The organism is Paraburkholderia sp. GAS82 (assembly GCF_050436285.1).
Taxonomy (GTDB): domain Bacteria; phylum Pseudomonadota; class Gammaproteobacteria; order Burkholderiales; family Burkholderiaceae; genus Paraburkholderia; species Paraburkholderia phenazinium_B.
On sequence record NZ_JBNDLX010000004.1, the window covers coordinates 1 to 115343 of the forward strand.

Sequence of the window (115343 nt, forward strand, 5' to 3'; positions counted from 1 at the left end):
TGAACCAGTTTGCTATCCTGTTTGGTGAACGCTTCACCATGGCGCGTGGATAACGTTTTATAACTCGCCTCGCACACAAAAATGCGGACAGGTTCTCAAGGAAAGGCCAACACCGCCGCCCCGCAGGCAAAAACCCCCACTCACCCCTTAATTAACAAAACCACAGCCTGAGCCTCAATCCCCTCAGCCCTGCCCAGATACCCAAGCTTCTCATTAGTCTTAGCCTTGACATTAACCCGATCAAGCGCCAGCTTCAAATCCTCAGCAATATTAACCCGCATAGCCTCGATATGAGGCGCAAGCTTGGGCGCCTGAGCAATAACCGTACTATCCACATTCCCAATAGAGAACCCAGCCTGAGCAATCCGCGCGGCACATTCCCTCAACAGCACACGCGAATCCGCACCGGAAAACTTCGCATCAGTATCGGAGAAATGCCGCCCAATATCCCCCAACGCGGCTGCGCCAAACAAAGCATCCGTAATAGCATGCAACAACACATCCGCATCCGAATGCCCCAGCAACCCGCGGTCATAAGGCACCGTCACGCCGCCAATAATGAGCGGCCGCCCCGGTACGAGCGCGTGCACGTCATACCCCTGTCCAATTCTCAAATCCATAGCTCGAAGTCCGGTTATCAACGATGAAACTCTTCAGGAAGCCGCAGGCCGGCTCAAAATCGCCTCGGCCAGATCGAAATCTTCCGGATACGTAACCTTGAAATTGCGCAAGCTGCCCTGCACCAGGAGCGGCGCGTGGCCCAGCCACTCAATCGCGCTCGCCTCGTCCGTCAGATCATGTCCGTCCTGCTGCGCCCGCAAGATCGCCTCGCGCAACATCCCCACGCGGAACATCTGCGGTGTCTGCGCCTGCCACAAGCCGTCGCGCGACTCGGTCCGGGCAATCCGTCCACCGCTGTCCGGCGCAATCCGCTTGAGCGTATCCGCCACCGGCAGTGCCATGATCCCGCCCACCGCGTCGTCCTTGAGCGCATTAACCAGCGTGCGGATCAGGAGAGCCGTGATGCCCGGGCGTGCCGCATCGTGCACCAGCACCCAGTCGTCGTCGTGCGCTCCGAACTCGGCCAGCGCGTGCAGGCCGTTCAGGACCGAGGCCTGGCGTGAAGCGCCGCCGCAGCGCCGTACCGCGAAACGCAAGCCGGAAAAGCGGCGGGCGTCGAAATGCTGGTCCTCGGGGGCGATCACTACCAGCGTCTGCGCGAACTCGCTGCAGGCGTCGAAAGCCGCCAATGAGTAATGCAACAGGTCGCGACCAGCTACAGTGCGATATTGTTTGGGCATCGCGGCGCCGGACCGGCTGCCGGTGCCTGCGCACGGAATCAGAGCAAAAAGACGTGAAGTCACTGGTGCGGACGCCGCGAAAGTCAAAGTAAAGGACGGATTTTATAATAGGTCCTTCGCATCCACGCCATGACACGCGTAAACTTGCCGCTCACGTGTGACCCACCGGCCGCCTTCTCCTCTATGCCAGACATTGCCGCATCATCGCAGTACTCCTCGCCCGTCGCGCTCGTCAAGGCCGGCCAGCGTTTCGCCTTCGACGGTACGCACGGCTCATCCGATGCCCTGCTGATCGCCCGCTATCACCTCGCCTATCGCGAACAGGTGCCGCTGCTCGCCGTCGTCTGCTCGAGCGCCGTCGACGCCCAGCGCCTCACGCAAGAAATCGCTTTCTTCGCTCCTGAGGCGCGTGTGCGCCTCCTGCCCGACTGGGAAACGCTGCCTTACGATACCTTCTCGCCGCACCAGGATCTCGTCTCCGAGCGTCTCGCCACGCTCCACGACCTCGGCGAAGGCCGCTGCGACATCCTGCTGGTGCCCGCCACCACGGCCCTGTACCGCATGCCGCCCGCCTCGTTCATGGCGGGCTACACGTTCTCGTTCTCGCAAGGCGAGCGTCTCGACGAGGCCAAGCTGAAGGCCCAGTTGACGCTGGCAGGCTACGAGCACGTCAGCCAGGTTGTGCGCCCCGGCGAGTACTGCGTGCGCGGTTCGCTGCTCGACCTGTTTCCGATGGGCTCGCCGCTGCCGTACCGGATCGATCTGTTCGACGACCAGGTCGACTCGATCCGCGCGTTCGACCCCGACACGCAGCGCAGCCTCTATCCGGTGAAAGACGTGCGCCTGCTGCCCGGCCGCGAATTCCCCTTCGACGAAGCCGCCCGCACCGCCTTCCGCAGCCGTTGGCGCGAGGTCTTCGAGGGCGACCCGAGCCGCGCCTCGATCTATAAAGACATCGGCAATGGCGTACCGTCCGCGGGCATCGAATACTACCTGCCGCTCTTCTTCGAAGAGACCGCCACGCTGTTCCACTATCTGCCGGCGGGCGCGCAACTCGCATTCGTCGGCGATCTGGAAGCGGCCATCAAGCGTTTTACCAACGACACCAAGCAGCGTCACAGCTTCCTGTCGCACGACCGCGACCGGCCGATTCTCGAACCGCAGCGCCTGTTCCTCTCGGACGCGGACTTCTTCACGTTCGCCAAACCGTTCGCGCGTCTTGTGCTGCCGGCCAGCGCCGGCGGCGGCTGGTCCACGCCGCTGCCGGATCTCGCGATCGACCGCCACGCGGACGATCCGGTCGCGGCATTGCGCAGCTACCTCGATACGACCCAGAACCGCGTGCTGTTCGCCGCGGAATCGGCGGGCCGGCGCGAGACGCTGCTGCAATTGCTGGCTGACAATCATCTACGGCCGTCCTCGAGCGACAGCTTCAACGACTGGTTAACCGGCGACGAGCGCTTCGCGCTCGGCGTTGCTCCGCTGTCCACCGGCTTCGCGGTGCCGGCCGAAGGCATCGCTGTCATCACGGAAACCGAGTTGTACGGCCCGCTCGTACGCCGCTCCGGACGGCGCCGCCAGGAACAGGCGAGCAACGTCGATTCGATGGTGCGCGACCTGTCGGAGCTGAAGGTGGGCGACCCGGTCGTGCATTCGCAGCACGGTATCGGCCGCTATATGGGTCTGGTGACGATGGATCTCGGCGAAGGCGAAACCGAGTTCCTGCACCTCGAATACGCCGGCGAAAGCAAACTCTATGTGCCGGTCGCGCAGCTGCACGTGATCTCGCGCTATAGCGGCGCGGATCCGGAAAGCGCCCCGCTTCACTCGCTGGGCTCCGGCCAGTGGGAAAAAGCCAAGCGCCGCGCCGCCCAGCAGATTCGCGATACCGCCGCTGAATTGCTCAACCTGTATGCGCGCCGCGCGGCGCGCGAAGGTCATGCGTTCGCGCTCGAACCGCGCGACTACGTGAAATTCGCGGAAAGCTTCGGCTTCGAAGAAACGCCCGACCAGGCCGCGGCGATTGCCGCCGTGATCGGCGATATGACGAGCGGCAAGCCGATGGACCGTCTCGTCTGCGGCGACGTCGGTTTCGGCAAAACCGAGGTCGCGCTGCGCGCGGCCTTCATTGCGGTGATGGGCGGCAAACAGGTCGCACTGCTATCGCCAACTACGCTGCTGGCAGAACAGCACACGCAAACCTTCTCCGACCGTTTCTCCGACTGGCCAGTGCGCATCGCTGAATTGTCGCGCTTCAAGTCGACCAAGGAAGTCAACGCAGCGATCCAGCAGATCAACGACGGCAGCGTCGATATTGTCATCGGCACGCACAAACTGCTGTCCTCGGATGTGCAGTTCAAACGCCTGGGTCTGGTGATCATCGACGAGGAGCATCGCTTCGGCGTGCGTCAGAAAGAGGCCCTGAAAGCGTTGCGCGCCGAAGTCGACGTACTGACGCTCACCGCCACGCCGATTCCGCGCACACTCGGCATGGCCCTCGAAGGCCTGCGTGACTTCTCCGTGATCGCAACGGCGCCGCAAAAGCGGCTCGCCATCAAGACCTTCGTGCGTCGCGAAGAAGATGGCGTGATCCGCGAGGCCATGCTGCGCGAGCTGAAGCGCGGCGGCCAGGTCTACTTCCTGCACAACGAAGTCGAAACGATCGAGAACCGCCGGCAGATGCTCGAAGCGCTGGTGCCCGAAGCTCGCATCGCAGTCGCACACGGCCAGATGCACGAGCGCGAACTCGAACGCGTGATGCGCGATTTCGTCGCCCAGCGCGCCAACGTGCTGCTGTGTACGACCATTATTGAAACCGGCATCGACGTGCCCAGCGCCAACACGATCCTGATTCACCGTTCCGACAAATTCGGCCTCGCACAGTTGCACCAGTTGCGCGGACGCGTCGGACGCTCGCATCACCAGGCGTATTCGTATCTGCTGGTCCACGACCCGCAGGGGCTCACCAAACAGGCGCAGCGCCGTCTCGAAGCCATCCAGCAGATGGAAGAACTCGGCTCGGGTTTCTATCTGGCCATGCACGACCTCGAAATTCGCGGCACGGGCGAAGTGCTGGGCGACAAACAATCGGGCGAGATTCAGGAGATCGGTTTCCAGCTTTATACGGACATGTTGAACGACGCCGTGAAGGCACTCAAGGAAGGCAAGGAACCCGATCTCACCGCGCCGCTCGCGGCCACCACCGAGATCAATCTTCACGCGCCTGCAATTCTGCCGGCCGATTATTGCGGCGATGTGCAGGAACGTCTGTCGCTCTACAAGCGCCTCGCAAATTGCGAACATAACGACGCGATCGACGGCATCCAGGAGGAATTGATCGACCGGTTCGGCAAGCTACCGCCGCAAGCGCACGCGCTGGTGGAAACGCATCGCTTGCGACTCGCTGCGAAACCGCTGGGGATTTCGAAGATCGATGCGGGAGAATCGGTCATCGGCCTGCAATTCATCCCAAATCCGCCGATCGACGCGATGCGGATCATCGAAATGGTGCAGAAACACAAGCACATCAAGCTCGCGGGTCAGGACAAACTGCGCATCGAAACGCGCAGCCCCGATCTGGCCGTGCGAGTGGCAACCGTGAAAGAAACGCTGCGCGCCCTCGGCTCGCCGACGCGGGGCACGGCCACCGCAGCGGTACGCTGAAGCGAGCTCCGCGGGGTCAGGCAACCCACCTACGCCTTGTATGCTGCGGCGCGCAAGACGCGCCGCAGCCTGCTATTGCGCGAGCCGGGGCAGCGTTTTTTGGGTATGATCGAAAGACTTAAAAGTCGGAGCTTCGTCATGTCCCACGTCGCTGAATCAGCGCCTTCCGCGCACACAGCCGCATCGTCCACACCCGCCGCCTCGTCTTCCACGTCCCCTGCTTCGCTTCCCTGGATCACGCGCCTCGTATCAATGGATACGGTCAGCCGCAATCCGAATCTCGGCCTGATCGAAACCGTGCGCGACGAATTGCGCGCAGCCGGCGTCGAAAGCACGCTCACGCACGACCCCAGCGGCAAATGGGCCAATCTGTTCGCCACGATCCCCGCACATGACGGCGAGACCAATGGCGGCATCGTGCTATCGGGTCACACGGACGTGGTGCCGGTCGACGGTCAACAATGGGACAGCGATCCGTTCAAACCGGAAGTGCGCGACGCCAAACTCTACGGCCGCGGCACCTGCGACATGAAAGGCTTCATCGGCGCCGCGCTCACGCTCGTGCCCGAAATGCAGCGTACGAAACTCGCCAAGCCGATTCACTTCGCGCTCTCGTTCGACGAGGAAGTCGGCTGCGTCGGCGCGCCGCTATTGATCGCAGACCTGATGAAACGCGGCATCAAACCGGACGGCTGCATCGTCGGCGAGCCGACCAGCATGCGCCCGATCATCGCGCACAAAGGCATCAACACGTACCAGTGCTGCGTGCGGGGACAGGCGGCGCATTCGTCGCTGACACCGAAGGGACTGAACGCAATCGAATACGCTGCACGGCTGATCTGCTACATCCGCGATATGGCCGATCAGTTTCGCGAGCAAGGCCCGTTCGACGAACTGTTCGACGTGCCCTTCAGCACCGCGCAGACGAGCACCATCGTAGGCGGCAACGCGATCAACACCGTGCCTGCGGAATGCCGCTTTCAGTTCGAATTCCGCAATCTGCCTACGCTCGATCCGCAGTCGATTTTCGCGCGCATCGATCAGTACGCACGCGAAACGCTGTTGCCGAAGATGTTGCGCGAACATCCGTCCGCAGCCATCGAGATCTCGAAGATCGCGGCTGCCCCTGGCCTCGACTCGTCGGAGCAGGCAGCGATCACTGAACTGGTACGCGCGTTGACCGGGGACCAGGACAAACGCAAGGTCGCTTACGGCACCGAAGCGGGACTGTTCTCGCTGGCGGGCATTCCGGCCATCGTATGCGGCCCCGGCGACATCCAGCAGGCGCACAAGGCCAACGAGTTCGTGGCACTGGAACAGCTGGTGGATTGCGAACGCTTCCTCGCAAAGTTCATTCACAGCATGTCGGTGGAGGCTCTGACTTGAACTGAAGCAGGCCGCGCGACTCCAAAGACTAAGAACGGACGACTTCACCCCACGCCATGTCCACCGCTACGCCTCAGCACACCGACCATACGATCGACGGCGAGCCGATCCCGACGCTCGACGACATCGCCTCGCAGCATTTTGCGTTGACGCCGTGGGTCGCGCGCACGCCGGTGTTCGACAAGCTCGATTTGCCATCGCTGGAAGGCACGATGGTGAACTTCAAGTTCGAACTGCTGCAGGCGGGCGGCAGCTTCAAGACACGCGGTGCGTTCACCCATCTGCTCGCGCTCGACGAAGCGCAACGCAGTGCCGGAGTGACTTGCGTATCGGGCGGCAATCATGCGGTCGCGGTCGCCTATGCGGCGATGCGCCTCGGCATCAGCGCCAAGGTCGTGCTGTTTCGTTCCGCCAACCCGGCGCGCGTCGCGCTGTGCCGGCAGTTCGGCGCAGAGATGGTGCTGGCGGAGAACGGCGCCGAAGCGTTCGAGATCGTGCGCCGCGTCGAAGCCGAGGAAGGCCGCTATTTCGTGCATCCGTTCAACGGTTACCGCACGGTGCTCGGTACCTCGACACTGGGCTACGAATGGGCCACGCAAACGCCGGATCTGGACGCCGTGATCGTACCGATCGGCGGCGGCGGCCTCGCGGCGGGTGTGTCGACGGCATTACGGCTGGCGAATCCGCGCATCCATGTGTTCGGGGTCGAACCGGACGGTTCCGATGCGATGAGCAAGAGCTTCGCGGCCAACCATACGATCAAGATGGGCCACATGTACAGCATTGCGGATTCGCTGATGGCACCGCACACCGAGCAATACAGCTACGAACTGTGCAGACGCCATATCGACCGCCTCGTCACGGTCACAGACAACCAGTTGCGCTCGGCCATGCTGACGCTGTTCACGCAACTCAAACTCGCCGTCGAACCCGCCTGCGCGGCGGCTACAGCGGCCCTGCTCGGTCCGCTGCGCGAGACGTTGCAGGGCAAACGCGTTGGGGTGCTGCTATGCGGGGCCAACATCGATACGGTCAGTTTTGCAGCGCACGTCGAGCGGGCTCACGCGCTTGAGTCATAGTTTCCGTAGCGCAGGCGCATCCTCAAAAGCACTACCCTATCCTCCCCACGTTGGCTATCATGGCGCCATCGACTTCAAGGAGGAAATCCCAATGAGCATGGTCAAGGAGTTCAAGGAATTTGCCCTCAAAGGCAACGTGATGGATCTTGCAGTCGGTGTGATTATCGGCGGCGCGTTTTCCACCATTGTTAATTCAATTGTCAAAGACCTGATCATGCCGGTCGTCGGACTCGCCACCGGCGGCCTCGATTTTTCCAACAAGTTCATCCGCCTGGGCGAGATTCCGGCAAGCTTCAAGGGCAGCCCCGAGTCGTATAAAGACCTGCAAACAGCGGGTGTGGCCGTATTCGGCTATGGCTCGTTCATCACCGTGCTGATCAACTTCATCATCCTCGCCTTTATCATTTTCCTGATGGTGAAGTTCATCAACAACCTGCGCAAGCCGGCCCCTGCCGAAGCGCCGCCGCCCGCTCCGACGCCGGAAGACGTGCTGCTGCTGCGTGAAATCCGCGATTCACTGAAAAATTCGCCGCGCCTGCCCCAGGCGTAGGTAAGGCATAGGCAAGACGTAGGTAAGCGCGCGGTTAGTGCGAAATTACGTGCAGTCATTCGCCAAAACTTCGCACTACGTGGAATCGGAGGCCGCGGTTTTTTCGGCCTTCACATTCGCCGCGCTCTCGATCAACTGTTCGAGCTGACCGAAATTCACAGGCTTGGTCAGATGCGATGTGAAACCGGCGCCCAGGCAGCGACGAACATCCTCGTCGGTGCCGAAGCCGGTCAAGGCAATCGCCGGCACGTCCGAATGTTCGCGAAACGCCTTGATGAAATCGAGGCCGGTGCCGTCCGGCAATCCGACGTCGCTCACAATCAGATCGAACGTCACCGACTGCGTGGCCGCCAGCGCGTCGGCCACGCGGCCCACCACCGTCACCTCATGACCGAGGCTGCGAATCAGCTGCGCCATCACCTCGGCGGTGTCCACATGATCCTCGATCAGCAGGATCGTCATGACGCCACCTGGGTAGGTCGCAGCGGGTGCCGGGACGACCGCTTCTTCAACAGGCTTCGCGGCCGTCGGCAAGGTAATCGTGAAGGTCGCGCCGCAGTGCGCTCCGGGACTCTGTGCCGTGACCGTGCCGCCGTGCACATCGGTCAGCGCCTTGGTGATAGCGAGACCTAATCCCAGACCGCCGAACTGGCGGGTCATGTTCTGGTTGCCCTGTTCGAACGCGTTGAAGAGCTTGCCGATTTGCTCGGGTTCAATGCCGATCCCCGTATCCTCGATCGAGATCTGCAGGTGCATCCGCTCGTCGCGCGTGCGCACATAGATATGACCGCCGTCCGGTGTGAATTTGGCGGCGTTGCGGATCAGGTTCCAGAGCATCTGCTGCAATCGCGCGCGGTCAGCAAGCACGTAGTGGTGCTGCGCGGCCTTGTCGACATGCACGTCCTGCTGCTTGACCTGAATCTCGCTGCGAAACAGTTCAAGCACGCTGTCGATCACTTCATGCACGTTCACGGTCTCCAGCGAGAGACGCAGCTTGCCGTTCGCCACCCGCGTGAGATCGAGCAGATCGTCGATGAGGCGCGCTTCGAGTTCGACGTTGCGGCGGATCATCAGCACGCACGAGCGCGCCTGGTCCGGCAGGTCCGGTATCATTTCGAGGACCCGCGAGCCCGCCAGCACCGGCGTGAGTGGCGTACGCAACTCGTGCGAGAGCATTGCCAGAAAGCGGTCTTTCGCACGATTGGCTTCTTCGGCGGCGTGCCGCGCAGCCTGCTCGGAAGCCAGCAGCCGTTCATGCTCCTCAATCGCTTCGCGCTGCGAATGAATGTCCGTACAACTGCCAAACCACTTGGTGACCACGCCGTCGGAATCGCGCATCGCAACGATACGCGCGTCGAACCAGCGGTATGCGCCGTCATGGCCGCGAATGCGCAGCTCATGGCGATAGTCCTCGGCCCCGCTCCTGACCGTTTTCAGCCAGCTCTGGCGGATTTCCTCGCGATCGTCGGCATGAACGGCTTCGAGCCACGCGAGGCCGTGCGAATGGCTTTCGTCGAGACCCGTGTATTCGAACCACTGCTTCGACAGAAAATCGCAATCGCCATTGGCGTCGCAGGTCAGCACGAGATGCGGCAGCGCTTCCGACAAGGTACGGTAATGCTGCTCGCGGTCGCGCAGCAGCACTGCTTCGGCCGAAGCCCGCTGTAGTCGGACCTGTGAGAGCGCCCGCTCCACAGCTTCCGGCAGATAGTCGAGGTAGTCGCCGGATTTCGGCACCACGTCCGAGACGCCGGCGCGCAACGCTTCGATCACGCGCGATTCGTCCGTGAACCCGGTAACGAGGATGGCAGGACTGCGCACGCCTTCGGCGCGCAGCCGGCGGAAGAAGTCGAGGCCAGTCTCCGGCCCGTTGAGCTGATAGTCGAGTACGAGCAGGTCCGGCTCGCCGGCCGCGATCCGCTCGCGGGCACTTTCGACGTCCGAACAGAGCGCCACGCGACAACCGGCCCGCTGCAGCGACTTGCGTGCAAGACGCAAGATGCCTTCGTCGTCATCGACGACAAGCACATAATCCGCGGGTGGCGAGGATACGTCTTCGGTCATGCTGGTTCTTTCTATGGCTGGATTTACGCTGGCGGATTTGAGGCCTGTACCGTAACGATAGGTCCCTCAGGATGCCATTAAACGCTGGCCCGGCGGCAGCTTCACCACCTGCAGGAAGAAGCCGAGGCGGCGCACCGCCTCGATGAATGCGTCATATTCGACCGGCTTCGTGATGTACACATTGCAGCCAAGTTCATAGCAGCGCTCGATTTCACGCGGATCGTCGGTCGTGGTCAGGACGATCACCGGCACCGCAGCCGTGGACGGAGAGTCCTTCAGACGGCGCAGCACCTCGAAGCCGTCCACCCGCGGCATCTTCAGATCGAGCAGCACGACGAAGTTCATCAGATCCTGGCGCGGCGGATATTTGCCGGCTACGACCCCACTGGGCGGATCGCCGAAAAAATAATCGAGCGCCTGCTGCCCATCGGAAAACCGCAGAAAACCGTTCGAGATGCCGGCCCGGCGCAAATTGCGCTCGACGAGCGTAGCGTGGCCGTCGTCGTCTTCGATCAGGACGATGCTGACCGTTTCCCCATGTTTCATCCTGCCTCCGTGCCTGCGAATCGCCGGTGCGTGATCAGTTTATTCGTGTTTCATACTTTTCAATTTAAGCGATCCGCGGGGCGGCCCAAGGGCTGCACACGAGAACCGCCTTGCTGCATGACTTGCTGCGATTCGACGCCCGCTTTACAGCCGGGCCGGCTGCTCGGGCAGCACGACGAAAAACGTCGACCCCGCGCCTTCTGCCGATTCCACCCAGACGCGTCCGCCGTGCCGCTCGGCCATGCGCCGCACCAGTGCAAGTCCAATGCCGTCGCCTTTCGCCACTTCGCCGTGCAGCCGCTGAAAGGCACGAAACACTTTGGACATATAAGCCGCCGGAATGCCAAGCCCATTGTCGCGCACATAGTAAGTTCGCGTGCGCAAGACAGGCGGCTCGCTCTCGTCCACAGGATCCGGCTCGCACGCGCCCACCTCGATACGGCCCATGCGGTCCGGATCGAGAAAGTTGAGCGCATTGCCGATCAGATTGCTGAAGATCTGCTCGATCGCGCCCGGGTCGCCCCACGCCGGCGGCAACTCGCGCACGGTGACGGAAACGCCGCGCGCTTCGATCGTGCCGGCTAATCCGTCGACCACGTGCGCCACCACCCGCCCGATACTCACGCGCTGCCACTGATATTCGAGGCGTCCGGCCCGCGAGATCCGCAGCAACGCCTCGATGATCGCGGCTGCCCGCGTCACGGCGGTCCGCAAAAACTGCAGCGATTCGCGCACGTCGCCATCGAGGACATCGGTGAGGCGGCGTTCTTCGGCTTTCGGCAACTGCGCCGCGTCGATCGTGGCGCGCAGTTCGTCGCAGGAAACCTGCAGCTCCTTGGAAAAGCCCTGCAGGTTCACGAGCGGCGAGCGCAAGTCGTGCGAGACGCTGTAGATGAACATCTCGTTGTCCTGGGTCTCCTGGCGCAACTCCTCGTTGACCCCTGCGAGTTCCTTGGCACGCGCCTCGAGCTTTGCCTTCAGGACGGTCTGGGACTGCTCGGCCGCGCGCAACCGTGCGCCGGTCTGGTGCAGTACGGCGTCGAGCGCGGCGATCTCGTCGTTGCCTGAAAGAGGTGCACTCAATGGCCGGCCATGGCCGAGGCGCTCGGCGTTCCCGCTCAGCACCTCGAGACGGCGGCCGATACTGCGGGCGAATACCAGCGCGGTGAAACCCCAGATCAGCATGGAGCCGAGCACGGCCGCGATCAGCGCATATTGCTGGCGAGCCTTGGTCTGGGCGAGCGAAGCGCTGCGCTCGGCATCGAGGCGCGACTCTTCCGCGACGAAAGCATCGAGCTGGTCGCGAAACAGCGCCACCTGGGTCGGCACCTCACCGGCTTCGAGCGCGGTGAATGCGCTCATGCTGCGACCCTCACGCAGGCCCTTGGCGATGGTCTCGGCCTGGGCCCGGTAAGCATCGACGGTAGCGCGCATCTGCTGCACGCGCGTGGCCTGCTGCGGTGTGTCGACGACCAGTTGTTCGAGATGGGTCAGCCGGTCACCCAGATCGACCCATGCCACATGACGGTCGACGAACGTGGGGTCGCCCACCACCATACCCGTGCGAACCCGCGCGGCCTGACGCAGCAGCGGGTCGATGAGCGAAGACGACTGATACAGGATCTGCTTGCTATTGGCGACCCACAGCGCGGCCTGCGCCGCCCGCTGTTGCGTCTCGAAGACGACGCCGAGCAATGCCAGCTCGACGACGCTCGGCATCGCGATCAGCAGGAGACCCTTGGTAAATAGTTTCATGTGCGCCTGGTAGTCTATCCGGACGCCGCACGGTCCAGGCGGCGGGCTGCGCTTTGCCCCCAAGCGGCGCAGGCCGCCGAACCGCCGTAGCGGAACCGGGTCATTATCGACGCGAACCCGAGATATTTCAATCTGCCGCCCTGGAAGCGCTGGACAACATAAAAATGTGTTTTTTTAATGGCGAGGCTCTCCCTTACAGGGCACCTGCGTCTATCATTGAGACAGAAGTTAGAGACTGATGCTGGGGATGCGAAAGCGCGCGGCAAGGCGATTCGGCACGATTCGTGCGGATGGGTGTGAGGCAGACTGATCGTCGAATCACCGTGAATCTGGCATTTTCGTATGCTATAAAAGATCGACGTGCGGCGGCGCGAAGCCGGGAGTGGTCGCATGAGGACGCTGCGTTTCTTGCAATTCTTTTTCAGGCGAATTTTTATGTCCTTCCCGAAAAAGCGTCGGCGCGCGAAGGTGGACGGCGATGAGTCGTTCCTCGCCGTGCTACGGCACTTCAAACCGTTCGGCCAGCTCGACACCAAGATCGCGCGGGCTCGCGCACAAGATGAGCCAGTGCTGTACGCCCATGTGCTGCCAGGTCTCGACGTCCTCCTATGCAGCGTGCGCGGTGCACAGCCGCCCTACCCGGCGCCTGCCGAACTGCGCCGGCGTTGCATTGAATCAATCGCCAATGCCCTGGAACAGCCGCTCGACGGGTTGGAAAACGGTGGTTACTGGTACGAAGCGGACGGCTTCGGCTTCCTCGTATTTGCCAGCCGCGCCCGCGGCCGGATTCTCCCGGAGTTCGGCGCCACCCGTGCGGCGGTAGGCGGTCCACGTCGCGGTGTACGGCGCCAGGATGCCGCTGGCGATGCGACGCCGCGCTCATTGCGCTGAGTCTCTTCTGATTCTGTTATGCGGCGATAAGCGGCGGGCTCATGCTGTCATGAGCCCGCCCGCTTTCCTTCTGCGCTGATGCTGCCCTTCCCGGCGCACCTGTCTCCTGCCTAGCTCCCCTTGTACAAGGCACCGCCATTCGCCGGTGACGCGGCCGCCGGCCTGGCAGCCTTGCTTGCGCTGCTTGCCGCGGCCGGAGCCGGAGCATTCCCATCCAGCGAGATCGGCGCACGCGCCTTTTCCTTCTGCCCCGGCGCCGGCGCAGTAGGCTGCGCGCGCTCGGCCGCCAGCAATTGATTGCAGGGCAGCGGCTTGTTATTGCTCGGCGCAATCAGCGGGATCAGTGCGGCAAACGGGTTGATCAGGCCGAGGCCGACCATTGCGCCACCGCGCAGCGCCAATGCCGTCGCATTCACGCCGACGTGAGGATCCTTGAAGGTGCCTTTCACGTATAGCGGCGAGCGCAGCGAAAATACCCGAAAGCCCTTCGTGTGCGGATGCACGCCCAGGTCCATTGTCTCGTCGCGCATATTGACGTTGCCGTCGATGTCGATCACCGCGTCGTCCGTATCCAGCGCGAAGACACGCGGATTGAGCACGCCGTCGGTCGCCACGAAGTCCGCGGCGGCGCAGTTGATCTTGACGTCAGCCGTGCCGAACAGCTTTTCGTAGACCACGTTGGCCACGTTCAGGCCAGCGGCCTCCATCAGCAAGCGGCTCACCGTGCCGTCGGTGACCAGCGCCTTCACTTCGCCATTCGCCGTTCCGGCGAGCGCCGCCGGCGAATTGCCGGTTGCCGAAAGCGCGGCATCGCCGTTCACTTCGCCGAGTGCGCTTTGCATCGTCTTGAAGTTCGGGAACAGTTGCTTGAGTTTCAGGTGGCGCGCCGCGGTCGAGAAACGGCCCTTCAACGGCGTCGTGCTGCCATCCAGATGAATGTCCGATGAGAGCGTGCCGCCTGCCACGCCGAACGAGAGCGGTACCAGCGAGAGCACGCCGTCCGTCATCACGACGTGGGTGTACAGGTTGGTAATCGGCAGATCCGGATTCTTGATGAGCCGCCGGCCGGTGAATTTGACGTCGGCGTCGATCGCTTTCCAGCGGTCCGTGCGGAACTCCTCGACCGGCAGGGCCTTGTTGGACGGCTGTTTGGTCGCATCGCCACGCTTGGCTTTGCTGGCGTTCGAATCGGCGCCGATCACCGGGGCGAGATCGGAGAATTGCAGCAGGTTCGATACAAGCTCACCCTGCAGTAGCGGCCTTGGCTCGCGAGCCGTATAGGTCAGCGAGCCGTTCAGGTCGCTGCCGCCCACCCGGCCTGTAAAATTTTCATACTTGAAGACGTTGCCGTCCTGCTTGAAATTGCCTACGAGGCGCCCTTCAGTGGCATAAGGCGGCGTGTCCGGCAATGTCACGCCAGTCAGTGAATACAGATGCGCCATGCTGGTGCCCTGCAGCCACAGACGTAAATCGACGGCAGCAAGATGGGCCGGATCCGTGATCGTGCCGACCAGCGCCACATGCAGGTCGCCGGCCTTGACGTCGGCCTGCAGCGGGAACGGCCGGTTCACGTCCTGCAGCGCCAGCAGGCCGCCTAACTTGCCGGTGCCCGATACGGGCGTGTGGTTGTACGACCCCTTGGCGGTCCAGCCCAGGGCGTACGGCGGAACCGGAGGCTTGGCGCCGATGCCTACGCTGCTGGCAGGATTGATCGGCGCAGACGCGACCGACGTCATGGTCGCTTCACCCGCCCCAGGACGGCCAGCCGCCGACGCGTTCGAGCCGGCGCTCCCCGCTGTCGCGGCAGAGGCTTGCGCAGCAGCCGAGGCCGAGCCCGTAGACGACGCCTCCGCAGCCGCCGACGCCGCCGTCGCCTCCGAAGCGGTGATCGCATTCGCCTGAGCGGTCAGCTTGCTCGCCCCCTCCTTGCCAACCACCTGTGCGGAGTCCTTACGGGAGGCCGCTTCCTGTTGTTTCATCACGTCGCCGATCGGGATCGGCTGGCCAAGCGTATCGACCACGACCTGCATGTCGGTCTTCTTCTGCTCGTCCGAATAGGCAATGTTGGCCTTGGCGAATGCAATGTCGTGCAGTTCCAGCTTCCATTCCGACGGCCCAGCAGATGACTGCAGTTTGAACGTCCAATTATTGCGCCCGTCGAGCACCCGTTCGAGGTCAACCGAGGGATTCACCAGATTGATCGCCGGAATCACAATGTCATGCGCGAGCAACGGCAGCACCGCGACTTCGAAGTCGATCTCGTCGAGCGTGGCGAAGTGCGGCTGCTTGGTCCAGTCGGGATTGGCTATCGTGATATTGGCCGCCGAAAATCGTGGCCAGGGCACCCAGCCGCGCCAGCCCGTCTCACCCACCGGATGGCGCCAGCCGACTTTCAGATCGCCCTCGATGACAAACTGCCTGCCTATCGCGTCGCTGACTTTCTGGTCCACCCAGGGACGCGCGCGATTCCAGTCGAAGGTCAGGATAAAAATCGCCAATGCAGCGATCAGGACAACGATGACTGCCAGGAGCCATGCGATGATCTTGCCGATTCGTCCGCCGATCGTGCTCGACACTGCCATGAGTCACTCCATTCTTCTCAATTTGCTTATCGGACAGCAGTTAACATGCCCGGTTCACCGTGCATCAGGCACGGGGACGCGCATTGTACCTATGAACCCAATTCAAACATGACCGACACTCATCTCATCGACGCCGTGGACATCTCCAGACGCGATCCGCTGAGCGGTCAGATACTCCTGCGTCAAACCCGTTTCACGCTGTACGCAGGCGACCGGGTCGCCATCACCGGCCCGTCGGGTTCGGGCAAGAGCGTGTTGCTGCGCGCGCTCGCGCTGCTCGATCCGCTTGACAGCGGATACATTGCCTGGCACGGCAAACCTGTCGAACGCGCGGCGATCCCGCGCTACCGCCGCAATGTCGCCTATATCCGGCAACGGCCCGCGATTCTCGACGGCACGGTCGAGGACAATCTGCGCTACCCGTTCTCGCTCAAGGCGTATCGCGATGTGCAGTTCGATCGCACGCGGGCCGCTTCGCTGGCGGCGCAGGCGGGTCGAGGCAACGACTTTCTCGACAAACGCGCGAGCGATCTGTCGGGCGGCGAAGCGCAGATCGCGGCGCTGATCCGTGTGCTGCAGCTCGACCCGGAGGTCTTGCTGCTCGACGAACCGACGGCCTCGCTCGACCCCGAGTCGTCGCACGCCATTGAAGGTCTCATCAAAGCGTGGTTCGCCGACGACCGGCAGCCGCGCGCATCGGTGTGGGTATCGCACGATCCGGCCCAGGCAAAACGCATGAGCGAGCGTCACCTGACCATGCGCGGCGGCGTTCTCGATGAAGCCGCAACACCGCGAGATGCCAATGAGGAACCAGCCCAATGAACCTGCAAAACCTCAGCCTGTGGGATGTGGCGATCGCCGCGCTGCTGATCGTGGTGAACGGCGCGGTGTCGGTGGCGCTCAAGCTGGACCTCGAACGTAAGCTCGCCTGGGCCGCGGTGCGCACCGTGGTTCAGTTGCTGGCGATCGGTTATGTGCTCGGCTGGGTGTTCCAGTTCGACCGCTGGTTTGTCGTGCTGCCGTTGATGGTGGCGATGACCCTCATCGCCGGATTCGCAGGCGCGCAACGCGGCGCACGCACCTATACCGGGCAGCGCGTCGACAGCATCGCATCGATCTGGGTCAGCTCGTGGCTGGTGGCTGCCGTGGGTCTGTTCGTCGTGATCCGCATTCGCCCGTGGTACGAGCCTCAATATGCGATTCCGATTCTCGGCATGATCCTCGGCAATACGCTCACCGGGGTGTCGCTTGGCATCGAACGGATGACCGAAGAGCTGACTGCGCGGCGCGATCGCGTGGACATGGCGCTCGCGCTTGGCGCCACCCGTTGGGAAGCTGCCCAGGCGCCGGCGCGGCAGGCGGTGCGTGCAGGGATGATTCCGACGCTCAACCAGATGGCAGTGGTAGGCATCGTCAGCCTGCCCGGCATGATGACCGGTCAGGTGCTCGCCGGTCAGTCGCCGCTGCAGGCTGTCCGCTATCAGATCGTGATCATGTTTCTGATCGCGGCGTCGTCGGCGCTCGGTACTGTGCTGGCCGTGCTGCTGACTTATCGGCGGCTGTTTTCAGCGGATCACCGGTTTTTGGCATCTCGATTGATGGAACGAGCGGCGACCAGGCGGCGCTGATGCTTGCCTTGCCGTGGCGTTAGATCCACTGCATGCAGCGCACATAGGCGGTGCATGCACAGCGCATCATATATGCCACCGAAGCGCTGATCACTCAACCGTTCAGCGCTTCGCCGACACCACGACCTGGGTTCCATCGCTCAAGGTCAGCGTCTTCGCACTGCCGTTGGTGGGCATGCTAAAACGCACGATCTGACTGAGCCTGACATCGTTCGGACACTTGAGCGTCTTGCCGGCGTTGGTCACGTTTTTGGTGCCGTGTGGCGCCAATGCCTGAAAGCTCAGTTGCACGGTTGCCGTACCGTCATTGGCGACCACCGGCGCAAAGCGGATCTGCGTTTGCCGCAGCACCGCGCCGTTGCTATCAAGGGGATACGACGTGTAGTCGGGACACTGGTCCGTCGCCGCGACCGCGCCGCCAGGCGGCACGGTCTTCCACGTGAAGTCATCGGATTCGCCGGAGCGGATCGTGCGGGTTTCCTGTACGTTGCCGAATTCCTTCGAAGTGACCTTGACGGTGTAGCGGATGGGTCCATCCGTCGCGGCTTGCGAAGTCACCGTGATCGGCGTGACGGCATGGGCTGCCGGCACCAGAGCGCAGGCAAGAGATGCGACCATAGACACGGCGGAGAGTCTGAAGCAGGGGCTCATACGGTCACCTCGTCGTTGTGCCGCTGCACGCTCGCGTCGCGAGACGCGCAGCGACTTTGCATGGAGCCCTGCCAGTCTACCGCCAAGCGGACCCAAAAACGCTTCGCGCGGATTGGGTGTTAACCCGCTTGCGTTAAGCGCGTCCCTTGGCTTAGCTATGCCTAGAAGCCGGTCAACACGAGCTTGCCGATTGCCCGGCCTTCTTCCAGCAATTGATGCGCACGCCGCACGTTCTGCGCATTGATCTTGCCGAGGTCCTCGCCGACCGTCGTGCGCAGCGTGCCCGCGTCGACGAGACGACCTACTTCGGTCAGCAGCTTGTGCTGTTCGATCATGTCGGGCGTACCGAACATCGAACGCGTGAACATGAATTCCCAATGGAACGCAGCGCTCTTCGCCTTCAGCAACTCGACCGCAACCGGATTGCTGTTTTCAACGATCGTACAAATACCGCCCTGCGGTTTGATCACCGCGGCTGCTGCCGGGAAGTGCTTGTCCGTGTCGTTGAAAATCAACACGTAGTCCACCTGCTCGAAACCGATCTCCTTCAACTGCGCCGGCATGTCGCCGAAATGATCGACGATGTGATCCGCGCCCAGTTCGGTCGCCCACTTTGCCGACGCCGGACGCGAGGCTGTCGCAATCACGGTCAGTCCGGCGAGCTGCTTCGCCAGTTGAATACCGATCGAACCCACCCCGCCCGCGCCGCCGATGATCAGCACCGAGCGCCCCTTGTCCGCGCCTTGCGGCGACACGCCGAGCCGGTCGAACAGCGCCTCCCACGCGGTAATCGCGGTCAAGGGCAACGCCGCGGCGTGGCTGAAGTCGAGCGAAGCCGGTTTGTGGCCGACGATGCGTTCGTCGACGAGGTGATACTCACTGTTCGCGCCCGGCCGGGTGATGCTCCCTGCATAGAACACCGGATCGCCGACCTTGAAAAGCGTCACTTCGGGGCCGACTGCCGCCACCGTTCCCGCCGCGTCCCAGCCGAGCACGCGTGGCGCCTTCTCGACCGTGTCTTTCGGCGAGCGCACCTTGTAATCGACCGGGTTCACGGAGATCGCTTCGACCTTCACGAGCAGGTCACGGCCGGTGGCTTCCGGCTTGGGAAGCTCGACGTCGAGCAGCGCTTCGGGATGATCGACGGGCAAATAGCGATAAAGACCGACAGCTTTCATGGCAACTCCTGATTCGTTGATCAATTAGGCGGGGTTAAACATTCGCTTCGACGCGGGTGCCGTGGGCGGCCGGCATCGATCGACTGGTTGCTATCTTAGGACGATCCTTCCTCTTTCAGAACAGGCATAATGGCTTAAACATTTTCTTGAAATTCGGAATAATGAAGTCTGCTGCCTCTCCGCCATCTGCCGTCAATGAGCGCGAACGGCTCGATCTGCTCGACGTCGCGCTGTTCGTGCGGGCTGCGCTGCTGGCTAATGTATCGGCGGCCGGGCGCGAGTTCGGTTTGTCGGCGGCGGTGGCAAGCGCCCGGCTCGCGCAGCTCGAAAGGCTGCTCGGCGCGCGTCTGCTGCATCGGACCACCCGCCGTATCAGCCTGACGCAGGACGGCGAGGTTTTCATGATGCGCGCCCAGACGCTGCTCGACGCCGCGGCGGCCGCCCGCGCTTCGGTTGGCCGGGCGCAAACCGAGCCGCAGGGACGTCTGCGGGTGTCGATGACATCGTCGTTTGGACGCCAGCATGTTTCGCCAGTGATCCCCGAATTTCTGCGCCGCTATCCGGGTGTGAGCGTCGATCTGCGCCTCTCCGACCATATCGTCGATCTCGTCGACGCCGGGGTCGATCTGGCAATCCGGCTTGGCGCGTTGAAGGATTCGACGCTGGTGGCAAAACGTCTGGCGGTGAACCGGCGCGTCATCTGCTGCGCACCCGCTTATCTGGCGGAGCACGGCACGCCGCATCATCCGGCCGATCTCGTGCAACACGAATGCGTGATTCTGTCGGACCAGCATACATGGGCTTTCGAGACGCCGGCGGGGCCGATCGATGTGCGCGTCAACGGGCGCCTCGCCACCGATAACGGCGAGGTCATCCGCGACGCCTTGCTGGCCGGCTTCGGCATTGCGCTGAAATCGACGTGGGATGTCGCGCCCTACCTGCGCAGCGGCAAACTGGTGACGATTCTCGACAGCTATCCGCTCGCCGAGACGGTGGCGATCTGGGGCGTCTATCCGAGCCGCGCATTCGTGCCGCCCAAGACGTTGGCGTTTATCGACTTTCTGGCAGAGCACTTCGGCGATCCGCCATATTGGGATCTCGAGCCGCGTGAGGCAGACGCGGGGTCCTGAGACGCGGAAAGCGTTGCACCTCGCAGCAACGCTCGCCTCCAATACGCATACCGGCGGCGTGCACTGGCGCAGAACCGGCCTTCATTCCCTTCATTCAATACCCACGCTTAGTGCTTGTTGCCCGCGCCAGACTTAACTTTGCCGCTGGAATTCGCATTGCTGTGCGCATCGTTCTGCGTCTTCTGCTGATACTCGTCGCCACCGCGCCGGTCCGTGTCCTTCAGGCCGCGTTGCAGATCGCTATGGGCCTGCTTGCCGACACGACGCGGATCGTCCTCGTGTTGCGACTCCGAAGTTTGATCGGTTTCGTGCGGCAACGGAGCGGCCTCATCCTGCAACGAACGGGCGTCCTGACTCGCGTGCGGGTCAGCGCTCTTGCCGTGCTTTTGTTGCTTGCCGCCCGCTTGCGACACTTGGGGTGATGTCTTCATCGTGTCCTCCCGTTCCAGTTGGTTTTGACTGCGCCAGCGCATAAGCGTCCGCCGGCTCAATCGGATTTCGCGCCATCGAGGCGCTTCCTCATTGCGGCGGTGATGCGTTGCCGCGTCTTCGCGTAATCCGCCCAAGGGTCTTGCCCCAGCGACTCAAGCCGTTCGTGCAGGTTGGCAATGGTCCATTGATCGCCGGCTGTGGTGCCGGCAACCTCGTCCCACGCGAGCGGTACAGAGACGCCAAGGCCAGGTCGTGCGCGCGCGGAAAAAGCGGCCACCGTGCTCGAGCCGCGGTTGTTGCGCAGGTAATCGACGAAGATCTTGCGCTTGCGGTTCTGCGGACCCATCTTCGCGGCGAAATGTTTGGGCAGCGTGGCCGCCATGTGTTGTGCGACGGCCTGCGAAAACGCCTTCACCTCGTCCCAACCGGCCTGCTTCGCGAGCGGCACGACAACATGCAAGCCTTTGCCGCCGCTTGTTTTGCAGAACGATTCGAGACCGAGTTCGTCGAGCAGCGTACGGGTCAGTTGAGCGGCTTCGATCATCTTGTCCCAGCCGAGCGCCGGGTCCGGATCGAGATCGAACACCATCCGGTCAGGCTTTTCGATGTTCGAAGCGAGCGCGTTCCACGTATGCAGCTCGACTGTGCCCATCTGCGCCGCGCCGATTAGCGCCTTTACTGTGTCGACCGAGATCAGCGGCGGATGGCCAGGATCGAGGCCTGGATGCTGGGTGACGTTCGGAATCCCCAGCTTCTGGCTATGCTTCTGGAAAAACAGCTCGCCGCCGATGTCCTCCGGGGCGCGCACCAGCGAGACCGGCCGATCCTTCAGATGCGGCAGCATCCAGTCAGCAACCGATTCGTAGTACTGCACGAGATCGATTTTGCGGGCGCCGGACTGTTTGTCGATGACGCGGTCTGGGTGAGAGATCCGCACGCCGGCGATCGATGACGGCTCGTCGGCTGCAGTGGTCTTCTTGCCGCGCGATGCGCGGGCCGGTGCGGTCTTGGACGCCGCGGCTTTGGGCGTTGCCGTCCTGGACGTTTCAGACTTGGACGCTGCAGCTTTGGATGTTGCAGCCGCTGACTTTTCAGCCTTGGACGCTGCGGCTTTAGACGTTGCGCTGTTCCCTGCCGCGTCCTGCTTCACGGTGCGTTTTCTCGCTGCACCCGGTTTCGCGGTTGTATCGGCAGAACGCCCGGTTGGATTCGGTTGCACATCGGCTCCTTCGCGCGGCGTTTCCCTGACGATCTGCCGCGCCGGTTTATCGTTTCGCAAGCTCACGAACGACGCCTGCCGCACGATGCGCTCGTCGGTCCACTCCGCGAAATTGCACTCGCACACGAGCGACGGCTTGACCCAGTGAACGGGCGTGCGACTGCGTTCGCGAGGCACACTGGCGAACGGCATGCGTGAGGTCTCGAGCACATCGAGTTCCTTCTTCACCGAACGCAGCAGCGCCGCATCGAAGCCCGTGCCGACCCGTCCCGCGTACTGCAGTTTGCCTTTGCTGTCGTGCACGCCGAGCAGCAACGCGCCAAACGCCGCCCGGCTGCCCGCAGGCTCCGTGTAGCCGCCAATCACGAATTCCTGACGACGCCGGCACTTGAGCTTGATCCAGGTCGACGTGCGGCCCGACGCGTAATGGCTGTCGCGCCGTTTGCCGATGATCCCCTCGAGCGCCATGTCGCAGGCGCTTTTCAGCAGTTCCTCCGCGCTGAAGGCGAAGTCCTCGGAAAAGCGCAGAACCCGCTCGTCCGTGCCCTCCAGCAGCGCGTGCAGAATGGCGCGGCGTTGTACCAGTGGCACGGCACGCAGGTCGTAACCGTTGAGATACGGGACGTCGAACAGATAGATCACAATGTCTTGCGGCCGGTTTGCATCGAATGCATTCTGAAGTGCCTGGAAGTTCGGCACATCGTTGTGATCGAGCACGACTGCTTCGCCATCGAGCCATGCGCTCTCGAGTTCGAGTTGCGCCAGCGCGTCGACCTGTTTGCTGAATTTCGCGCTCCAGTCGTTGCCGGCGCGCGTATCGATGCGTACAGGATGCTTCGAGGCGCGATGATCGATGCGCACCAGCACCCGGTAACCGTCGAACTTGATCTCGTACGACCATTCGTCGCCAGGCGGGGCGGCGTCGACCAGTGTCGCCAGTTGCGGCTTGAGCGTGGCGGGCAAGCTGGCTTTCGCCGCGCCCTTGATTGCCGGCGATGCCGCTAGCGTGCGGAGCGACTCCGCGCTGCGGTTGGCGACGATATCGGTTTTTGTCGGGTCGGCCGCATGCGCTTGCGAGGTGGATTTCCGCCCCGCGATGGTTGTTTTGCTGGAGCGGGTGGCTCGTTTGGCTGAGGTGTGCGTGTCTACGGCATGCTTGTCTGCCGTCTTTCCCACTGCCGTCTTCCCGCCCGTTTTTCCAGCCGCGGCTTTGCGCGCCACGCCGTTGCGTGAGCGAGACGCCGCCGGAGCATCGAGCACACTGCCAGGACGCTCGGCGAGCACATCGAAATCCGCCTCGCTGCGGGCCGCGTCGTCGCGTTCCTTGATCAGCAGCCACTGCTCCTTGTCCCCACTTCCACGCATATGGCTGCGTACCAGCATCCAGCCGCCCTGGAGCTTGTCGCCAGCCAACGTGAACTTGAGCTTGCCTGCCCGATAGGCCTCGTGCGCGTGCTTGAGGCCCCCGTCCGGTTCCCACGTGCCGCGATCCCATACGATTACGGAACCTGCACCGTAATTGCCGGGCGGTATCTCCCCTTCGAACGACCCGTATTCCAATGGGTGATCTTCCACATGGACAGCCAGCCGCTTCACCGACGGGTCCAGACTCGGTCCTTTAGGCACCGCCCAGGACTTCAGCGTGCCATCGAGTTCCAGGCGAAAGTCGTAGTGAAGGCGGCGCGCGTCATGCTCCTGAATCACATAGGACAGCGCGTGCGCCTGTCCGGCCGACGACGCCTTGCGGCGCCCGACCTTCGGCGCGCCCTTACCTGACGGCTCGGGTGTCTCGTCGAAGCGGCGCTTGCGGTGATAGGGATCAAGGCGGTCGGCCATAGCAGTGCTTTAAAGACAGGCTTACGCAGCGCTACGCTTGCGCGGCGCAGCTTCTTTGCGCGAAGCCGCCGCGCGCGCGCCGGTGCTAGCCGCGCGGCGCGTCGTGCCAGTCTTGCGGCGTGGCGGCTCGGCCGCCTCCTCCGCATCATCGTCCTGCGCCGCGGACGCTCGCCCGCGCGTCTTGCCCTTGCCACGTCCAAGGCTGCGCTTGAGCAGGTCCGACAGATCGAGAATCTCGGCCGACTGACGCGATTCCTTGGGAGTTTCTACGTCGGTGACCTCTTCGGTCTTGCCCGCGCGAACCTTGCGGTCGACGAGCGCCATGATGTCGTCGCGAAACGTGTCGTGATAGGTCGACGGGTCCCAACTGTCGCTCATGTCGTCGATCAGCTTTTTCGCCATATCGAGTTCGCGCGCGGTCACTCCCGCCTTCTTCGGGTCCTCGGACGGCAACTTCAATTCATTGTAGTCGCGCACTTCGTCGGCCCAGCGCAGTGTGTTGAGCGCAAGAACCGGCCCAACCGGAATCAGCGCCGCCAGATGCTGCTTGTTGTGCAACACCACGTTCGCGACGCCGATCTTGCCGGACGCCTTCAGTGCCTCGCGCAGCAACGCATAGACCTTCTCGCCCTTGCGGTCGGGCGCCAGAAAATATGGAGTGTCGAGATAGAGAAACGAAATCTCGGGGGCTTCGACGAACGCGAGGATATCGACGGTTTGCGTCGACTCCGGATTCGCCGAGCGGATTTCGTCATCGGACAGGACAACGTACTTATCCTTCTCGTACTCGAAGCCGCGGACGATGTTATCGCGCGTGACTTCCTTGCCGGTCCGCTTGTTGATCTGCCGGTAGCCGATGGGATCGATGGACCGCTTGTCGAGCAGATTGAAGCCGACTTTTTCCGACTGCGTGGCCGGATACAGTTGTACCGGCACGTGCACGAGGCCGAAGCTGATCGCGCCTTTCCAGATCATGTGTGACATCGTGCGCTCCACAAAGGCCGGGATCTTTGACGAAGCAGCAAGCGTGCCACGGAGGCACGGCCGTGGTGGGCCGCGCCAGTGCCCGTGCGGCCCGGCGGCACCCCTCTGGGCGCCCTGTAACTCTTGCGTAAGATCGGCAAAAGCTACGGTCGGGCAACGCCGCGGGCGGCCTGCGCCGACCCGTTACAATAGCCAGATTTTCCGCGCGCGCCGCGCGCTCTTTCCTGCGTCGACATGAACCTCGTCATCCAAAGCCCCGCGCCGTTGTCCGCCGATCACCATAAGACGCTCATCGCGCTTGCGCGTGGCTCGCGCGCCACCGTCATCGATGCGTACGCCATCCGCATTGCCGACGCCAACCCCGCCCAGCGCGCCGATCTCGAGGTTTACTGCGACACGCACTCGCTGGACTTCGCGTTTGTCGAACCCAACCGGCACTTGCGGGACTTCGGCCTGGTGGCAATGGATATGGATTCGACGCTGATCACGATCGAATGCATCGACGAAATCGCCGATTTCTGCGGGCTGAAAGCCGAGGTCGCGGCGATCACCGAGGCGTCGATGCGCGGCGAAATCAAGGACTTCAACGAAAGCCTCACGCGCCGGGTAGCGCTGCTCAAGGGCCTCGACGCCAGCGCGCTGGAACGCGTGTACGACGAACGGCTGCGTCTCTCGCCGGGAGCTGAACAGATGCTCGCCGGGGCAAAGGCAGCGGGTCTGAAAACGTTGCTCGTGTCCGGCGGTTTCACGTTCTTCACGGACAAGCTGAAGGCCCGCCTGGGCCTCGATTTCTCGCACGCGAATACGCTCGAAATCGTCGACGGCAAACTGACCGGCAACGTGACAGGCGAGATCGTGAACGCGGACGTCAAGGCGCGTACGCTGCGTGAGACCTGTGCCCAGCTCGGCATAGATCCGAACCGGGCGATCGCGATGGGCGACGGTTCGAACGATCTGAAAATGATGGCCGAGGCCGGGTTATCGGTCGCATTTCGTGCCAAGCCAGTGGTGCGCGAAGCGGCCAGCGTCGCGTTTAACCACGTTGGGCTGGATGGGGTGTTGCGATTGTTTTGAGCTGCTTAAGACGTCGCAACGCGGTAAGTGCGGCGATTCTTAAAAAGAACGCTTCATTCTCAGCAAGCGATACCTAGGCCAACGTACTCAAACTCTGCTCGATATCCGCGCGCAGATCGGCCTCTTCCTCCAGCCCGACATAGAAGCGCACCAACGTGCCTTGATGCGGCCACTGCGCCGCCGTACGCATCGAAGCGATGTCGTACGGTACCACGAGGCTGTGCGCCCCACCCCAGCTCCAGCCGATCGAAAACAGCTCGAGCGACTCGCAGAACGTGTCGATTTGCGTCGGCGTGTAGCGGCCGTCGAACACGACCGAAAACAGTCCGCCCGCGCCGGTGAAATCGCGTTCGTAGAACTCGTGTCCCGGACAATCGGTAAATGCCGGATGCAGCACCGCCGCAATCTCAGGACGTGTCTTCAGCCACTTCGCCAGGGCGAGCGCGCTGCGGTCATGCTGCTCGAAACGCACCCGCATGCTGGGCAGGCTGCGCAGAATCAGCGAGCAGTCGTCCGCGGAGACGCCGATGCCCATGCGCATGCGCGCCGCTTTCAGCTTCAGATGCACGTCACGATCCACCGTGATGGTCGCGCCCATCAGCACGTCGCCACCACCCGACTGATACTTGGTCAGCGCCTGAAGCGAGATATCGACACCATGATCGAACGGACGAAACGCCAGTCCAGCGGACCAGGTATTGTCGATTGCCGTGATGACGTTGCGGGCACGCGCTGCCGCAGTGATCGCCCGCACGTCGGGCACTTCCATCGTCACCGAGCCCGGCGCTTCGAGCCAGATCAGGCGTGTATTGGGCTGAATAAGGTCCGCAATCCCCGCGCCGATCAACGGGTCGTAATAACGTGCCGTAATGCCGAAATCGCGCGCCAGCCAATCGCCGTGCTCGCGGTTCGGCGAATACACGTTGTCGGGGATCAGGACGTCGTCGCCCGCCTTGACGAGGCCAAAGTAGACGTTGGAGATCGCCGACAGTCCCGACGGCTGCAACAGCGCATGATTGCCGCCTTCGATCGCGGCGAGCCGCTGCGCCAGCACGAGGGAGGTCGGCGTCGCATGCAGGCCGTAGCGCCACTGGCCGTCGTTGCGCCAGTCGCACGCGCGCATCGCGGCGAGATCGGGAAACACGACCGTCGATGCGCGCGCCACCGGCACCGATAGCGATTCGAAGCCCGGTGTGACCTGGTCTTCAGCGCGTACGATGCGGGTTTGCAGGCTGCGCTTTGGTTTGGATTGAGTCATGGTGATTTCGCGTAGAGGCAAAACAGAACGGATAGCGCGTGCCGCAGCACAGCGCCTAGTCGCCTGTCGACAGGTTGTTCACCCCGTTCACCGTATGCGCGCCACTCGGGGCTGCGGCAGCCGGAGCGGCGGGTGCAGCCGGGGTGGCAGCAGCACCGCCAGCGGCCGGCGGCGCCGTTTGCGCAGCTGCAGCAGGAACAGGTTGTCCCGCAGCCAGCGGACGCAAGTCGAACGGCTGCGGATCCGAATCGTCGACATTCATCCGGTCGCCCGCCACCGAACCGTCGGCAGCAAACTTGCCAACCCAGTTGCCAGTGATATGGGTACCGTCGTTCGACTCTTCCACTTCGAGGGTATCGCCGTCGCGATCCCCCGCGAGCAGGATCACTTCGCCCGTGTCGGTGTACTGATATTCACCATGCACGCCCGACGGATCGTCGGTCTTCGGTCCGAGGCGTAGCACGATCTGGCGCGAGCCAAGCGTGCCCACCAGGCGCGGAAACTTTGCAAACTCCGGGCTCGGCTTGAGCGGCAACTGGATCGGCGGCGGCGCGGCGAGTTCCTTGACCGCATCGCTTTGTGCCCAGACCTGGGCAGGCATCAAGACGCTCGCACCGGCCAGCAGCAGCACCGCCGCAGTACCGGAGACCCAGCCGCGCAAAGAGGCAGCGTTCTTCATTGCTTTCGATTCCAGCATCGTTCCTTTCCTGTTGCACGAGGCGAGGCGCTACGCCTCGCGTCAAATCCGCTCGAAGATCGCCGCGATGCCCTGGCCGCCGCCGATGCACATCGTCACGAGCGCGTAACGCCCGCCAATGCGCTGCAGTTCGTAGAGCGCCTTCACGGTAATCAGTGCGCCGGTCGCGCCGATCGGGTGGCCGAGCGAAATGCCGGAGCCGTTCGGATTGACCTTCGCGGGATCGAGTCCAAGTTCCTTGCTGACCGCACACGCCTGAGCGGCAAATGCTTCGTTGGCTTCGATGACATCGAGATCGGCGACCGTCAGGCCGGCCCGTTCGAGCACCTTGCGGGTAGCCGGCACCGGGCCGATACCCATGTAAGCCGGATCGACGCCCGCGTGCGCGTACGCGACCAGACGTGCCAATGGCTGCACACCGCGCTGCTCCGCGACGCTGCGCTCCATCAGGACAACCGCAGCGGCCGCGTCGTTGATACCGGACGCGTTGCCGGCAGTGACCGAGCCGTTTTCCTTCGCAAACACCGGCTTCAACTTCGCAAAGTCTTCCGCCGACGGATTCACGCGAACGTGTTCATCCTGCTCGAACACGACGTCACCCTTCTTCGATGCAATCGTGACCGGCAGAATCTGTTCCTTGAAATAGCCGTTCGCGATAGCGTGGGCGGCACGACGATGCGATTCGAGCGCGAGCGCATCCTGGGCTTCACGCGTGACGCCGTATTTTTGCGCGACGTTCTCAGCCGTCACGCCCATGTGGATGCCCTGGAACGGATCGTTGAGCGCGCCCAGCATCATGTCGACGAGACGCGCATCGCCCATGCGCTGGCCGAAGCGCGCAGCGGGCATCACGTACGGCGCGCGGCTCATGTTTTCCGCGCCGCCGCCGATGGCGATATCCGCATCGCCGAGCAGCACGCTCTGCGCGGCGGAGACGATCGCCTGCAGACCGGAACCGCACAAGCGGTTCACCGTCAACGCAGGCGTATGCTGCGCGACGCCGCCGTTCAGCGCCGCGACGCGGGCCAGATACATATCCTTCGGTTCGGTGTGAACCACGTTGCCGAACACGACGTGACCCACTTCGTCGCCCGACACCTTCGCGCGCGACAACACCTCACGCACCACGCGTGCGCCGAGATCGGTCGGCGAGAAGTCTTTGAGGCTGCCACCGAAGTCGCCAATTGCCGTCCGTACCCCGCTTACCACTACGACGTCCCGTTGCATTGCTCGCTCCTCCTACTCTCTGATTCACTGATGGTGATCTGGATTGCCACTATTTCAACGACGGTCGCGGACCGCCTGGTTCGTTGTCGCCGCGTCCAGGTGCTCTCGTGCAGATCACGCGCATACGTGCGAGAGAGACGCCTTAAACCGCCGCGGCCAACGCCTGCTCGACCACCGCACGATGGGGAATCGGCGCCACTGCGCCGTAGCCTTGCGTGGACAATGCCGCCGCCACGTTGGCATAGCGCGCCGCGGCAAACGGATCGTCACCCGCGACGATGCGCGCAATAAACGCGCCGCCGAAACAATCGCCAGCACCGGTCGCATCGACGGCGTTCACGACGTGACCCGGCACGAGGCGGCGCTCATCCGGCGTGGCCACATAAGCGCCCTGCTTGCCGAGCTTGAGCGCTACCACGCGGGGCCCGAGCGCCAGCAGATAATCGACGATCTCGTCGCGGCCAGTGAGCCCCGTCAGCTCAGTGACATCGTCCCAGCTTGGGAGACAGATATCCGTGTAGCGAATCGCTTCGGCCATCACCGCACGCGCTCGCGCGAGCGGCCACAGCTTGAGGCGCAGGTTGGTATCGAAACTGACACGCACACCGTTCGCGCGAGCGTGGCCGATTGCCGCGAGAGCGGCATCGCAGGCACTTACGCTGATGGCGAGACTGATGCCGGACAGATGCACCACCTGGGCCGCGGCAATCGCGTCAAGCGGCAAATCCCGTGGGGCGTAACGACTCGCGGCCGAACCGGCGCGCAGATAATCGAACTGATGCCCGTCCGGGCCGTGCGAGACAAAATAGACGCCGGTGGGCGCGTGGCTATCGACCTTCACCATCGACGTAGCGACCGACTCGCACTGCCACAGATCGAGCAGCAGACGCCCGAAATGATCGTCGCCGACTGCCGACACAAAGCCGGCCGTCGCGCCCTGACGAGCAGCCGCGACGCAGAAGTTCGAGGTGTCGCCGCCAAACCCCTGCAAATAGTTCGGCTCGTCCTTCGACGCCTGGTTGAATTCGACCATTGCCTCGCCGAGCGCGAGGACTGCCGGGCTCGCGGACGTAGGCATGGCTTACACCTCGCCCCACAGATCGTGGCCATCCGCACCGCTGATCTTCACCGAGACAAAATCACCGACCTTGTAGCGCTTCGAGGCCTTGGTGGTGGGCGCGATATACACGACGCCGTCGATCTCCGGCGCATCCGCTGCCGTGCGGCCGATGCCGCCATCGGTATTGATCTCGTCGACCAGCACCTTCAGCGTCTTGCCGACCTTGCGGGCGATGCGCTTCGCCGACACTTCCTCGGCGACTTCCATGAAACGCGCGCGGCGTTCTTCACGCACTTCGTCGGGCAACGCACCGTCCAGTTCGTTGGCCGTGGCGCCCTCAACCGGCGAGTAAGCAAAGCAGCCAACACGATCCAGCTCTGCTTCGCGGATGAAGTCGAGCAGCGTCTGGAAATGCTCTTCGGTCTCACCAGGAAAGCCGGCGATGAACGTGCTGCGGATGGTCAGGTCCGGGCACATCTCGCGCCATGCGCGCACGCGCTCAAGCACTTTTTCGGCATTGGCCGGGCGCTTCATCCGCTTGAGCACTTCGGGATGCGCGTGCTGGAACGGTACATCGAGGTACGGCAGCACGTGGCCTTTGAACGGGCCTTCGGCCATCATCGGGATCACTTCGTCGACGCTTGGGTACGGATACACATAGTGCAGGCGCACCCAGGCGCCGTATTGCGCAGCCAGTTCGCCGAGTGCGCCGACCAGATCGGTCATGCGCGTCTTGATCGGCTTGCCGTTCCAGAAACCGGTGCGGTACTTCACGTCCACGCCATATGCACTCGTGTCCTGCGAAATCACCAGCAGTTCCTTCACACCGGACTTCAACAGGTTTTCAGCTTCGAGCATCACGTCGGCGACCGGACGCGACACGAGGTCGCCGCGCATGGACGGGATAATGCAGAACGTGCAGCGATGGTTGCAGCCTTCGGAAATCTTCAGATACGCGTAGTGGCGCGGCGTGAGCTTCACGCCCGCAGCGGGCACGAGATCCACGAACGGGTCGTGCGGCTTCGGCAGGTGGTGATGGACCGCCTGCATCACTTCGCCCAGCGCATGCGGACCGGTGACGGCCAGCACCTTCGGATGCACCTCTTCGATCAGGCCTGAGCCGCTCGCGCTCTTCTTCGCGCCGAGGCAACCGGTGACGATCACCTTGCCGTTTTCGGACAGCGCCTCGCCGATGGCGTCGAGGCTTTCCTGGACCGCTTCGTCGATGAAGCCGCAGGTGTTGACGACGACCAGATCGGCGCCGTCATAGGTCCCCGAGATCTCGTAGCCTTCGGCGCGCAGTTGCGTGATGATCTGCTCGGAGTCGACGAGCGCTTTCGGGCAGCCGAGGGAGACCATGCCGATTTTAGGAGCAGATCCCGCCTTCGCCTTTGATTCCAAATGGTTTTTCACTGATACACCGTACTTGTGGGGGTCGTGGCGCACCGCGCCGCGAAGGCACTATTCTACCGTGCCATGTGCCCTCGACGTCCCCTCGTCGGAATATGACCGCGACGCTGAAGCGGGTCGTGAAATGCAACACCCGGTAAAGCCGGGCCGCCGCGGCGATGCCTAAGCTAATGCGGCCGTGCTGGCCGTTGCCTCGTCGTCGCCTTTCTCAACTCGGTCTGCGTCCACCGCCGCATGCCATTCGACACCCAGGCCGTGCAGCGGCACATGGACCGGAGTCTGAACTGGCGGCACCACAAAGAGATCGGCCGACGAACGCTTCTGGTGTTTGTCGGACACCCAGACGCTCCAACCTGCGTCGACCTTAAATTGAAGCTTTTTCAGACGCTTGCTGTAGCGGCGACGAGCGACAAGATCGCGCCCATTCACATGGACTCCCGAGACGTGGCCAAAACAGTAAACCGATGACGCGATCGGGAAGATAAGCGCGCTGCACAAGACATCGGTCAGCTGGAGACCGACGTGGTTGTTACTCACACCGAACGTCGGCAACTCGATCACACGGTCAAATGGATCGCCTTTCGCCCGGTACTTTTGAGTAAAAATCGAATGCGCAACCTGGTCGTTCAGTTGCGTAGTCCTGAAGTCGGCAATCACAAAACCTTGCGAGTCCTTGTGCTTCAGGAACGACTGGAAAGCCTTGCATGCATACTGCACCGATTGAGTATAGGTCTCGCGCGACTTGAACGGCATGGCTACACCCTTTATCCAGACCGATGCGAGAACCCGACAGCTGTAGCGCTCAAGCAGTCCCAACGTATCGTCGATAAACCGCAATTGCGTTCGGGCTTTATGGCCTTTCTTCCGGATCGCACTTCGAAGATCAGAGCCCTTGACCTCTTCTCGCACGTCGTCGAGTAGATGAGGCGAAGTGAACGACCCCGGGAAGTACGTGCGCTTCAACGTGAGAAACTCACGCGTGAGGAGCGGGAGCGCCTCTTGATGAACGACCAGTCCTGCGACTACAAGCAAAGGCTGAATATCCGTTTTCCTCGCGGGCAAAGGCGCACTGCATCCTGCCTCGTCGATGTAACAGATATACGACACTTTTGCCCCCGGAAATGAAAACAGCCGCTTTGAGCGGCTGTTTGGCGGCGTATCGCCGTATTTGTCGCCAGGTTGCCCCGTTCGACGATTGATTGAGCTACGGCCCAATCATTTGGAAAATGGTAAGCGCTCGACGCAACGGCGTCAATCCCTCCGATTGGCCAACCGCCTCTACGTTTGCTCCACGAATCCCGCAGTTTTATTCTTTGGCGTGACCGCGCGAGCGCACGAGCGCACGCCGAAACAAACACCGGATCATGCATTGTCTCGCTCGTCACGTCGCCGGCGCAGTCAACCAGCTTTGCCGCTCAACCAGCAGCTATCGCCAGCGCTACGCTAATCCAGGCGCGTCGCCCCCTACTTCTTCTCCGGCTCCGGATCCGTCTGCGGATTGGCCGGCGTAAACGGGAACGTGCTGAACATCGACTTGGCCTGATTCTGCATCTGCTCCTGCATCTGCACGAACATGTTCTTCGACTGCTCGATATAGCTGGTCATCATGCCCTGCATCATCGGCGCCTGCATGTTCATGAACTGCGACCACACCTCGGGGTTCATCGCCTTGCCTTCATACAGGTTCTTCGACTGGTCGGCGAGCTTGGCCTGAATGTCGATGAACGCCTGAATGTTCTTCTCGAGATACGTGCCCATCATCCCCTGCATCGCGTGTCCGTAGAAACGGATGATCTGTGAGAGCATCGACGACGAGAACATCGGCAAACCGCCGCTCTCTTCTTCCAGAATGATCTGCAACAGAATGGCGCGCGTCAGGTCTTCGTTGCTCTTGGCATCGATAACCTTGAAATCCTCCTGGTCCAGCACGAGCTGCTTGACGTCCGTCAGCGTGATGTACGTGCTTGTCTCGGTATCGTAGAGCCGACGGTTCGGATATTTCTTGATGAGTCGTTCGGCAGTTTTCTTTGTAGTAGTGGTCATTTAACGCCTTTGAGCGCCATTGAAGCGCAGAAACGGCGCTGTCGCATCCGCAATCGGGCCATGATTGCAGATGCGAGACGCCGCCGGAAAAACCTGAACCATGTGGCGCCCCGTCTTGCAACGGAGCACCTCACGGATCAGCCCATGTGCAGACCGCCATTCAGCGAGAAATCGGCTCCCGTAGAAAAACCCGATTCGTCCGACGCGAGCCACGCTACGATCGAACCGATCTCATCCGGCTGGCCAAGACGGCGCACCGGAATCGTCGCAACGATCTTTTCCAGTACATCGGGACGGATCGACTTGACCATATCCGTGCCGATGTAGCCAGGCGAAACGGTATTCACCGTCACACCCTTGGTGGCGACTTCCTGAGCCAGCGACATCGTGAAACCGTGAATGCCGGCTTTTGCCGTCGAGTAGTTGGTCTGACCGAACTGGCCCTTCTGCCCGTTCACCGACGAGATGTTGATCACGCGCCCAAAGCCGCGCTCGACCATACCATCGATCACCTGCTTGGTGACGTTGAACAGACTCGTCAGGTTGGTGTCGATCACGGCCGTCCAGTCTTCATGCGTCATCTTGCGGAACACGACGTCGCGCGTGATGCCCGCGTTGTTGACCAGCACGTCGATTTCGCCGACTTCGGCCTTCACCTTGTCAAACGCCGCCCGCGTCGACTCCCAGTCGCCCACATTGCCTTCCGAGGCGATGAAGTCGAAACCGAGTGCCTTCTGCTCTTCGAGCCATTTGACCCGGCGTGGCGAGTTCGGGCCACAGCCGGCGACGACCTTGAAGCCTTCCTTATGAAGACGTTGGCAAATGCTCGTGCCGATGCCGCCCATCCCGCCCGTTACATACGCAATTCGCTGTGCCATAAACCACACTCCATTATCGTTTTTCCGAGGCGCCGACCGGCAGCCTCTTTCCTCGCCTTTACTGCATCATCTCCGCTGCCGCCGGGCGACCGGCCGGCGAGGCCGTCATACACCGCGCGCCGCTTCACCCCTCACCGCGGATGAAGCGCCCGCGCGGCAATCCTGCTCCGGGCAGGTGCGCTCAGAACCGCTCGACTGCCAGCGCCACGCCCATGCCGCCGCCGATACACAGCGACGCCAGCCCCTTCTTCGCATCCCGCTTCTGCATTTCGTGCAGCAGCGTGACGAGAATCCGGCAACCGGACGCGCCGATCGGATGGCCGATCGCAATCGCACCACCGTTCACGTTGATCTTCGAGGTGTCCCAGCCCATTTGCTGATGCACGGCAAGCGCCTGCGCAGCAAACGCTTCGTTGATCTCCATCAGATCGAGATCGGCCGGAGTCCAGCCCGCGCGTTCGAGGCAACGGCGCGACGCCGGCACCGGGCCCATACCCATCACCTTCGGATCGACGCCGGCGTTGGCGTAGGCCTTGATGCGGGCGAGCGGCGTGAGGCCGAGCGCTTCGGCTTTCTTGGCCGACATCACGAGCACCGCGGCGGCGCCGTCGTTCAGGCCCGACGCGTTAGCTGCCGTCACCGTGCCTTCCTTCGAGAAAGCAGGCTTCAGACTGGCGAGCGACTCGGCGGTCACGCCGTGGCGCACGAATTCGTCGGTGGCAAAACGCAGCGGCTCGCCCTTGCGTTGGGGAATCTCGACCGGCACGATTTCGTCGTCGAAACGGCCCGACTTCTGCGCGGCTTCCGCCTTGTTCTGCGACAGCGCCGCAAACGCGTCCTGCTGCTCGCGAGTGATGCCGTATTCCTTCGCGACGTTCTCTGCCGTGACACCCATGTGGTACTGGTTGTACACGTCCCACAGGCCGTCGACGATCATGCTGTCGATCAGCTTGGCATCGCCCATGCGGAAGCCGTCACGCGAGCCCGGCAGTACGTGTGGTGCGGCGCTCATGTTTTCCTGGCCGCCGGCCACCACGATGTCGGCGTCGCCCGCGATGATGGCGTTGGCCGCCAGCATCACAGCCTTCAGACCCGAGCCGCAGACCTTGTTGATCGTCATGCCGGGCACCGCCAACGGTAGCCCCGCCTTGATCAGCGACTGACGCGCCGGGTTCTGGCCCGAACCGGCCGTGAGAACCTGCCCCATAATGACTTCGCTGACCTGCTCGGGCTTCACGCCCGCGCGTTCGAGTGCAGCGCGAATCACGATGGCGCCGAGATCGGGTGCAGCGGTTTTCGCCAGCGACCCACCGAATTTACCTACTGCCGTACGCGCGGCCGATACGATCACTACATCAGTCATTTCAATTTCCTCCGGACGCTACGGCCAGTTGCTCCGCCGCCCGTCAAGTTAAAAATCCATTCAACTGCTCAACGCCGCTCGCGTCCCATACCGACTCACTAACCGAACCCCGCGTGTCACTCTTTTTGCATCACATAGCGCCCGGGCGCTGCCTCGATCACCGGATGCTCGGCCGAGCCCGCTGTAGCGCGCGCCTTGACCTTCTTGCCGCCATACTGATCGAGCCAGCGGGTCCACTCGGGCCACCAGCTGCCCGGTACGTCCTCGGCCTGATCGAACCAGTCGTCCGGACTCTCCGGCAAGCTCTTGTCTTCTGCCTTGAGCACCCAGTAATTGCGCTTGTTCTTGGCCGGCGGGTTGATCACACCCGCGATATGCCCCGAAGCACCGAGCACGAACTCGAGCGGTCCGCTCAGCAACGGCACCGAAGCATAGGCCGTGCGCCACGGCACGATATGGTCTTCCCGTGAGCCGTAGATGAAGGTCGGCACATCGATCAGCGACAGGTCCACCTTCTCGCCGCAGACGGTCAATGCATTCGGTTCGCGCAGACGATTCTCGAGATACGTGTTGCGCAGGTACCAGACGTACATCGGCCCGGGCAAGCTGGTCGAGTCGCTGTTCCAGTACAGCAGGTCGAACGGCATCGGCGTGCGACCCTTTAGATAATTGTCGACGACATAGTTCCACACCAGATCGTTCGGGCGCAGGAACGAGAACGCGTTGGCGAACTCGATGCCGCGCATCAGACCCGGTTGCGTGCCGTTCTTGCCGCCGATAGTCTGCTCGCGCATCTGCACATGGGCTTCGTCGACGAACACATCGAGCACACCCGTGTCGGAGAAATCGAGCATCGCGGTGAGCAGCGTCATCGAGGCAGCGGGATGTTCGCCGCGTGCCGCGGCGACCGCGAGCGCCGTGGCGAGCATCGTGCCGCCGACACAAAAGCCGAGCGTGTTGATCTGCTCGCGTCCACTGATCTGACGAACGGTCTCGATGGCGGTGAGCACACCTTCGTCGGTGTAATCGTCCCACGTCTTATGCGCAATCGATGCATCCGCATTGCGCCACGAAATCAGGAACACCTGGTGCCCCGATTCAAGCCCGTGAGCGACCAGCGAATTCTCCGGTTGCAGATCGAGGATGTAGAACTTGTTGATGCAAGGCGGCACGATCAGCAACGGCCGCTCGCGCACGCTCGCCGTGCGCGGCTTGTACTGGATCAACTGGATCAGGTCGTTTTCGAATACGACCGATCCTTCAGTGTTCGCGAGATTCTTGCCGACCACGAAACTCGATTCGTCGGTCTGCGAGATCTTGCCGCGTTTCAGATCGCTCAACAGATTGCTGACGCCTTGACGCAGGCTTTCACCTCGACTCTCGAGCAACGTCTTCTGCGCTTCCGGATTCAATGCGAAGAAGTTGCTCGGCGAGGTCGCTGCAGTCCATTGCTGAACCGCGAAGCGGATGCGCTCGCGCACCTTCGGTTCGGTGTCGAGCGCTTCGACCAGTTCCTGCAGGTAACGCGCGTTAAGGAGATACCATGCGGCCGTGAATGCGTAGGCCGGCGCGGCACTCCACGCATCTGAACTAAAACGGCGGTCTTTGAGTTCGGGGGCTTTCGACTTTGAGTCCGCCGATTGCTGAAGCAACTGCATCGCTTCACGCGAATAGTCGGCTTGCAGTTTCTGCAGACGCTCCGCAGGGATCGCCGCAGTAGGCAACTTCAGACCGGCAAACTGGCCCATGGCTGCGGCCGCGTTGCTGAAATCGGGCATGGCCGGCATGGCAGGCATCTGCGGCATCTGAAAGGCCGCAGCCTGACCCGCGCCAGGCACACCGAGCGAGCGCCATGCATTCATCCACGCATCGAGTAACTGCTGCGCACCGGCTTGCTGCTGGGTACGCTCCGCCGTGGAGTCCGTGCTTGAGGAAGTCGAGGATTGTGATGCTGCCATACCTGCTTTTGACCGGTGAGTCCTCGCGGACGGTTGAGAGGCAGGTTTCTAGCGCACGTGGGCGATTGCTCGCGACCTCGTCACGCCCTGTCCCGTGTGTGGGGGACATTCTTGCTCCCCATCGCAAGGCATGTCAATGCTTGTTCCCGATTTTGCCGCAGTGCGATATTTTTTTAATTATCGTTTTCCCCATGTATTTCATTGCACTAATGGAATGCCCTTGAACGAATCGACAGGAAATGTAAAAGGCCCGTATTACAGGGCCTTTTTATGCATTTAACGCTGGACGTGACAACGATTTTCAGCCGGCTCGATTGCACGCAGGTTAACCGGCGCATGCACTTCCGGCGACGCAACAAATAATCATGCCCTGCCCCCCGAACAAACCCTGATGTATACCGCTCGCCGCGGCTGCCACGGGCATGAATAAGCCGGTATCGTCAGTCGGCAAGCCAGATCATCGCGGCCATACGGCCTGTTATGCGATCGCGCCGGTATGAATAAAAACGCTCGCGTTCGGTCACCGTGCAGAGATCGCCGCCGCTAATCTGCGTCACGCCGAAACGTTGCAGGCGCAAACGTGCCAACGCGGGAAGATCGGCGAGATATTTACCGGGTGAATCGGGACGCGGCACAAATGCCTGAGCGGTGGCTTCGCGTTGCGAACCGTCGACATCGTTCATGAAGGCGTCACGCACGTCTGCCCCGACCTCGAATGCGGCTGGCCCGATCGACGGGCCCAGATATGCGTGTAGTGAGCCGGGTTGCGCACCCGCCAACCCGGCCACACGCTGGGCGGTCTTTTCGACCACGCCCGCAGCGAGGCCGCGCCATCCCGCGTGCGCGGCGCCCACCGCGCGGCCTTCGGCATCGCATAACAGGACGGGCATGCAATCGGCGATCATCACGACGCAGATCGTGCCGGGCCGGTTCGTCACGCTGGCGTCGGCGCGGACGAGCGGCGCGCCCGCGCGGGCCTGCTCGAGCACTTCGTGCGCGTCGACCACTTCCGCGCCGTGGATCTGTTCGAGCCAGGCCGCCTGGGCTCCGTCGGTCAACGCCCGCAGACGGGCACGGTTCTCGACGACGCATAACGGATCGTCGCCAGCCAGCCGGCCGAGATTCAGGCCACCCGGCCGATCGACGCCGTCGCTCCAGCGGCCATATGGCGGCAAGCTGACGCCGCCGTTGCGCGTGGTCACCAGCGCGCGCACGCGCGGCGGCGCCTGCCAGCCGGGTTGAAACACGTCGGCCCGGGTCAGCTCCGGGAAAGCGGATGCAGACGGTGTCGATTCAGGCTGGTTCATGCGCGGTCGTCCTCATCGTTGCCATCGTCGCCACCGTGCTCATGGTCGTCAGCTTCGTCGTCTTCGTCAGCTTCGTCCTCGTCGTCGAGAAATGCTTCGTAACCTTCCGCTTCCTCGTCTTCGTAATATGACTCGTCGAACTCGCCCGCCTCGTCACGGCCAAGTCCAAGCGCTGCCGACAGCGCCGCCATGTCTTCCGGGACCTCGGCGCGCCACTGCATGTCACGTCCGGTCCGCGGATGAATCAGCCCGAGGCGCCACGCATGCAGCGCCTGGCGTGCAAAGCCGTCCGGCAAAGGCGTGACCGAACGCTTGCCGCGCGCGCGACCATAGACCGGGTCGCCGAGCAACGGATGACCAATGTGCGCGCAATGCACACGAATCTGGTGGGTCCGCCCGGTTTCGAGATCGCAGTGGATCGCCGACACCGGTTGCCGCTGCCAGATAGCTGTGTCGACACGCCGGAAATGGGTACGTGCGGGTTTGCCCGCAGCACTCGTGACCACCGCCATGCGGGTGCGCTCGCGCGGATCGCGGCCGATCGGCGCATCGATGGTGCCTTCATCAGGCATGTTGCCCCATACGAGCGCGAGATAGCGGCGCTTGACGGTACGCGCCTGCAGTTGCCGTACGAGGTCGGTCTGCGCTTCGAGCGTGCGCGCCACCACCATCAAGCCCGAGGTTTCCTTGTCGAGACGGTGCACGATGCCGGCGCGCGGCAAACCGGACGCGGCCTCGCCGTAGCGGTGCAGCAAGCCGTTCAGGATGGTGCCGCTCCAGTTGCCGGCAGCCGGGTGCACGACCATGCCGGCGGGCTTGTTGATGACGACGAGGGTGTCGTCCTCATAGACCACGTCGAGCGGTACGGGCTCGGGCGTGAACGCAAGTTGCTCAGGCAGCAGGTCGGGCACGAGCTCGATCTGCGCGCCGAGCGGCACCGGTTTGCGGATCTTCGCGGGCTCGCCATCCACCAGCACGCGCTCCGCCTCGATCCAGCTTTGCAGACGGTTGCGCGAAAACTCCGGAAATACCTTGGCGAGCACCTTGTCGAGCCGCTCGCCGGCCAGTTCGTCGGGCACGGTCACCACGCGAGGCGTGTTGTCCACGGCTTTGCTGGCCACCGTCGGCACCTCGCTCCCGGCCTGATGGGGCACGAGCGCGTCGCCGTCAAGATCGTCATCTAACGAATCACTACCCAACGCGTCGGAGGGGTCAGCGCTTGGGCTATAATCTTTGTTGCTATTCCGGGCCCCTGCAGAGGGATCCGGATTATTTGATCGGGTCATTGAGTCTGGGTCACCTGGACGTAAAGCTAGACTGGAAAATGCGAGCCTTGAACACCATTACTGAATCGGCCCAAAAGACGGCGGCCTACAAGACGGCAGCCCAGACGACAGTCTGGACGACTGTCCGACGCATGGCCTCCCGGGTGGCACGGTATTTTGCGTGCGCCGCGGCCATTGCGATTGTGGCGGCCTGCCATGGCCTGCCGGAAAAGACCGATGAAACGGCTACCTGGCCGAACGCCAAATTATATACGGAGGCACAGGACTCCCTGTCCAACAAGGACTGGGGCAAGTGTGCGAAATACTTCGAAATGCTTGAGGGTCGCGATCCGTTCGGTCACTTCGCCCAGCAGGCGCAGATCAACGTGGCCTACTGTAACTGGAAAGACAGCGAGAACGACGCAGCCAATCAGGCTATCGACCGCTTCATCCAGTTGCACCCGGATCATCCGGATATCGCCTACGCGTATTACCTCAAGGGCATGATCAACTTCAACGACGACCTCGGTCTGTTCGGCCGTTTCTCCGGCCAGGACATGAGCGAGCGCGATCCGAAGTCGCTGCGCGAGTCGTATGACGCGTTCAAGGTGGTGGTGGACAAGTATCCGAACAGCAAGTACGCACCGGATGCTGCACAACGCATGCGCTACATCGTGAACGCGCTGGCGTCGCACGAAGTCCATGCAGCGGATTACTACTACCGTCGTGGTGCGTATGTCGCGGCAATCAACCGTGCGCAGCTTGCCATCAAGGATTACCGCAATGCGCCCGCGATCGAAGACGCACTGCACATCATGATGCTGTCGTATGAGAAGCTGAACCAGCCGCAACTGGCTGACGACACAAAGCGCATCCTGGCGGGCACGTTCCCGGACAGCCCGTACATCACCGGCCATGCGCGGCCAGGCACGGAGAAATCGTGGTGGCAGTTCTAAGCCGCATGCCTTGCGAGCGGCGCCGGATCTGATCCAGATCCACGCGTGATGAAAAAACGCCATGACTTTAAGGTCATGGCGTTTTTGTTTGTGCTTTTCGTTGGTTCGTACGGCTGGATTACGCTGGCGTCCGGAGCGCGTTCACGCCGGTGCAACGCCAGGCCAGCGGGTCATCGGGTCAGTCGCGCTCAAACAGCGCAATCGACTCCACATGCGAGGTATGCGGGAACATGTTGACCACGCCCGCTCCCTTGAGCCGGTAGCCTGCCTCGTGCACGAGCAGACCCGCATCGCGAGCGAGCGTCGACGGATTGCAGGATACGTAGACGATGCGCTTCGGCAGCGGACCATGACCGCTCTGCGCAATTTCAGCCAGTGCTTTCGATACCGCCAACGCGCCTTCACGCGGCGGATCGATCAGAAATTTATCGAAATGACCGAGCGCGCGCATATCGTCGGCGGTGACTTCGAACAGGTTGCGGCAGGCAAACGACGTGTGCCCTGCCACGCCGTTTTCCCCGGCATTCGCCAGTGCTCGTGTGGTGAGCACTTCACTGCCCTCGATCCCCACGACTTCCTTCGAAATCCGCGCAAGTGGCAACGTGAAATTGCCGATACCGCAGAACAGATCGAGCACACGATCGGTACGCGAGGGCGCCAGCAGACGTAGCGCACGCCCCACCAGCACGCGGTTGATCTGGTGATTGACCTGCGTGAAATCAGTCGGCTTGAACGGCATGCGGATGTCGTACTCCGGCAGCGTATAGTCGAGCCGGGCGTCGAGCGGATAGAACGGCACCACCGAGTCCGGCCCCTGCGGTTGCAGCCAGAACTGCACGTTGTGGGCATCGGCAAACTCTCGCAGCAGTTGTTCGTCGGCCGCGTTGATTGGCTCCAGAATGCGCAGGACCAGCGCCGTCACGGTTGAACCAACTGCCAGTTCGATCTGCGGCATACGCTCGCGAATCGACAGCCCTTCGACCAGCCGGCGCAACGGCACCAGCATCGCCGAAACATGCGGCGGCAGCACCTCGCAAGAAGTCATGTCGGCGATAAAGCTGCTCTTGCGTTCGTGAAAACCGACCAGCACACCGCCCTTCTTCGCCACGTGCCGCACGGTAAGACGCGCCCGATAGCGATATCCCCACGACGGACCGTGAATCGGCCGGTACACCGTTTCGGGCCGAAGCTTCGCCAGATGCGCGAGATTGTCTTCGAGTACGCGCTGCTTCACGGCGATCTGCGCGCGTACATCGAGGTGCTGCATGGAACAGCCTCCGCAGGTGCCGAAAAACTGACACTGCGGTTTGGTGCGAAGCACGCTCTCGCGCAGCACGTCGATCACTTCGGCCTGTTCGAAGCTCGGCTTCCTGCGATAGCTCAAATAAGTGACGCGTTCGCCAGGCAACGCGCCCTCGACGAAAATCACCTTGCCCGGCGTACCGTCTTCGTTGACGGTCCGGCCTACGCCACGCGCCTCCATGTCGAGCGATTCGACTTCGAGAATCGGGGCGATAACAGGCACAACGGACACACCCGCCTCGGCGGACGCTTTCTTCTTGCCTCTGGACGAACGGTTCGAGGCACGATGGGGGGCACTCTGAGACACCTGCGGCTTCCTGACAGACTATTGGGGGAAGGCGAGATTGTAGACGAACCGCGACCGCCGACGACGATCCGACGTTGCGGACGATCAACGCAACGCCCGCTTAGGACGCCACGCCGCCGCTGGCTCGCGCACGCTGCTATTGATCGAACGCCGCCAGATACTCGGCCCAGTGCGACGCCGGTTCCAGTGCGAGCGAGCTTTTCACGAGAGCGATTTCGTCCGCGTATTCCTCAGCGGAGAAACCGCCACGCATCAACTGGAAGCGGCAGTACAGCAGATAGGTGTTGACGACGTCCGTCTCGCAGTAATTGCGGATTTCTTCAATCCGCCCATCCTGAAACGCGTGCCAGACCTGGCTGCCGTCCATGCCGAGCTTGCCGGGAAAACCGCACATTTTTGCGAGCGCATCGAGCGGTGCGTTGGCGCGTGTCTGGTACATCGCCAGCACGTCCATCAGGTCCGTGTGGCGCGCATGATAGCGGCTGATGTAGTTGTTCCACTTGAACTCGCGATCGTCCTCGCCAAGGTCCCAGAAACGGTTCGCGGGAATCCCGTTGACCAGCGCGCGATAGTTCAGCACCGGCAAATCGAAGCCGCCGCCGTTCCACGAAACGAGTTGCGGCGTGTACTTCTCGATCACGCGGTAGAACGACTGCACCAGCGCCGCTTCGCCGTCTTCCAGCGTACCGAGCGAGCGCACCCGAAAACCATTGTTGTCGCGAAACACACAGGAAATGGCCGCGATCCGTTGCAGATGGTGCGGCAGGAAATCGCTGCCGGTTTTTTCGCGGCGCGCGGCAAAGGCGTGCTCGGCGACTTCGGCATCGGTCAGCGTGGCGGGCAAATCGTCGAGGCGGCGAATGCCGGCGACATCGGGAATTGTCTCGATGTCGAAAACAAGAATCGGTGTCATCAGTTTATAAAACGGCGTCCTTACGCACACCGTTAGAGGCAAAGAAGCGCTTCAGGCGAACCAGGGCTTCCTGCTGGATCTGGCGCACACGCTCGCGCGTGAGGCCCATTTCGTCGGCCAGCTCTTCGAGCGTGGCCGGCTCGATATGATTGAGGCCGAAGCGGCGCTCGATTACGTGACGGTGCTTGTCGGACAAACGGGCCAGCCACGCGCGCGTCAGGGTTTCCAGTTCGCGGTGCTGTACCTCGGCGTCCGGCGACTGGCTCTGGTCGTCGGACAGCAGATCGAGCAGGCTGCTGGCCGGATCGAGATCGAGCGGTGCGTCGAGCGAAGCGGTGTGCTCGTTCAGCGCGAGGATATCGGTGACTTCGTCGGTGGTCTTGCCGGTCAGATACGCGATGTCGTCGATGCTGGCGTCGCGGCGATCGGCTGCGTCGCCGGAGTTCATCGAGTTCTTCTCCAGATGGCGCTTGGCGCGCAGCACCTGGTTGAGTTCGCGAATCACATGCACCGGCAGGCGCACGGTGCGCGCCTGATTCATGATGGCGCGCTCGATGCTCTGACGGATCCACCAGGTGGCATAAGTAGAAAACCGGAAGCCACGCGTAGGATCGAACTTCTCGATGGCGTGCATCAGGCCGAGATTGCCCTCCTCGATCAGATCGAGCAGCGGCACTCCGCGGTTCAGATAACCTTTCGCGATACTGACGACAAGCCGCAGATTGCGCTCGATCATCACCTGGCGTGCCTCGAACTCGCCCGCTTTGGCCAGACGCGAGTAGCGTTGCTCTTCTTCCACCGTCAGCAGCGGCTTTACACTGATCCGGTTCAGGTAATGCTGAATCGTGTCAGCCGTGAGTTCGGCTTGCAGCAGCGCACGGAAATCGTCGGCGTCGGGCGCCGCGTCGCTGGCGCCTTCGCGGGTCTCGCCGGGCTCGTCCGCACCGGCCTGGCGCTCGTCCTGATCGCGCGCGTTATCGAGGTCGTCAACGCTATCGTCTTCGACCTCCGAAGCGACGCCGTCCTCCACCGTGACATGCGTGGCGCGGCTGATATTCTCAGACTCGGCTTGCGGCGGGCGGCGCTTCGATTTCGGCATGGTCGTATCGCTTATTGCGGCGGCAAATACTTCAGTGGGTCGACAGGTTTGCCCTGCCGGCGAACTTCGAAATGCAACATCACACGGTCCGAATCGCTATTGCCCATTTCGGCGATCTTCTGCCCCTTGGTTACCGCGTCTCCCTCTTTTACCATCAAAGCGCGGTTATGTGCATACGCCGTCAGATAAGTTGCATCATGCTTGATGATAATGAGATTGCCGTAACCGCGCAGCCCATTTCCAGCATAAACGACGCGTCCATCCGCAGCCGCTTTCACCGGATCGCCGGCAGCCCCGCCGATATTGAGGCCCTTGTTGGTCGAATCGTCGAACGTGCCGAGGATCGGACCGCGCACCGGCCAGGCAAACGCGAGACTGCTCGCCGGCGCTGCGCTCGCGTCGCCGGTGTCGCTCGCGCCGTTCTGCGGCGGGACCGACGGCGCGTTCGGACCAGCGCCGTAGGTCGGCGGCGGCGGCGCGATACCAGCCGGACCGCCCTGGCCGGGAGCCGGGTTCGGTCCAGGCGCAGGCGAGCCGCCGAGCGGCGCGGTCTGCACGCCCCCGCCCACGATCGGCGCGGTGGCCACACCCGGCGTCAGCGCGGCGACGTTCGCGCCCGGAGGCGCGACCCGCAGCAACTGATCGACCTCGATCTGGTTCGGGTTGGTCAGGTTGTTCCACGTCGCGATATCGCGATAATTCTGACCGTTCTCGAGAGCGATCCGGTAAAGCGTATCGCCCGGCTTCACCCGGTAATAGCCCGGAGGCGGCGGCCCCAGCGGCACCGGCGCCGCAGGCTGCTGCGCGGACTGGGTACCGAGGTCGCCGGATTTATCGACAACCGGCGCGTTATCGAGCCGAGTCGCACAGGCCGTCAACAGGGAGAGCGCGACCACGCACACGCTACGCTGGGCTACGGTCAGGTGGACATTCAGGCTTTTTATTTGCATCGCGCGCAACATACTCATCGGTTTCAGATCACTCCGGATTTTAAGGGTACAAAGAAAACGCGATCAAGCCTCGACTCGCGCCACTGCGCGGGTCCGGTGCGCTCGACGAGCGTAAGCACCTGCTGCGTCTGCCCATCCTGCGTACCGACCGGCGCGACGAGGCGCCCGCCGATAGCAAGCTGCTCGAGCAACGCCTGCGGCACGTCGAGCCCGGCCGCTGCGATCACGATCGCATCGAAGGGCGCGGCAGCCGGCAGTCCGATACGTCCGTCCCCGTAGTGCAGCCGGATATTCGGAATGCGCAGCGGACGCAGATTTGTCTTGGCGCGCTCGTAGAGCGGTTTGATGCGTTCAATCGAATAAACATCGCGTGCGACCTGGCTCAGCACAGCCGCCTGGTAACCGCAACCCGTGCCGATCTCGAGCACGTTGTTAAGCGTGCGGCCGGCGGCTGCCAGTTCGATCATCCGGGCGACCACGGACGGCTTGGAGATGGTCTGATGGTGACCGATCGGCAAAGCCGCATCCTCATAAGCCTGGGGCGCCAGGCCCGGGTCTACGAACATATGGCGCGGCACCACCGACATTGCATGCACCACGCGCTGATCGGTAATGCCGTTTGCCCGCAGGCGTTCGACCATGCGTTCGCGAACCCGTTCCGAAGTCAGCGCGAGTGCACCGTTCAACGCCACATTGGGTGCGCCGGCGCTTCGTTCCAAAGGGCGCAGTGTGACGGGCTTCGGCGGCGCGGCACGGTTGGCGAGCGTCGAAGCGGCGAGCACGGCGCCAGATTTGCTGCCGGCCGATGGCGCTACCTTGGCGACGGGTTTGGCTACAACCGGCTTGGGCGCCGCTGGCGCAGCTTTGACGGCCGGTTTCGCCATGGGTTTGGCTACAACCTGCTTGGCTACGATCGGCTTGGCCACCGCTGGCGCCGCTTTGGCGACCGGCTTCACGACAGGTTTAACGACGACGGCGGCCGCCGCCTTGACCGGCTGACCCGGAGCACGATTGCCCGCCGCCTCACCACGCGCCGGCGTCTTCGCCCGCGCACCGTTTGCACGGTCGGTCGCGGCGGCGAGATTCGCCGCGCGCACTTCGCCGGGGCGCCCTTCGGGCCGACGCGGCTCGCGCACGAGATCCTCGAGGCCAAGCGGAAAGCGCTTTGCGCGCTCCTGGGTCATGAAGCGCCGCTCCCGGCGCGTAGCCACTCGCGCGTCGCGGGCAACATGGCGGTATGAGTCAGATCGAGTTGCAGCGGCGTGATCGACACATGGCCGTTGGCGACGGCGTGGAAGTCGGTACCTTCGCTGGCATCGCGCGCGCTGCCCGACGGCCCGATCCAGTAGATCGGTTCGCCGCGTGGGTTGGTCTGCGGTATTACCGGCTGCGACGGATGCCGCTTGCCGAGACGGGTGACCTGCCACTCGCCGATCTGCTCGTACGGCAGATTGGGAATGTTGACGTTGAGTAACGGGTTCCCGGGCAGCGGATGCTCGAGATAATGGGCGACGATTTCCGCGGCGACACGGGTCGCGGCGTCGAGATGTCCCCAATCCTTGTCGACCAGCGAAAATGCGATCGCCGGTACGCCGAACATGATGCCTTCGGTGGCCGCAGCAACTGTTCCGGAGTACAGCGTGTCCTCACCCATGTTCTGGCCGTTGTTGATACCGGAGACGACCAGATCGGGCCGATGGTCCAGCATGCCGGTCAGCGCGATATGCACGGAGTCGGTCGGCGTGCCGTTCACGTAGTAGAACCCCGTCGACGAGCGCAGCACGGACAGCGGCCGCGACAGCGTCAACGAGTTCGACGCGCCGCTGCAGTTCTGCTCCGGCGCCATTACAGTGACATCGGCAAATGCCTTCAACGCCTCGTAAAGCGCAGCGAGGCCGGGCGCCAGATAACCGTCGTCGTTGCTGAGTAGGATTCGCATGCGGCGATTGTAACCGAGGAAAGAAGACGCGCGAACGACACTCCAGGCATCGCGCATCAGGTATGTCACACAAGGTAAAAACGCACGATCGTTCGGCTTGATTTACACTTCAGAATACCCGGGTGAACCCCGATCGAAATGGAGACACAATGCGCGCGATTCGCTGTATTCAGTACGGGCCGCCTGAGAGCCTTGCGGTAGTCGATCTGCCCGACCTCGAGCCGCAAGCTGGCGAGGTGGTGATCGACGTCAAGGCAGCCAGCGTCAATTTTCCCGACGTGTTGATCATCGAGAACAAATACCAGTTCAAGCCGCCGCTGCCGTTCACGCCGGGCTCGGAAGTCGCCGGTATCGTGCGCGCGGTCGGCGCCGGAGTAACCCAGTTCCAGCCGGGTGCGCGGGTGGTGGCGTTCACGGGCCAGGGCGGTTTCGCTGAGCAGGCCGTGGCGCCCGCAGCGGCTTGCGTGCCGCTTGCCGCGGGCATCGACTTTTCGGTCGCGGCGGCTTTCACGCTCGCCTATGGGACGTCGCACCACGCGGTGGTCGATCGTGGCGCGTTAAAGGCCGGCGAAACGATGCTGGTGCTAGGCGCCGCGGGCGGCGTGGGGCTAGCGGCTGTGGAGATCGGCAAGGCGCTCGGCGCACGCGTGATCGCGGCGGCCTCTTCCGACGAGAAACTCGCCATCTGCGTCAAACACGGCGCCGATGCGACCATCAACTACAGCACCGAAGATCTGCGCGAGCGCATCAAGGCGCTGACCGACGGCAAAGGGCCGGACGTGATCTACGATCCGGTCGGCGGGATCTACGCCGAGCCGGCGTTTCGCAGTATCGGCTGGCGCGGCCGCTATCTCGTCGTGGGATTTGCCAACGGCGAGATTCCAAAGCTGCCGCTCAACCTGACTCTGCTGAAGGGCGCGAGCGTCGTCGGCGTGTTCTGGGGCGATTTCGCGAAGCGCGAGCCGCAGCACAACGCGGCGGCGTTCAAGGAAATGACCGGCTGGATCGGTGAAGGCAAACTGCGCCCGTACGTGTCGGCGCACTATCCGCTGGAGGAAACCGGGCGGGCGCTGCGTGAAATGGCCGAACGACGGGTGGTCGGGAAGATTGTGATTACGCCGTAGGCGTTGATGCAGCGTTTGCTCGTCGAACATCAACGACAGCTGGAAAAAACGGCGTTCAAGGTCAATCGATCGCACGCCGTTTTTCTTCACCCAGGCTCACACGACCTGCTGCGCGTGCAGCCGCGCAATATGCTCGGCATCGTAGCCGAGCGAGCGCAAAACCTCATCCGTATGTTCGCCTAGTTCCGGCCCCAGCCAGCGTGTTTCGCCGGGCGTCCCGGAGAGCTTCGGTGTCACCGCGGGCAAGGTGATTTCCTTGCCGTCCTGCCATTTGAAGCGCTGGATCATCTGACGCGCCATGAATTGCGGATCGGTGAACATATCGGCGACGCTATAGATACGGCCCACCGGCACATCCGCGGCGTTCAGCACCTCGAGCGCTTCGTCGATCGTGCGGGTGGCAAGCCACGTGGCAATCGCCTGATCGATCTCCTGAGTGCGCGGCACGCGCCCGTCGTTGTGCGCCAGCGCGGGATCGTTGGCGAGATCTTCGCGTTCGATGGCGAGCATCAGGCGTCTGAAAATCGGATCGCTGTTGCCGCCGATCACGATGCTGCCGTCGCGGCACGGATACGTGTTCGAAGGCACGATGCCCGGCAGCGACGCGCCGGTGCGCTCGCGCACCATGCCGTAGACGCCGTACTCGGGCACCACACTCTCCATCATGTTGAAGACCGCTTCGTAAAGCGCGACGTCGACCACCTGCCCTTTGCCGCCATTCGCCTGACGATGATGCAGCGCCATCAGCGCGCCGATCACGCCATGCAGCGCCGCGATCGAATCGCCGATCGAGATACCGATGCGCGGCGGCGGCAATTCCGGATAACCGGTGATATGACGCAAGCCGCCCATCGATTCGGCAATCGCGCCGAATCCTGGCCGGTCCCGATAGGGTCCGGTCTGTCCATAGCCGGATAGACGCACCATCACGAGGCCAGGGTTTTCGGCCGACAGCACGTCATAGCCGAGCCCGAGCTTCTCGAGCAGCCCAGGGCGGAAATTCTCGACGACGATGTCAGCTTCCTTCGCCAGCCGCCGCACGATCTCCTTGCCCTCCTCGGCCTTCAGATTGATCGTCACGGATTTCTTGTTGCGGGCCTGCACAGCCCACCACAGCGACGTGCCGCCGACTTCCGGATAGAGCTTGCGCCATTTGCGCAGCGGATCGCCGCCCTTCGGATCTTCGATCTTGATCACGTCGGCGCCGAACTCGCCGAGAAAACGCGCCGCGAACGGCCCCGCGATCAGCGTGCCGAGTTCGAGCACTTTCACGCCGGCCAGCGGGCCGGCGGGACGTGTCGCGTCAAGGGTTGCGCTCATGGGTCTCCTGGATAACGCCGGGCCTGGCCGCGCTACAGCGAGCGCCGGTCGAGCATTGCGCGGGCGATCGTGCCGGCGTCGACATATTCGAGCTCGCCACCCACCGGCACGCCGCGCGCGAGGCGCGTAACGGCGAGTCCGCGCGCCTTGAGCGTCTGCCCGAGGTAATGCGCGGTCGCTTCGCCTTCGTTGGTGAAATTGGTCGCGAGTACGACTTCCTTGACGATGCCATCTGACGCGCGCTTAACGAGCCGGTCGAAATGGATCTCCTTCGGTCCGATGCCGTCGAGCGGACTCAGGCGCCCCATCAGCACGAAATACAAACCGCGGTAGGTCATGGTCTGCTCGAGCATGATCTGGTCGGCCGGTGTCTCGACCACGCATAGCAGCGCCGGATCGCGCTCTTCGTCACTGCAAACCTCGCAGATCTGCGCCTCGGTGAAGGTATTGCACTTCTCGCAGTGCTGCAGATGCTCGGTCGCAAACAGCAGCGACTGGCCGAGCTTTTCCGCGCCCTCGCGGTCATGCTGCATCAGGTGATAAGCCATGCGCTGCGCGGATTTCGGCCCGACACCGGGCAGCGCGCGCAGCGCTTCGACGAGCGCCGACAAGGCGGAAGGTTGTTTCATGCGGAACCGGCGGCGTCGAAATGCGGTGTTATATCAGAACGGCAGCTTGAAGCCCGGCGGCAGCGGCAAGCCAGCGGTCATGCCACCCATTTTTTCCTGGGCGGTGGCTTCGGCCTTGCGCACGGCGTCGTTGAAGGCTGCGGCGACGAGGTCTTCCAGCATGTCCTTGTCGTCGGCGAGCAGGCTCGGATCGATCGTGACGCGGCGCACCTCGTTCTTGCACGTCATCGTCACCTTGACGAGACCTGCGCCCGACTGCCCTTCCACCTCGATCTGCGCGAGCTGGTCCTGCATCTTCTTCATGTTTTCCTGCATCTGCTGAGCCTGCTTCATCAGCCCGGCGAGTTGGCCTTTCATCATGGACATGCTCCTTCTTGATAGCGTGAAATCTGGGGGATGGCGCTATGATGCGCCGCAAATCAATGCGTTGACGGGGCGTTGCCCGCGGCATCCGGCGCGATAGGCCGGATGGATCCCGGCACGATGCTCGCGCCGAACTCGCGGATCAGCGATTGTACGAACGGGTCGGAGCCGATCTCGCGTTCAGCCTCTTTCTGGCGCTGCGCGCGGGCGGCGGCGTCGAATGCCGCAGCCGTACGGCGCGCCGGACCGACTTCGACCACAACGTCGAGTTCTTTGCCCAGGCGCTCAGCGAGCGCCGCCTTGAGCTTGGCGACCTGGGAGGCTTCAGCATACTGCGGGACCGGCACACTCAGTTTGAGCGTGCTGCCTTCGAGCGCCATCAGTTCGCTGTTGAAGGCGAGCTGGTAGGAAATGCCCTTGAGCGCGAGGCCTACGGCAAGTGCCGGCCAGTCGCCGTTGAAACCGATGGGGTCAAGCGGGATGGCGGGCGGTAACGGGCGTGTGTCGAGCGGCACTGGTACGGCGGCTGCGGCAGCCGCTGGCACACGCACGTCGTCGGGACCTACGTCGAATACCGGCACGTAGCCGTCGTCGGGCGGGCCGAAATAATCGTCCTCGGCTGAGAGCGGCACGTAGTCGTCGGGCGGCATGTCGTCCCACGGCGCGACGGATGGTGCGCCTTGGGTGCCGCCGTTGCCGTTGCCGTTGTTACGCGGAGCCGCCGACGTTGGTGTCGCCGACGAGCCACGAGCGGGAGCGGCTTCCTGGGTGTTGCGCGGCGCACCGGGTGTCGGCACGGGTACGTTCACGCGCGGAGCAGCGGGCTTCGCTGGAACAACCGGTGAAGGTTTGGCCGCTGCGACCGGTGTTGCAGCACTCCCGCGACCGCGGTCCGAAGACACTTTCAGGCCAGCGCTGCGTAAAACGTCGAGCGCGGCACTGGCGCCGCCCGCGCGGCGCGGCGCGGCGTCGGCAAGCGGAGCCTCCGTGCGAACGGCGGGTGCAGGAGATGCCGGCAGCGGTACGGTTGAAGTCGCGGTGGGCACAGCCGGTTCACTGTGCAACACGGCGGCCTCCGATGCACTTTCACCCCGCACTGGAACCGCTTCTTGATCTTCGGCAAACGCCTCGGCATCCGCGACGGGAGTTTCTGCCTCTACCGCCAAAGTCGTGGCGGCACTCGCCTCGCGTAGTGCGGCCTCTTGTGTCGGCTCAATGGCTGGTTGCAGGTTTTCTTCGGCCGGACCGGCTGCTTCAGGCACTCCTTGCCGTGCGGCCTGACCAGATTCCCGAGGAGACGCGGATTCGGCTGAGGACGGCACCAATGCGCTTTCTTGCACGTTAGCCGCGTGAGACTCTGCACCCCGAGCCACGACCGTTTCAGGACCGGCGGCGTCAGCACGATCAGCAACGGCCTGGGTTGTCGACGCTGCCGCCGGCGTTACCGCGACGGCACGCGCCGCTTGCCCTTGCGACGCAGCCACAGCCGGCGAGCCACTGCGCTTCGCGCCCCCCGTACCCGACGCTCCCGCCGGACGGGTCGTGCTCGGACCGCCGCCACCGCCGCCGGTCGGAGCCGGCTCAAAGGCCAGCATCCGCAGCAGCGCCATCGTGAAGCCAGCGTATTCGTCCGGCGCGAGGCCGAGTTCGCTCCGGCCGATCGTCGCAATCTGATAGAACAACTGCACCTGCTCCGCACTCAACGCCTCGGCGAAACGGCGTAAATCCATCGCCTCGGGCCACTCATCAAGCACCGACGACGGCGCAAACTGCGCCCACGCAATCCGGTGCAGCAAGCTGGCCAGATCCTGCAACGCGGTCGAAAACGACAGGCTGCGCAGCGACATTTCATCGGCCACGGCCAACACAGCCGGACCGTCGCCATCAGCGAGCGCGTCGAGCAGACGAATCAGATAACTCTGGTCCAGCGCGCCGAGCATCCCGCGCACCGCTTCGTCGGTCACCTGATTGGCCGAATAGGCGATGGCCTGGTCGGTCAGCGAAAGCGCATCGCGCATCGAGCCGTCCGCTGCGCGCGCCAGCAGGCGCAACGCCTGCACCTCGAACGGCACGTGTTCCTCGCCGAGGATATGCTCCAGATGCGACACGATGTGCCCAGCCGGCATCTGCTTCAGATTGAATTGCAGACAGCGTGACAGGACGGTGACCGGAATCTTTTGCGGATCGGTGGTCGCAAGAATGAACTTGACGTGCGGCGGCGGTTCTTCCAGCGTCTTCAACATGGCGTTGAAGGCGTGATTCGTGAGCATGTGCACTTCGTCGATCATATAGACCTTGAAGCGCGCATCGACCGGCGCATAAACCGCTCGCTCGAGCAGTGCGGCCATTTCGTCGACGCCGCGGTTACTCGCGGCATCCATCTCCACATAATCGACAAAGCGCCCTTCGTCGATCTCCCGGCAGGCGCGACAGACGCCGCACGGCGTCGAGGTCACGCCGGTTTCGCAATTGAGCGCCTTCGCGAAGATGCGCGAGAGCGTCGTCTTGCCGACGCCGCGGGTTCCGGTAAACAGATAGGCATGGTGCAGACGCCCGCCGTCGAGCGCATGCGTGAGCGCGCGCACCACGTGCTCCTGTCCGACGAGCGAAGCGAAATCCTTCGGTCGCCATTTGCGTGCGAGAACTTGATAGGTCATCGGGAAATTGTATCAGTAACAATAGCGCGCAAAGGCGATTCGACCACGTACGGGCAGGCGTCATCGCCTCATTGAAAAGAGCAACTGAACCGATAGGAAAAAATAGTGGGAAGCGAGAGTAGCGAACCGTCGAACGACGAACACACCACGAGTAGCCTGCACGCGAAGAACCGCCCAGAGGCACCGCGAATACAACGCGAGAATCGCTGAAGAAAACCGGACACCGCAGGGATCAGATACGCGCAGACCCGAAACAGGAATTTCAGGCCAATAGCGGGGCAAACTACAGAAAGAAAAAGGAAGGTGACGAGCCCGACCCTCGGCACTGGTGGAAAACGGCTGTGGCTGCTTCGTTCCCGACCTGACCAGGTTGACCGCCCCTCCATGCGAGGAGGCCCGTCACGAAAGATTCTACCATCGGTCAGCCCGCGAGGCGAAGCAAATCCCAACAAAGTTAGCTGCGAGGCCACTTGTGTTCGCCTGCGCCACCACCAGATAGTGTGTGTTACAGAGGTGGCCACGCTACCGGCAGGCCTTAGCCCTACTGGCCGCATGAGTACTATCACCACCGGCAACGCATAGCAATTTAGGCTAAACTGACGTACGAATGTCCCGTAAAGCCGAGCATTCTGCCCATTCCGGAGCACTTCGAGAGAATCGCCCGCGAATGTTCAGCACGGCTCCCTTTGCGGCAACGCGAACAGAAGTTTTCTTAGTTTGATGTATCGTGGCGAGCAATCCAGGCGGGCCTCGATCCGAGAGAGGTATACATGAGCGAACAAATCAAGCATATCAGCGACGCATCGTTCGAACAGGACGTCGTTAAATCCGACAAACCCGTGCTGCTCGATTTCTGGGCTGAATGGTGCGGTCCGTGCAAGATGATTGCGCCGATCCTCGACGAAGTCGCCAAGGACTACGGCGACCGCCTGCAGATCGCCAAGATCAATGTGGACGAACACCAGTCGACGCCGGTCAAGTTCGGCGTGCGCGGCATCCCCACGCTGATCCTCTTCAAGAACGGCGCCGTCGCGGCCCAGAAGGTCGGCGCCCTGTCGAAGTCGCAACTCACTGCGTTCCTCGACGGCAACCTGTAATCTGTTTTAATTGAAACACCGCGGTTCGTGTTGTCGCACGACAACACGAACCGTGAGAAGATACGTTTGTGCCGCGCCGGCTGAAATTGGCGTGTGCTATGCTAGAATCCGCAAAACGTCGAAAAGACGCTTAAGTCCCTGAGCGGTTCCGCTCACTCTCCTCCCAGATTTCATTTCAGGTCGCACCTTCTCCTGCGGGTTCTCCGTATGCATTTATCCGAGCTTAAGACTCTGCACGTGTCCGAATTGATCGAGATGGCCAATGGCCTCGAGATCGAAAGTGCGAACCGCCTGCGCAAGCAGGAATTGATGTTCGCCATTCTTAAAAAGCGCGCCAAAACTGGCGAAACGATTTTCGGCGACGGCACGCTCGAGGTGCTGCCTGACGGCTTCGGCTTCCTGCGCTCGCCGGAAACCTCCTATCTGGCGAGTACGGACGATATTTATATCAGCCCGTCGCAAATCCGCCGCTTCAACCTGCATACCGGCGACACGATCGAAGGTGAAGTCCGCACGCCGAAAGACGGCGAGCGTTATTTCGCGCTGGTGAAGGTCGACAAGGTCAACGGCCAGCCGCCGGAAGCCTCGAAGCACAAGATCATGTTCGAGAACTTGACGCCGCTGCACCCGAACAAGGTGCTGCTGCTCGAGCGTGAGATGCGCGGCGAAGAAAACGTGACCGGCCGCATCATCGACATGATCGCGCCGATCGGCAAGGGCCAGCGCGGCCTGCTGGTGGCATCGCCGAAGTCCGGTAAAACCGTGATGCTTCAGCACATCGCACACGCGATCAAGCAGAACCATCCGGATGTCATCCTGTTCGTGCTGCTGATCGACGAGCGCCCGGAAGAAGTGACCGAAATGCAGCGTTCGGTGGCCGGCGAAGTGATCGCCTCCACGTTCGACGAACCGGCTGCGCGTCACGTCCAGGTCGCCGAAATGGTGATCGAAAAGGCCAAGCGCCTCGTCGAAATGAAAAACGACGTGGTGATTCTGCTGGACTCGATCACGCGTCTCGCTCGTGCCTACAACACCGTGGTGCCGGCTTCGGGCAAGGTGCTCACGGGTGGTGTGGACGCCAACGCGCTGCAACGTCCGAAGCGCTTCTTCGGCGCGGCCCGTAACATCGAGGAAGGTGGCTCGCTCACCATCATCGGTACGGCGCTGATCGAGACGGGCAGCCGCATGGACGACGTGATCTACGAAGAGTTCAAGGGCACCGGCAACATGGAAGTGCACCTCGAGCGCCGTCTGGCTGAAAAGCGCGTGTACCCTTCGATCAATCTGAACAAGTCCGGTACGCGTCGCGAAGAGCTGCTGATCAAGCCGGAAGTTCTGCAAAAGATCTGGGTGCTGCGCAAGTTCATTCACGACATGGACGAAGTCGAGTCGATGGAATTCCTGCTAGACAAGATCCGTCAGACGAAGAGCAATTCCGAGTTCTTCGACATGATGCGTCGAGGCGGCGGCAGCTGATAGCCGGCCTGCACATCGCCGGCACGTTGTAGTACGCAACGCGTCGAGCTCGCAAAAACCGCCTGTCTTTTCGCAGGCGGTTTTTTTTCGCCCTCGCCCTCACCCTCGTCGAATTTCCCACCTTCGGACGCAGATTGCCTGGCGTGAAATGCACAGCCAAGTACGGCAGAGTGCCGCCTCAACCTGTACGTGAACGTGCACGTTGCACTATAATAAGCACACTGCCTCCGAACCGCGCCCCCTCATGTCAAAGGACCGCCCCATCCTGCTCACCGTGCGCGACGCCGCCGAGCGACTGAACGTCACGCCGCGTACGCTCAAGTACTACGAGGAACGCGGGCTCGTTTCGCCCACGCGCAGCGAGGGGCGCTACCGCCTCTACGACGAAGATGACCTCGAGCGTTTCGCCCGCATCCTGCGACTGCGTTCGCTAGGTTTTTCCCTGCACGGCATCACCGAGATGCTCAAGCGTCCGCTCGAACCGGATGAAAGCGGCAGCAACCGTTTTTCCACCGAGTCGCTGCAGGAGATTCGGGACGCACTCTCGCAACAGATCAATGCGCTCGACGCACGCGTCGAAGCCATGCGCCGTGAATTGAAAGAAGCGCAAACGCTGAAGGGCGAACTCCGCCATGACCTCGATTACGTCGAGCGGCGCCTCGCCGGTGAAAACGCCGATGCACTGCTCAAACAGCGCCGGGAAGCACACGCAAAGCGTTCCCTGAAGAAACCCAAAACGCCGGACGAACCGGCATGAGTACCGTGTCGACCCGCGTGCCGCTGTTCAGCGTCGAAAAGCTGCGCGGCGACTTCTTCCCCTGGGTGCTGGCCGTCGTCACCGGGCTCGACTATTTCGACAACGCCATCTTCTCGTTCTTCACGAGCTACATCGCCGGCGGCGTCAATGCGTCGCCCGACGAACTCGTGTGGTCCTCGAGCGCCTATGCCGTGGCCGCCGTGCTCGGCATCCTGCAACAGCAATGGTGGGTTGAGCGCTTCGGCTACCGTCGCTATGTCGCCGGCTGCATGCTGCTGTATTCGGTGGGTGCCGTCGCCGCGGCGCTGTGCGAAACCTCCTTCGAACTTGCCTTCGCGCGCGGCTTCCAGGGCTACTTCATCGGCCCGATGATGGGCACCTGCCGCATCCTGATCCAGATCAGTTTCACGACGCAACAACGCCCGATTGCCACGCGAGCCTTTCTGCTTTTGATCGTGCTGAGCAGCGCGCTCGCACCGCTCGTCGGCGGCCAACCGGTTGCGCATTTTGACTGGCGCGCGCTGTTCGCCTGCACCGCACCGGTGGGCGTTCTGTTCGCCATCCTCGCGTTGCTCGCGCTGCCGGACTCGGGCGATCGCCAGCCGGAAGAGCGCGGCTCGGCGCACTTCTGGCCATACATGATCTTCGCGTTCGCGCAAGGCGCACTGCAAATCGTCATGCAGCAACTGCGCTTCCAGCTGTTCACCAGCTCGCCCGGATTGATCCTGCTGACTATCCTCGGCGTCGGCGCCCTCGTCTGGTTTGCTTATCACCAATGGCACGAGCCGAACCCGCTGGTGCGGCTGCACGCTTTGCGCGAGAAGACCTTTCAGGCCGGCATCGTGCTCTACATGTTCTATTACTACCAATCGACCGCTTTCAGCTATCTGATCTCACGTTTCCTCGAAAGCGGCCTCGGCTATCCCGTGGAGAACACCGGGCGCCTCGTCGGCGTGACCTCGCTGATTTCAGCCAGCGCGTTGTTCGTCTATCTGCGCTACTCGAAGCTGTTGCCGCGCAAGAAGTGGATCATCGTGCCCGGCTTCGCGCTCGCCGCCTTCGCCGCGGCGTGGATGACGCGCATGGAGCCCGGCGTCGGTGAGAGTGCCCTGCTCGCGCCGTTGTTGCTGCGCGGCCTGCTGTTACTGTTTATCGTGCTGCCGGTTGCCAATCTGACGTTTAGAATCTTCGCTATCGAGGAATTCACGCACGGCTACCGGCTCAAAAACATCGTGCGGCAATTGACGATCTCGTTTGCCACGGCGTCGATGATCATCATCGAACAGCACCGTGAAGCGTTGCATCAGGCGCGGCTCGCCGAGTTCGTCAATCCGTTCAATCCGGTGTTCCAGAACACGCTCGCCGTGCTGACCGACGGCTTCGCGGCGAGCGGCCGCTCGCTCGCCGACGCGCACGCACTGGCGATGGGACAGATCGCCCGGACGGTTGCGCGGCAGGCAAGCTTTCTGACTTCGCTCGATGGTTTCTATTACCTGATTGGCGTAGCGGTCTGCGGTGGAATTTTCGCCGCGTGGCAAAAACAGATCGACTGAGCGATGTTATCGAAACTCACTAACTGGTTTGACTCGCGCCGCCGCGAGCGCGCGCTGCGCGATCATGCGATCGACGATCCGCTCTGGCAGGCCACGCTTGCTGGATTGCCTTTCCTCGCCCATCTGGACGCGGATGACCTCGTGCGGCTGCGCGAACTGAGCAGCCTGTTCCTCGCGCAGAAGGAATTCTCCACCGCGCACGGACTTGAACTGACTGACCCAATGACCGCCGCGATCGCTGCCCAGGCGTGCCTGCCAGTATTGAACCTCGGGCTGGACCTGTATCGCGGATGGGTGGGCGTGATCGTCTATCCAGGCGAATTCGTGATCCGCAAGACGGTCGAGGACGAAGACGGCGTCGTGCATGAGGTCGAGCACGACGCCAGCGGCGAAGCCTGGGAAGGCGGTCCGGTAGTCCTCTCCTGGGAGGACGCTCAGATGACGGACGCATCGGACGCGTATAACGTCGTCATCCACGAATTCGCCCACAAGATCGACATGCTGACGGGCGAAGCCGACGGCCACCCGCCGCTATTCCGGCGCTGGCACGCTCCACTCGACGCCGCCGCCTGGGCCGATGTGTTCGACCACGCCTACGATCACTTCTGCAACCGCGTCGACGCGGTCCCCGAACGCCGCTGGGCGCGCTTCGAGCGGGAATCGCTGATCGACCCGTACGCGGCGGACCATCCATCGGAATTTTTTGCCGTTTGCAGCGAAGCGCTATTTGTCCAGCCGCACGCCTTCGAGGCCGAGTATCCCGAGCTATACCGGCTGCTGGCCCGCTATTACCGGCAGGACCCGGCCCGCGTAGGCGCTCTGCAAGCGCAAGCCGGCTAGCAGGAGCACGGGCACGCCACACAGCGAAACCGCCCGCCAGCTGGCGAAAAACCTCCGGAAAAGTCGTCAACCAACTGATTTTCTGGCATAATCGCCGTTTTTCGACCTTAGGCAAGTGGCTCGCGCCAAAATGCTTTCGCGAATCCAGTAGAGATTTGCGACTGCACGCGGGTTGGCTACCGCCAGACTAGAGGATTTACCATGAAAGAAGGCATTCACCCCGATTACCGCGAAGTCCTGTTCGTCGACATGTCGATCGACTTCAAGTTTGTGACCCGCTCGACCATCCAGACGCGCGAAACCGGCGAATTCGAAGGCAAGACCTACCCGCTCGCCAAGATCGAAGTGTCGTCGGAATCGCATCCGTTCTACACGGGTCAGCAAAAGATCATGGACACGGCAGGCCGCGTCGAGAAGTTCAACAAGAAGTTCGGCACGCGCGCTACCGGCAAGGCAGCGAAGTAATACCCGCGTCGTCGCTGGCCATAGGCCGGACGGGTGCTCAGGCACCAGCACAGAAGGGCAGCGTAAGCTGCCCTTTTTTGTCACCGGCGTTGCTAATGTCAATGGCTTTGTCACCCGACGTATGGCAAGCGGGCCGCCGCCACGCTGCCACTACGCAACAACCACACGACATCACGCGCGTCCACCCATGGCTCTATCCGGACGTTCACTGCATGGTTACAGCACTTCGCACAACGTTGCGCCCTGTTACTGGTCGTGACGCGCGCGCTGCGCCACGTCTACAATGCCGGATGCTGCGAATCGGCCATGCTGCCGGGCACCCTGCCCCGCGCCGGCCGATGCCCCTATCCGAGATCAACAAATCCGCATGAGATCAGTCGTTCGCCTCACTGCATCCGCCACGAGCGCCCTGCCGCGCTGGCTGTTGCTGACCCTCAGTATCATCTACGCCGCATTCGGCCTGTTCGGCCGCGATCCGTGGAAGAACGAGGATGCGGCCGGTTTCGGCGTCATGTGGACGATGGCCAAAGGCAACGCCCACGACTGGCTGTTTCCCAACCTGGTCGGCAAATACCTCACCGATAACGGACCGCTCGGCTACTGGCTCGGCGCCAGTTCGATCCGCGCGCTGGCGCCATGGGTCGATGCGAGCAATGCTTCGCGCGTCTTTACCGGTCTGCTCTTTTGCGGCGCCTGCGCATTCGTCTGGTACGCGGCCTATCTGCTCGGCCGCCGCCCCGAGGTTCAGCCGTTCAAATACGCATTCGGCGGCGAGCCGGAACCGCGTGACTACGGCCGCACGCTCGCCGACGGCGCGCTGCTGATCCTGCTCGCCTGCTTCGGCCTTGCTGAGCGTGGCCACGAAACCACGCCGCAACTGGCGCAGTTCGTCTGCATCGCGATGCTCGTCTACGGCCTCGTTCGGATGATCGACAAGCCGATCCAGGGTGCGCTGGTATGGGGTCTTGCACTCGGTCTCGTCGCGCTGGCGAGCAACCCCGTGCTGGTGGCCGCGTTGCTGGTGGGCACGCTCGCCATGACCATCATCGTGCCCGAGACACGCACGCGCTGGCTCATGCTTGCGGGCTTGCCGGTTGCCCTCGTGGTATCGCTGTCGTGGCCGGTAGCGGCCCTCTCCGCCTACCCGGACGACGCCGTCTGGTATCTCAATCAATGGGTGAGCACGAGTCTCAACGCCTTCGCCGGGCCGCCCGGCTCCGTGGCCCGCTACGCGCTGAAAAACCTGCCGCTCTTCACCTGGCCCGCCTGGCCGCTGGCGATCTGGTCGTGGTTCAGCTGGTCCGGTCTGCGGCGTGCGCCACACGTCGCCATTCCGGTCTCGGTGATCACGCCGCTGTTGATCCTCGTCGTGCTGCAGAGCCATCAGACCAACCTGCTGTTCATGCTGTTACTGCCCGCCCTCGCAGTGCTCGCGACCTTCGCGCTGCCTACGCTCAATCGCGGCACCATCAATGCGATCGACTGGTTTGCGCTCCTCAGCTTCACGATCCTCGGCAGCACCGTCTGGCTCTTCTGGATTGCGGGTCTCACCGGCTTCCCGGCGCCACTCGCCCGAAATATGGCGCGTTATGCGCCGGGGTTCGTTCCGCAGTTCAAGATGATCTCGTTCGTCTGCGCAGTGGCCGTGACGGTATGCTGGTTCGTGCTGGTTCGCTGGCGCCTCGCACGCCATCCGAAAGTGCTGTGGCGCAGCGTGGTGCTCTCGAGCGCTGGCACGACGCTGATGTGGGTGCTGGTGATGACGCTGTGGCTGCCCATCATCAACTACAGCCGGACCTATAAGGACGTGGCCGAGCAGATTGCGAGCCACCTGCCTGACGACTACAGCTGCATCTCGCCGGTGCGCCTCGGCAACGCACAGATCGCGACGTTCGCCTACTTCGGTCACATGCATTTCGCGTTCGATCAAGACTGCGATGTAATCCTGCGCCAGGACACCCAGGACTATGGCGAGCCCAGTTCGATGTCGAACTTCGTCTGGAAGCTGGTGTGGGAAGGCCGCCGGGTCGCCGACCGCGACGAACGCTTCCGCCTGTATGTGCGTATCGACCGCCCGAAACCGCCCGTCACACACCGCGCCTGGCGCCCGAAGCGCGGCGCCGCGGCCTCCGCGGACTGACGATGTTCGCCGATGTGCGCAAAATCGCTGGGCTTGCGTGGCCTGTGCTGATCGGCCAGTTGGCCATCATCGCCTTCGGCGTCATGGATACGGCGATGGTCGGCCGCTATTCGGCGGTCGATCTCGCGGCGCTCGGCCTTGGCTCGTCGATCTACATCTCGGTCTATATCGGCCTGACCGGCATCCTCACCGCGCTGCAGCCGATTGCGGGCCAACTCTATGGCGCGCGCCAGTACCCTGAGATCGGCGAGCAGGTGCGCCAGTCGCTATGGCTCGCCTTCGCGCTGATGATCATCGGCTTCCTGATCCTGTATTTCCCCGGCCCGCTGCTGCATCTCGCGCGGGTGCCGGCCGCGCTGTATGAACGCACGCTCGCCTATCTGCAGATCCTCGCATTCGGTTTGCCGGCTGGTCTCGTGTTTCGCGTCTACGGCTCGCTCGCCAACGCAGTTGGCAAACCGCGGCTCGTGATGATCCTGCAGATTGGCGCCTTGCTGCTGAAGGTTCCGCTCAACCTGTGGTTCATCTTCGGTGGCCTGGGCGTGCCGGCGCTCGGCGGTCCGGGATGCGCGCTCGCCAGTACCGGCATTAACTGGACGCTCGCGATCGTCGGCATGCTGCTGATGAGCAGGATCGATGTGTTCAAGCCTTTTGGGATCTTTTCGCGCTTCTGCTGGCCGGAGTGGCACCGTCAGGTCGCGCAACTCAAGCTCGGCATTCCGATGGGACTCTCGTATCTGATCGAAGTCACCTCGTACACGTTCATGGCGCTGTTTATCGCGCGCTTCGGCACGACGACGCTCGCAGGACATCAGATCGCCGGTAACGTCGGCGCGGTGTTGTACATGACGCCACTGTCGATCGGTATCGCTACCTCCACACTCGTGGCCCAGGCGCTCGGCGCGCATCGGCCAGAAGCGGCGCGCACGCTGTCACGCCACGGCATCATGATGGCGGTGATGATCGCGTGCAGCTATGGGGCGATCGTTCTGGCGCTGCGGCCGCTCATCATCGAAGGCTATACGCCCAATGCACAGGTCGCGGCGGCCGCCATGCCGCTCGTCTTGATCGTGGTCTTCTATCACGTGTTCGATTCGCTGCAGGTGACCACCGCCTTCGTACTGCGCGCCTACAAGGTGGCGGTCATCCCGACTGTGATCTATGCGGTCGCGCTGTGGGGCGTCGGGCTGGGCGGCGGGTATCTGCTCGGCTTCGACATTGGCGGCTCAATACCTGTCTGGCTCACGGGCGCACGCGGGTTCTGGTTCGCCAACATGGCGAGCCTGGGTATCGCCGGGTCCGGTCTTTTGATTTACCTGCGCACGGTAAGCCGGCGGCATCTTCGTACCGGCGTCGAGGCATAGCCGGATAACGCCGCGCAGATGGTCCACGTGCACCGCTTCCCAAGGTGCATCAAGCTCTCCGAATCACCTTCCACCTCCACGATCCCCATCGGAAACTTCTGACACTTAACAAGGTTGGGGATACTGATAATCGTCCGGTAGAATCGCCAGCATTCTGTAAGCGACAGGAGCATGGTCGATGCGAAGCGGCACCCTCAGACGGAAGTGGATGTGGGCAACGGTAGCAGCGCTCGGCGTGCTAAGCGCATCCACATGGCGAGCCGATGCAGCGCGCATCACCAGCGTCTCACCGCAAGGCAAGGTGACGCAGGTCAGACAGGTCGTCGTCAAGTTCGACGAAGCAATGATCGCGTTCGGTTCGGCCGCGGCCCCCGCTCCCGCGCAGGTGCATTGCAACGACGCCGCCGCGAGCAACGGCGAGGCCCGCTGGATCGACGAAAAAACCTGGGCATGGGACTTTGCCGCAGACCTGCCACCGGGTGTGAGCTGCAAGGTCGATCTCAACGACGGACTGAAGTCCGTTGCCAGCCACGCCATCACCGGCCCGCATCGTTACGCGTTTGAAACCGGCGGTCCATTCGTGCAGGACATACGTCCGGACTCCGGCGAGATCGAAGAAGATCAGGCGTTCGTCCTGACGCTCAACGGGCCGGCTACGGCTGCATCGGTGCACGACCACGTGTGGTGCGAATCGAGCGGCCTCGGTAACCGTATCCCCGTCAAGAACCTCGACGACGCGGCGCGTGCCGCTCTGCTCAAACACTTTCACCTGAAGAAAGATGCGGCACGCATCTTGACGCTTCAGTGTCAGCAGACGCTGCCCTCCTCCGCCAAGATGCAGCTGGTGTATGGAGCAGGCGTGGCGAGCCCGAGCGGGATCGCCAATGACGTCGAGCGTCGTTTCGACTACACCGTACGCGACCCGTTCGCCGCCAGCTTTTCGTGTGAGCGTGAAAACGCCAAGGCGCCGTGTACACCGCTGCGTCCGGTGGAAGTGCGCTTCAACGCGCCGATCAGCCGCGCCGACGCCGAAAAGCTCACGCTCAAGGGACCCGGCGGCACGATCTCGCCGACCTTCAAACCTGACGACAAGGATTCCGAAACAACTACGGTCGACTTCGCGGCGCCGCTGCCCGAGCACGCAGAACTCACGATCGACATCCCGGCAAACCTGAAAGACGTCAGTGGCCGCGCGCTCACCAACGCCGATCTGTTCCCGCTCAAGACCACCACGGCGCCGATGCCGCCGCTCGCCAAGTTCTCGTCGGGGACCTTCGGCATCATCGAACGCTTCGCTGAACCGGACATGCCCGCGCTCGTGCCCGTGACGCTGCGCAACGTCGAAGCGGATCTGCACGTGGCAGGTCTCAATGCCGGCAACGCGCAATTCACCAAACTGCGCGTCGACGCGGACACCGATATCCGACACTGGATGCGCCTTGTCGACCAGTTCGACGGCTACTCGATGAACCGTTCGAACATCGACTCGCTGATGCCCGGACTGCTGCAGCACGTGAAGAACCCGGTGTACGTGCCGCGCTCGCCGGATGAGTCCAGCGACGACGACAACAACAAGAAAGACCCCCAGATCGACATCCGTTCGCTGTCGCTGCTCGCGGGACAGCGCGGCGTCGAGACGCTCGCGCTGCCCAAGGAAGACCCGCAGGCGCTGAGGCCATTCGAAGTCGTCGGCGTGCCGGTGACGAAGCCAGGCTTCTACGTGATCGAACTGGCCTCGCCTGCGCTCGGCGCTTCGCTGTTGAGCAGAAAAGCGCCGATGTACGTGCGCACTGCCGTGCTCGTCACCAACCTCGGCGTGCACTTCAAGCAGGGGCGTGAGAACAGCGTGGTGTGGGTGACCTCGCTCGACAAGGGCCAACCGGTGCCGAATGCCACCATCCAGGTGAGCGACTGCAACGGCGCCCCGCTCGCCGATGGCAAGACCGACGCGCACGGCGTGCTGACCATCGACAAACCGCTTGCTGCGCTCAAGGAATGCGGCGAAAAGAGCTTCGAAGGCTTCTTCGTCTCGGCGCGCGTCGACGACCCGAAGACCGGCCCCGATATGGCGTTCGTGCGCTCGGACTGGAATCGCGGCATCGAGTCCTGGCGCTTCAACGTGCCGACCGACACCAGCATCGAGCAGACGGTCCGTGCGCATACGGTCTTCGATCGGACGCTGTTGCGCGCCGGCGAAACGGTCTCGATGAAGCATCTGATCCGCGTCGAGACGTTGCATGGCTTCGCTTATCCGCAGAAGTATCCGACGCGAGTGACGATTCGCCATCTCGGCAGCGGCCAGACCTATCATCTGCCGCTCAAATGGGCGGCCGACCATAGCGCGGATTCGACCTTCACGATCCCGGTGGCAGCGAAACTGGGCGAATACAGTGTCACGCTCGACGACGGCGATCCGAACGCGAAGGCTTCCAATGGAGCCGCGAGCGATAACAGTAGTAGCGGAAGCAATGACGCCAGTGACGATAGCGACGCCGGCGATAACGCAGACAACAGCGACGACAGCGGCGCCGCACCGCAGATGAGCTACGAGTCCGGCAGCTTCCGTGTCGAGGAATTCCGCTTGCCGGTATTCAAAGGCACGGTTGCCGTGCGTGACGAAAAAACGCATCCGCTGGTTGCCGCGAAACAGGCCCCGCTTGCCGTGCAGATCGACTACGTCTCGGGCGGCGCTGCATCGAATCTGCCGGTGCAGGTGTCAGCCTTGCTCAAGAACACGACACCCGACTTCACTGACAATTTCCCTGACTTCAGCTTCACGCCCTACACACCGCAAACCGGCGACGACACCTCGGACGCCAACGACGAAGACAGCGACGCGCAGCAACCCGCCGACGACGGCGCCAAGCTGATCGCCGACAAGGAAGCGCTCACGCTCGATCGCAACGGCTCCGGTGGCCTGACACTGAAGAATCTGCCGCACGTCGACGCGCCCAAACGCCTCGCACTCGAAGCGACGTTTGCCGATCCGAACGGCGAAGTGCAGACGCTTTCCGGCGGCGCGACACTGTGGCCCGCCGCAGTGGTTGCCGGCATCAAGTCAGGGCAATGGGTTTCGGTTGGCAACACCGTACCAGTCAAGGCGCTCGCCGTTGACCTGCAAGGCAAGCCGCGCGCCGGCGTGGCGCTCGACGTGCACGGCTACGCGCGCGTCACGACCACGTCGAGAAAACGCATGGTCGGCGGCTTCTACGCCTACGACAACCATACCGAGACGAAGGATCTCGGTTCGCTATGCAGCGGCAAGAGCGACGACCACGGCCTGCTGACCTGTGACGCGAAGCTGCGCGATGCAGGCAACATCGACCTCGTCGTCACGGCCAAAGACGGCGACGGCAACGTATCGACGGCAAGCAGTTCGGTGTGGGTCACGCGCGAAGACGAGCTGTGGTTCGGCGGCGAGAACACCGACCGCATCGACGTGCTGCCTGAGAAGAACTCCTATGAAGCGGGCGACACCGCGCGCTTCCAGGTGCGCATGCCGTTCCGCTTCGCTACCGCGCTGGTCGCGGTGGAACGCGAAGGCATCCTCGAGACGCATGTGGTTCAACTGGACGGCAAGGATCCGACCGTCGAGCTCAAGGTGAACGAGGCGTGGGGGCCGAACGTCTATGTGTCGGTGCTCGCATTGCGTGGACGGATTCACGAAGTACCGTGGTATTCGTTCTTCACGTGGGGCTGGAAGGCGCCGCTCGAATGGGCGCGCGCGTTCTGGTACGAGGGACGTCAATACGAAGCGCCGACGCCACTCGTCGATCTGTCCAAGCCGGCCTTCCGCTACGGTATGGCCGAAATCAAGGTGGGCACGGCGGCGCACAAGCTCGCCGTGACGGTTACCCCGGATGCGAAATCCTACACGGTGCGCGGCAAGGCGCACATCAGGCTGCACGTTCAGATGCCGGGCGGCAAGCCCGCGCCCGCGGGAACGCAAATCGCCGTGGCCGCAGTCGACGAAGCGCTGCTCGAACTGATGCCCAACCAGAGCTGGGACGTGCTCAATGCGATGCTCGAGCGGCGCGCCTACGGCGTGGAGACATCGACCGCGCAGATGGAAATCGTCGGGCGCCGTCACTTCGGGCGTAAGGCGGTGCCAGCGGGCGGCGGTGGTGGCCATAGCTCGACCCGCGAACTGTTCGACACGCTGCTGCTGTGGAACCCGCGCGTCACGCTCGACGCGAACGGCGAAGCGTCGCTCGATGTGCCGCTCAACGATTCGCTGACGAGCTTCCGGATCGTCGCGATCGCGGCGGTCGGTCCGGGCACGTTCGGCACCGGCAGCACATCGATTCGCAGCACTCAGGATCTGCAACTGATCTCGGGTCTGCCACCGCTCGTACGCGAAGGCGATCAGTTCCGCGCGCAGTTCACCGTTCGCAATACGACGGCCCGCACGATGAAAGTGGTCGTCACGCCGAGCGTGCCGGGCCTGACGCTCGCCGCGCAAACGGTGGATCTCGCCGCGGATTCGGCGCAAGAAATCGCATGGACCGTCACGACGCCCGATGGCCTCGCCGATACCCCATCCGGCGCGCTCACGTGGAGCGTGGCGGCTGCCGAGCAAGGCGGCCCGCATGCCAGCGACGCGCTGAAGATCGCGCAGCATGTGACCGCGGCCGTGCCTGTGACAGTTCAGCAGGCGACGCTTGCGCAAGTCGACGGCACGTTGTCGTTACCGGTGGCCGCGCCGCCCGATGCGAGCACGACCCAGGCCGGCGCAATTCGCGGCGGCATCGAAGTATCGCTGCAGTCGAAGCTCTCCGATGGCCTGCCCGGCGTGCGGCGCTTTTTCGAGCGCTATCCGTACAACTGTCTCGAGCAGCAGACTTCGCGCGCCATCGGTCTGCGTGATCCGGCTCAATGGCAGGCAGTGATCGCGAAAATGCCGGTCTATCTCGACCGCGACGGCCTCGCCAACTACTTCCCGCCGAGCGACGACAGCGGCAACCACGGCAGTACGACGTTGTCTGCGTATCTGCTAGCCGTCAGTGACGAAACGGCGAAGCTCGATCCGCGCTTCACACTGCCCGACGATCTGCGCGGCAAGCTCGAGGCGGGCCTCGTGAGTTTTGTGGAAGGCAAGATTCAGCGCGATGTCTGGGCGCCGCGCAAGGATCTCGACCTGCGCAAGCTCGAAGCACTCGAAGCTCTGTCGCGGTTCGGGATGGCACAGCCGGGCATGCTCGAGTCGATCGAGATTGCGCCGAACCAGTGGCCGACCTCGGCGGTGCTCGATTACTACGCGATCCTGTCGCGTGTACCGGGCATTCCTCAACGCGACGACAAGCTCGTGCAACTCGAACAGATCCTGCGCGCACGCCTGACGTATCAGGGCACGCGCCTCACGTTCTCGACCGAGGCGAACGACGACCTGTGGTGGCTCATGACCGGCACCGAAGACAACGCGGCCCGCACCGCGCTGACGTTTGTCGATTCGCCTGCGTGGAAAGACGAGATGCCGCGCCTCGTCGCCGGTTTGCTCGCGCTGCAACGCAACGGTGCGTGGGAAACGACGACGTCCAACGTGTGGGGGTCGCTCGCGGTCGAACGGTTCTCGCAGGTATTCGAGAGCACACCGGTGACTGGACAGACGCGGGTGCAACTCGGCGCGCTCGACAAGTCGGTTTCGTGGAGTGCGGGTGCGGTCGCGAGCGCGCTCCCGGCCTCGGCAGTCACACCAGCGAGTGCGACACATGCTGTGACGTCAGCAGGATCGACTACGTCCGCGACACCTGCGACGCCCGCTATACACGCCACGCCTATCACGCAAACGAAGGACACCCACAGCCAGCTTCTGCCATGGCCGCCCGCGAACCAGGGCATAGCATCGCCCTTGACGCTGACGCACGACGGCACCGGCAAACCGTGGGCGACTATCGAAAGCCTCGCCGCAGTGCCGCTAAAAGCTCCCTTCGCGGCCGGCTATCGCATCACAAAGACGATCACACCGATCGACCCTGCGGTCAAAGGCGTCTACACACGAGGCGACGTGGTGCGCGTGCATCTCGACATCGACGCGCAGACCGACATGACCTGGGTGGTCGTCAACGATCCGGTGCCGGCTGGCGCAACGATCCTCGGCTCGGGCCTCGGACGCGATTCGGAGGCAGCAACCCAGGGAGAAAACAGCGCAGCCAACGCCGATCAACAGGCGTGGCCCGCGTTTATCGAACGTGGCTTCGACGGTTACCGGGCGTACTACGATTACTTGCCGAAGGGCAAACTCTCAGTGGAGTACACGGTGCGGCTCAACAACGTCGGCACGTTCGGTCTGCCGCCGACGCGGGTCGAAGCGCTGTACGCACCGTCGACGTTCGGTGCGTTGCCGAATGCGCCGTTCGTGGTGGTGCCCGCAGCCGGCACCGGCACCGCCGCTGCGGCGTCCAGGTGAGGTACGCTGAGATCGCGGCGTGAACCGAAGCAATGAGCGACTGCCACTACACACTGTCCAGCACCCGCCGCCACGCGCAAAGCGTGCGCCGGCGGCGGCATGGCATACGCGATGTAGTTGGCGCAGCAGGCGCAACGATGCGTACACTCGCCGCGTGGTTCACCCACGCTCGCAATCGCGTTTCACGTGCGTCGCTGCCGCTCGCCCGCATCACGCTTTGCATCAGTCTGTCCACCGCCTCGCTCACTGCCTTCGCCCTCCCTTCGTTCAACGAAGTCCACACCCGCTGGCACAGCTCGGACTGGGTGCTGCTCGCGCGCGACGGCCAGCCGCTGGAGCGCACGCGCATCGACAACACGGAACGCCGCGGCGACTGGGTCGCGCTCGCCGATGTCTCGCCCGCGCTGCGCGAGGCGATCGTCGTCTCCGAAGACAAACGCTTCTACGAGCACAGCGGCGTCGATTGGCGCGGCGCCGCTGGCGCAGCTTGGGCGAATCTGTGGAACACCCGCACGCGCGGCGCCTCGACCGTGACGATGCAATTGACCGGCCTGCTCGACGACGACCCACAACGTTCAGGACAACGTTCCATCACCCAGAAAGCCGGGCAAGCCGTCAACGCGCTATGGCTCGAGCGCACCTGGCGCAAGGACCAGATCCTCGAGGCCTATCTGAATCTGGTGCCGTTTCGTGGCGAGACGATTGGCTTGTCGGCCATTTCGCTGACACTGTTTGGCAAGGCGCCCTCCGGGCTCAACGAGCGTGAAGCGGCCGTGGCCGCCGCGCTGATCCGCGCGCCGAATGCCCCCTACGCCAAGGTCAGCGAACGCGCCTGCCGGATCCTGCGCGACATGCAGGCGGCCAGCCAATGCGCGAATCTCGGCAGTTTTGTGCAACTGGCATTTGCACGCCCTGCTCCCGCGACCCTCTCCATCACGCCCGATAGCGATACGCTTGCACCGCACTTTGCGCGCCGCGTAGCAGCCGAGGCGCATCCGGTCGCCGGCACGCGCGTTACTTCCACGCTCGACGCGAACCTGCAACGCTTTGCCCGCGACACGCTGACGCGAACGCTGATCGAACTGAACGCCCGCGCGCATCCGCGCAACGTGCAGGACGGCGCCGTGGTCGTGCTCGACAACGCCACGGGCGAGGTGCTGGCGTGGGTCGGCTCGTCAGGTGCACTGTCCGGCGCTCGCGACGTGGATGCCGTGCTCGCGCTGCGCCAGGCCGGCTCGACGCTCAAGCCGTTCCTGTATGCGCAGGCCATCGACGAGCGGCGACTCACCACGGCCTCCCTGCTCGACGACGCACCGCTCGATCTCGCCGCCGGCGGCGGCCTGTATATCCCGCAGAATTACGACAAGGATTTCAAGGGCTGGGTCAGCGTGCGCACGGCCCTTGGCTCCTCGCTAAACGTGCCGGCCGTGCGCACGCTGGTGATGGTGACGCCGCATCGTTTTGCGAAGACGCTTACTGCGCTCGGTCTGCCGCTCACGCAAAGCGGCGACTACTACGGTTACAGCCTCGCACTAGGCAGCGCCGACGTCACCCTGCTGGCGCTGACCAACGCCTACCGGGCGTTGGCGAACGGCGGCGTTGCCGGGCCTACGGCCGATCTCCCGCACCGTCCCTCCACGCCACGCGATGGCGGATTAGGGCCCACACAGCGCGTATTTAGCGCCGACGCAAGTTTTATCGTCACTACCGTGCTGGCGGATAACAACGCACGCACCCGCACTTTCGGTTTCGACAGCCCGCTCACCACGCGCTTTTTCTCTGCCGTGAAAACCGGCACCAGCAAAGATATGCGCGATAACTGGACGGTAGGCTTTACCTCACGCTATACGGTGGGCGTGTGGGTCGGCAATGCAGACGGCACACCGATGTGGGATGTCTCCGGTGTGACGGGCGCGGCGCCCGTGTGGGCCGCGATTGTCGGCTATCTGCACCGGCGTTTGCCGAGCACGCCGCCTGCCCTGCCAGCAGGCGTGATCGAGACGCACGTCACGTTTGAAAACAACGTAGAACCTGCGCGCGACGACTGGTTTGTCCGCGGCACCGAAACCCCGACGGTCGGACTCGCCGCCGACGCGAATGCAGCCGCACTGCGCGTGTCGACGCGCGGTGCAGTGCGGATCGGCTCGCCCGCCGACGGCACGATCTTCGCGCTCGACCCCGACATTCCCGCGGCGCGCCAGCGGATAGCTTTCGAGCGTGCCAGCGGCGCCGCGACGCTCAGCACCTGGCGGCTCGACGGCAAGACGCTCGGACACGCCCCGCGTGTGCCGTGGCTGCCCTGGCCTGGGCGTCATCTGCTGGAACTGCTCAATGTCGACGGCAGCGTCGCCGACTCGGTGCGCTTCGAAGTCCGCGGCGCGGTGGCTCGCGGGGCGGTCCCGGGCCAAAGCACAGGCACAGGCGCCAGCAAACACACGGCCGCCGCTCACACATCGATACCATCACATCCGCCTACGCAATAGGCGAATAGTTTAAATATTGTCCGAGTGATTTACTTGTCACGAATCGATCGGTATAAATCGTCGGCTTTTAGTAAAAAGGGTGCACGGTTTATCCTATGCTTAAGCGCAGCGCCTGCTGACTGAATGCGCCGTCCGTTCCCGGCTAACTTTTTTGCCCTCAATGGAGTGCCTGCCATGCTGAAGAAGCTGCTCATGCTGTGCGTCGTCCTGGCCCTGTCGCTGTCAGCCGGTTTCGCCGCCGCCGCGGTCGAGGTCAATTCCGCCGATCAGGCCACGCTTGAAACGGTAAAGGGCATCGGTCCCGTCCATGCAAAAGCGATCATCGACGAACGCACCAAGAACGGCCCGTTCAAGGATGCGGACGATCTCGCCTCTCGCGTCAAAGGTCTTGGCACCAAGTCGGTGACCAACCTCGAAACAGCTGGCCTGACGATTAACGGCTCCGCGACGCCGCCGACCGGCGCGAAGGCCTCCGCAAAAGCGGGCAGCGCGAACACCGCGAGCACGAACACGAGCACACCGGCAACAAAGGCGCCACCCGCAACCGCCCCGGCCACCACGGCCGCTACGACCACAGCAGCACCCGCCGCCGCGACAGCGAACGCCCCCGCAGCAGCATCCGGCGGCAAGGCATCGAAGAAGAAAAAGAGCAAGACCGCAGCAGCCGCCGCCTCCGCTCCCGCCGCAGCCGCTGCAAGCGCGCCGGCAGACGCATCGGGCAGCAAAGCGTCGAAGAAGAAGGCCAAGAAGAGCAAGGCCGCATCGGCCGCCGCAGCATCGGGCACGTGATCGTCGCCAGATGGTCAGGCGTACTGTGCAATGCGCCTGAACACTTCTAGCCTCGTCACGAAAGCCCGTCTCATCTACACCTGGTGCCGCGCAACCGCGCGGCGTTTTCACCCGTCGGCGTCTCGAAAGAACGCCGGCATTCAAGAGAGACCGTCATGAGCCTACTCGATACCCTCGGTTCCGTGTTCGGCCAGTCGCCGCAAGGCGGCGGCAGCCAGCAAGCCCTGATCAGCACCGCGCTTGAATTCGTCAACAACCAGCCGGGCGGCCTGAACGGCCTGATCCAGCAGTTCAAGGACAAAGGTGCCGGCGACATCATTAGCTCGTGGATCAGCAACGGCGAAAATCAGCCGATCTCGGCAGACGCGCTGCATAGCGTCCTCGGCTCGGATACCGTCACCAACCTCGCCGCCAAGGCCGGCGTGCAACCCGACCAGATCGCGGGACTGCTGTCGCAGGTCCTGCCGCACGTCGTCAATGCAGCGACCCCCACCGGTGAAGTTCCCGCGGAAGGCCAACTGAACGCAACCAGCGTGCTCGGCGCACTCGGCGGTCTGGAGTCGCTGTTCGGCAAGGGCAACGCGTAACGTCTAACGCGTTGCATCTGGGCGCATCGCACATCAGCCTCCACCCGCTGATCGAAACGCGGTGCGGAAAATAAAAAGGGCAACGAATCGAAATTCGTTGCCCTTTTTGCTTCGCCCGTAAGCGTCAGTTCAATTGCGACTGCCCTGCGAAGGCATCACGCATGTCAGACGTGCCACCGGCTTCACACGCGCCGCAGACGCAACGCGTGTGACTCGAAGCCACTTAATGCACGACGCGGTCGAACGCCAGCTTGCCGTTCTCCACCTCGACCGGAATCACATCCTTCGGGCCGAACTTGCCGGCCAGAATCAGCTTCGCGACCGGGTTCTCGATCTCCTGCTGGATCGCGCGCTTCAACGGCCGCGCACCGAACAGCGGGTCGTAGCCGACCTTGCCGATCAATTCCAGCGCCTCGTCCGACACTACCAGTTGCATATCGAGCTTCGCGAGCCGGTCATGCAGCCGCTGCAACTGGATCTTCGCGATCGACTGGATATTCGAGCGGTCGAGCGCATGGAACACGACGACATCGTCGATCCGGTTCAGGAATTCCGGGCGGAAATGCAGCTTCACTTCTTCCCACACCGCATCCTTGATCGCTTCCTGCGGTTCGCCGACCATCGACTGGATCACCTGCGAGCCGAGGTTCGACGTCATCACGATCACCGTGTTCTTGAAGTCCACGGTACGCCCTTGACCGTCCGTCATCCGACCGTCGTCGAGCACCTGCAGTAGCACGTTGAACACGTCCGGGTGAGCCTTCTCGATCTCGTCGAGCAGGATCACGCTGTACGGCTTGCGACGCACCGCTTCGGTCAGGTAACCGCCTTCCTCATAGCCGACGTAGCCCGGCGGCGCGCCGATCAACCGCGCGACGCTGTGCTTCTCCATGAACTCGCTCATGTCGATACGGATCAGATGATCTTCCGAATCGAACAGGAACGACGCCAGCGCCTTGCACAGTTCGGTCTTGCCCACGCCGGTCGGGCCGAGGAACAGGAACGAGCCGTACGGGCGATTCGGATCGGACAAGCCCGCACGCGAACGACGGATCGCATCCGCGACGGCCGAGATCGCTTCGTCTTGCCCGACCACACGGTCGTGCAGTTTTTCTTCGATCTGCAACAGCTTTTCGCGCTCGCCCTGCATCATCCGCGAAACTGGAATGCCAGTCGAACGGGACACCACTTCGGCGATTTCCTCAGCACCCACTTGCGTGCGCAACAGACGCGGCCGCGTCGGATTGTTCTGCTCCTTCGCTTCAGCCTTCGTGACTTCCTTCAGTTGTGCTTCGAGCCCCGGCAGCTTGCCGTACTGCAGCTCGGCGACCTTCTCAAGCTTGCCTTCGCGTTGCAGCCGGACGATTTCCGCGCGGGTCTTCTCGATATCCTCCTTCAGCTGCGCACTACCCTGCACCGCCGCTTTCTCAGCGGTCCAGATTTCTTCGAGGTCCGAATATTCGCGGTTCAGCCGCTCGATTTCTTCCTCGATCAACTGCAGGCGCTTCTGCGAGGCTTCGTCCTTTTCCTTCTTGACGGCTTCGCGTTCGATCTTCAGCTGGATCAGGCGGCGGTCGAGCCGGTCCATTTCTTCGGGCTTCGAATCGATTTCCATCTTGATCTTCGAGGCAGCCTCGTCGATCAGATCGATGGCCTTGTCCGGCAGGAAACGGTCCGTGATGTAGCGATGCGACAGTTCCGCCGCCGCGACGATCGCCGGGTCGGTGATGTCCACGCCGTGGTGCAGTTCGTACTTCTCCTGCAAACCGCGCAGGATAGCGATGGTCGCCTCGACCGAAGGCTCGTCGACCAGCACCTTCTGGAACCGGCGTTCGAGCGCCGCGTCCTTTTCGATGTACTTCCGATACTCGTCGAGCGTCGTGGCGCCGACGCAATGCAGCTCGCCGCGCGACAAAGCCGGCTTGAGCATATTGCCCGCATCCATCGCACCTTCGGCCTTGCCCGCGCCGACCATGGTGTGGATTTCGTCGATAAAGACGATGGTCTGCCCTTCGTCCTTCGCGATGTCGTTCAGCACGGCTTTCAGGCGCTCTTCGAACTCGCCGCGATACTTGGCGCCGGCCAGCAGTGCCGCCATATCGAGCGAGAGCACGCGCTTGCCCTTGAGCGTCTCCGGCACTTCGCCGTTGACGATGCGTTGCGCGAGCCCTTCGACGATGGCTGTCTTGCCGACGCCCGGCTCGCCGATCAGCACCGGGTTGTTCTTGGTGCGGCGTTGCAGGATCTGGATCGAGCGGCGAATTTCGTCGTCACGGCCGATCACGGGATCGAGCTTGCCCGCGCGCGCACGCTCGGTCAGATCGACGGTGTATTTCTTCAGCGCTTCGCGCTGGCTTTCGGCGTCCTGGCTATGCACTTGCGAGCCGCCGCGCACGGCGGCAATCGCCGCTTCGAGCGATTTGCGCGACAAACCGTGCTGGCGCGCGAGACGCCCAGCCTCGCCCTTGTCGTCGGCAACCGCAAGCAGGAACATTTCGCTCGCAATAAACGTGTCGTTGAGCTTCTGTGCTTCTTTATCGGCCTGGTTCAGCAGGCCGGTCAGATCGCGGCCGATCTGGACGTTGCCATCGGTGCCCTGCACTTGCGGCAGACGCGTGATAGCCTCGTTCAGGGCCGTTTGCAGCGCCTGAACATGCACTCCAGCGCGCGATAGCAGCGAACGCGCCGAGCCGTCCTGTTGGGCGACGAGTGCCGCGAGCAGGTGGACGGGCTCGATGTACTGATTGTCACGGCCGACGGCCAGACTTTGCGCATCCGCCAACGCTTCCTGGAATTTAGTGGTGAGCTTGTCGACTCTCATCAAGAGACCTCCAATTTTCGAATATCACCAAAATGAGGCGTTTTCTGCGGGTTTCAAGCGCTTTTTTGCACTCGGCGGCAACTATTTAACAATTGAGACGCACAAGCGCTCTGGTCTGCTCAATCGGCCGGACCAGCCTTGTTGTCACCAGGCGCTGCCAGCGCAATGGGGATGACAGGCCGCATGCCGAGCAACGCCGCCATCGGCCCCGCGGGCTCGGCCAGTTCACCAATCGTATGGCTATCCAGCGCAGATAGAAAGGCGTGCCGCGCCACCTCGAGCACACCCTTAAGCCGGCACTGAGACTCGATCACGCAATGCCGGTGGCTACCCTTCTCGTCTGGGAAGCAGCCGACCAGCGCAAAATCGCTCTCGGTCGCCCGCACCACTTCACCGACCGTCACCGAGCCCGAGTGCTCGAACAACCGCAAGCCGCCGTTACGGCCACGCACCGTCTCGACCCAACCGAGCTCGCCGAGCCGCTGGACGACCTTCATCAAATGGTTTTTCGAAATGCCGTACGCATCCGAGATATCCTGGATCGTCGACAATCCTTCGCTGCGCACCGCGAGATACAGCAGGACGCGTAGCGAGTAGTCCGTATAGTCGGTCAGTCTCATAAGGGCAAGGTCACGATGAGCGACGAGCGCGATCCGCTGGAAAAACCGTGTCGACGCAAGGGTTGCCGGTCCCGACGCATCGCAATAACATGCGGGAGCTGCGCATGTTATTGCGCCGGTGGCCGGTAAAACTGTGTCATTCTGAATGGTATCGTTTGCGGCTAGCGTTGTTTTTCTGATTAATGCGATGACGCGGGAGGATTTCTCGCCTTACTCATTGCATCGTCGCTTTTCGTGGTCACAGCATGAACCCAACTTTAGACGCGGCGTCCGCCGCGCCGCGACACGCGGAACCCACTGACGCCAATATCCGCGAACTCGTCTACGCGTTTTATGACAGGGTGCGCGCCGATGCGTTGCTCGGCCCGGTTTTCGAGCAGAAACTCGCAGGACGCTGGGATGAGCATTTGCCGAAGATGTGCACCTTCTGGGCAAGCCTCGTGCTCGGGGCGAAGCAGTATCGCGGCAATGTGCAGCAGGCGCACCAGCCGCTGCCCGGCATCGAGCCCCGGCATTTCAGCCACTGGCTCTATCTGTTCCTCGATACCGTGGAGACGCGCTACGAACCCGCTGCGGCGATCCGCTTCATGGAACCGGCATTGCGGATCGCGCAAAGCCTGCAGTTGAGCCGTTTCGGGTGGGACTACAAGATCCCTGCCGAGCAACAGGCGTTGCTCGAGCGGGTTGCCCCGCGCCAGCGCGTCATTCGGACTTCGTATTAACCGGGACGCGGCCCCAGCGGGCGAGTGCAGCGTCGTCGGTCACGCGGGCGTCGACCCAGCGTTCGCCCTGTTCGGTCTTTTCCTTCTTCCAGAACGGCGCTTCGGTCTTCAGATAATCCATCACGAATTCGCAAGACGCGAAGGCGTCACCACGATGCGCCGCGGTGGTTGCCACCAGCACGATCTGGTCGAGCGGGACCAGCTTGCCCACCCGGTGGATAATCAGCACCTCGATACCCGGCCAGCGCCCGCGCGCCGCCTCGACGATCGCCGCCAGCGACTTCTCCGTCATTCCCGGATAGTGTTCGAGCTCCATCGTTTCGACCGCGCTACCGTCGTTCAGATCGCGCACCGTCCCGACGAAGCAGGCCACTGCGCCGATCTTCGGATTTTGCGCACGCAAGGCGGCCACCTCGGTGCTGAGGTCGAAGTCTTCTGTCTGGACGCGAACCGTCATCGCCTTTTCCTCAGCCGCCCGTCACGGGCGGAAAGAACGCCACCTCGCAGCCCTCGGTAAGCCGGGTGCCGGGGTCGGTCATCACGTGGTTGCAGGCCATGCGCAGCGCGCGGCCCTCGGCGAGCGTGTCCGCCCAGATGCCGCCGCGCACGCGCAGCCACGCCCGCACGTCGCCCACCGTGGCAATGCTGTCGGGCACATCCACCGTCTCGTCGGCGGTACCGAGCGCTTCGCGCACGCTGGCAAAATATTTCAGATCGATCTTCATCGGGGGTCGCCGCCGTCTACTGCCGGCGTCAGTTCAACAGTTCGGAAAAGGGAATGAAGTGCACGGTCTCGCCGGCGCTGATGACGTGATTGGGCGGATTGTCGATCAGGCCGTCGCCCCATACCGTGGAAGTCAGCACGGCCGAACTCTGGTTCGGAAACAGATCGAGGCCGCCGGCGGGATTGATCCGCGCACGCAGGAATTCATTGCGCCGGTCGGCTTTGGACTGCGTGAAGTCGGCTCGCAGCGAAAGCGCTCGTGGCGTCACGACGCGCACGCCGGACAGGCGCAGGACGAACGGTCGCACGAACAGCAGGAAGGTGACGAAAGTCGACACCGGATTGCCGGGCAAGCCCATGAAGAACGTCTCGCCCTCCGCGCGCCGTACCGCGCCAAACGCGAGCGGCTTGCCGGGCTTCATGGCGATCTGCCACATGGAAAGCCGCCCTTCCGCCTCGACGGCAGGCTTCACGTGGTCTTCCTCCCCCACCGAAACCCCGCCGCTGGTCAGAATCAGGTCGTGCCCCTGGGCCGCTTCGCGCAGGGTTGCTCGGGTCGCATCGAGCTGGTCCGGCACGATGCCGTAGTCAGTCACTTCGCAGCCGAGCTTTTCGAGCAGTCCGCGCAACGTGTAGCGATTCGAGTTATAGATGGCGCCGGGTTTGAGCGGCTCGCCGGGCATCGTCAGTTCATCGCCGGTGAAGAACACCGCGACCTTGACGCGCCGCATCACCGACAGTTCCGCGCAGCCGACCGACGCGGCCAGCCCCAGGGCCTGCGGAGTCAGGCGCGTGCCGGCCGGCAGGATCACCGAACCGCTGCGGATGTCCGCCCCCTGCGCCGTGATCCACTCGCCCGCCTTCGGCAGATGGAGGATCGTCACCGTGTCGCCCGCCAATTCCGTCTGCTCCTGGATGACGATCGCATCGGCGCCCGGCGGCACGGTCGCGCCAGTGAAAATGCGCGCCGCCGTGCCGGCTGCAAGTGGCTGCGGCGCGTGGCCTGCCGGAATGCGCTGCGAGACCGGCAGACGGCGCTCGCCCTGTATCAGATCGGCGATGCGCACCGCGTAACCGTCCATCGCGCTGGTGTTCATCGGCGGCACGTCGAGGGGCGAAACCACGTCGGCGGCGAGCACGCGGTTTAGCGCATCGAAAGTCGGCAGCGTTTGCGCGCCGGCAACGGCGCTAGCGGCGCCCAGCAACGTCGCGAGGGCGTCGGAAGTGGACAGCATCGGGGCACGCGGCGCGGAGGACGTGGGAGAGGTGGGCGTGGACATCGAGGGGAAGGCCCGCAGAACCGAAAGGAATATTGTAGCGGTCTGCGGGAACCGACGGGGAGACAACAGTGCGCCATAACATGGCGCACTGTAGACCGGACGTATGGTCCCTTAGGCGCTCTTCAGGCGCCCGTATGTGCGACCACAAAGTCCTTCACGCGCTGCACATCCGCCGGCAGCACTTCAAAGCGCTGCGGCAACGACTCGAGCCCCGAAAACGCCGCCGGCCGCTCCGGTTCGCGCAGCAGCGCTTCGCGGATCGTCTCGCCGAACTTGATCGGCTGCGCCGTCTCCAGCACGATCATCGGAATGCCCGGCTGCAGATGTTCGCGCGCCACCTTCAGGCCATCGGCCGTATGGGTGTCGATCATCGTGTCGTAGCGTTCGAACACGTCGCGAATCGCATCCACGCGGTCAGCATGGCTGCTGCGGCCCGACACGAAGCCGAACTCCTGCACCCGCGCGAAATCGCCGCTCGCCGCCAGATCGAAACCGCCCTTTTCTTCGACATCGCGGAACAGCTGCAACACGCGAGCCGGATCGCGGCCCAGCAGGTCGAACACGAAGCGCTCGAAATTCGACGCCTTCGAGATGTCCATGCTCGGGCTGCTGGTGTGATACGTCTCGGCCGCCTTGCGCACGCGGTAGATGCCGGTGCGGAAGAACTCGTCGAGCACGTCGTTCTCGTTAGTCGCGACCACCAGCTTTTCGATGGGCAGGCCCATCATCCGCGCAATGTGACCCGCACAGACGTTGCCGAAATTGCCGGACGGCACCGTGAACGAGACCCGCTCGTCGTTCGACGTCGTCGCGGCAAAATAGCCCTTGAAGTAGTACACGACCTGGGCCACCACACGCGCCCAGTTGATCGAATTGACCGTGCCGATCTTGTACTTCGCCTTGAACGTGTGATCGTTAGAAACGGCCTTGACGATATCCTGGCAGTCGTCGAAATTGCCTTCCACGGCAAGATTGAAAATGTTCGGATCCTGCAGGCTGTACATCTGCGCCGTCTGGAATGCGCTCATCTTCTGGTGCGGCGACAACATGAACACGCGGATGCCCTTCTTGCCGCGCATGGCGTATTCGGCTGCGCTACCGGTGTCCCCCGAAGTGGCGCCGAGGATGTTCAGCGTCTCGCCGTTCTTCTCCAGCGCGTATTCGAACAGGTTGCCGATCAACTGCATCGCCATGTCCTTGAACGCCAGCGTCGGACCGTTCGAGAGCTCCAGCAACGACAGCGGCGCGCCGTTCTCGACGCCCAGCGTTTTCAGCGGCGTGATCTGTGCCGCGCCTTCGTCGTCGCGCACATTGCAGTACGTCGCCGCCGTGTAGGTGCGGCGCGTGAGCGTGCGTAGATCTTCGGCGGGAATATCGTCGCTGAACTTCGACAGAATCTCGAAGGCGAGATCCGCGTAAGGCAGCGTGCGCCAGCGTGCAAGTTCATCGGCCGACACCCGCGGATATTCCGCGGGCAGGTACAGGCCGCCATCCTTGGCGAGACCGCCCAGCAGGATGTCGGAAAACGTATGGCGCTCGCCGGCTCCGGCGCCGCGCGTGGAAAGGTAGTTCATATCAAGTCTCTGGCCTAGTTCAGCGCTTCCATGCGCAGCTTCGTCACCTGCGACACAACGGTCTTCAGCGCCTCGATGTTCCTGATCGCCGCGTTGACGTGTTTTTCAACCGTTTCGTGCGTGATCAGGATGATGTCGGTCTCGCCCTTGCCGTTGGCGTCGACCTGCTCCGATTCCTTCTGCAGCAGCGCGTCGATCGAGATACCCGTGTCCGCGAGGATGCGTGTGATATCGGCGAGCACGCCGGTCACGTCTGCCACCCGCAGACGCAGGTAGTAGCCGCTCGTCACTTCGTCGATCGGCAGGATCGGCGTGTTCGACAGGCTGTCCGGCTGGAACGCCAGATGCGGCACGCGATGCTCCGGGTCCGCGGTATGCAGACGCGTCACGTCCACCAGATCCGCCACGACCGCCGATGCCGTCGGCTCCGCGCCCGCGCCCTTGCCGTAGTACAACGTGGTGCCGACCGCGTCGCCATGCACGACCACCGCATTCATCGCGCCTTCCACGTTGGCCAGCAGGCGTTTCTCGGGAATCAGCGTCGGATGCACGCGCAGTTCGATGCCTTTGTCGGTGCGGCGCGCGATGCCCAGCAGCTTGATACGGTAACCGAGCTCTTCGGCGTATTTGATGTCGATCGCCGCCAGCTTGCTGATACCTTCGACGTAAGCCTTGTCGAACTGCACCGGCACACCGAACGCGATCGCGCTCATGATGGTGGCCTTGTGCGCGGCGTCGACGCCTTCGATATCGAAGGTCGGATCGGCTTCGGCGTAGCCCAGCTCCTGCGCGGCCTTCAATGCGGTCGCGAAGTCGAGCCCGCGGTCGCGCATCTCCGAAAGGATGTAATTCGTCGTGCCGTTGATGATGCCGGCGATGTACTGGATCCGGTTCGCCGTCAGCCCTTCGCGCAGCGCCTTGATAATCGGAATGCCGCCGGCCACAGCCGCTTCGAACGCCACCATCACGCCGTTGGCGTGGGCCGCTTCGAAGATCTCCGTGCCGTGCACGGCGAGCAGCGCCTTGTTGGCCGTCACCACATGCTTGCGATTGGCGATGGCGCGCAGCACCAGCTCGCGCGCGATGCCCGTGCCGCCGATCATTTCCGCGACGATGTCGATGGACGGATCGTCGACCACCGCGGCGAAGCTATCGGTGATCTCAACCGAGCCGGCTTCGGCGCCGAGCGCCGCCGTGGCCTTGGCCGGATTGCGCACGGCAATACGCGCAATCTCGATGCCGCGGCCGGCGCGTCGTTTGATTTCTTCCTGGTTGCGGCGCAGTACCGTGAAGGTGCCGCTGCCTACCGTGCCGAAGCCCAGCAGTCCAACTTTGATCGGTTCCATGCAGCGTGTGTTTTCGAGTAAGGATTAAGGGAAACGGTTGTCCGGGCCTGTTGCGCCGTCAATCGGGAACGGCGGGCGTTTTTCAGACCGCGTGACGTTTTCGGTAGCCGTCGAGGAAGCGGGCGATCCGGTTGATCGAATCCGCCAGGTCGTCGACATTCGGCAAAAACACGACACGGAAGTGGTCCGGCGTCTTCCAGTTGAAACCCGTGCCCTGCACGAGCAGCACCCGTTCGGCCAGCAGCAGCTCCAGGATGAACTGCTGGTCGTCTTCGATCGGATACATCTTCGGGTCGAGGCGCGGGAACATATACAGCGCCGCATCCGGCTTCACGCAGCTCACGCCGGGGATCGCCGTCAGCATGTCATACGCGAGTTGGCGCTGTTTGTACAGGCGGCCGCTCGGTACGATCAGGTCGTTGATGCTCTGGTAGCCGCCGAGCGCCGTCTGGATCGCATACTGGCCGGGCACGTTCGGGCACAGGCGCATCGAGGCCAGAATGCCGAGGCCCTCGAAATAGTCTTTGCCGTGACGCCGGTTTTCGCCGGTCAGCCCCGAGATAAACATCCAGCCCGCGCGGTAGCCGCACGACCGGTAACTCTTCGAGAGGCTGTTGAAGGTCACCGTCAGCACGTCTTCGGACAGCGCCGCAATGGCGGTGTGTTTCTTGCCATCGTAGACGATCTTGTCGTAGACCTCGTCGGCGAAGATCACCAGACCGTGCGTGCGCGCAATCTCGATCAGGCCGAGCAGCAGTTCGTCCGAGTACAGCGCGCCGGTGGGGTTGTTCGGGTTGATGACGACGAGCGCGCGCGTGTTCGGCGTGATCCGGGCGCGGATATCATCAAGATCCGGCATCCAGCCGTTCGATTCGTCGCAGATGTAATGCACCGGCGTGCCGCCCGCCAGGCTAACGCCCGCGGTCCACAGCGGATAGTCGGGCGCCGGCAGCAATACTTCGTCGCCGTCGTTGAGCAGCCCCTGCAGCGCCATCACGATCAGCTCCGACGCACCGTTGCCGATGTAGATATCGTCCAGTTCGACGCCGTGCACGCCCTTTTGCTGCGTGTAATGCATGATCGCCTTGCGTGCGGCGAACACACCTTTCGAGTCGGAATAGCCTGACGAGCCCGGCAGATTCAGGATCATGTCCTGGATGATTTCGTCAGGCGCATCGAAACCGAACGGCGCGAGATTGCCGATGTTCAGCTTGATGATGCGGTGGCCCTCTTCTTCGAGCCGTTTTGCATGTTCGAGGACGGGCCCGCGGATGTCGTAGCAGACGTTCAACAGCTTGTTGGATTTAAGAATCGGTTTCACGGCGGGCACTTCATCCTGGGTAATTAACAGGCCGCTCGGGCCTGTCGGGCTGGCCCGCACTATACGGGCTGTGGGCTATCGGGCATCCGAATGCGAAGCGGCGAATTCTTACGCGCTCCCGCGGACTTGTCTGATTGGCGCCTGCGGCGGGTTGCGCCGGGTGCTTAGGGAACCATCGACACCCTCGAAGGATCACTCAGCGAACCTTAAGAGAGCGTCTGATAAGCTGTTTGACCACGCTTGGCCCGGCGCGTCGACCGGGGCCCAGCAGCTGCTTCGGGCGCGGCTTATGGCGGCACGCGAAGCGGGGGGCGCCGCTGGGCGGCTAAAAAGTTATAATTTAGCGGATTTTGGCCGACTTCCGCAATGCACCAAGTGCATGCAGAAGCCCTTTCGGCCGCTTCGTGTCCATTGCGCGACGCTTTTCTGCCGCGGAACGAACGACTTCGGAAAACCAATTTGAAATTACACCAGGATTCGAGCGGCGCCCTGAACACCGTGACCGGTTACGGCGCCGGCTATGTCGAAATCAATCTCGGGCGCCATGTGGGCAGCATCCTCGTGATGCCGGAAAGCCCTGTCATTGCCTGGCCGGTGGCTTCTTTCGAGGCCCTCAGCCCGGAGCACTTCGCCATGCTGGTCGAGCCGGCGCCGGAAGTGGTGATCTTCGGCAGCGGCGATCGGCTGCGTTTTCCCCATCCGCGGCTGACCGCTGCGCTCGCGGCACACCGGATCGGCGTCGAGACGATGGACTTCAAGGCCGCCTGCCGCACCTACAACATTCTGATGGCCGAGGGCCGCAAGGTCGCGGCCGCCTTGCTGATCGAAGCCTGACCGGCGCGGCGCACCCTGGGCCATGGCCGTTTTGAGCGCCAACCGCGCGACGGCTCTCGGCGGCCGGCCCTGCGCAACCCGGCGTGCACCCCTAACAACACCGAAATGCCGCCCATGCGGCATCGTAAAAGAACAGGCTGATCATCCATGAACGATATGCCGTCCCGGCTACCGCTCAACCGCACCACCATCCTGCTGCTGGTGCTGGCACTTGCCCTTGTCTGGTTCGTGCCGCTCGGCTGGCGGCACCTGCTGCCGAGCGACGAAGGCCGCTACGCCGAAATGGCGCGCGAGATGTTCCTGACCGGCGACTGGATCACGCCGCGTTACAACGGCTACAAATACTTCGAGAAGCCGCCGCTGCAAACCTGGGCGAATGCGCTGACGTTTGCATGGTTCGGCATCGGCGAATGGCAGGCGCGGCTTTACACGGCCTTGACCGGCTTCGCTGGCGTCCTGCTGCTCGGCTTCACCGGCGCGCGAGTCTTCAATGCCGCCACCGGCGTGTTCGCGGCCATCGTGCTGGCGACCTCGCCGTACTGGAACCTGATGGGCCATTTCAACACGCTGGATATGGGCCTGTCGTTCTGGATGGAGTTGACGCTTTGCGCGCTGCTGCTCGCCCAGCGGCCTAACTTGCCCACTGGCCAGGTGCGGCTGTGGATGTGGGTCTGCTGGGCGTCGATGGCGCTCGCGGTGCTCTCCAAAGGCCTCGTCGGCCTGATCCTGCCCGGCGCGGTGCTGGTGCTGTACACGCTGGTGGCCCGCGACTGGGCGCTCTGGAAGCGCCTGCATCTGATCGGCGGCCTGATCCTTTTCTTCGCGATCGCCACGCCGTGGTTCGTGCTGGTACAGCAACGCAATCCGGAATTCCTGAATTTCTTCTTTATCGTCCAGCAGTTCAAACGCTATCTGACGCCCGAGCAGAACCGCCCCGGCGCGTTCTATTACTTCGTGCCGGTGATCCTGGTGGGCTTCCTGCCCTGGCTCTCCATCAGCGTGCAAAGCATCCGCCACGCGCTGCGCCTGCCGCGCCAGCCGAACGGCTTCTCGCCGGTCGCCATGCTGCTGGTGTGGGCAGCGTTCATCTTCCTGTTTTTCAGCGCGTCGCATTCGAAGCTGCTGTCCTACACGTTGCCGATCGCCCCGGCGCTCGCGCTGCTGATCGGCATGTACCTGCCGCTGGTGAGTCCGGCCATGCTGCGCCGTCATCTGACGGGTTACGCAGTGTTTCTGGTGATCGCCGCGGTGGGCGCGCTGTTCATGAGCCGCCTCGGCGACGACCGCAATCCCACCGAGCTGTACATTGCCTATCGCGTCTGGGTGCTGGCCGCCCTCGGCGTCGCCTTTGCGCTGACGCTCGCCGCGTTGTGGCTGAACCGCCATAGCCGCGCCGGCATTCTTGGTGCCACGGCCACGTTCGGCGCGGCCTGGCTGCTGATGGGCACCATTGCCGGCACCGGTCATGACGTGTTCGGGCGTCTGAGTTCAGGCGCCCCGCTCGCCCCCGCCATCAAGGCTGCCATCGCCAGGCTGCCGCCCGATACGCCGTTCTACTCGGTCGGCGTGCTCGATCACACCTTGCCGTTCTATGTCGACCACACGATGATCATGGTCGAACATCCCGATGAACTGGCCTTCGGCGTGTCCGTCGAACCGCAAAAGTGGGTCCCGACGTTCGACGAGTGGATCAGGCGCTGGGACGCGGACCGCTACGCCCTCGCGCTGATTCCGCCGGACCGGTACAAGAAGCTGCTGGCCGAGCATGTGCCGATGCAGGTCGTCGCCCGTGACCCGCGCCGGGTGATCGTCGAAAAGCCCTTGGCTGGCGACGCAGGCAATGCCGGCGCCGCCGCGCCAGGCGCAGCAAGCCCCGCTATAGCAAATCCGCAGCAATGACCCCATATCAGGACCTGAACCGTTGATGAACCCGATTTCGCTCTTTTGCATTCTTGCCGGCGTCACACTGAACGCCTGCGCCCAGCTTCTGCTGAAGGCCGGCACGAATGCCGTTGGACACTTCGAATTCACCCGTGCGAACATCCTGCCCATTGGCTTCAAGCTGGCGACCCAGTTGCCGATCATCGGCGGCCTCGGTTGCTATGTGATCAGCGTCGCGGTGTGGGTGATCGGGCTCTCGCGTGTGGATGTGTCGATCGCCTATCCGATGCTCTCGCTCGGGTATGTCGTCAACGCCTTCGCCGCCTGGTATCTGTTCGGCGAGGTGCTGTCGGTTCAGCGGCTCGTCGGTATCGGCATCATTCTGATTGGCGTCGTCGTACTGGCGCGCAGCTAGGCGCCGTCAGGCTCTGAACCGGTGTGAACCGGTTTTTGCCGGTTACCGCAAGCAGTTTGTTACCGTTGAGGGCCGGCATGGCATGCCGGGCTGTAAGAGGTGGTAAGCACCCCGCGCAGGCAGCGTTATACCCGCTGACCGCGCCCCGGATTGCCGAAGTATCCTTGCCGGACGTCGTTGTTGTTGGTTGCCGCCCTATTTCTATCGAGCGAAGCATTCATGAGCCAGTCATCAGTCCCGTTTTTGCCGTTTGTCCGTCCGGAAATCGACGAAGAGACCATCCAGGGCGTAGCCGAAGTGCTGCGCTCCGGCTGGATCACGACCGGCCCGCAGAACCAGGCATTCGAAGCCGCGCTGTCGGAATTCTGCGGCGGCCGTCCCGTGCGCACCTTCAACTCCGGCACGGCCACGCTCGAGATCGGCCTGCGCATTGCCGGTGTGGGCGAAGGCGACGAAGTCATCACGACGCCCGCCTCGTGGGTCTCCACCAGCAACGTGATCTACGAAACCGGGGCGACGCCGGTATTCGCCGACATCGATCCGAAGACCCGCAACATCGATCTGGATCTGCTCGAGAAGGCCATTACGCCGCGTACCAAGGCGATCATCCCGGTGTATCTGTCGGGCCTGCCGGTCGACATGGACCGTCTCTACGAAATCGCTCGCGCCCACAAGCTGCGCGTGGTCGAAGACGCGGCGCAGGCGTTCGGTTCAACGTGGAAGGGCGAGCGCATCGGCAAGCTCGGCGACATGGTGTCGTTCAGTTTCCACGCCAACAAGAATCTGACTTCAATCGAAGGCGGCGCGCTGGTGCTGAACAACGAGGAAGAAGCCATCCTCGCCCAGAAGTACCGGCTGCAAGGCGTCACCCGCACGGGCTTCGACGGCATGGACTGCGACGTGCTCGGCGGCAAATACAATCTGACGGACGTGGCGGCGCGAGTCGGCCTCGGCCAGTTGCCGCATCTGGAGCGTTTCCTCGCGCAGCGCAAGAAGCTCGTGCGGGCTTACTTCGCGGGTTTTGAAGGCGGTGCAGCGGTTAAGCTCGGCATGGGTCTGCCGTTTGCTGACTTCGATAACAGCAACTGGCACATGTTCCAGATCACGCTGCCGCTCGAGAAGCTCTCCATCGACCGAGCCGGTTTCATGGGTCAGCTGAAGGAGCGCGGCATCGGTTCGGGCGTGCACTACCCGGCCATCCACCTGTTCACGCTGTACCGCGCGCGCGGCTTCAAGGAAGGCATGTTCCCGCATGCAGAGCGCTTCGGCGCCACCACGGTCACGCTGCCGTTGTTCACGCTGATGAACGAAGGCGACGTGGCGCGGGTCTGCCTGGCGGTCAACGAAATTTGCGAACAATACGGAAAATAAGCGGAAATGAGTCAAACGGAACATCGCTCTCCGATGTCTGATACGCCGGAAGTCTCGGTCATCATTCCGGTGTACAACGAGGAAGCCGGTCTGGCCGCGTTGTTTGCGCGCCTGTACCCGGCGCTCGACGCGCTCGGCACCCGCTATGAAGTGATCTTCATCAACGACGGCAGCCGCGACAAATCCGCCGCGCTGCTGGCCGAGCAGTTCCGCAACCGGCCGGACACGACCCGCGTGATCCTGCTGAACGGCAACTACGGCCAGCATATGGCGATTCTCGCCGGCTTCGAGCAGGCGCGCGGCGAGATCGTCATCACGCTCGACGCCGACCTGCAGAACCCGCCGGAGGAAATCGGCAAGCTGGTCACGAAGATGCGTGAAGGCTACGACTACGTGGGCACGATTCGCCTGCAGCGCCAGGACAGCCTGTGGCGCCGCAAGGCTTCGCGGGCAATGAACCGTCTGCGCGAACGCATTACCCGCATCAAGATGACCGATCAGGGTTGCATGCTGCGCGCCTACAGCCGGCACATCATCGACACGATCAACCGCTGCGGTGAAATCAATACGTTCATTCCGGCGCTCGCCTACACCTTCGCGCAGAATCCGGTGGAAATCGAAGTCGCGCACGAAGAGCGCTTTGCGGGCGAATCGAAGTATTCGTTGTACTCGCTGATTCGTCTGAACTTCGACCTCGTCACCGGTTTCTCGGTGGTGCCGCTGCAATGGCTGTCGTTCATTGGGGTAATCCTCTCGCTGGGCTCCGCAGGCCTGTTCGTGCTGCTGCTGATTCGCCGCTTCATCATCGGCGCGGAAGTGCAAGGTGTGTTCACGCTGTTCGCTATCACGTTCTTCCTGCTCGGCGTGATCATCTTCGCGCTTGGTTTGCTCGGCGAGTACATTGGCCGGATCTACCAGCAGGTGCGAGCCCGTCCCCGTTATCTGGTGCAAACGATTCTCGAACAGCGCGACGGCACCACCGTCGCCGAGGCGCCCCGCCAGGCGCTGGTGCAGGCCGTTCAGCCGGCGCCGCTCATCGATCAGGGACCGAATCCATGAAGCCACGCGCGGTTGTATTCGCGTATCACAACGTCGGCGTGCGCTGCCTGCAAGTGCTGCTGGCGCGCGGCGTCGAAGTGGCGCTGGTGGTCACTCACGAGGACAGCGCAACCGAAAACATCTGGTTCGGCAGCGTTGCTTCGGTGGCCGCGAGCTATGGCATCCCCACAGTGACGCCCGCCGATCCGAAGAGCGACGAACTGCGCGCCGCGGTGAGCGCCGCGCGGCCCGACTTCATTTTCTCGTTCTACTACCGCCACATGCTGCCGGTCGACCTGCTCGCGCTGGCCGCGCGCGGCGCCTACAACATGCACGGCTCGCTGCTGCCCAAGTACCGCGGCCGCGTGCCGACCAACTGGGCCGTGTTGAAGGGCGAAACCGAAACCGGCGCCACGTTGCACGAAATGGCCGCCAAACCTGACGCAGGCGCGATCATCGCGCAAACGCCGGTGCCGATCCTGCCGGACGATACCGCCGCGCAGGTGTTCGACAAGGTCACCGTGGCCGCCGAGCAGACGCTCTGGCGCGTGCTGCCGGCGCTGCTCGCCGGCGAGGCACCACATCTGCCGAACGATCTGGCGCATGGCAGTTACTTCGGCGGACGCAAGCCCGAAGACGGCCGGATCGACTGGAGCCAGCCGGCTCAGGACGTCTACAACCTGATCCGCGCCGTGGCGCCGCCCTATCCCGGCGCGTTCACCGAGATCGACGGCCAGCGCTTCGTCGTCGCGCGGGCGCGTCTTGCCCGTCCCGGCGCGCTCCGCTCAGATTTGCCCCCCGGCCTCCACGTAAGCGATAATGCGTTTTTTGCGGTGTGCGGCGATGGCCGCGCCATCGCCATCCACGAATTGCGGCGCCAGCACGAAGGCCAAGAGCCCGTCGTCTCCCCTGCCGAATTCTCCCAGCTCATTCAATCTTCCCGTCATCAATGAAAAAAGTCCTGATTCTGGGTGTCAACGGCTTCATCGGCCATCACCTGTCCAAGCGCATTCTCGAAACGACCGACTGGGAAGTGTTCGGCATGGACATGCAGACCGAACGCCTGGGTGATCTGATCAATCACGAGCGGATGCACTTCTTCGAAGGCGACATCACGATCAACAAGGAGTGGGTCGAGTATCACGTGAAGAAGTGCGACGTGATCCTGCCGCTCGTTGCGATCGCCACGCCGGCTACTTATGTGAAGCAGCCGCTGCGCGTGTTCGAGCTCGACTTCGAGGCGAACCTGCCCATCGTGCGTTCGGCGGTGAAGTACGGCAAGCACCTCGTGTTTCCGTCCACCTCCGAGGTCTACGGCATGTGCACGGACGAGCAGTTCGACCCGGAAGAGTCGCAACTGTCGTATGGTCCGATCAACAAGCCGCGCTGGATCTACGCGTGCTCGAAGCAGTTGATGGACCGCGTGATCTGGGGCTACGGCATGGAAGGCCTCAACTTCACGCTGTTCCGTCCGTTCAACTGGATCGGCCCGGGCCTCGATTCGATCTATACGCCGAAGGAAGGCAGCTCGCGCGTGGTCACGCAGTTCCTTGGCCATATCGTGCGCGGCGAGAACATCAGCCTCGTAGATGGCGGCGCGCAAAAGCGTGCCTTCACGGATATCGACGACGGCATCGGCGCATTGATGAAGATCATCGAGAACAAGGACGGCGTCGCCACCGGCAAGATCTATAACATCGGCAACCCGACCAACAACTTCTCCGTGCGTGAGCTCGCGCACAAGATGCTAGCGCTCGCCGCCGAATTCCCGGAATACGCGGAAACGGCCAAGCAGGTGCAACTGGTCGAAACGTCGTCGGGTGCTTACTACGGCGCGGGCTACCAGGACGTGCAGAACCGCGTGCCGAAGATCGACAACACGATGCAGGAACTCAACTGGGCACCGAAGTCGACTTTCGACGAAGCGCTGCGCAAGATTTTCGAAGCGTATCGCGGCCACGTCGCAGAAGCGCGTGCTCTGGTCGAACAGCAATAAATAAGGGCTGATCCTTGGCGCGCATCGTCCTGAAGATCGACGTCGACACGCTGCGCGGCACCCGCGAAGGCGTGCCGAACCTCGCCCGCATTTTCGACCGTTTCAAGGCGCGCGCCACCTTCCTGTTCAGCCTCGGGCCCGACCACACCGGTTGGGCGATGCGCCGCGTGCTGCGCCCGGGGTTTCTGCAGAAGGTTTCGCGCACTTCCGTGGTCGAGCATTACGGCATCAAGCAATTGATGTATGGCGTGTTGCTGCCCGGGCCGGACATCGGCGCGCGGGCTGCGTCGGAGATGCGTGCGATCCACGAAGCCGGCTTCGAATGCGGCATTCACACGTGGGATCACGTCTACTGGCAGGACAACGTGCGCGCGCGGGCGCGTGACTGGACCGTCGCGCAGATGCAGGCGAGTCACTCCCGTTTCATCGAGATCTTCGGCACGCCGCCCGTCACGCACGGCGCCGCCGGGTGGCAGATGAACGGCCATGCGTTCGAGCAGATCGACGCGTGGGGCATGCAGTATGCCTCCGATGGGCGCGGTCATTCGCCCTACTTCCCCGTCGTGGACGGCAAGACCCTCTCGCACGTGCAGATGCCCACCACACTGCCCACGCTCGATGAAGTGCTGGGCGTCGACGGCATCGATCTGGACAACGTTGCCGCGTGGATGTTGAAGCGTACCGAGAACAATCCCCACGATCAGGTGTACACGCTGCACGCCGAACTCGAAGGCCAAAAGCTCGCGCCGGTGTTCGAACAACTGCTGGACGGCTGGCGCGCTCAAGGCCACACGTTCGCCACGATGGGCGACTATCATGCCGCGCTGGACCGCAGCACGCTGCCATCGTACCCTGTCACCTGGGGTGAAATTCCTGGCCGTTCCGGCGAACTGATCGTGCAGCCGTCGTGAGCCGGGGCGCGGCAGAGTAGCCCGACGCCTGACCATAACAACCGGAGAACCTCGTGCCCATCGCAGTCGACCAACCCGTCCCCGACTTTACCGCCCCCGCAACCGGTGGCGAGATTACGCTGTCCAGTCTTCGGGGCAAAAAGGTGGTGCTGTATTTTTACCCGAAGGACAACACGCCAGGCTGCACGACCGAAGGTCTGCAGTTCCGCGATCTGTATCCGAAGTTCAAGAAGGCCGGTGCCGAGATTCTCGGCGTCTCGCGCGACAGCCTGCGCTCGCATGACAATTTCAAGGCCAAGCTTGAACTGCCGTTCCCGTTGATCTCCGATCCGGAAGAAACGCTCTGCGCGCTCTTCAACGTCATCAAAATGAAGAAAATGTATGGCAAAGAAGTACGGGGAATCGAACGATCCACGTTTGTCATCGACAGCGAGGGCGTCCTGCGCCACGAGTGGCGTGGCGTGAAAGTACCAGGTCATGTCGATGAAATTCTGGAGGCTGTACAAGCGCTGTGAGGCGCGTTATATTGGGCTGCAATGAGTGCCTGTCCACCCCATACTTTCCGCGGCTGCGCCGCATGTCACGCCTCTGTAGTCGAGGCAGTGAGGCGCAACGCGATGACCGAAGTCGAGCCGCTTGCCCCGTTTGCCGGGGCGGCGGCTTTTTTAATTGCGCGAAGCCGTTCTTTTACCCGGCCACGCGCTCTCGTCAAGGAGCCGATCGAAAACCAGGCGAACCGGCATTTTTAGACCGAAGCGCGCCTCCGGGCGCAAACTGCGTGGGCCTTTTGGCACACCAGCAGAATGCGACAGGCGGCGCACGATATGTGACCCGATTATTTCGAGGGAAACCATGCCTTTGCCTACCGCACCCAGCAAGCTCGGCAATCTCTTACCGGCTGACGAATACAAGGCTAAAGCCACGCCGGCCCGGTCCGCCAAAAAACAGGCGGTTGACGGGGAGCAAGCAGAGTCGGCCGATTTCGGCCAAGCCAACGTCGCGACGCCGATGGCGCGCGCCGCCAATGCCGCTACCACCTTGCGGCCGGTTCCTGCGTCTTCTTCTGCCGATAGCGCCGCTGGACAGGCTGCACCCGCACGCAGCCGGAAAAGCAAACAGACCGCCGCGTTGCTGCAACCGGTGCCGGCGCCTGCCGCCCGCCAGCAGCCCGCGCACGTCGAGCCTGAGCAGCCCGCCACCGCGGAACCCGTGGTGGCCCGCGCCGGCAAGCAGCCTGCGGCCAATACGGCGGCCACGCCGGCGGCAGCGACCCGCGGCAGCGCCAAGAAGCGCGGCGGCGCAGCCGAACAGGTCGAAACCCGCAAGCTGTTCGTGCTCGATACGAACGTGCTGATGCACGATCCGACTTGCCTGTTCCGTTTCGAGGAACACGACGTCTATCTGCCGATGATGACGTTGGAAGAACTCGACAACCACAAGAAGGGCATGTCGGAAGTCGCGCGCAATGCGCGACAGGTCAGCCGTACGCTGGACGCGCTGGTCGCCAACGGCGGCAATATGTCGGACGGCATTTCGCTGTCGCGCCTGGGCAGCCGCGAGGCTGCCGGACGTCTGTTTTTCCAGACCAAGCTGACGGATATCGAACCGGTCGAAGGCCTGCCGCAGGGCAAGGCGGACAACCAGATTCTCGGTGTCGTACGGGCCCTGCAACGCGACCGCATGGACCGCCAGGTCGTGCTGGTGTCGAAAGACATCAACATGCGGATCAAGGCGCATGCGCTAGGTCTGCCTGCCGAGGATTACTTCAACGACCAGGTTCTCGAAGACAAGGATCTGCTCTATTCCGGTATTCGCGCGCTGCCGCAGGACTTCTGGACCAAGCATGCCAAGGGCATGGAAAGCTGGCAGGACACCAAGACGGGCACCACGTATTACCGCGTGACCGGACCGCTGTGCGCCTCGATGCTGGTCAACGAGTTCGTGTATCTTGAGCCGCAAAACGGCGAACCGGCGTTTCACGCGCTGGTGCGTGAGCTGAACGGCAAGACCGCCTTGCTGCAGACCTTGCGCGACTACGGCCACCACAAGAACAACGTGTGGGGCATTACGGCGCGCAATCGCGAGCAGAATTTTGCGCTCAATTTGCTGATGAATCCGGAGATCGATTTCGTCACGCTGCTTGGTCAGGCCGGTACCGGCAAGACGCTCGTCGCGCTCGCGGCGGGGCTTGCGCAGGTGCTCGACGACAAGCGCTACAACGAGATCATCGTGACGCGGGCTACCGTGCCGGTCGGTGAAGACATCGGCTTTCTGCCGGGTACGGAAGAGGAAAAGATGCAACCGTGGATGGGTGCATTCGACGACAACCTCGAAGTGCTGCAGAAGACCGACGACGCCGCCGGCGAATGGGGCCGCGCCGCGACTCAGGAGCTGATCCGCTCGCGCCTGAAGATCAAGAGCATGAACTTCATGCGCGGCCGGACGTTCGTGGACAAGTATCTGATCATTGACGAAGCGCAGAACCTGACGCCGAAGCAGATGAAGACGCTCGTCACGCGTGCGGGTCCGGGGACGAAGATCATCTGCCTTGGCAACATTGCGCAGATCGATACGCCGTATCTGACGGAAGGCAGTTCGGGGCTCACTTACGTGGTGGATCGCTTCAAGGGCTGGGCGCACAGCGGGCACGTGACGCTGGCGCGCGGCGAACGCTCGCGTCTGGCCGATTACGCTTCGGACATTTTGTAAGCAGAGCTCGAAGCAAGCCGTTTGCCGTTTCACGGCTTAAAAGTTGTTCCAAAGCCGCGCCCGGGTTACACCGGGCGCGGCTTTTTTCGTAAGGTCGGCCTGCGCAGGTCAGATGTTACGTCCCGGCGGCGCCACACTTAGCACGTAAACTTCAAGTAATTTATCAACTTCTCTTGCTCATGCCACGGTGGACGGGCTACCATCCCGACATCGCCCGCTTTAAGCGAGTGCTTACGCTCGCCTTGTCTCAATGCGCCGACTTGGGTTTTCGCTGCTGGTCCTTCTGCTGCTCGCCGCCTGTTCCAGCGAGCCGCAGCGGATTTCGCGCAACTCAAACGGTTCTTCTTCGGCGTCCGACGGCGCTTATCGCACTCCCCCGCCCGGTTTCCCGAACTTCGTCGATCACAGCGTCGGACGCGAGGAAATTTCTATCGAGGCGATGGGCCTGGTCGGAATTCCGTACCGTTGGGGCGGCAATACGCCGGATAGCGGCTTCGACTGCAGCGGCCTGGTTCGCTATGTCGTGTCGCGCGCAGCCTCGGTGAATCTGCCGCGCACCACGGCGGATATGAGCGGAAGCGGCGAATCGATCGAGCCCGATGAAGTTGCGCCGGGCGATCTGATTTTCTTCAACACCACGGGGCGCCCACACTCGCACGTCGGTATTTATGTCGGCAAACTGCGCTTCGTCAATGCACCGTCGACGGGCGGCACGGTGCGCATCGACTATCTGACCAATCCGTATTGGGCCAAACGGTTTGACGGCATTCGCCGGGTCGCCGCGCCGACTCGCGCGCCAGCGCCGTTCGAGACGCCGACGTATCAGGCTTCGAATCCGCCGGAGAAGGTTGCTCCGGCGGTGCCGCAGGCTTCGTCTTCGTATGCGGGTACGGCGGGCGGTGCAGCTGTGGTCCCGACGCAGCAGCGGCCGCTATCGGAGCCGCAACAACCGGCTTATGCGGAAACTGCGCCTGCGGCCGTTCCATTGCAGCAAGTGTCTCAGCAGCGGGTTGCAGCCTCGATGCAGGCACCACTGGCGGACACCTCAGCTCGCGCTATGAACCAGCCCGCCGCCGCAGCGTCTGCGGATGCGTTCGAACCGCCGCCTCCGGCAATGAGCGCCGCACAGATGCAGGCGCGTGAAGCAGGTGCGGTTTCGCCGGCCGCAGTTCAGGCTGGACGGCCGCAGACGGACGCGGGCGCCATGGCAGCGACTTCTTCCACTGGGTATTCTCAAGCACCTGTGCGCTCGCCCGTGCCGGCGAGCGTCGCTCACGCACCAGACCCGATCGACGCCGCGGCCGATGCTTTCGAACCGCCGCCCCCCGCCTCCGTCGCCGTTCGCCAGGAACAGCAGGCAGGCGTGACCGGCTCCGCTGGCGGTGTGCAGATCATGCGAGCCTCGACTGGGTCACGCGCGATCCCCGCCCCCACGCAGTCCAGCGACGATCCCATCGCGCACTTCGCCAACGGCAATTTCTGACAGACACCGCCGGAAATGTAGCTGGTGGTCTGAAGGCCATTCGCCCCCGTCTGACACGCAGGATTAAGCTATCTGCTATCGTCTCCGATATTCCTAAGACAGGCAGGTAAGGTACTCACCATGGAACTTGGACTGAAAGACAAAGTGGTGCTGGTCACGGGCGGCAGCAAAGGAATCGGCCTCGCCTGCGCACGCGCCTTCGCAGCCGAAGGCGCCAAAGTTGCAATCGTCTCGCGCGATCCCGCGAATCTCGCCCGCGCCCGCGAGCAGCTGGCGAGCGAGGGACTGCACGTGCATCTCACACGCGCCGACCTGCATGAGCCACACGGCGCGGCCGATATCGTCGAAGAAGTCACCACCGCGGTCGGTCCGATCGACGTGTTGATCAATAGCGCCGGCGCCGCCCGTCGCTACGACCCGGAAACGCTCAACGCCGAAGCCTTCCGGGCGACGATGGAAGCCAAGTACTTTCCGTACATTTACCCGCAGCAGGAAGTGTTGAAGCGCATGGCGGAACGGGTGAAATCGGGAGCCAGCGCCGAGCCGGGAACGATCGTCAACATCATCGGCATGGGCGGCAAGATGGCGAGCGATATCCATATCGCCGGCGGCGCCGCCAACGCCGCGCTGATGCTGGCAACGGTCGGGCTCGCGCATTACTACGCGCGCTATGGCATCCGCATCAACGCGATCAACCCTGGGGCGACGCTGACGGAGCGCGTCGAGGAAGCGTTGCAACTGGAAGCCGGCCAGCAAGGGATCGACACGAAGGAAGCGCTGGCACGCGGTGAGGCCAAGGTGCCGCTCGGGAGATTCGCCAAGCCGGAGGAGATTGCCGACGTCGCGCTGTTCCTGGCGAGCCGCCGCGCGAGCTACGTAACCGGCGCGATCGTCCCGATGGACGGATGCAGCGCGCCGCTCATCTGAGTGCGGGCGCGCCAGCGCGCATCGGACCAAAGGCCAGAATCAGAGAAAACGGTGACCGAGCCACCACCCCGCCCCAGCGAGCACCGCTGATGCGGGGATGGTCAGAATCCACGCCCAGACGATATTGCCGGCCACGCCCCAGCGCACCGCGCTGAGTTTTTGCGTCGCGCCGACGCCGACAATCGCGCCGGTAATCGTATGGGTCGTGGACACCGGAATGCCGAGGAACGAGGCAATAAACAGCGTAATCGCACCGCCCGATTCTGCGCAAAAACCGCCGACCGGCTTGAGCTTGGTGATCTTCTGCCCCATCGTGCGGACAATACGCCAGCCGCCGAACAGTGTGCCCAACCCCATCGAAAGATAGCAGCCGCCGATCACCCACAGCGGCGGCGCATCGGCGAACGACGATGCATAGCCCGTCGCGATCAGCAGCATCCAGATGATGCCGATGGTTTTCTGCGCGTCGTTACCGCCATGCCCGAGGCTGTACATGCCGGCTGAAATCAGTTGATAACGGCGAAAGCGTCCGTCGACCTTGCTGGGTGGAGTGCGGAAGTAGATCCACGACACGGCCAGCATGAAGAACGAGCCGAGCACAAAACCCAGCAACGGCGAGATGAAGATGAACGCGACAGTCTTCATCAGCCCATCCAGGTTGAGCGAATGCCAGCCGGACTTGGCGAGCGCCGCGCCCACCAGACCGCCGATCAGCGCATGCGACGAGCTCGACGGAATACCGTAATACCACGTGACGATGTTCCAGCCGATCGCACCGACCAGCGCGCCAAAAATCACGTAATGATCGACGATGGCCGGATCGATCGTGCCCTTGCCGACTGTCTGCGCAACTTTCAGGTGAAAGATGAAATAGGCGATGACGTTGAAAGCCGCGGCGAAGGCAACTGCTTGTTGCGGCTTCAGAACGCCGGTCGAGACGACCGTGGCGATCGAATTCGCCGCGTCGTGGAAACCGTTCATGAAGTCGAACACCAGCGACACGGCGACCAGGGTGGCGACCACCCAGATGGCGAGTTGTATCGATTGCATTAAGCGTTTTCCAGCACGATGCCTTCGAGAATATTCGCCACGTCCTCACATTTGTCCGTGATGGTTTCGAGCAGTTCGTAGATCGCCTTCAGCTTGATCAGCGTCTTGACGTTGTCTTCCTCGCGAAAGAGCTTCGAGATGGCCGAGCGCAACACGCGGTCGGCTTCGGACTCCAGACGGTCGATATCCTCGCAGGCTTTCAGGATCTGGCTTGCTTGCTTCATGTCCGACAGCAGGCTGACCGCGAACTGCACGCGCTCGGCGGTCGCGGTGCAGATATGCGCCAACTGGCTAGCCTCAGAGGTCACCATCTGGACGTCATAGAGCGAGATTGCGGTGGCAACGTCCTCCATCAGGTCGAGGATGTCGTCCATCGTGGTGATCAACTTGTGGATTTCGTCGCGGTCGAGCGGCGTGATGAAAGTCTTGTGCAGCAGATCGATGGTTTCGTGCGTGAGCTTGTCTGCAGCCTTTTCGGCCTTTTGCACGTTTTGCTTATGGACCTCGGCGTCTTGCAGATTGTCGATCAGCAGCTCGAGTTCGTGGCTCGCGGAAACAATGCACTTTGCGTGCGCGTTGAAGATTTCAAAGAACTTGCCCTCGGTGGGCATGAATCGACCGAACATTGGAATCCCGGGAATTGGTCACATTGCGACTGACATAAAACCGCAATATTGTACCGTCCCCGGGATGGGGTCGCACTCTCGAAAATGCCGCTACGACCGCGGCGGCAGGTTGCCCCTTACTCCGCGTAGAAGTTTTGCGCGCCCGCAAAATTATCGAACTTCGTGTATTGACCATGAAACGTGAGGCGAACAGGACCGATCGGGCCGTTACGCTGTTTGCCGATGATAATTTCCGCCGTGCCCTTGTCCGGACTATCCGGGTTATAAACCTCGTCGCGGTAGATGAACAGGATGACGTCGGCATCCTGCTCGATAGCGCCCGATTCCCGCAAATCCGACATGATTGGACGCTTGTTCGGACGCTGTTCCAAGCCCCGGTTCAACTGCGACAGGGCAATTACCGGCACATCGAGCTCTTTGGCCAGGCTCTTCAGTGAGCGCGAAATTTCCGAAATTTCGGTGGCGCGGTTTTCACCGGACGACGAGCCGCTCATCAGCTGCAAATAGTCGATGATGATCAGACCCAGCTTGCCGCACTGCCGCGACAGCCGGCGCGCGCGCGAGCGCAGTTCCATCGGGTTCAGACCGCCGGTTTCGTCGATGAAGATTTGCGCTTCGCTCATCTTCTGCACCGCGTGCGTCAGCTTCGGCCAATCCTCGTCGGTGAGACGGCCCGTACGCATCCGATGCTGATCGAGCCGGCCAACCGAGCCGAGCATACGCATGGTGAGCTGGGTGCCCGGCATTTCCATCGAGAACACCGCCACCGGCAAGCCGTACTCCACTGCCACGTACTCGCCCACATTCATCGAGAACGCTGTTTTACCCATCGATGGCCGCCCCGCGACGATGATCAGCTCGCCGCCGTGCATGCCCGAGGTCATCCGGTCGAGGTCGACGAAACCCGTCGGCGTGCCTGTCACATCGCTCGGATTGGCGGTGTGATACAGCGTGTCGATCCGCTCGACCACCTGCGTGAGCAGAGGCCCGATTTCCAGGAAGCCCTGCGTGCCGCGCGCGCCGTCTTCGGCTATCGAAAACACCTTCGATTCGGCCTCGTCCAGCAGTTGGCGGACTTCTTTGCCCTGCGGATTGAACGCGTCTGCGGAGATTTCGTCCGCGACCGATACCAGCCGGCGCAGCACCGCGCGATCGCGCACGATTTCCGCATAACGCCGGATATTCGCCGCGCTCGGCGTGTTCTGCGCCAGCGCATTCAGATACGCAAGGCCGCCCACCTCCTCCGCCTTGCCCGAGGTGCCCAGCGCTTCATAGACCGTGATCACGTCGGCCGGACGCGTCGCCGCGATCAGCTTGCCGATGTGTTCGAAGATGATGCGGTGGTCATACCGGTAGAAGTCGCTTTGCGACAGAAAATCGGCGATGCGGTCCCATGCGGCGTTGTCGAGCAGCAGGCCACCCAGCACCGATTGCTCGGCCTCAATCGAATGCGGCGGGACTTTTAGCGACTCGATCTGGGGATCTTTGGACGGTGCGTTCATGGGATGGAATTATCGGGGTAAATGAGCGCGAAGGGAAAGCTAAAACATATGCCTTTCCAGGCCAAAACCTGCCAACAAAAAAGGCAGGGGCCGGTCACCCGGCCCCTGCCTTTCACCGGTGAGACTACCCGGCAAATATTGCTTCGATGCTTACGCGGTCAGCTTAGACGCGGTCGGCTTAGACGTGTTCGCCCAGCACCGACACCGTCACATCGACGAGAACGTCGGTGTGCAGCGAGATTTGCACTGCGTGGTCGCCGACCAGCTTCAGCGGGCCTTCCGGCAGACGCACTTGCGCCTTTTCCACTGCGAAGCCTTGCTTGACCAAGGCTTCAGCGATGTCAGCGTTCGTCACGGAACCGAACAGACGGCCGTCGACGCCAGCCTTCTGAGCGATCTGAACCGTCGAGCCTGCCAGCTTTTCGCCTTGAGCTTGAGCAGCTGCCAGCTTTTCAGCCGCAACCTTTTCCAGTTCTGCGCGGCGGACTTCGAATTCAGCGATTGCATCCTTCGTTGCGCGGCGTGCGTGCTTGTTCGGGATCAGGAAGTTACGTGCGTAACCGTCCTTCACCTTGACGATGTCGCCCAGGTTGCCCAGGTTGACGACTTTTTCCAAAAGAATAACTTGCATTCCGATGCTCCTTGTCGCGTCGTCGGGTTAGGCCTTGTGCTGGTCGGTGTACGGCACGAGCGCGAGGAAACGCGCGCGCTTGATTGCCGTATCCAGCTGGCGTTGATAGTGCGACTTCGTACCCGTGAGACGCGCCGGCGTGATCTTGCCGTTTTCGCCGATGAAGTCCTTCAGCGTTTCGATGTCTTTGTAGTCGATCTGATCGACACCAGCTGCCGTGAAACGGCAGAACTTCTTGCGCTTGAAGAGCGGATTTTGTTGCTGACGACGCTTGTCGAATTTCTTACCAGTCGGGCGGGGCATGTTCAGTCCTTTCCAATGTCCTGCAATGCTGTGATGTGAAATACCAGGGTTCTGGCGTTGCGGCTTTTCTTCGCCAGGAAGCCGGTGAAGAGCGTTTCGACGCCCATCGCACAGCTTTCCAGCTTGCCGCTCGCCTCACCGGCCGCCACCGCCGGCATCGTCAGTTCAACTTGCCGGGCGATGCCGGCTTCGACGACTTCAGTGCGGTGTTGCAACGTGCAGCTTGCGATCGGAACGCCGGCGGGGGTGTACCGCACCGGTTCGCGTTCAACGACGCTGGCCGTAAGTTGCAGCCGATTCATATACCTTTTGGCGAGAGCGACGCTTTTGCCTGGTAGCTTAAATTAGTGTGTCTTAAGCCTGCGCTTCCGACGGCTGCGTGGTAGCAGCTGCCTTCTTGGCTTCTTCGCGCTGCACTTCCTTCATCATCGGCGACGGGCCGGTTTCGGCCTTCTTCATCTTGACGATCAGGTGACGCAGAACGGCGTCGTTGAACTTGAATGCGTGTTCCAGCTCGTCGAGCGTGGCTTGATCGCATTCGATGTTCATGCAGACGTAGTGAGCCTTCGCGAGTTTCTCGATCATGTAGGCCAGTTGGCGACGGCCCCAATCTTCGATGCGGTGGACCTGGCCACCGTGCGAGGTGATCGTGGTCTTGTAGCGCTCGATCATGGCGGGCACTTGCTCGCTCTGATCGGGGTGCACAATAAAGACGATTTCATAATGACGCATACACACTCCTGTGGACTTGTGGATTAGAGCCACCCGGGCGTCTGAACCGGTGTGGCAAGTGAGAAGCCGAAGATTGTAGCCCGAATGGGGACGGGTTGCAAGATATCCCGTTAATTTGCCGCGCGATTCGGGTGTATTTTCAAGGGTTTAGGGGCATCTGGGGGTCCGGGGCCGTCTGACGGTACACGCTGCGCGCCCGCTCAGGCCTCGCCGCTCCAATATCCAGGCCGGGCATAGACCTCTTTCAGATAGTCGATGAAGTAGCGCACCTTGGCCGGCACGTAGCGCTGCTGCGGGTACACAGCGAGGATGTCGTAGTCGGGCAGCGCGAATTCGTCCAGCACCGTTTCCAGTTCACCGCGTACAAGCTGCTGCTGGATTTCCCACGTTGAACGCCAGCCGAGGCCCAGCCCTTCCGAGACCCAGCGGTGCAGCAGCTCGCCGTCGTTGCAATCGAGCGTGCCGCCTACCCGCACTGTCGCCAGCTTGCCGTTGCGCCGGAAGTACCAGCCGCGGTTCTGGCCCCCTTGCAGATTGAAGGCGAGGCAGTTGTGCTGCGGCAGGTCTTCGAGCGTCTTCGGCCTGCCGTGCTTGCGGAAATATTCGGGCGTCCCGCAGACCACACGGCGGTTCGAGGCCAGCTTCACGGCGACGAAATTGGGATCGACCGCGCCGCCGATCCGGATCGACAGGTCATAGCCTTCGCGCACCAGGTCCACCACCCGGTCGGTCAGATTGAACGACAGTTGCAGTTCCGGCTTGTCGGCAAGAAATGGCGGCGCGAGCGGCGCGACATGTTTGCGGCCAAACGCTGCCGGCGCCGATACGATCAGGTGCCCGCTCACCGCCCGGCGGCCCGCCGCGAGCTCGTTTTCCGCCTGATCCCATTCCGCCAGCAGACCGCGGCAGCGCTCGAGAAACGCCGCGCCGTCTTCGCTGACCACGAGACGCCGCGTCGACCGGTACATCAGCTTCACACCGAGGCGTTTTTCCAGCGCGTCGATGCGCCGTCCGAGAATCACCGGCGACACGCCCTCCTCCAGTGCCGCGGCAGCCAGACTGCCCGCGTCGGCCACCCGCACGAAGGTTTCGATCTGCTTGAAGCGGTCCATTTTTGTCTCCTTTCCTGCCGGGCTGCCGGTTCTCGCCGGTCACCGCCATTCCATACTTTTTGTTTCGAAATAAGCGACCCGGACTGATCTTATCAAACCTTTGGGTGAGGCCTACAGTCTGTCTCAACCCCCTCGATCCGCATTCAAAGACATTCAGGAGACATTCATGGCCAAGATGAGAGCCGTCGACGCAGCGGTACTGGTGCTCGAAAAAGAAGGCATCGACACCGCCTTCGGTGTGCCCGGCGCCGCTATCAACCCGTTCTACTCGGCCATGCGCAAGGCAGGCAACATCAGCCACGTGCTGGCGCGTCACGTCGAAGGTGCATCGCACATGGCCGAAGGCTATACGCGTGCTCAACCGGGCAACATCGGCGTGTGTATCGGCACGTCAGGCCCCGCCGGCACCGACATGATCACCGGTTTGTACTCCGCTCAGGCTGACTCGATTCCTATTCTGGCTATCACGGGTCAGGCGCCCCGCGCGCGTCTGTACAAGGAAGATTTCCAGGCCGTCGATATCGAATCGATCGCCAAGCCCGTCACCAAATGGGCCGTGACGGTGCGCGAGCCGGCGCTGGTGCCGCGCGCATTCCAGCAGGCCTTCCATCTGATGCGCTCGGGCCGTCCGGGGCCGGTGCTGATCGACCTGCCGATCGACGTGCAACTCGCCGAAATCGAATTCGATATCGACACGTATGAACCGCTGCCGGTCTACAAGCCGAAGGCGAGCCGCAAGCAGATCGAAGCGGCCCTCACGCTGCTCAACGACGCCGAAAAGCCGCTGATTGTCTCCGGTGGTGGCGTGCTCAACGCCGCCGCGGAAGACCTGCTCGTGGAGTTCGCTGAGACCGTGGGCGTGCCGGTGATTCCGACGCTGATGTCATGGGGCGCGATTCCCGACGACCACCCGCTGATGGCCGGCATGGTCGGCCTGCAGACCTCGCACCGCTACGGCAACGCGACGATGCTCGCCTCCGACTTCGTGCTCGGCATCGGCAATCGCTGGGCGAACCGCCACACGGGCAGCGTCGAGGTCTATACGAAGGGCCGGAAGTTCGTGCACGTGGACATCGAGCCGACGCAGATCGGCCGGGTGTTCGGGCCGGACCTCGGCATCGTGTCGGACGCGAAGGCCGCGCTCGAACTGTTCGTCGAAGTGGCGAAGGAATGGAAAGCCGCCGGCAAGCTGAAAGACCGCAGCGCATGGGTTGCAGACTGCCAGCAACGCAAGCGCACGCTGCAACGCAAGACGCACTTCGACAATGTACCGATCAAGCCGCAACGCGTGTACGAAGAGATGAACCAGGTGTTCGGCCGCGATACCTGCTACGTGAGCACGATCGGCTTGTCGCAGATTGCCGGCGCGCAGTTTCTGCATGTCTACAAGGCACGTAACTGGATCAACTGCGGCCAGGCTGGGCCGCTCGGCTGGACGATTCCCGCAGCGCTCGGTGTGCGCGCCGCGGACCCGCAACGGCCAATCGTAGCGCTCTCCGGTGATTACGACTTCCAGTTCATGATCGAAGAGCTCGCCGTTGGCGCGCAATTCAAGCTGCCGTACGTGCATGTGGTGGTGAACAACTCGTACCTCGGGCTGATCCGCCAGGCACAGCGCGCCTTCGATATGGATTTCTGCGTGCAGCTCGCGTTCGACAACATCAACGCGCCGGAAGTGAACGGCTACGGCGTCGATCACGTCGCGGTGGCCGAAGGACTCGGTTGCAAGGCGATCCGCGTGTTCAAGCCCGAAGAGTTGAAGCCTGCCTTGCAAAAAGCACAATCGATGCTCTCCGAGTTCAACGTGCCGGTGATCGTCGAAGTGATTCTCGAGCGTGTGACGAACATCTCGATGGGCACCGAAATCGACGCCATCAACGAGTTCGAAGAACTGGCCATCAAGCGCGAAGATGCGCCGAGCGCAATCAGCATGCTCGATTAAATCTGCCTCGTTTCACCTGCCCGGTCCGGCGGTTCAGCGTGCGATTCGCGCTCGAACGCCAGATCGAAGCAGCTTCATTGACCGACCAGCGAGACCCCAGCACCATGCCAAAATTTGCAGCCAATCTCACCATGCTGTTCAATGAAGTCCCGTTCCTCGACCGCTTCGTAGCGGCAGCGGACGCGGGCTTCAACGCCGTCGAGTTCCTGTTCCCCTATCCGTACAAAGTGGCCGAACTCGCCGAACGTCTGCAGCAGAACCGTCTGAAGCTCGTTCTTCACAACCTGCCCGCCGGCAACTGGGAAGCCGGCGAGCGCGGCATTGCCTGCCTGCCGGATCGTATCGGCGAGTTCCAGGAAGGCGTGGGCCGCGCCATTGAATACGCGAAGGCGCTCAAAGTACCGCAACTGAACTGCCTCGTCGGCATTCCAGGCCCGGGCGTCGATGCCGGCCGCGCTCACGCGACGATGGTCGACAACCTCCGCTTCGCAGCCACAGCTTTGAAGAAAGAAGGCATCAAGCTGCTGGTCGAGCCGTGCAATTCGTACGATATCCCAGGCTTTGCATTAAACCGTTCCTCCGAAGGCCTCGACGTGATTCGCGCGGTCGGTTCGGACAACCTGTTCCTGCAATACGACATCTATCACATGCAACGGATGGAGGGCGAACTCGCCGCCACCATCAAGAAGAACCTGGCGTCGATCGCGCATATCCAGCTTGCCGACAATCCGGGCCGCAACGAACCGGGCACGGGTGAAATCAACTACCCGTTCCTGTTCGATCTGCTCGATTCGCTCGGCTATGACGGCCACATCGGCTGCGAATACAAACCGCGCACGACGACCACCGAAGGTCTGGACTGGGTGCAGCGCGTAGCCGGCCAGGCACGCGGCGCGGCGCATGTCGCTGCCTGATCGAACAGATCGCCCTCCTCAACACTTCGCCCCCAACCCACTGGAGACATAGACACATGGCAAAGATTGGATTTATCGGCCTCGGCATCATGGGTGCGCACATGGCGCGCAACCTTCTCAAGGGCGGCCACTCGCTGTTCGTGAACGGCGCGTATCCGGTGCCGGAAGACCTGAGCAAGACGACCACCGTGGTGGCTAATTCGACGGCCGTTGCACAGGCTGCCGACATCGTCATCATCATGGTGCCGGACACACCGGACGTCGCCAACGTGCTGTTCGCCGACGACGGCGTCGCCAACGGTCTCGCGAAAGGCAAGCTCGTGATCGACATGAGCTCGATCTCCCCGCTCGACACGCAAGCCTTCGCGAAGAAGATCAATGCACTCGGCGTGGATTATCTCGACGCGCCGGTTTCGGGCGGCGAAGTCGGCGCACGTGAAGCGTCGCTGACCATCATGGTCGGTGGTCCGGAAAAGGCCTTTGCACTCGCCAAGCCGCTGTTCGAACTGATGGGCAAGAACATCTCGCTGATCGGCGATAACGGCGCGGGTCAGACCTGCAAGGTCGCGAACCAGATCATCGTCGCGCTGAACATCGAAGCGGTTGCAGAAGCGCTGCTGTTCGCTGCGCGTTCGGGCGCCGATCCGGAGCGCGTGCGCAAGGCACTGATGGGTGGCTTCGCGTCGTCGCGGATTCTCGAAGTGCACGGCGAACGGATGACGAAACGCACCTTCGATCCGGGCTTCCGCATCGAACTGCATCAGAAGGATCTGAACCTCGCACTCGACGGCGCACGCAAGCTGGGCATCGCCCTGCCTCATACCGCCAGCGCACAGCAACTGTTCAGCGTGTGTGCAGCGAACGGCGGCAAGGCATGGGATCACTCGGCGATGGTGCGCGCCCTCGAAATCATGGCGAACTTCGAATTGGCTCAGGCACCGGGCAAGGAAGCGAAAGCGGCTTGATGCGATTGCAGGGATACACGGATACGCTGCTGAAACGCCTCTGGTTTTTCATCTCTGTGGCATGACCACAGGTTTGGAGGCGCTCAGCGGCAGCAACATGGGTTGACGTGCGTGGGTTTCACGGCATTCACATCAACCGGCAAGTGGGGCGTCCGGTGCGATGCGCGGCACGCGTAGCGCATCGGACAAATCGTGCCGCTCTGGGCTGAGAGCGGCAAGTGGGGTCCGCAGCGGCACCCGTCGACGGCGGGGAAGCCTTGGTCGGTCAGACGTCGTCGTCGGGTGTCCGGCTGTCGGATAGTGCACACTGATAGCATGCAAAAACAACGCGGCGATAAGGCAATCAGCCCTTATCGCCGCGTTTTCTTTTTGCACGGACGTTTCAAAGCGCGCTCGAAACTCAACCCGTATCGCGCACGCTTCGCAGGTCGCCGCCTCAGTACGTGTCGAAGATCTTCTGCAGCGCCACCGGTCCGGTGCCACCCGCCGCGAGCGCCAGCATCAGCAGCACGCGCGCCTTGTACGGATTGAGCGAGCCCGCTGTGACGAAGCCAAGCGCATCGTCGGAGGCAGCGCCGTTGCGCATCACATGGCCCGAGCCGACCCGCGACGAGCGCACCACCACCACGCCCTGGCTCACCGCATCGGCAAGCGCCTGTTGCACCGACGCGTGAATCGAACCGTTGCCGGTGCCGGCTACCACAATTCCGCGCACGCCCGCAGCTACCAGAGCATCGACGCCGATCCGCGATGCGCCCGCATAACTCACGACAATCTCCACATTCGGCCACTTCGTGCCGATCACGAATTCCGTATCGACGGTGTGCGGACGCACGACCTTGCGCTGGAATTCCACGCGTCCGTCCTGCACCCAGCCAAGCGCGCCCACTTCCGGAGACTGGAACGCGTCCACTGCGTAGGTGCTGGTCTTGACCACATCGCGCGCGCTGTGAATGCGGTTGTTGAATGCCACCAGCACGCCCTGCCCGTGCGCGGCCTGGCTCGCCGCTACAGTGACGGCGTTGAGCAGGTTCAGAGGACCATCGGCGGAGAGCGCCGAAGAAGGCCGCATCGCCGCGGTCAGCACGACCGGTTTGGTGCTTTTGACGGTCAGATGCAACAGGTACGCGGTTTCTTCTAACGTATCGGTGCCATGCGTAATCACGACGCCGTCGATGTCATCGCTTGCCAGCAGCGCATTCACGCGTTGCGCGAGGGTCGCCCACAGCGCAAGCGCCATGTCTTTGCTGTCTATGCTGGCGACCTGCTCGGGCTGAATCTGCGCGACGCCCGAGAGCGCCGGAACCGCTTCGAGCAGGCGGTCGACGCCGACCACGCCGGCCTGATAGCCGGAGGTGTTGGCGGCATCGGCGGCAGAACCGGCAATCGTGCCGCCCGTCGCCAGTACGGCAATGCGCGGCAGCGCGTGCGCGGCTTCGGAAGCGGCGGGCTGGGAGCCGCTGGCCGGCGAAGCGGCGGCGGCAGAGCCGGCGCCCTGCGCGCCGGATGAGGAAGGAGTCGAAGTATTCATGGCGGCGATTGTAAGCGATGCGCCGCGACAGCACGCCAGCATCAATCCACTGCGCGCAACTGCGCAGCGATCTCGGCTTCCTTCAGCTGCGGCGCGAACATTTCCAGCAGACGATACGCATAAGCGCGCAGGAACGCGCCCTTGCGCAAGCCGACACGGGTCGTGCTCGCCTCGAACAGATGCTGCGTATCGAGCGCGACCAGTTCGGTATCGCGCTTCGGGTCGTATGCCATCGCCGCGACCACGCCAATGCCCATACCGAGTTCGACGTAGGTCTTGATCACGTCCGCATCGATCGCGGTCAGCACGACGTCGGGCAGCGCACCCGCCTTCGCGAACGCCTGGTCGATATGCGAGCGGCCCGTGAAATCCTGGTCGTACGTGACGATCGGAAACTCGGCAATCTCGTCGAGCGTCAGATTTTCACGCCCGACCAACGGATGCCCCTTCGGCACGACCACTACGTGATGCCACGAATAGCACGGGAACGTCACGATGTCCGGGAAACGGTCAAGCGCTTCGGTCGAAATACCGATGTCCGCTTCGCCGTTGATGATCATCTGCGCAATCTGTTGCGGGCTGCCCTGGCGCAGCGCCAGATGCACCTTCGGGAACACTTCGGTGAACTGGCGAATCACCTTGGGCAGCGCGTAGCGCGCCTGCGTGTGGGTCGTAGCGACGACAAGGTGGCCACTATCCTGATCCGCATACTGTCGCGCCACACGGCGCAGGTTTTCCGCGTCGAGCAGCATCCGTTCGATCAGCTGATGCACGGCCTTGCCCGGCTCCGTGAGGCCCGTCAGGCGCTTGCCACGGCGAATGAAAATATCGACGCCGAGTTCGTCCTCGAGGTCCTTGATCTGTTTCGACACGCCCGACTGCGACGTGTACAGCACGTTCGCGACTTCCGTCAGGTTCATGTTCTGCCGCACGGCCTCGCGCACAAAGCGCAGTTGCTGAAAGTTCATCTGTGTGTCTCCGGTTCAGCCAGAGTTAAGTTATAGAGTAGTAGCCAGGCAAGCGCACGTTCAATGCGCTGGAAACACGCGCAACGCGCGCGGCACCGCCGTCACGCCGTCGCCGATATTCAGTTGCAGCGCGCGCCACGCTTCGCGATCCAGTTCCGCTTCGAGCACACTGCCCTCGCGGCCGGCCAGTTCGACCCGCACTGAACCACCCAGCGTCACGACGCGACGCACATCCACGACAATCCCATCGCGATGACCCAACGCCTGCGGATAAAGCTGCAGGTCATGCGGACGCACATAGGCGAACGCCGGACCTTCGAAGCCTGCGGCGGCAGCTACCGGCAACGCGGCGCCGTCCACCACAAAACCGTTGCTGTCGACCTTGCCGTGCAGACGGTTGGCCGCACCGAGAAACTCGTAAACAAACGAAGTCTGCGGATGATCGTACACGTCTTGCGGGCTGCCCACCTGCTCGACGTGACCGCGATTCAGCACGACGATGCGGTCCGCCACTTCGAGCGCCTCTTCCTGGTCGTGCGTGACGAAGATCGTGGAGATATGCAGATCGTCGTGCAGACGCCGCAGCCAGCTACGCAGTTCCTTGCGGACTTTCGCATCAAGCGCGCCGAAAGGTTCGTCGAGCAACAACACCTTCGGCTCGACCGCCAATGCGCGCGCCAGTGCGATGCGTTGACGCTGCCCGCCCGACAGTTCCGACGGATAGCGTTGCGCGAGCCAGTCCAGTTGCACGAGCTTGAGCAGTTCATGCACCTTCTCGCGGATCACCGCTTCCGACGGCCGTTCCTTGCGCGGTTTCACGCGCAGACCAAAGGCGACGTTTTCGAACACCGTCATGTGACGGAACAACGCGTAATGCTGGAACACGAAGCCGACCTGGCGCTCACGGGCGCCCACCGTCGCGACGTCCTGTCCTTGCAGCACAACCTGACCCGAGTCCGCATATTCGAGGCCCGCAATCACGCGCAGCAACGTGGTCTTGCCACAACCCGACGGCCCGAGCAGCGCAACCAGCTCGCCTGGCGGAAAGTCGAGCGAGACGTTATCGAGCGCGGTGAAATCGCCAAAGCGCTTTTGCAGGTTACGAACGGTGATGCCCATTGACTACTCCCATGCAACTTTATTGCTTACTGGATCGGCTGTTGCTTCGGCGCAAGTGCCGCGGACGACTGCGAAACGGTTGGACCGGCGTGCGCGGGAACATCGCGCGAGTCCGCCAGTTCTGCCGACAGATGCCGCTCGGCGAGCAGCTTGAGGCCCAGCGTGACGAGCGCCAGTAGCGCCAGCAACGAGGCCACGGCAAACGCCGCCGAGAAGTTGTATTCGTTGTAAAGAATTTCGACGTGCAGAGGAATCGTGTCGGTCTGCCCACGAATATGGCCCGACACAACCGAGACGGCGCCGAACTCGCCCATCGCCCGCGCGTTGCACAGAATCACGCCGTACAGCAGACCCCATTTGACGTTCGGCAAGGTGACGCGCCGAAAAGTCTGCCAGCCGGATGCGCCCAGCACGTGAGCCGCTTCTTCTTCGTCGTTGCCTTGCGCCTGCATCAACGGAATCAGCTCGCGCGCGACAAACGGAAAGGTGACGAAGATCGTCGCGAGCACAATGCCTGGCACCGCGAAGATAATCTGCACGTCGTGATCCTGCAGCCACGGGCCGAACCAGCCCTGCGCGCCGAACAGCAAAACATAGACGAGCCCTGAGACCACCGGTGAAACGGAAAATGGCAGGTCGATCAGCGTCGTCAGCAACGCCTTGCCCTTGAATTCGAACTTCGCGATACACCACGACGCCGCCAATCCGAACACCAGATTCAACGGCACCGCGATCGCAGCGGTCAGCAATGTCAGCTTGATTGCAGAGATCGCGTCGGGGTCGGCGAGCGCTGCGAAGTAAAAACCAACGCCCTTGCTCAATGCCTGATAAAAGACCGCGACGAGCGGGACCACCAGAAATAGCGTGAGGAACAGCAACGCGATGCCCGTCAGAAGCCAGCGCACGAGACGCGGCTCGCTCACCGGATCGTTACGGCGCAAAGCGTTCAGGCCAGTACTCGACACCGGCTGCAACGCAGCAGAATCGTGACTCATTGGACACCTCCTGTCACGCCTGCCGCACCGATAGCGCCTGGGACAGGCAGCGCCGGCGCCGCTGAACCACGACGTGTACGACGCTGCAGATACCACTGCAGCGTATTGATCAGCAGCAGCATCAGGAACGACACGACCAGCATCACGACCGCAAGAGCCGTTGCCCCAGCGTAGTCGTATTGTTCGAGCTTGGTGATGATCAGCAGCGATGTGATTTCCGACTTCATCGGCACATTACCGGCAATGAAAATCACCGAGCCGTATTCACCGAGCGCCCGCGCAAAGGCCAGCGCGAAACCGGTCAACAACGCCGGCATCACCGCAGGCAGCACGACGCGGCGAAACGTCAGCCAGCGCGACGCGCCGAGGCACGCGGCGGCTTCTTCCTGCTCACGCTCGAATTCTTCGAGCACCGGTTGCACGGTGCGCACCACGAACGGCAGACCGATGAAAGTCAATGCGACCAGCACGCCCAAAGGCGTAAAGGCGACCTTGATCCCGAGCGGTTCGAGAAACTGGCCTATCCAGCCATTACCGGAGTAAACCGCCGCGAGCGAAATCCCGGCCACCGAGGTCGGCAGCGCAAACGGCAGATCGACGACGGCGTCAACGAGCCGCTTGAACGGAAATGAATAGCGCACCAGCACCCACGCCACCAGAAAGCCAAATACCGCATTGACGAGCGCGCCGCCGAGCGCCGCAAAAAAGGTCAACCGGTACGACGCCAGCACGCGCGGCGAAGCGACCGCGTGCACGAACTGCGTCCAGTCGAGCGAGGCGGTCTTGAGAAAGGTCGCCGCAAGCGGAATCAGCACCACGAGGCTCAGATACGCCACTGTGATGCCGAGCGTCAGGCCGAAGCCCGGTAAGGCGCTTGGCTTGCGGAAGGTCAACGTTGTCATGCTCGATGCTCTTTCAGGGTGAAAACCGGGTCGCGCGGCTGGACCAGGCTGAATGGCCAAACGGCGCGCCCCTTGAGGCGCGCCGGACGACAGCCTGACTGCCTTACCTCGTTACGCCTCACTGCGGCGAGTAGATCGAATCGAACACGCCACCGTCTGCGAAGTGCGTTTTCTGCGCATTCGCCCAGCCGCCGAACGTGTCATCCACGGTGTACAGCTTCAGCTTCGGAAACTTCGCGGTCAGCGCGGCCGGCACCTTGTCCGAACGCGGACGGTAGAAGTTCTCCGCGGCAATCTCCTGCCCCTGCTCGCTGTAGAGGAAGTTCAGATACGCCTCAGCCAGCTTGCGCGTGCCATGCTTGTCCACCACCTTGTCGACTACCGATACAGGCGGTTCAGCCAGAATGCTCACCGACGGCACCACGATCTCGAACTTGTCCGGACCAAACTCCTTGAGCGACAGAAACGCTTCGTTTTCCCAGGCAATCAGCACATCGCCGATACCGCGCTGCACGAAGCTCGTCGTCGCCCCACGCGCGCCCGAATCGAGCACGCCCGCGTTCTTGTACAGCTTCGTGACGAATTCCTTGGCCTTCTGATCATTGCCGCCCGGTTGATGCTCGGCATACGCCCATGCCGCCAGATAGTTCCAGCGTGCGCCGCCCGAGGTTTTTGGGTTCGGCGTGACGATCGACACGCCCGGCTTCACCAGGTCGTCCCAATCCTTGATGTGTTTGGGGTTGCCCTTGCGCACGAGGAAAACGATCGTCGAGGTGTACGGCGCGGCGTTGTCCGGCAGACGCTTCTGCCAGTTCTTGTCGACGATGCCCTTGCTGGCAAGCGCATCGATGTCGTAAGCGAGCGCGAGCGTCACGACGTCCGCCTGCAGCCCGTCAAGAACCGAGCGCGCCTGCGCACCTGAGCCGCCATGCGACTGCTTGAAGGTGATGGTCTCGCCGGTCTGGGCTTTCCACTGTTTGCCGAATGCCTCGTTGATCTGCTGGTACAACTCGCGCGTTGGGTCGTACGACACATTCAGCAGCGTCGTGTCCGCCGCCTGCGTCTGTCCGGTCAGCCCAAGTGCCGCTGCGGCGCCAAGCGCCAGCACCGTGATGAGCTTCCTGGTCCTGCGTGCGAGCCCCGTGCCCTGATCGATCATCCAGCTTCTCCGCGTGGTGGTCAGGCGAGGCAACGTGCCCCTTCCTGTCTGTTGTGTTTGGTGTTTGAGGTCTTGCGCGCGTCTTGCCTGCGTCGACTCGAGGCCCAGTCTATCGAAGGGCTTTCATCATTAAAAATAATGTTTCTTCATTTTTTAATACTCAAAAGTGGTAATGACAGCCGGACGCGGCGTTGCGGCACGAAATCCGGTGTTAGGACGCCGTCTGACGGCGTTCCACTGACACCCAGGGTCGAGAACTTAAAGTAAAGCTTGAATTGCGCCGGATACTGTATAAAAATACAGTCACCTGTCTATCCATACAGTGACCCCATGACCAAACTCACCGCACGACAGCAAGAAGTTTTCGATCTGATCCGCCGGGCCATCGAACGCACCGGTTTTCCGCCCACCCGCGCGGAGATCGCCGCCGAGCTGGGCTTCAGCTCGGCTAACTCGGCGGAAGAGCACTTGCGCGCGCTTGCTCGCAAGGGGGTCATCGAGCTCGCCGCGGGCGCGTCGCGCGGCATCCGGCTACTGCTGGCCAGTCAGGACGACGGGCCGCATCAGTTCACGCTGCCGCACGCCAGCATCATGCAGTTGTCGCTGCCGCTGGTTGGCCGGGTGGCCGCGGGTAGCCCGATCCTTGCGCAGGAACACGTCTCGCAGCATTACGCCTGCGACCCGGCGCTCTTTTCCAGCAAGCCGGACTACCTGCTGAAAGTGCGCGGGTTGTCCATGCGGGACGCCGGCATTTTCGACGGCGACCTGCTCGCCGTACAGAAGAAAAGCGAAGCCAAAGACGGCCAAATCATCGTCGCGCGGTTGGGCGACGACGTGACGGTCAAGCGTCTCAAGCGCCGGCCGAATGGCATCGAGCTGATCGCCGAGAACCCCGATTACGAAAATATCTTTGTTCAGGCCGGCAGTGCGGAATTCGCACTGGAAGGCATCGCAGTGGGGCTGATCCGCCCCACTGAGTTCTGAACCT

Annotated in this window: 96 protein-coding genes and 1 other RNA gene; 41 read left to right on the top strand and 56 right to left on the bottom strand. The window is 62.6% G+C overall.

The window, feature by feature from the left end:
* Positions 1-140: 140 nt before the first annotated feature.
* Positions 141-620: a 2-C-methyl-D-erythritol 2,4-cyclodiphosphate synthase gene (ispF, locus tag P3T17_RS13530; protein WP_074264779.1), complete on the bottom strand. Its 480-nt coding sequence runs from the start codon at positions 618-620 to the stop codon at positions 141-143.
* 33 nt (positions 621-653) lie between these two features.
* On the bottom strand, positions 654-1364 hold the full coding sequence (ispD, locus tag P3T17_RS13535; protein WP_074266091.1) for a 2-C-methyl-D-erythritol 4-phosphate cytidylyltransferase: 711 nt from the start codon (positions 1362-1364) through the stop codon (positions 654-656).
* A 120-nt stretch (positions 1365-1484) separates the two neighbouring features.
* On the opposite strand from ispD, the gene mfd reads away from it, so the two are divergent.
* From mfd to mscL, 4 genes are all read left to right on the top strand, one after another.
* Entirely contained in the window at positions 1485-4964 is a 3480-nt protein-coding gene (gene mfd / locus P3T17_RS13540) for a transcription-repair coupling factor (RefSeq protein WP_429407228.1), read from the top strand.
* A gap of 138 nt (positions 4965-5102) precedes the next feature.
* Positions 5103-6350, top strand: a complete 1248-nt coding sequence (argE, locus tag P3T17_RS13545) for an acetylornithine deacetylase (protein WP_429407230.1) — start codon at positions 5103-5105, stop codon at positions 6348-6350.
* Between the two features lie 56 nt (positions 6351-6406).
* Positions 6407-7429 carry a threonine/serine dehydratase gene (locus tag P3T17_RS13550; RefSeq protein WP_074264782.1) on the top strand — a complete coding sequence of 341 codons (1023 nt, stop codon included), beginning with the start codon at positions 6407-6409 and terminating at the stop codon, positions 7427-7429.
* A 91-nt stretch (positions 7430-7520) separates the two neighbouring features.
* On the top strand, positions 7521-7979 hold the full coding sequence (gene mscL / locus P3T17_RS13555; RefSeq protein ID WP_074264783.1) for a large conductance mechanosensitive channel protein MscL: 459 nt from the start codon (positions 7521-7523) through the stop codon (positions 7977-7979).
* Between the two features lie 75 nt (positions 7980-8054).
* Here mscL and P3T17_RS13560 read toward each other — a convergent pair whose 3' ends face one another.
* The 3 genes from P3T17_RS13560 to P3T17_RS13570 form a co-directional block, all read right to left on the bottom strand.
* The gene (locus tag P3T17_RS13560; RefSeq protein WP_429407232.1) at positions 8055-10043 is read right to left on the bottom strand and encodes a response regulator; all 1989 of its coding nucleotides are present in this window, start codon (positions 10041-10043) and stop codon (positions 8055-8057) included.
* Between the two features lie 66 nt (positions 10044-10109).
* A complete protein-coding gene (locus P3T17_RS13565; protein WP_429407234.1) occupies positions 10110-10589 on the bottom strand; it encodes a response regulator in 480 nt (159 codons plus the stop codon).
* A gap of 144 nt (positions 10590-10733) precedes the next feature.
* Positions 10734-12344 carry a sensor histidine kinase gene (locus P3T17_RS13570; protein WP_429288462.1) on the bottom strand — a complete coding sequence of 537 codons (1611 nt, stop codon included), beginning with the start codon at positions 12342-12344 and terminating at the stop codon, positions 10734-10736.
* Positions 12345-12734: 390 nt separating this feature from the next.
* On the opposite strand from P3T17_RS13570, the gene P3T17_RS13575 reads away from it, so the two are divergent.
* On the top strand, positions 12735-13235 hold the full coding sequence (locus tag P3T17_RS13575) for a hypothetical protein (RefSeq protein WP_074264787.1): 501 nt from the start codon (positions 12735-12737) through the stop codon (positions 13233-13235).
* A 110-nt stretch (positions 13236-13345) separates the two neighbouring features.
* On the opposite strand, the gene P3T17_RS13580 is transcribed toward P3T17_RS13575, so the two are convergent.
* The gene (locus tag P3T17_RS13580; RefSeq protein WP_429407236.1) at positions 13346-15817 is read right to left on the bottom strand and encodes an AsmA family protein; all 2472 of its coding nucleotides are present in this window, start codon (positions 15815-15817) and stop codon (positions 13346-13348) included.
* 108 nt (positions 15818-15925) lie between these two features.
* Here P3T17_RS13580 and P3T17_RS13585 point away from each other — a divergent pair, with 108 nt between their 5' ends.
* A complete protein-coding gene (locus P3T17_RS13585; protein WP_429407238.1) occupies positions 15926-16639 on the top strand; it encodes an ABC transporter ATP-binding protein in 714 nt (237 codons plus the stop codon).
* A complete protein-coding gene (locus P3T17_RS13590) occupies positions 16636-17445 on the top strand; it encodes an ABC transporter permease (RefSeq protein ID WP_429407240.1) in 810 nt (269 codons plus the stop codon). Before P3T17_RS13585 ends, P3T17_RS13590 begins: the two co-directional genes overlap by 4 nt.
* 102 nt (positions 17446-17547) lie before the next feature.
* Here P3T17_RS13590 and P3T17_RS13595 read toward each other — a convergent pair whose 3' ends face one another.
* Together P3T17_RS13595 and P3T17_RS13600 are read right to left on the bottom strand one after the other, a co-directional pair.
* Positions 17548-18096, bottom strand: a complete 549-nt coding sequence (locus P3T17_RS13595; RefSeq protein WP_074264791.1) for a DUF6013 family protein — start codon at positions 18094-18096, stop codon at positions 17548-17550.
* A gap of 161 nt (positions 18097-18257) precedes the next feature.
* On the bottom strand, positions 18258-19274 hold the full coding sequence (locus P3T17_RS13600; RefSeq protein ID WP_429407242.1) for a zinc-binding alcohol dehydrogenase family protein: 1017 nt from the start codon (positions 19272-19274) through the stop codon (positions 18258-18260).
* A gap of 161 nt (positions 19275-19435) precedes the next feature.
* On the opposite strand from P3T17_RS13600, the gene P3T17_RS13605 reads away from it, so the two are divergent.
* Positions 19436-20404, top strand: a complete 969-nt coding sequence (locus P3T17_RS13605) for a LysR family transcriptional regulator (protein ID WP_429407244.1) — start codon at positions 19436-19438, stop codon at positions 20402-20404.
* 107 nt (positions 20405-20511) lie between these two features.
* On the opposite strand, the gene P3T17_RS13610 is transcribed toward P3T17_RS13605, so the two are convergent.
* Genes P3T17_RS13610 through P3T17_RS13620 form a run of 3 tightly spaced genes read right to left on the bottom strand, consistent with a single transcriptional unit; the run spans position 20512 to position 24875 of the window.
* Entirely contained in the window at positions 20512-20835 is a 324-nt protein-coding gene (locus P3T17_RS13610) for a hypothetical protein (RefSeq protein ID WP_429288466.1), read from the bottom strand.
* Positions 20836-20891: 56 nt separating this feature from the next.
* A complete protein-coding gene (gene ligD, locus P3T17_RS13615; protein WP_429407246.1) occupies positions 20892-23891 on the bottom strand; it encodes a DNA ligase D in 3000 nt (999 codons plus the stop codon).
* Positions 23892-23912: 21 nt separating this feature from the next.
* Positions 23913-24875: a Ku protein gene (locus P3T17_RS13620; protein ID WP_429407248.1), complete on the bottom strand. Its 963-nt coding sequence runs from the start codon at positions 24873-24875 to the stop codon at positions 23913-23915.
* Positions 24876-25109: 234 nt separating this feature from the next.
* Between P3T17_RS13620 and serB the strand changes: the two genes are divergently transcribed.
* Entirely contained in the window at positions 25110-25949 is an 840-nt protein-coding gene (serB, locus tag P3T17_RS13625) for a phosphoserine phosphatase SerB (RefSeq protein WP_429407249.1), read from the top strand.
* Positions 25950-26022: 73 nt separating this feature from the next.
* Here the strand turns inward: serB and P3T17_RS13630 are convergent, their stop codons facing one another.
* From P3T17_RS13630 to P3T17_RS13685, 12 genes are all read right to left on the bottom strand, one after another.
* Positions 26023-27207 (bottom strand): cystathionine beta-lyase, encoded by a 1185-nt coding sequence (locus P3T17_RS13630; RefSeq protein WP_429407251.1) that lies wholly within the window; start codon positions 27205-27207, stop codon positions 26023-26025.
* Positions 27208-27262: 55 nt separating this feature from the next.
* Entirely contained in the window at positions 27263-27904 is a 642-nt protein-coding gene (locus tag P3T17_RS13635; protein ID WP_429407253.1) for a hypothetical protein, read from the bottom strand.
* Positions 27905-27946: 42 nt separating this feature from the next.
* Entirely contained in the window at positions 27947-29131 is a 1185-nt protein-coding gene (bktB, locus tag P3T17_RS13640) for a beta-ketothiolase BktB (protein ID WP_429407255.1), read from the bottom strand.
* A 142-nt stretch (positions 29132-29273) separates the two neighbouring features.
* A complete protein-coding gene (locus P3T17_RS13645; RefSeq protein WP_429407257.1) occupies positions 29274-30209 on the bottom strand; it encodes a sugar kinase in 936 nt (311 codons plus the stop codon).
* Positions 30210-30212: 3 nt separating this feature from the next.
* Positions 30213-31550, bottom strand: a complete 1338-nt coding sequence (gene rimO, locus P3T17_RS13650; RefSeq protein WP_429407889.1) for a 30S ribosomal protein S12 methylthiotransferase RimO — start codon at positions 31548-31550, stop codon at positions 30213-30215.
* Positions 31551-31763: 213 nt separating this feature from the next.
* Entirely contained in the window at positions 31764-32708 is a 945-nt protein-coding gene (locus P3T17_RS13655) for a DUF3800 domain-containing protein (RefSeq protein ID WP_429407258.1), read from the bottom strand.
* Between the two features lie 357 nt (positions 32709-33065).
* Positions 33066-33644 carry a polyhydroxyalkanoate synthesis repressor PhaR gene (phaR, locus tag P3T17_RS13660; RefSeq protein WP_074264803.1) on the bottom strand — a complete coding sequence of 193 codons (579 nt, stop codon included), beginning with the start codon at positions 33642-33644 and terminating at the stop codon, positions 33066-33068.
* A gap of 137 nt (positions 33645-33781) precedes the next feature.
* On the bottom strand, positions 33782-34522 hold the full coding sequence (locus tag P3T17_RS13665) for a 3-ketoacyl-ACP reductase (protein WP_074264804.1): 741 nt from the start codon (positions 34520-34522) through the stop codon (positions 33782-33784).
* Positions 34523-34703: 181 nt separating this feature from the next.
* On the bottom strand, positions 34704-35885 hold the full coding sequence (locus tag P3T17_RS13670; protein WP_429407260.1) for an acetyl-CoA C-acetyltransferase: 1182 nt from the start codon (positions 35883-35885) through the stop codon (positions 34704-34706).
* Positions 35886-36001: 116 nt separating this feature from the next.
* On the bottom strand, positions 36002-37747 hold the full coding sequence (phaC, locus tag P3T17_RS13675) for a class I poly(R)-hydroxyalkanoic acid synthase (RefSeq protein ID WP_429407891.1): 1746 nt from the start codon (positions 37745-37747) through the stop codon (positions 36002-36004).
* 536 nt (positions 37748-38283) lie between these two features.
* Positions 38284-39150, bottom strand: a complete 867-nt coding sequence (pgeF, locus tag P3T17_RS13680) for a peptidoglycan editing factor PgeF (RefSeq protein ID WP_429407262.1) — start codon at positions 39148-39150, stop codon at positions 38284-38286.
* Positions 39147-40436 carry an RluA family pseudouridine synthase gene (locus P3T17_RS13685; RefSeq protein ID WP_429407264.1) on the bottom strand — a complete coding sequence of 430 codons (1290 nt, stop codon included), beginning with the start codon at positions 40434-40436 and terminating at the stop codon, positions 39147-39149. The genes pgeF and P3T17_RS13685 overlap by 4 nt, the downstream gene beginning before the upstream one ends.
* A 38-nt stretch (positions 40437-40474) precedes the next feature.
* On the opposite strand from P3T17_RS13685, the gene P3T17_RS13690 reads away from it, so the two are divergent.
* Positions 40475-41371 carry an outer membrane protein assembly factor BamD gene (locus P3T17_RS13690; protein WP_074264809.1) on the top strand — a complete coding sequence of 299 codons (897 nt, stop codon included), beginning with the start codon at positions 40475-40477 and terminating at the stop codon, positions 41369-41371.
* A 178-nt stretch (positions 41372-41549) separates the two neighbouring features.
* On the opposite strand, the gene rlmD is transcribed toward P3T17_RS13690, so the two are convergent.
* From rlmD to surE, 6 genes are all read right to left on the bottom strand, one after another.
* Entirely contained in the window at positions 41550-42905 is a 1356-nt protein-coding gene (gene rlmD, locus P3T17_RS13695; protein WP_429288508.1) for a 23S rRNA (uracil(1939)-C(5))-methyltransferase RlmD, read from the bottom strand.
* Between the two features lie 211 nt (positions 42906-43116).
* Positions 43117-43893 (bottom strand): 3'-5' exonuclease, encoded by a 777-nt coding sequence (locus P3T17_RS13700; protein ID WP_429407266.1) that lies wholly within the window; start codon positions 43891-43893, stop codon positions 43117-43119.
* A 4-nt stretch (positions 43894-43897) separates the two neighbouring features.
* A complete protein-coding gene (gene rpoS, locus P3T17_RS13705) occupies positions 43898-44992 on the bottom strand; it encodes an RNA polymerase sigma factor RpoS (RefSeq protein ID WP_074264812.1) in 1095 nt (364 codons plus the stop codon).
* A gap of 11 nt (positions 44993-45003) precedes the next feature.
* On the bottom strand, positions 45004-45960 hold the full coding sequence (locus tag P3T17_RS13710; RefSeq protein WP_429407268.1) for a peptidoglycan DD-metalloendopeptidase family protein: 957 nt from the start codon (positions 45958-45960) through the stop codon (positions 45004-45006).
* Between the two features lie 5 nt (positions 45961-45965).
* Positions 45966-47126 carry a protein-L-isoaspartate(D-aspartate) O-methyltransferase gene (locus P3T17_RS13715; RefSeq protein WP_429407270.1) on the bottom strand — a complete coding sequence of 387 codons (1161 nt, stop codon included), beginning with the start codon at positions 47124-47126 and terminating at the stop codon, positions 45966-45968.
* Entirely contained in the window at positions 47123-47881 is a 759-nt protein-coding gene (gene surE, locus P3T17_RS13720; RefSeq protein WP_074266093.1) for a 5'/3'-nucleotidase SurE, read from the bottom strand. The genes P3T17_RS13715 and surE overlap by 4 nt, the downstream gene beginning before the upstream one ends.
* A gap of 149 nt (positions 47882-48030) precedes the next feature.
* On the opposite strand from surE, the gene P3T17_RS13725 reads away from it, so the two are divergent.
* Entirely contained in the window at positions 48031-49005 is a 975-nt protein-coding gene (locus P3T17_RS13725) for an NADPH:quinone oxidoreductase family protein (protein WP_074264815.1), read from the top strand.
* 96 nt (positions 49006-49101) lie between these two features.
* Here P3T17_RS13725 and P3T17_RS13730 read toward each other — a convergent pair whose 3' ends face one another.
* The 5 genes from P3T17_RS13730 to ffs form a co-directional block, all read right to left on the bottom strand.
* Positions 49102-50325, bottom strand: a complete 1224-nt coding sequence (locus tag P3T17_RS13730) for a CaiB/BaiF CoA transferase family protein (protein ID WP_074264816.1) — start codon at positions 50323-50325, stop codon at positions 49102-49104.
* 32 nt (positions 50326-50357) lie between these two features.
* The gene (recR, locus tag P3T17_RS13735; protein ID WP_429407272.1) at positions 50358-50954 is read right to left on the bottom strand and encodes a recombination mediator RecR; all 597 of its coding nucleotides are present in this window, start codon (positions 50952-50954) and stop codon (positions 50358-50360) included.
* 33 nt (positions 50955-50987) lie between these two features.
* Positions 50988-51314, bottom strand: coding sequence for a YbaB/EbfC family nucleoid-associated protein (locus P3T17_RS13740; protein ID WP_074264818.1), 327 nt, complete (start codon positions 51312-51314; stop codon positions 50988-50990).
* A gap of 59 nt (positions 51315-51373) precedes the next feature.
* Positions 51374-53974 carry a DNA polymerase III subunit gamma/tau gene (locus P3T17_RS13745; protein ID WP_429407274.1) on the bottom strand — a complete coding sequence of 867 codons (2601 nt, stop codon included), beginning with the start codon at positions 53972-53974 and terminating at the stop codon, positions 51374-51376.
* 302 nt (positions 53975-54276) lie between these two features.
* An RNA gene (ffs, locus tag P3T17_RS13750) (signal recognition particle sRNA small type) lies at positions 54277-54375 on the bottom strand.
* Between the two features lie 369 nt (positions 54376-54744).
* On the opposite strand from ffs, the gene trxA reads away from it, so the two are divergent.
* From trxA to P3T17_RS13810, 12 genes are all read left to right on the top strand, one after another.
* Entirely contained in the window at positions 54745-55071 is a 327-nt protein-coding gene (gene trxA, locus P3T17_RS13755; protein WP_074264820.1) for a thioredoxin TrxA, read from the top strand.
* Between the two features lie 207 nt (positions 55072-55278).
* Entirely contained in the window at positions 55279-56547 is a 1269-nt protein-coding gene (gene rho, locus P3T17_RS13760; protein WP_074264821.1) for a transcription termination factor Rho, read from the top strand.
* Positions 56548-56791: 244 nt separating this feature from the next.
* Positions 56792-57304 carry a MerR family transcriptional regulator gene (locus P3T17_RS13765; protein ID WP_429407276.1) on the top strand — a complete coding sequence of 171 codons (513 nt, stop codon included), beginning with the start codon at positions 56792-56794 and terminating at the stop codon, positions 57302-57304.
* The gene (locus P3T17_RS13770) at positions 57301-58857 is read left to right on the top strand and encodes an MFS transporter (RefSeq protein WP_429407278.1); all 1557 of its coding nucleotides are present in this window, start codon (positions 57301-57303) and stop codon (positions 58855-58857) included. The genes P3T17_RS13765 and P3T17_RS13770 overlap by 4 nt, the downstream gene beginning before the upstream one ends.
* A 3-nt stretch (positions 58858-58860) precedes the next feature.
* Positions 58861-59697: a zinc-dependent peptidase gene (locus tag P3T17_RS13775; protein WP_429407280.1), complete on the top strand. Its 837-nt coding sequence runs from the start codon at positions 58861-58863 to the stop codon at positions 59695-59697.
* 201 nt (positions 59698-59898) lie between these two features.
* Positions 59899-60162 (top strand): type B 50S ribosomal protein L31, encoded by a 264-nt coding sequence (locus P3T17_RS13780; RefSeq protein ID WP_074264825.1) that lies wholly within the window; start codon positions 59899-59901, stop codon positions 60160-60162.
* 367 nt (positions 60163-60529) lie between these two features.
* On the top strand, positions 60530-62302 hold the full coding sequence (locus tag P3T17_RS13785) for an ArnT family glycosyltransferase (RefSeq protein ID WP_074264826.1): 1773 nt from the start codon (positions 60530-60532) through the stop codon (positions 62300-62302).
* Positions 62303-62304: 2 nt separating this feature from the next.
* Positions 62305-63666 carry an MATE family efflux transporter gene (locus P3T17_RS13790; protein WP_429407282.1) on the top strand — a complete coding sequence of 454 codons (1362 nt, stop codon included), beginning with the start codon at positions 62305-62307 and terminating at the stop codon, positions 63664-63666.
* Positions 63667-63844: 178 nt separating this feature from the next.
* Complete coding sequence (locus P3T17_RS13795) at positions 63845-70072, top strand: alpha-2-macroglobulin family protein (protein ID WP_429407283.1); 6228 nt, start codon at positions 63845-63847, stop codon at positions 70070-70072.
* Positions 70073-70209: 137 nt separating this feature from the next.
* A complete protein-coding gene (pbpC, locus tag P3T17_RS13800) occupies positions 70210-72555 on the top strand; it encodes a penicillin-binding protein 1C (protein ID WP_429407285.1) in 2346 nt (781 codons plus the stop codon).
* Positions 72556-72729: 174 nt separating this feature from the next.
* Positions 72730-73344, top strand: a complete 615-nt coding sequence (locus tag P3T17_RS13805; protein ID WP_429407286.1) for a ComEA family DNA-binding protein — start codon at positions 72730-72732, stop codon at positions 73342-73344.
* A gap of 155 nt (positions 73345-73499) precedes the next feature.
* Positions 73500-73931: a YidB family protein gene (locus P3T17_RS13810; RefSeq protein WP_429407288.1), complete on the top strand. Its 432-nt coding sequence runs from the start codon at positions 73500-73502 to the stop codon at positions 73929-73931.
* 223 nt (positions 73932-74154) lie between these two features.
* Here P3T17_RS13810 and clpB read toward each other — a convergent pair whose 3' ends face one another.
* Positions 74155-76752 (bottom strand): ATP-dependent chaperone ClpB, encoded by a 2598-nt coding sequence (gene clpB / locus P3T17_RS13815; protein WP_429407290.1) that lies wholly within the window; start codon positions 76750-76752, stop codon positions 74155-74157.
* 119 nt (positions 76753-76871) lie between these two features.
* Positions 76872-77372, bottom strand: a complete 501-nt coding sequence (locus P3T17_RS13820; protein WP_429407292.1) for an Rrf2 family transcriptional regulator — start codon at positions 77370-77372, stop codon at positions 76872-76874.
* A 245-nt stretch (positions 77373-77617) separates the two neighbouring features.
* On the opposite strand from P3T17_RS13820, the gene P3T17_RS13825 reads away from it, so the two are divergent.
* Positions 77618-78094 carry a group III truncated hemoglobin gene (locus tag P3T17_RS13825; protein WP_429288473.1) on the top strand — a complete coding sequence of 159 codons (477 nt, stop codon included), beginning with the start codon at positions 77618-77620 and terminating at the stop codon, positions 78092-78094.
* Here P3T17_RS13825 and moaE read toward each other — a convergent pair.
* The 6 genes from moaE to P3T17_RS13855 form a co-directional block, all read right to left on the bottom strand.
* Positions 78075-78551, bottom strand: coding sequence for a molybdopterin synthase catalytic subunit MoaE (moaE, locus tag P3T17_RS13830; RefSeq protein WP_429407293.1), 477 nt, complete (start codon positions 78549-78551; stop codon positions 78075-78077). The two genes, P3T17_RS13825 and moaE, sit on opposite strands and share 20 nt — an antisense overlap.
* A gap of 10 nt (positions 78552-78561) precedes the next feature.
* Entirely contained in the window at positions 78562-78819 is a 258-nt protein-coding gene (gene moaD / locus P3T17_RS13835) for a molybdopterin converting factor subunit 1 (protein ID WP_074264834.1), read from the bottom strand.
* A 28-nt stretch (positions 78820-78847) separates the two neighbouring features.
* Positions 78848-80053, bottom strand: coding sequence for a molybdopterin molybdotransferase MoeA (locus tag P3T17_RS13840; protein WP_429407295.1), 1206 nt, complete (start codon positions 80051-80053; stop codon positions 78848-78850).
* Positions 80054-80220: 167 nt separating this feature from the next.
* Positions 80221-81672, bottom strand: a complete 1452-nt coding sequence (thrC, locus tag P3T17_RS13845) for a threonine synthase (protein ID WP_429407297.1) — start codon at positions 81670-81672, stop codon at positions 80221-80223.
* A 14-nt stretch (positions 81673-81686) separates the two neighbouring features.
* Positions 81687-83018: a homoserine dehydrogenase gene (locus tag P3T17_RS13850; RefSeq protein ID WP_429407299.1), complete on the bottom strand. Its 1332-nt coding sequence runs from the start codon at positions 83016-83018 to the stop codon at positions 81687-81689.
* Positions 83019-83100: 82 nt separating this feature from the next.
* Positions 83101-84348, bottom strand: a complete 1248-nt coding sequence (locus P3T17_RS13855) for a pyridoxal phosphate-dependent aminotransferase (protein ID WP_429407300.1) — start codon at positions 84346-84348, stop codon at positions 83101-83103.
* Positions 84349-84798: 450 nt separating this feature from the next.
* On the opposite strand from P3T17_RS13855, the gene P3T17_RS13860 reads away from it, so the two are divergent.
* From P3T17_RS13860 to P3T17_RS13920, 13 genes are all read left to right on the top strand, one after another.
* Complete coding sequence (locus tag P3T17_RS13860; protein ID WP_429407893.1) at positions 84799-85173, top strand: Mth938-like domain-containing protein; 375 nt, start codon at positions 84799-84801, stop codon at positions 85171-85173.
* Between the two features lie 147 nt (positions 85174-85320).
* Positions 85321-87072 carry a glycosyltransferase family 39 protein gene (locus P3T17_RS13865; RefSeq protein WP_429288475.1) on the top strand — a complete coding sequence of 584 codons (1752 nt, stop codon included), beginning with the start codon at positions 85321-85323 and terminating at the stop codon, positions 87070-87072.
* Positions 87073-87097: 25 nt separating this feature from the next.
* The gene (locus P3T17_RS13870) at positions 87098-87469 is read left to right on the top strand and encodes a DMT family transporter (protein ID WP_074264840.1); all 372 of its coding nucleotides are present in this window, start codon (positions 87098-87100) and stop codon (positions 87467-87469) included.
* Positions 87470-87688: 219 nt separating this feature from the next.
* Positions 87689-88840: a DegT/DnrJ/EryC1/StrS family aminotransferase gene (locus P3T17_RS13875; protein WP_429407302.1), complete on the top strand. Its 1152-nt coding sequence runs from the start codon at positions 87689-87691 to the stop codon at positions 88838-88840.
* Positions 88841-88846: 6 nt separating this feature from the next.
* A complete protein-coding gene (locus P3T17_RS13880) occupies positions 88847-89899 on the top strand; it encodes a glycosyltransferase (protein ID WP_074264842.1) in 1053 nt (350 codons plus the stop codon).
* Positions 89896-90831: a formyltransferase gene (locus P3T17_RS13885; RefSeq protein ID WP_429407304.1), complete on the top strand. Its 936-nt coding sequence runs from the start codon at positions 89896-89898 to the stop codon at positions 90829-90831. Before P3T17_RS13880 ends, P3T17_RS13885 begins: the two co-directional genes overlap by 4 nt.
* Positions 90828-91874, top strand: a complete 1047-nt coding sequence (locus tag P3T17_RS13890) for a bifunctional UDP-4-keto-pentose/UDP-xylose synthase (protein WP_074264844.1) — start codon at positions 90828-90830, stop codon at positions 91872-91874. Before P3T17_RS13885 ends, P3T17_RS13890 begins: the two co-directional genes overlap by 4 nt.
* A 14-nt stretch (positions 91875-91888) precedes the next feature.
* Positions 91889-92785 carry a polysaccharide deacetylase family protein gene (locus P3T17_RS13895; protein WP_429407306.1) on the top strand — a complete coding sequence of 299 codons (897 nt, stop codon included), beginning with the start codon at positions 91889-91891 and terminating at the stop codon, positions 92783-92785.
* A gap of 53 nt (positions 92786-92838) precedes the next feature.
* Positions 92839-93300 (top strand): peroxiredoxin, encoded by a 462-nt coding sequence (locus P3T17_RS13900; RefSeq protein ID WP_074264846.1) that lies wholly within the window; start codon positions 92839-92841, stop codon positions 93298-93300.
* A 102-nt stretch (positions 93301-93402) separates the two neighbouring features.
* Positions 93403-93534 (top strand): hypothetical protein, encoded by a 132-nt coding sequence (locus P3T17_RS13905; RefSeq protein ID WP_302050851.1) that lies wholly within the window; start codon positions 93403-93405, stop codon positions 93532-93534.
* A gap of 103 nt (positions 93535-93637) precedes the next feature.
* Positions 93638-95494, top strand: a complete 1857-nt coding sequence (locus tag P3T17_RS13910) for a PhoH family protein (RefSeq protein ID WP_429407308.1) — start codon at positions 93638-93640, stop codon at positions 95492-95494.
* 250 nt (positions 95495-95744) lie between these two features.
* Positions 95745-96977, top strand: a complete 1233-nt coding sequence (locus P3T17_RS13915; protein ID WP_429407310.1) for an NlpC/P60 family protein — start codon at positions 95745-95747, stop codon at positions 96975-96977.
* Between the two features lie 120 nt (positions 96978-97097).
* Positions 97098-97904, top strand: a complete 807-nt coding sequence (locus P3T17_RS13920; protein WP_074264849.1) for an SDR family NAD(P)-dependent oxidoreductase — start codon at positions 97098-97100, stop codon at positions 97902-97904.
* A gap of 39 nt (positions 97905-97943) precedes the next feature.
* Here P3T17_RS13920 and P3T17_RS13925 read toward each other — a convergent pair whose 3' ends face one another.
* The 8 genes from P3T17_RS13925 to P3T17_RS13960 all read right to left on the bottom strand — a co-directional run bounded on the left by P3T17_RS13925 (position 97944) and on the right by P3T17_RS13960 (position 103860).
* Positions 97944-98954: an inorganic phosphate transporter gene (locus P3T17_RS13925; protein ID WP_074264850.1), complete on the bottom strand. Its 1011-nt coding sequence runs from the start codon at positions 98952-98954 to the stop codon at positions 97944-97946.
* Entirely contained in the window at positions 98954-99580 is a 627-nt protein-coding gene (locus P3T17_RS13930; RefSeq protein ID WP_074264851.1) for a DUF47 domain-containing protein, read from the bottom strand. The genes P3T17_RS13925 and P3T17_RS13930 overlap by 1 nt, the downstream gene beginning before the upstream one ends.
* A 116-nt stretch (positions 99581-99696) precedes the next feature.
* Positions 99697-101082, bottom strand: coding sequence for a replicative DNA helicase (locus P3T17_RS13935; protein WP_074264852.1), 1386 nt, complete (start codon positions 101080-101082; stop codon positions 99697-99699).
* A gap of 178 nt (positions 101083-101260) precedes the next feature.
* Positions 101261-101713, bottom strand: coding sequence for a 50S ribosomal protein L9 (rplI, locus tag P3T17_RS13940; protein ID WP_429407312.1), 453 nt, complete (start codon positions 101711-101713; stop codon positions 101261-101263).
* A 27-nt stretch (positions 101714-101740) separates the two neighbouring features.
* Positions 101741-102016, bottom strand: a complete 276-nt coding sequence (rpsR, locus tag P3T17_RS13945) for a 30S ribosomal protein S18 (RefSeq protein ID WP_074264854.1) — start codon at positions 102014-102016, stop codon at positions 101741-101743.
* Positions 102017-102018: 2 nt separating this feature from the next.
* Complete coding sequence (priB, locus tag P3T17_RS13950) at positions 102019-102318, bottom strand: primosomal replication protein N (protein ID WP_074264855.1); 300 nt, start codon at positions 102316-102318, stop codon at positions 102019-102021.
* Positions 102319-102370: 52 nt separating this feature from the next.
* Positions 102371-102748, bottom strand: coding sequence for a 30S ribosomal protein S6 (rpsF, locus tag P3T17_RS13955; protein WP_074264856.1), 378 nt, complete (start codon positions 102746-102748; stop codon positions 102371-102373).
* Between the two features lie 200 nt (positions 102749-102948).
* Positions 102949-103860, bottom strand: a complete 912-nt coding sequence (locus tag P3T17_RS13960) for a LysR family transcriptional regulator (protein ID WP_074264857.1) — start codon at positions 103858-103860, stop codon at positions 102949-102951.
* Positions 103861-104026: 166 nt separating this feature from the next.
* On the opposite strand from P3T17_RS13960, the gene gcl reads away from it, so the two are divergent.
* The 3 genes from gcl (at position 104027) to P3T17_RS13975 (ending at position 107681) form a co-directional block, all read left to right on the top strand.
* On the top strand, positions 104027-105802 hold the full coding sequence (gene gcl / locus P3T17_RS13965) for a glyoxylate carboligase (protein ID WP_429407313.1): 1776 nt from the start codon (positions 104027-104029) through the stop codon (positions 105800-105802).
* A gap of 104 nt (positions 105803-105906) precedes the next feature.
* Positions 105907-106716, top strand: a complete 810-nt coding sequence (gene hyi, locus P3T17_RS13970; RefSeq protein WP_429407315.1) for a hydroxypyruvate isomerase — start codon at positions 105907-105909, stop codon at positions 106714-106716.
* A 56-nt stretch (positions 106717-106772) separates the two neighbouring features.
* Complete coding sequence (locus tag P3T17_RS13975; protein ID WP_429407317.1) at positions 106773-107681, top strand: 2-hydroxy-3-oxopropionate reductase; 909 nt, start codon at positions 106773-106775, stop codon at positions 107679-107681.
* Between the two features lie 436 nt (positions 107682-108117).
* Here P3T17_RS13975 and P3T17_RS13980 read toward each other — a convergent pair whose 3' ends face one another.
* The 6 genes from P3T17_RS13980 to P3T17_RS14005 form a co-directional block, all read right to left on the bottom strand.
* Positions 108118-109254 carry an asparaginase gene (locus P3T17_RS13980; RefSeq protein WP_429407319.1) on the bottom strand — a complete coding sequence of 379 codons (1137 nt, stop codon included), beginning with the start codon at positions 109252-109254 and terminating at the stop codon, positions 108118-108120.
* Positions 109254-110180, bottom strand: a complete 927-nt coding sequence (locus tag P3T17_RS13985) for a CysB family HTH-type transcriptional regulator (RefSeq protein WP_074264860.1) — start codon at positions 110178-110180, stop codon at positions 109254-109256. Before P3T17_RS13985 ends, P3T17_RS13980 begins: the two co-directional genes overlap by 1 nt.
* Positions 110181-110240: 60 nt before the next feature.
* A complete protein-coding gene (locus P3T17_RS13990; RefSeq protein WP_074264861.1) occupies positions 110241-111299 on the bottom strand; it encodes a sulfate/molybdate ABC transporter ATP-binding protein in 1059 nt (352 codons plus the stop codon).
* Positions 111300-111325: 26 nt separating this feature from the next.
* Positions 111326-112294, bottom strand: a complete 969-nt coding sequence (gene cysW, locus P3T17_RS13995; RefSeq protein WP_074264862.1) for a sulfate ABC transporter permease subunit CysW — start codon at positions 112292-112294, stop codon at positions 111326-111328.
* Positions 112291-113196 (bottom strand): sulfate ABC transporter permease subunit CysT, encoded by a 906-nt coding sequence (gene cysT, locus P3T17_RS14000; RefSeq protein WP_429407321.1) that lies wholly within the window; start codon positions 113194-113196, stop codon positions 112291-112293. Before cysT ends, cysW begins: the two co-directional genes overlap by 4 nt.
* Positions 113197-113314: 118 nt before the next feature.
* Positions 113315-114355 (bottom strand): sulfate ABC transporter substrate-binding protein, encoded by a 1041-nt coding sequence (locus tag P3T17_RS14005; RefSeq protein ID WP_429407323.1) that lies wholly within the window; start codon positions 114353-114355, stop codon positions 113315-113317.
* Between the two features lie 330 nt (positions 114356-114685).
* Here P3T17_RS14005 and lexA point away from each other — a divergent pair, with 330 nt between their 5' ends.
* On the top strand, positions 114686-115339 hold the full coding sequence (lexA, locus tag P3T17_RS14010) for a transcriptional repressor LexA (protein ID WP_074264865.1): 654 nt from the start codon (positions 114686-114688) through the stop codon (positions 115337-115339).
* Positions 115340-115343: the final 4 nt, after the last annotated feature.

Coding starts and splice junctions, on each gene's coding strand:
- P3T17_RS13880 (WP_074264842.1), top strand. CDS start 88,847: ATGAGTCAAACGGAACATCGCTCTCCGATGTCTGATACGCCGGAAGTC.
- phaR (WP_074264803.1), bottom strand. CDS start 33,644: ATGACCACTACTACAAAGAAAACTGCCGAACGACTCATCAAGAAATAT.
- P3T17_RS13765 (WP_429407276.1), top strand. CDS start 56,792: ATGTCAAAGGACCGCCCCATCCTGCTCACCGTGCGCGACGCCGCCGAG.
- recR (WP_429407272.1), bottom strand. CDS start 50,954: ATGAAACAACCTTCCGCCTTGTCGGCGCTCGTCGAAGCGCTGCGCGCG.
- P3T17_RS13605 (WP_429407244.1), top strand. CDS start 19,436: ATGAAGTCTGCTGCCTCTCCGCCATCTGCCGTCAATGAGCGCGAACGG.
- rpsF (WP_074264856.1), bottom strand. CDS start 102,748: ATGCGTCATTATGAAATCGTCTTTATTGTGCACCCCGATCAGAGCGAG.
- P3T17_RS13770 (WP_429407278.1), top strand. CDS start 57,301: ATGAGTACCGTGTCGACCCGCGTGCCGCTGTTCAGCGTCGAAAAGCTG.
- P3T17_RS13985 (WP_074264860.1), bottom strand. CDS start 110,180: ATGAACTTTCAGCAACTGCGCTTTGTGCGCGAGGCCGTGCGGCAGAAC.
- mscL (WP_074264783.1), top strand. CDS start 7,521: ATGAGCATGGTCAAGGAGTTCAAGGAATTTGCCCTCAAAGGCAACGTG.
- P3T17_RS13570 (WP_429288462.1), bottom strand. CDS start 12,344: ATGAAACTATTTACCAAGGGTCTCCTGCTGATCGCGATGCCGAGCGTC.
- P3T17_RS13630 (WP_429407251.1), bottom strand. CDS start 27,207: ATGACTCAATCCAAACCAAAGCGCAGCCTGCAAACCCGCATCGTACGC.
- P3T17_RS13975 (WP_429407317.1), top strand. CDS start 106,773: ATGGCAAAGATTGGATTTATCGGCCTCGGCATCATGGGTGCGCACATG.
- P3T17_RS13930 (WP_074264851.1), bottom strand. CDS start 99,580: ATGTTCGGTCGATTCATGCCCACCGAGGGCAAGTTCTTTGAAATCTTC.
- rimO (WP_429407889.1), bottom strand. CDS start 31,550: ATGGTCTCCCTCGGCTGCCCGAAAGCGCTCGTCGACTCCGAGCAGATC.
- P3T17_RS13775 (WP_429407280.1), top strand. CDS start 58,861: ATGTTATCGAAACTCACTAACTGGTTTGACTCGCGCCGCCGCGAGCGC.
- P3T17_RS13890 (WP_074264844.1), top strand. CDS start 90,828: ATGAAAAAAGTCCTGATTCTGGGTGTCAACGGCTTCATCGGCCATCAC.
- P3T17_RS13960 (WP_074264857.1), bottom strand. CDS start 103,860: ATGGACCGCTTCAAGCAGATCGAAACCTTCGTGCGGGTGGCCGACGCG.
- P3T17_RS13690 (WP_074264809.1), top strand. CDS start 40,475: ATGCGAGCCTTGAACACCATTACTGAATCGGCCCAAAAGACGGCGGCC.
- ligD (WP_429407246.1), bottom strand. CDS start 23,891: ATGGCCGACCGCCTTGATCCCTATCACCGCAAGCGCCGCTTCGACGAG.
- clpB (WP_429407290.1), bottom strand. CDS start 76,752: ATGAGAGTCGACAAGCTCACCACTAAATTCCAGGAAGCGTTGGCGGAT.
- pbpC (WP_429407285.1), top strand. CDS start 70,210: ATGCGTACACTCGCCGCGTGGTTCACCCACGCTCGCAATCGCGTTTCA.
- pgeF (WP_429407262.1), bottom strand. CDS start 39,150: ATGAACCAGCCTGAATCGACACCGTCTGCATCCGCTTTCCCGGAGCTG.
- P3T17_RS13805 (WP_429407286.1), top strand. CDS start 72,730: ATGCTGAAGAAGCTGCTCATGCTGTGCGTCGTCCTGGCCCTGTCGCTG.
- P3T17_RS13740 (WP_074264818.1), bottom strand. CDS start 51,314: ATGATGAAAGGCCAACTCGCCGGGCTGATGAAGCAGGCTCAGCAGATG.
- P3T17_RS13990 (WP_074264861.1), bottom strand. CDS start 111,299: ATGGGCATCACCGTTCGTAACCTGCAAAAGCGCTTTGGCGATTTCACC.
- P3T17_RS13745 (WP_429407274.1), bottom strand. CDS start 53,974: ATGACCTATCAAGTTCTCGCACGCAAATGGCGACCGAAGGATTTCGCT.
- P3T17_RS13585 (WP_429407238.1), top strand. CDS start 15,926: ATGACCGACACTCATCTCATCGACGCCGTGGACATCTCCAGACGCGAT.
- moaD (WP_074264834.1), bottom strand. CDS start 78,819: ATGAAGATCGATCTGAAATATTTTGCCAGCGTGCGCGAAGCGCTCGGT.
- phaC (WP_429407891.1), bottom strand. CDS start 37,747: ATGAATGCATGGCGCTCGCTCGGTGTGCCTGGCGCGGGTCAGGCTGCG.
- P3T17_RS13915 (WP_429407310.1), top strand. CDS start 95,745: ATGCGCCGACTTGGGTTTTCGCTGCTGGTCCTTCTGCTGCTCGCCGCC.
- P3T17_RS13590 (WP_429407240.1), top strand. CDS start 16,636: ATGAACCTGCAAAACCTCAGCCTGTGGGATGTGGCGATCGCCGCGCTG.
- P3T17_RS13840 (WP_429407295.1), bottom strand. CDS start 80,053: ATGCTGTCCACTTCCGACGCCCTCGCGACGTTGCTGGGCGCCGCTAGC.
- P3T17_RS13725 (WP_074264815.1), top strand. CDS start 48,031: ATGCGCGCGATTCGCTGTATTCAGTACGGGCCGCCTGAGAGCCTTGCG.
- P3T17_RS13870 (WP_074264840.1), top strand. CDS start 87,098: ATGAACCCGATTTCGCTCTTTTGCATTCTTGCCGGCGTCACACTGAAC.
- serB (WP_429407249.1), top strand. CDS start 25,110: ATGAACCTCGTCATCCAAAGCCCCGCGCCGTTGTCCGCCGATCACCAT.
- P3T17_RS13600 (WP_429407242.1), bottom strand. CDS start 19,274: ATGAAAGCTGTCGGTCTTTATCGCTATTTGCCCGTCGATCATCCCGAA.
- P3T17_RS13820 (WP_429407292.1), bottom strand. CDS start 77,372: ATGAGACTGACCGACTATACGGACTACTCGCTACGCGTCCTGCTGTAT.
- P3T17_RS13620 (WP_429407248.1), bottom strand. CDS start 24,875: ATGTCACACATGATCTGGAAAGGCGCGATCAGCTTCGGCCTCGTGCAC.
- P3T17_RS13795 (WP_429407283.1), top strand. CDS start 63,845: ATGCGAAGCGGCACCCTCAGACGGAAGTGGATGTGGGCAACGGTAGCA.
- surE (WP_074266093.1), bottom strand. CDS start 47,881: ATGCGAATCCTACTCAGCAACGACGACGGTTATCTGGCGCCCGGCCTC.
- P3T17_RS13700 (WP_429407266.1), bottom strand. CDS start 43,893: ATGACACCGATTCTTGTTTTCGACATCGAGACAATTCCCGATGTCGCC.
- P3T17_RS13850 (WP_429407299.1), bottom strand. CDS start 83,018: ATGGAACCGATCAAAGTTGGACTGCTGGGCTTCGGCACGGTAGGCAGC.
- argE (WP_429407230.1), top strand. CDS start 5,103: ATGTCCCACGTCGCTGAATCAGCGCCTTCCGCGCACACAGCCGCATCG.
- priB (WP_074264855.1), bottom strand. CDS start 102,318: ATGAATCGGCTGCAACTTACGGCCAGCGTCGTTGAACGCGAACCGGTG.
- P3T17_RS13560 (WP_429407232.1), bottom strand. CDS start 10,043: ATGACCGAAGACGTATCCTCGCCACCCGCGGATTATGTGCTTGTCGTC.
- rho (WP_074264821.1), top strand. CDS start 55,279: ATGCATTTATCCGAGCTTAAGACTCTGCACGTGTCCGAATTGATCGAG.
- P3T17_RS13715 (WP_429407270.1), bottom strand. CDS start 47,126: ATGACCCAGGAGCGCGCAAAGCGCTTTCCGCTTGGCCTCGAGGATCTC.
- ispF (WP_074264779.1), bottom strand. CDS start 620: ATGGATTTGAGAATTGGACAGGGGTATGACGTGCACGCGCTCGTACCG.
- P3T17_RS13865 (WP_429288475.1), top strand. CDS start 85,321: ATGAACGATATGCCGTCCCGGCTACCGCTCAACCGCACCACCATCCTG.
- hyi (WP_429407315.1), top strand. CDS start 105,907: ATGCCAAAATTTGCAGCCAATCTCACCATGCTGTTCAATGAAGTCCCG.
- P3T17_RS13565 (WP_429407234.1), bottom strand. CDS start 10,589: ATGAAACATGGGGAAACGGTCAGCATCGTCCTGATCGAAGACGACGAC.
- cysT (WP_429407321.1), bottom strand. CDS start 113,196: ATGACAACGTTGACCTTCCGCAAGCCAAGCGCCTTACCGGGCTTCGGC.
- P3T17_RS13925 (WP_074264850.1), bottom strand. CDS start 98,954: ATGCAATCGATACAACTCGCCATCTGGGTGGTCGCCACCCTGGTCGCC.
- gcl (WP_429407313.1), top strand. CDS start 104,027: ATGGCCAAGATGAGAGCCGTCGACGCAGCGGTACTGGTGCTCGAAAAA.
- P3T17_RS13825 (WP_429288473.1), top strand. CDS start 77,618: ATGAACCCAACTTTAGACGCGGCGTCCGCCGCGCCGCGACACGCGGAA.
- P3T17_RS13785 (WP_074264826.1), top strand. CDS start 60,530: ATGAGATCAGTCGTTCGCCTCACTGCATCCGCCACGAGCGCCCTGCCG.
- P3T17_RS13920 (WP_074264849.1), top strand. CDS start 97,098: ATGGAACTTGGACTGAAAGACAAAGTGGTGCTGGTCACGGGCGGCAGC.
- P3T17_RS14005 (WP_429407323.1), bottom strand. CDS start 114,355: ATGATCGATCAGGGCACGGGGCTCGCACGCAGGACCAGGAAGCTCATC.
- P3T17_RS13875 (WP_429407302.1), top strand. CDS start 87,689: ATGAGCCAGTCATCAGTCCCGTTTTTGCCGTTTGTCCGTCCGGAAATC.
- P3T17_RS13710 (WP_429407268.1), bottom strand. CDS start 45,960: ATGAGTATGTTGCGCGCGATGCAAATAAAAAGCCTGAATGTCCACCTG.
- P3T17_RS13645 (WP_429407257.1), bottom strand. CDS start 30,209: ATGCCTACGTCCGCGAGCCCGGCAGTCCTCGCGCTCGGCGAGGCAATG.
- moaE (WP_429407293.1), bottom strand. CDS start 78,551: ATGACGGTTCGCGTCCAGACAGAAGACTTCGACCTCAGCACCGAGGTG.
- bktB (WP_429407255.1), bottom strand. CDS start 29,131: ATGCAACGGGACGTCGTAGTGGTAAGCGGGGTACGGACGGCAATTGGC.
- P3T17_RS13685 (WP_429407264.1), bottom strand. CDS start 40,436: ATGACCCGATCAAATAATCCGGATCCCTCTGCAGGGGCCCGGAATAGC.
- P3T17_RS13610 (WP_429288466.1), bottom strand. CDS start 20,835: ATGAAGACATCACCCCAAGTGTCGCAAGCGGGCGGCAAGCAACAAAAG.
- P3T17_RS13730 (WP_074264816.1), bottom strand. CDS start 50,325: ATGAGCGCAACCCTTGACGCGACACGTCCCGCCGGCCCGCTGGCCGGC.
- P3T17_RS13595 (WP_074264791.1), bottom strand. CDS start 18,096: ATGAGCCCCTGCTTCAGACTCTCCGCCGTGTCTATGGTCGCATCTCTT.
- lexA (WP_074264865.1), top strand. CDS start 114,686: ATGACCAAACTCACCGCACGACAGCAAGAAGTTTTCGATCTGATCCGC.
- P3T17_RS13635 (WP_429407253.1), bottom strand. CDS start 27,904: ATGCTGGAATCGAAAGCAATGAAGAACGCTGCCTCTTTGCGCGGCTGG.
- P3T17_RS13550 (WP_074264782.1), top strand. CDS start 6,407: ATGTCCACCGCTACGCCTCAGCACACCGACCATACGATCGACGGCGAG.
- P3T17_RS13980 (WP_429407319.1), bottom strand. CDS start 109,254: ATGCTGGCGTGCTGTCGCGGCGCATCGCTTACAATCGCCGCCATGAAT.
- P3T17_RS13935 (WP_074264852.1), bottom strand. CDS start 101,082: ATGAACGCACCGTCCAAAGATCCCCAGATCGAGTCGCTAAAAGTCCCG.
- trxA (WP_074264820.1), top strand. CDS start 54,745: ATGAGCGAACAAATCAAGCATATCAGCGACGCATCGTTCGAACAGGAC.
- cysW (WP_074264862.1), bottom strand. CDS start 112,294: ATGAGTCACGATTCTGCTGCGTTGCAGCCGGTGTCGAGTACTGGCCTG.
- rplI (WP_429407312.1), bottom strand. CDS start 101,713: ATGCAAGTTATTCTTTTGGAAAAAGTCGTCAACCTGGGCAACCTGGGC.
- P3T17_RS13665 (WP_074264804.1), bottom strand. CDS start 34,522: ATGGCACAGCGAATTGCGTATGTAACGGGCGGGATGGGCGGCATCGGC.
- rpsR (WP_074264854.1), bottom strand. CDS start 102,016: ATGCCCCGCCCGACTGGTAAGAAATTCGACAAGCGTCGTCAGCAACAA.
- P3T17_RS13885 (WP_429407304.1), top strand. CDS start 89,896: ATGAAGCCACGCGCGGTTGTATTCGCGTATCACAACGTCGGCGTGCGC.
- mfd (WP_429407228.1), top strand. CDS start 1,485: ATGCCAGACATTGCCGCATCATCGCAGTACTCCTCGCCCGTCGCGCTC.
- P3T17_RS13575 (WP_074264787.1), top strand. CDS start 12,735: ATGAGGACGCTGCGTTTCTTGCAATTCTTTTTCAGGCGAATTTTTATG.
- rpoS (WP_074264812.1), bottom strand. CDS start 44,992: ATGCCGAAATCGAAGCGCCGCCCGCCGCAAGCCGAGTCTGAGAATATC.
- P3T17_RS13780 (WP_074264825.1), top strand. CDS start 59,899: ATGAAAGAAGGCATTCACCCCGATTACCGCGAAGTCCTGTTCGTCGAC.
- thrC (WP_429407297.1), bottom strand. CDS start 81,672: ATGAACTACCTTTCCACGCGCGGCGCCGGAGCCGGCGAGCGCCATACG.
- P3T17_RS13790 (WP_429407282.1), top strand. CDS start 62,305: ATGTTCGCCGATGTGCGCAAAATCGCTGGGCTTGCGTGGCCTGTGCTG.
- P3T17_RS13580 (WP_429407236.1), bottom strand. CDS start 15,817: ATGGCAGTGTCGAGCACGATCGGCGGACGAATCGGCAAGATCATCGCA.
- P3T17_RS13905 (WP_302050851.1), top strand. CDS start 93,403: ATGACCGAAGTCGAGCCGCTTGCCCCGTTTGCCGGGGCGGCGGCTTTT.
- P3T17_RS13670 (WP_429407260.1), bottom strand. CDS start 35,885: ATGACTGATGTAGTGATCGTATCGGCCGCGCGTACGGCAGTAGGTAAA.
- P3T17_RS13810 (WP_429407288.1), top strand. CDS start 73,500: ATGAGCCTACTCGATACCCTCGGTTCCGTGTTCGGCCAGTCGCCGCAA.
- P3T17_RS13910 (WP_429407308.1), top strand. CDS start 93,638: ATGCCTTTGCCTACCGCACCCAGCAAGCTCGGCAATCTCTTACCGGCT.